This is a genomic window from Gilliamella sp. N-G2, assembly GCF_002142215.1.
In the GTDB taxonomy this organism is placed as follows: domain Bacteria; phylum Pseudomonadota; class Gammaproteobacteria; order Enterobacterales; family Orbaceae; genus Gilliamella.
Window position 1 is genome coordinate 1 of record NZ_NAST01000007.1, and the last position, 108340, is coordinate 108340.

Consider the following 108340-nt stretch of genomic DNA (forward strand, 5'->3'; position numbering starts at 1 on the left):
ATAAATAACGTTTCATTATCAAGAACTCATAAACTAGTACAGTGATATTATTCTAGTCTTAATAATTTAAAATGTTAAGTAATATTTTTATAATTAATTATTATAAAAAGATAAAATGTTCCTGATTGAAAATTTTATTTTTGTGCAAAAACAAATGGGTTTATCCCACTTTTTGCGAATCCTTCTTCTTCTGTTTTTATATCTAAGATTAATGATGCTACATCATCGGCAATAACTTCTATGTGAGGATCTTTATCTTGGTCTAAAATTTTCAAATAGCTATGACAGGCATCACAACATTCAGTTTTTATTGCTGCCATTTCGTTATCTAATGAGAAATATTGGATATTTTGCATATTATCGCAACAAGTACATTTTACCCGTGGTACATACCATTCGCTTTCACACAAACTACAATGAAGGTATCTTAAACCATTATTACCGCCAAGTTGAATCACACTAGCAACCGGTAGGCTATTACAAACAGGGCATAGCCAACTTTGATCAGTATTTTTAGCGACTGCTTTTCCTTTAATTTGATTAGCCAGTTGACTATAATAAACCGATAATGCAGACCAAATAAATATAGATTCGTTGCCTTCGACCAGATCAAATTTACCTTGTAGTAAACTAATCGCTTTTTCTTGAAGTTGTTCAGGATTATTTTGTTTTAATCGTTGAATTACGGCTTCAATTTGTTCACTGATATCGGAAAAAGAATTTAATAGTTCAGATAAATAATCTTGCCAAATATCATTTAATGGTAAATTCTCTAAACTTAATGGCGCTAAGCCATTATTGAGTAAATTTGGTGCTTCAATAGCGTTTTGTTGGTTAATTAATTTGGCTTGTTGCTCTGCTATTTTTGTACAAAATAGTAAATAATCGCTTAATGGGTTATTTTCGGCTAAAGTTTTTAATCGTGCCGCGCGGTGAATATAAAGTGTTTTCGTTGATGGATAAAATAGCAATGGGATTTGCCTAATTACTGAGCTTGTATTTTGTTGTTCGAGTTGTTCTTGAGAAATGATTTTTATACTCATTATTGATTACCACTTTGAGGTTTTATCCAGAATTGATTTAGTCATTTAGCTAATCTGCTGATTAATATCAGCAGATCTACTATTAGACTTTATAAAGCAGGTTTTTGCTCAGTTTGCGGTGATTGCTCAACCTTGGTTTCACTCTCGGCATTAAGTTCTTGCTGATAAACTTTTTTCATTTCTTCTTCGTACCAGGATGAATGATTTTTAAACGCCCAAGCTCGAGAAACATAGCCAGTTATCATACCTTTTATGGAACCTTTTACCCAAAGTGCCATATAAGCATGGCCAATGGCTAATAAAATAAGACATATAGCTGCAAAAGAATGTAAAAATATGGCAATACGAACTATTTGAATTGGGAAGTAATCGGAAACATAGCGACGCCACATAATTAAACCTGTAACAAATAATACAAAGATCAGACTCATAATGCACCAGAATAGAAATTTCTGACCAACATTATACTTACCGATCGGAATACCTTCTTCTTTACCCATAATGACGTGTTTAAAGTTTTTAATCCATAACAGGTCATTTTTATTTGGAATATTATGATGTGCTAGTTTTATAAACATAAACATTAATAAAACGAATACTACACAACCAATTATTGGATGTAACGCTCTAACTAGTTGTGGTGTACCAAGAAATAATCCAAATAGCTTAATGGATGGAAAAAACAGGGACAAACCAGATAGTGCCGTTAGAATAAACAAACAGACCATACACCAATGACAGAAACGTACAATAAGTGGTGTTCTTAATATCATTCCTTTTTTATTCATGATGAGCCTCCGTTTGCGACGAATTTGGCGTATTTTTTCGGCCAAAAATAGGCAATCCTAAACGTTTCCTTGCTTGTTTATCTGCTTCTTTTTCATGTTCTATATCTTCTTCATCGACTTCAATCGCACCGACACCCATATAATGGAACAGCAATCCACCAAAAGTAGCGACAAAAGCCGCTGCTGATAGTGGCTTCCAAGCACCTTTCCAGAATTTAACAATTTCACTAATTTGTGGGTCTTTTGGTAAGCCATGATAAAGTTCAGGTTGATCGGCATGATGTAAAACATACATAACATGTGTGCCACCCACACCTTCTGGATTATAGAGACCAGCGTGTTCAAATCCACGTTTTTTTAAATCAGTAATTCGATGCTCGGCATGACGAATCATATCTTGTTTGGTGCCAAAATGAATCGCTCCCGTTGGGCAAGTTTTTACACAGGCTGGCTCTTGGCCAACTGCGACGCGATCAACACATAAGGTACATTTATAAGAGTGATTATCTTCTTTACTGATTCTAGGAATATTAAATGGACAGCCGGCCACACAATATCCACATCCAATACAGTGTTCCGATTGAAAATCAACAATACCATTAGCATATTGAATAATCGCCCCTTCTGACGGACACGCTTTTAGACAGCCAGGATCAGAACAGTGCATACAACCATCTTTACGAATAAGCCATTCAAATTTGCCATTAATTTCAACTTCTGAATAGCGCATAACGGTCCATGCTTTAGGTTCTAAGTCCGCAGGGTTGTCATAAACACCGACGCTATTACCTATTTCGGCACGCAAATCATTCCATTCGCTACAAGCGACTTGGCAAGCTTTACAGCCGATACAGGTAGTTACATCAATTAACTTGGCAACTTCCTGCTGATAATCTCGTACACGAGGTGCAGGGGTTAAAGCGTTAGTTGCTGAGCGGCGAATAATATCTTGAGTTTGTAATGACATAATTTATCTCCCTCCTTATGCCGCTGTGGTAACTTTTTCGATGTTAACTAAAAACGACTTATATTCTGGTGTTTGTGAATTAGCATCACCTAAATGTGGTGTTAATTCATTAACCAAAAAGCCTTTTTTAGTTTGCCCCGTGAATCCCCAAACAATTGGAATTCCGATGGTTTCGATCTCTTTACCATCAACTGTCAAAGTTGGTAAACGTTTTGTCACAACTGCTTTGGCTTTGATGTAACCTCGATATGAGGTAACTTTAACCGTATCGCCTAGTTTTATGCCTTTTTTATTAGCAAGATTTTCACTCAGTTCAATAAATTGTTCCGGTTGTGTGATGGATGCTAATCTCGCATGTTGCGTCCAGAAGTGGAAGTGTTCAGTAATACTGTATGTGGTGCCAACATACGGAAACTCATCTGCTTTACCTAAGCGAGCTAAATCCTCTTTAAATGCTCGCGCAACTGGGCTATTAACTTGTTTAGGATGCATAGGATTATTGGAAATTGGTGTTTCAAATGGCTCATAATGTTCTGGGAATGGACCATCAACCAAACGATTTAGGCAGAATAATCCACCTAAACCGTCATTATTCATGATAAATGCACCGGCACCAGAGCTTGGTGATAATGTACCGGTAAAGTCAGCGACATCATTACCATCCCAATTTGTACCATTCCATTTGATTAACACTCGATTTGGATCCCATGGTTTACCATTTTCGTCGGCCGAGGCTCGGTTATACAACACTCGTCGATTCATTGGCCATGCCCATGCCCAACCAGCATGGATACCTTTACCAGATGGATCACTAGGGTCGCGGCGAGCCATTAGATTACCTTGCTCAGTCCAAGAGCCACAGAATATCCAGATTCCTGATGAGGTAGATCCGTCAGCTTTTAATTGTGAAAAACCGCTTAATAGTTGCCCTTTTTTCAGGATGACATTGCCACTGTTATCCGTTAAGTCAGCTAATGCTCGACCATTACACTCTTTAGCGAGTTCTTCAGCCGATGGACCTTCTGGATCTAGATAATCCCAGCTTAAATTGTTAATTGGTTCGTGATAAGCACCACCTTCTTCTTCATAAAGCTCTTTAATTCTTAGATAAATTCGGGCAATAATCTCTGGATCATAAAGTGATTCGTAAGGAGGTCTTGCTGCTGCCCAGTGCCATTGTAATAAACGTGATGAGTTAACAATTGTGCCGTTTTCTTCAGCAAAGCAGTTAGCAGGAAGTCTAAATACCTCGGTTTGAATTTTGCTTGGATCAACATCGTTGGATTCGCCATGATTTTTCCAAAACTCAGCTGTTTCAGTTGGCATTGGATCAATGCTAACTAAAAATTTAAGCTTAGATAATCCATCACGAATACTATTTTTATCAGGCAGTGCTGCTAATGGGTTGAAACCTTGGCAAATAAAACCATTAGCTTGACCATCACGCATCATTTTGCTGAATCTTAAAACATCATAGGTTTTATCCCATTTTGGTAACCAATCAAATCCCCAATTGTTATCTTGAGTGGCATTCTCACCGTACATTGCTTTCATAAAGCTAACAAAGAATTTCGGGTAATTTCCCCAAAAATTGACCTCATTTGGACCGAGTGGTTTTGGCGTTTTTTCGGACAAATATTGTTCGAGCGAGGTTTGAGAATCTTTTGGTAGATCGAGATAAGCGGGTAATCGATTAGAGAGTAAACCAACATCGGTTAAACCTTGAATATTGGAGTGACCACGCAGCGCATTTATACCGCCACCCATGACACCAATATTACCAAGAATCAATTGAATCATTGCCGCGGTACGAATAATTTGCGAACCATAAGTATGTTGAGTCCAACCTAAGGCATATAAGAAAGTAGCTGCACGATCGTTGGTTTTGGTACTAGCGAGTGAACGGCAAACATGTAAAAAACCTTCTATTGGACTACCGGTAACTTTATTTACCATTTCTGGCGTATAGCGACTCACATGTTGTTTTAATAAATTCCATACACAACGTGGATGACTTAGGGTTTTATCTCTTAATGCATAACCATTTTCATCTTTTTGATATGCCCAGCTGGTTTGATCGTATTGACGGTTAGCAGCATCATAACCACTAAATAAACCACTATTTGTATCAAAGTTAAAATCATCACGGACAATTAAACTGGCATTAGAGTGGGTAACCAGATATTCAAAGTTTACTTCGTTATGTGAGATAAGGTAGTTAATAATACCAAGTAAAAAAGCAATGTCAGAACCAGCACGAATTGGTACATAATGATCGGCGACAGAGGCAGTTCGATGAAAACGTGGATCAATCGCAATCAGTTCCGCGCCGTTAGTAATTTTAGCTTCAATAGCCCATTTAAATCCAACAGGGTGGGCTTCCGCTGCATTACCCCCCATAACGATAACCACATTAGCATTTTTGATATCATTCCAATTATTGGTCATCGCGCCTCGACCGAATGTCGCAGCTAAGCTAGAAACAGAAGGACCATGACAAACCCTAGCTTGGGTTTCGAGGCTTAACATTCCTAATGAACGAGCAACTTTAAACGCTAACCATCCCGTTTCATTACTCGCAGCTGAGGTAACCAACCAGCCGGTTGTTGTCCAGCGATTAACTGTTGTACCTTGTGCATTTTTTTCTTGAAAGTTTTTATCTCGGTCCGCTTTCATTAGCCGTGCAATACGATCAATTGCTTCATCCCAACTAATCCGTTGCCATTTATCAGAACCAGGGGCACGATATTCAGGATATTTAACCCGTTGTTCGCTTTTTATATAATCAAGTACTCCAGCACCTTTTGGACAAAGAGAGCCACGGCTAACTGGATGGTCAGGGTCACCTTCGATATGAAAAATAGATGATTCGGCATTTTTTGCTCCATCTCCTCGGCTATAGAGGAGCATTCCACATCCAACGGAGCAGTAAGTACAATTGTTTCGCGTCTCTTTTGATTTTAATAATTTATATTGGCGAGTTTGTGCAAGAGCTATGCTCGGGGCAAGACCCAGCGTAGCTACTGTGGTTCCAGCCATGCCACCAGCACAGATCTTAAAGAACTGTCTACGGTTAAATAGCATATGAACTCCTTAAAAAGCTGACATTACATTATTTAGATTGTTATGTTGGAATGGGTAAACATCCTTATTAATCGTAATGATAATATTTAATTGAATGGAAATAAAGGGATAAATATTAAGAAGTTTGACATATGTCAAAAATATCGTTTGCTATTTAATTGTTTTAGGGTTTTATTGCGATTAAATATATTGTTATTAAAATTAATTAAGTTAAAAAAATGTTCAAATTAATGGTTATAAATCCAGTATATTTGGCTTACTGATAATAATCAAGTAAGCCTTAACCAATTTATTATTTTGGATTAATTTCGTCGATGGTTTGCATTACACGAGTGGTAATAAGAGGTTTAAGAATTTTATTCATGATTTCGATTTTCGCTAAATTAGCATCACCTTTATCATCTAAATAACCTTGTTCTCTTAGTGAAGAAACCAATGTTGAAAAGACTCCTTTATCGAAAAATTCTGGTGCATTAATACCATGAAGTATCGATAAACGTTCTGCTATTAATCGGCCTTCTTTTTCTAAACTTGCTCGACTGATGGTTGGATCTTTTTGCAATAATGAAAATGCAATTACATAGCGTTGTAATGTATCTTTTGAGGATGATGCCAATAGCTGTAAACCTGACATTTTTAAGTAGTTCAAGGTTAATTTGTCTGGCGTGTAACTGATTAGATTCAATTCGGCATAAGTTGCAATAATTTTATTAACATACTCTGTAAGTTGTTCATCATTGTGATATAAAAATAGTTCTGATTTTATTAATGGGAACAGCAATTTGACTTGCATAAGTACTTCATCAAGCGAAATACGGTTATTTTTAAGCAAAATTCTCGCGACAATAGCTGGAATGATCAGTAAATGCTGAATGTTATTACGATAATAGGTCATCAATACTGCTTGGTCCGCTGTTAGACCTACCATTTCACCAACTTCATCAGTGGCAATGACAAATTTGCCCATTTCTTTAGCATGTGCAAACATCTGTTCAGCAGATTGATCAGGAATAGTAATTAAATCGGAATAAGGAATATTTTTTAATAATTTTAGAAGATAATCAATATTTTCCAATAATTTTACTTTAGTTAATGTACATTGGTCAGCAGCTAACAATATTGAACAACATAAATTCATTGCATTGATTGCTGCAGATGAATTAATGTGTTCCATTATTTGTTTAGCCAGCAGGTTAGTTGTAGGCGTTAACCAGCTAGGACGCTGTGTTCCTGTTGGATCAATCGCATCTCGCCAATCAGGAATTTGTTGATTTAAAAATTGGTTTAGAGGGATAGGATCACCAAAGTTAACATAACCAAATCCTAATTTTTTCAATTTTAAAAATGCTTTAATTGTACGCCACAAGCTCTCTTTTTCTTTTTTTGCTCCACGAAGTTCATTGGCATAAGTGGCAACTTCTAAAACATGTTCATAACCAATATAAACAGGAACTATTGTGATTGGCCGAGGATCACCACGCAATAAAGTCTGGACTGTCATCATTAACATTCCTGTTTTAGGATCAAGTAACCTACCTGTGCGTGATCGACCGCCCTCGATGAAATACTCGACCGCATAACCTCGGATAAATAACTCAGCTAAATACTCCCGAAATACAGCGGTATAAAGTTTATTACCTTTAAATGAACGGCGAATAAAAAATGCCCCTAAGCGTCTAAAAATAGGTCCTGCTGGCCAAAAGTTTAAATTAATACCTGCGGCAATATGTGGTGGCACCAGTCCTTGTCGATAAAGTACATAGGATAGTAATAAGTAATCCATATGACTACGATGACATGGCGCATAGACAATTTCATGGCCATTTTCAGCTAATTCTCGAACTGGGTCTGCATTGGTGACTTTCAAACCTTGATAAAGTCTATTCCATGCCCAAGTCAGAACAAAATCGGTCATTCTAAGCATGCGGTAAGAAAAATTAGCTGCAATTTCGTTTAATAATGATAAGGCATTCTTTTTGGCTTTATCCTGATCTATTTTTTTGCTTTTCGCTTCTTCTCGTATAGCTTCGGCAAGGGCAGGATTAGTTAGTAATTTGTTAAGCATCTCCTGACGAACAGGTAACTTCGGACCAACAGAGGCAGCCCTTTGTTTGGCAAAGTGTATGCGTGCGACACGAGCAAGTTTGTGGGCTAAAACAGAGATATCTTGATTATTATCAACCTTAATGTTTTTAAATGATACCGTTCGAGAGAATCGAGTGTAACAGTCACGGCCAGAAATTAAGATTTTATAAAGTTTATACGTTGCGCCTAAAACTTGTAGTGAAGGCATTTTTTTACCTTCTTTATCTGGTTTTCGCCCAAACATAACGGAAACCGGCAACATTTGCACATCTAGTTCATCATTTTGTTGATGTGCTGAAATGTATTCTCTTAGAATTTCAATAGACTTACTTTTTTGTTTATTCGAAGCAAAAATTCCTGGCCCTTTATCAATATAAACATAAGTAGGTACAGTTTTGCCATTGATATCAATGCCTACTAAGGGATCCGGTAAATTATATTTAAGGCAAAGTGATCTCACTACCATTAAGTCAATTTGTGAATTATAAGGTAACACATACAAAATTGGCCTATGGATATCGAGATCCAATTCAGTAATGGGATCGGTAGGGATAGGTTTACTTTTAACAAAAAGCTTAACTGGGATCTGAATTAGTGAAAAACAAACTTTTGTCCACCAAGAAAACATAAAAATAAACCTCATATTTTGTTGCTAATTATCTACTTAAATCATTTTAAGTTATTCATTTACCAACTTAATAATGAATGTTTAAGTTGTAAATTGATGTCTTATATAAGAATAAGGAACTCATATCCAAGTATATATGTGTCATTGTATGACCGTTAGCAAATTTGCATAATCTTGTAGTTATTGCAACAATATTATGATAATGAAAGCGTATTATAAAGGTTTATTTATATCAACACCACATTGGATATTAATTACATGTTATCGATAATTAAAACAGGCTTTTTGTACAATTTTTATAAAGGCATGAAAATTAGTTGTTTCTAATTAATAGGATTAAAGTAAGTGTTCTTTGGCCTAATGAAAATAATTTACGATAGTAAGTGTATACTAACAATTGCACTTTAAATAGCTATCACCTAGAATAACTATTTTACAATCACGAAAATCTATTTATGAATACTATTCTTGAGCTGTATTCCTCTGTAAATGCAGTCGTTGTTGCTGTTATTTTAATGTTAGTGCTTTCGCTTTGCCGAGTTCATGTGGTAATTAGCTTAATTATTGGTGCATTTGCAGGTGGTTTATGCAGCCATCTAACCCTAAAAGAAACCATAGACGCTTTTAATACAGGTATTAGTAACGGGGCTAATATTGCCTTATCTTATGCTATGTTAGGTGCGTTTGCGGTGGCTATTTCTAAATCAGGCTTACCAGAATTATTAGCTGATAAAGCCATTAAACAATTAACTACTAATGATGCGAAAACACGAATTAAATGGTTATTAATTATTATTATCGGGTTAGTTAGTATTTCCTCACAGAATATTATTCCAATTCATATCGCCTTTATTCCGCTATTAATTCCACCACTTTTATATGTGATGTCGAGATTACAACTAGATAGACGAATGATTGCGTGTATTATGACATTTGGTTTGATTACGCCATATATGTTTTTACCTGTTGGATTCGGTAATATCTTTTTAAACCAAATTTTGTTAAAAAATATTATTTCATCGGGGATGGATGTTAGCCATGTTAATGTTATGCATGCTATGGCTATTCCGGCTTTCGGTATGTTTGTTGGTTTACTATGGGCTATTTTTGTCAGTTATCGTAAACCGAGACAGTATGAACTTATCCGTGAAGAGAGTCATGCCGAACAGTTTAGTAATGTAAGTGCTCGTTCACTTATTATCTCATTATTAGCGATTGTTCTTTCTTTCACTGTGCAACTTTGTACTGGATCGATGATATTAGGTGCGTTAATTGGTTTTATTTGCTTTATTGTTTCAGGTTCAATCAAATGGGGCGAAGCAGACGGAATCTTCACCGATGGTATCAAAATGATGGCAATGATTGGTTTTGTGATGATATCTGCGCAAGGGTTTGCCGAAGTATTAAAACAGACGCATGAAATAGAACCTTTAGTCATTAATAGTGCAGCGTTATTTGCTGGTAACAAAGTCGTAGCCTCTTTCATGATGATGTTAGTTGGTTTGGTCATTACGCTGGGAATTGGCTCGTCATTTTCTACTGTTCCAATTATTGCGGCAATTTATGTTCCATTATGTGTTCAATTAGGATTTTCACCAATTGCCACAGTTTGTTTAATTGGTGCATCAGGAGCTATCGGTGATGCAGGTTCACCACCTTCAGATACTATTTTAGCCACATCTGCTGGTTTAAATAGTGATGGACAGCATGACCATATTAGAGACAGTGTTATTCCAACCTTTACCCATTTCAATATTCCGTTATTTATTGCTGGATGGGTTGGATCATTGATTCTTTAAACAATCAAAAGAATTAAGGCTATTATTAGTTATGAATAAAAAGTCATACCAAAATATTCGTGCGCTTTGTGCAAAAGCTATTTTTGCGGTACTTGAAGAAGGACAATCACTTAGTACGGCTTTAGCATCTTTGAATAATCAAGTTGCTGATAAAGACAAAGCACTAGTGCAAGAAATCTGTTTTGGTGTAATGCGAGTGCTACCAGAACTGGATTTCTATATTCATAACTTAATGAGCAAGGTCTTAACTGGGAAAAATAGAATTTTACATTACTTATTGCTAACTGGATTGTACCAAATTCTTTATACCCGAATTCCTGAACATGCCGCTGTAGGCGAAACAGTTGGTGCGGTTAATGATTTAAAAAAACCGCAATTAAAAGGTGTGATTAATGGTGTTTTACGTGAATTTTTACGCCAACAGGCATCATTAAAACAAAAATTTCAGCAAGATAGTAAACAACAAATTAGTCAGACCTTACATCCTGGTTGGTTATTAAATCGTTTAAAATCAGCTTATCCAGAGCAGTGGCAAGCAATTGTTAGTGCGAATAATCAGAAACCACCTATGTGGTTACGAGTTAATCTTAACCATTATTCGGTTAGTGAATACCAACAATTACTTGAAAAAAAACAGATTACTTCCGAGTCTTTTGCTGATATCCCCTGTGCTATTCGTTTAACTACGGCGGTAAATGTGACTAAATTACCGTTTTTTGCTGAAGGAGCAGTAACAGTACAAGATTTATCGGCACAATACGCGGCTTACCTATTAGCACCTAAAAATGGTGAGCAAATTTTAGACATGTGTGCCGCTCCTGGCGGTAAAACCACCCATATCTTAGAACTTGCGCCAACAGCTAATGTATTAGCTGTAGATGTTGATGCCAACCGCGTTAAACGAATTGATGAAAATTTAACACGCCTAAAACAACATGCACAAGTCAAAGTCGGTGACGGTTTAACTCCTGAGAAGTGGTGTGATGGGCGTCAGTTTGATCGCATCTTGCTTGATGCACCTTGTTCGGCTACTGGGGTTATTCGTCGTCATCCTGATATAAAATGGTTACGACGTGATAGCGATATCACTCAACTCACCGAACTACAATATGCTATTTTGACACGTATCTGGCCTTATTTAAAAACAGGTGGCACCTTAGTTTATGCCACTTGCTCCGTATTGCCAGAGGAGAATAAGTTACAAATCGCCCGTTTTTTACAACAAACCCCCAACGCCAAACAGCAGGGAGAACTTAGGCAGTTTTTACCGACTGAATTGGCTGGTGATGGTTTTTTCTATGCTGTATTAAAGAAAGAATAGTTATTAGCAATGATGTTTGATGATTTATTGTGCAAATATAAATCATCACCATTATTCTATTGCTTATATTTTTCTATCATTGCAACTAGTTTTTCACTATGTTGTATTGCTTTGGCCTTTATTTCATTTGGCTCAGCGGTTACTGGTGATACCCCATATAAAACAACTGGTGTTAGGTATTGCATTTGGCTATAAAGTGCGGATAGTTTTACTGGTTGATGTAGATGATCGATTATATTAGGGTCATAATCACTATAATTTTTCTCAACTTGCCCGATAGTTAAACTGGTTAGTAATTTTTTATCTTTTAATTTATCGCCTTTTGAACCATAGGCAAATTGATAAGTAAAAACTTCATCAAACCATAATTTTAGGATTGCAGGCATGTTAAACCAATACATCGGGTATTGTAAAATGATTAGCTCGTGTCTTAGCAATGCGGCTTGTTCTTCTTGCACATTAATTTGATAGTTTGGATAAAGCTGATGAATATTTCGAACTTCAAGATTTTTAAATTTATTTTGTAAAGTTTCAACAATAGTTTTATTGGCTGTTGATTGTTCAATATTAGGATGACCTAAAATAATTAATGGCATAATATTTCCTTTGTTTTTATACTATAAAAAATTGAGTTACTCTATTTAGTTTATTGACAAATATTTTTTAAGCAATATCTATCAAACTTGATAGTATAGTTAGGAATATGTATGCAAAGTGATGAAGAACGGCCGATAAAACGCTATAACAATAAAACTTATTATTGCCCAATGAGTTTAGCAATGGATTTAATCAGTGGAAAATGGAAAAGTATCATCCTTTTCTATTTGCTGTCTGGAGAAAAGCGATTTAGTGAGTTAAAGGTATTGATTCCAGAGGTTACCGATATGACATTAAGCATTCAACTTAAAAAATTGGAACAAGATGGACTTATTACTCGCAGTGTGTATGGTCAAAAACCACCACTTAAAGTGTTATATAAATTAACCTCAATGGGTGAGAAAATTGGTCCTGCCCTTGAACAGCTATGTTTATGGGGTGAAGGTATTTAGTTTTCATTTTTGCCTTTTTAATTGTTAGTTGATTTGCAATGATTAATGATGAATTAAATTTTTCCTCAAAAAATTTTGAGGAAAAGGGTTTTTTAATCCATAAAATTTAATCAATAACATCTTATCATCGTTACTTGGACAATCTTTGGCAGATATGGTAAATTCCGAATCTGTTTTGCACTTTTAAGACTCTCGAAATATGGCTTACACATTAACCTATAGTGATCTCCCCGAAAATATACAATATTGGCAAGGTTTACCTTTATCTTTAAATGGTTGTGAAGTAGTTCCATTAGATTACAATGCCGGAAAAACTGGTTGGATTATTTATGGTAAAAAGTTAAATAAAACCTTGCTGTCAAAATTTCAAAGACAGTTGGCAATGCCGATGGTTGTGGTTTCTTCATGGAAAATTAAAACCTATCAAATTGTACGTATTGCAGGGGTAATGCCGAAAAAAGCCAAATCGATTTCGTTAAGCTTAGGGATTGATGTTGCACCAATCGATAATTTACCAACCTTACATTCTCCTGGCTTATTGGTTATGGATATGGATTCAACAGCTATTGCTATTGAATGTATTGATGAGCTGGCAAAGCTACAAGGTGTTGGTGAACAAGTTGCTGCAGTTACTGAACTTGCTATGCGAGGTGAACTTGATTTTGCCAATAGCTTACGCAAACGCGTGGCGACGTTAACTGGTGCACCACAAGATATTTTAGAGCAAGTAAAAAAAATACTACCGCTAACGCCCGGATTGACTTGTTTAGTTAAAGAGCTACATAAAAAAAATTGGCACGTTGCTATTGTTTCTGGTGGATTTACCTATTTTGCTGACCATTTAAAACAGAAGTTGAAACTGGTTGCTGCTCATGCTAATGAGTTAGAAATTAAAAAAGGCCAGTTAACAGGTAAAGTGATAGGGCAAATTGTTGATGCTAAATATAAAGCTCGAATGTTACAACAATTGGCTGCTTCTTTAGATATTCCGGTCGAACAAACTGTTGCGATTGGTGATGGTGCCAATGATTTAATGATGATTCGAATTGCCGGACTTGGGGTTGCTTATCACGGTAAGCCGAAAGTCGTTGAAAAAGCAAGAATTAGTATCAATTATGCTGATTTAACTGGTTTATGGTGCATTCTATCTACCAGTTTATTAAGTGAAGGTTAGGAGAAAAATTTGGCCAAAACAGTAAAGCGCGCTTATGTATGTAATGATTGTGGCGCCGACTATCCTCGTTGGCAAGGTCAATGTAGTGCTTGCCATGCTTGGAATACTATTACTGAAGTGAGGTTAGCCAGTTCCTCATCACGCAATGATCGATTAACCGGTTATGCTGGTGGAGCAGGGCAAACTAAGATCCAAAAACTATCTGAGATTAGTTTAGAGGCCTTACCTCGATTTTCAACTGGATTTTCTGAATTTGACCGCGTACTTGGCGGTGGCGTTGTACCAGGTAGTGCTATCTTAATTGGTGGTAATCCTGGTGCAGGTAAAAGTACTTTGTTATTGCAAACAATGAGTAAATTGTCTGCACAAATGAATACACTCTATGTTACTGGTGAAGAGTCATTGCAACAAGTGGCAATGCGTGCCTATCGTTTAGGTTTACCTACTGATAATATTAATATGTTGTCTGAAACCAGTATCGAGCAGATTTGTTTACTGGCCGAACAATCTCAACCAAAATTAATGGTTATCGATTCAATTCAAGTGATGCATCTTGCTGATATCCAATCTTCGCCAGGCAGTGTGGCACAAGTTCGAGAAACAGCAGCTTATTTAACTCGTTTTGCGAAAACCAAAGGAATTGCCATTATCATGGTTGGCCATGTGACTAAAGATGGTTCGCTGGCAGGCCCTAAAGTGCTTGAGCACTGTATTGACTGCTCGATTTTACTTGATGGTGATGCGGATTCTCGATTCCGTACTTTGCGTAGTCATAAAAATCGCTTCGGAGCGGTAAATGAACTAGGTGTGTTTGCCATGACTGAACAAGGCTTGAAAGAGGTTAGTAATCCATCAGCAATCTTTTTAAGTCGTGGTGAAGAGATGTTATCTGGTAGTTCAGTAATGGTGCTGTGGGAAGGCACTCGGCCATTATTAGTTGAGATCCAAGCTTTAGTGGATCACTCTGTTTATGGTAATCCAAGACGAGTAACTGTCGGCCTTGATCAGAACCGATTGGCACTGTTATTGGCTGTTTTACATCGTCATGGTGGTTTACAAATGGCCGATCAGGATATTTTTGTTAATGTTGTCGGTGGGGTAAAAGTGACTGAAACGAGCGCTGATCTAGCATTAATTGCCGCATTGGTATCTAGTTTCCGTAATCGTCCTTTACCACAAGATGTGGTAATCTTTGGTGAAATAGGATTAGGTGGTGAAATCAGACCGGTACCAAGTGGTCAAGAGCGTATTTCAGAAGCGGCTAAACATGGCTTTAAAAAAGCGATAGTACCTATTGCCAATATGCCGAAAAAGAAACTAGAAAATATGCAGATCTTTGCGGTTAAGAAAGTATCTGAAGCACTAGATATTTTAAGTGATTTGTAGCGTTTTTCTTGCTGAAAATATTCCGCCGATTTAATTCTGCAATTTAGTCTTAGAATTTAACTATCGGCGGAAAAGAAGTTATTTAATTTTAGCGTTAATAACAAATTTCATAACAAGGTTGGTAAGCACTACCTCCAGGTAGCTTCATACGGTCTTGTTTCACATAGCTAAGCAGTAAATTATCTAATTGTTTCATAATTTCTGGATCACCTTGTAATTTATAGCGTCCATGTTCGGCAATTTGCTTCATACCGAATTCTTTTACATTACCGGCTACGATACCTGAGAAAGCTCGACGTAAGTCAGCTGCTAACATTTCAACAGGTTGATTTTTGTGTAGATTAAGTGATGCCATATTTTCATGGGTTGGTTCAAATGGATGCTGTAATGATTCATCGATTTTAAGTAACCAGTTAAATCCATAAGCATCTCCTGTTGCTAAACGTGATGATTTAACCTGTTTGACGCCATGTTTCATGATGCGAGCGACTTGTTCTGGCGAATCAATGATAATTTCATACAGTTTAGTTGCTTCTTCTCCTAAGGTGTTGCGGATAAATTGGTCAATTGCAGCAAAATAATCTTCACATTCTTTGGGACCAGTTAAAATAATTGGTAAAGTTTGATTTTTATTAGCAGGATTGAGCATAATCCCCAGAATATAAAGCAATTCTTCCGCGGTACCAGGGCCTCCAGGAAAGATAACAATACCGTGCGCCATACGCACAAAGGCTTCAAGTCTTTTTTCAATATCCGGCATAATAATAAGTTCATTAACCAGTGCATTTGGTGGCTCTGCGGCAATAATGGATGGCTCGGTCATACCAATAAAGCGACTATCTTTGATCCTTTGTTGAGCGTGACCAACCGCAGCCCCTTTCATTGGTGCTTCCATAATACCCGGTCCACAGCCAGTGCAGATATTGAGTTCGCGTAACCCTAACTGCATACCAACCTGACGAGCATAATAATATTCACTTTCGTTAATGGAATGCCCACCCCAACAGACAATTAAATTAGGTTCTTCACCCACATGTAAGGCATTGGCATTACGTAAAATTGAGAAAACAAGATTGGTGATGTAATAGGAGTGTTCTTTTTCTAGTTTATCATTAGGCACCAAATGTTTAATTGCACTAATTTGGCTATTTAAAAACAGGATATCACGCAACACCGCAAATAGATTGGCTTGAATGGAGCGAATAATTTTTTTGTCGACAAATGCGGTTTCAGGAGCATCAATAAGCTCTAATTTGACCCCTCGTTCTTTGCTGATAACGTTAATTTCGAAAGATTTAAATCTATCCAATAATTCTTGAGTATTATCAGTTTTGCTACCTGCATTTAGTGTGGCTAGTGAACAATTTCTAAATAATTGGTATAGTTCACTATTTGCTGACTTTTTCAGAATATCGACTTCTGCTTGGGCAAGTAAATCCATTGATCCTAATGGACTAATATGGGTAATCATTACAACCTCCATTTGACGGTTTTATCGGCAAAAAATCATTATATATTTAAACAGAATAAAAAATAAGTAAAGCTGATAATAACCTAATTTATCAATTAAATTAATTTAACATGAAAATATGTAACTATTTTTTTAAATTGAATTTTTCAATATTACATTAACCAATGATTTAAATACCATTGTAATAAAAAACTATTGCAATTTTAGTTATTAAATAAGTGTGTCATCAATGAAAACAGATTTTTTTACGGGTAGAGTCAGCTAAACAAGGACATTACCTGATTGGCTTATCATTATCGCTACTGAGTATAGTAATAACCATGTTGAATGTTAGATAAAAATAAATTGTTTTTTATTAGATTGATATTAAATAATTGTTCATAGTCAAAAAATAAACGCTATGCTAGACTAAACCAAACTCTGAAGCTGATTTGCCTAAGTGATAATATTATTCATATGGTAATTTAGCCGCGGTATAGCACAGAAATGGCTATGCTTCCCGATTTGGATAAGGTGTTTATTATATATATGCAATTAGTGGATAATTATCAGCGTCGCTTTCAATATTTGCGTTTATCAATTACTGAACTATGTAACTTTCAATGTCAGTATTGTTTACCTAATGGGTATCGACCTAATAAAGATCATAAATTTTTATCGTTAAATGAAATTGATAATGTCATATCAACATTTACCGAACTTGGTGTGCATAAAATTCGCTTAACTGGTGGTGAACCGACTTTGCGTCGAGATTTTATGGATATTTTGTCAATTATTTCGGCTTATCCAAGTATTAAACAATTGGCAATTACGACCAATGGATCACGATTATTAAAAAATGTCCATTATTGGCAACAAGCTGGACTTAATGCTATTAACATTAGTATTGATAGTTTTTCTCCTTATATTTTTAAACGAATAACTGGCCAAGACAAACTCCAAGAGTTAATGCAAGGAGTTGAAAAATCATTAGATGTTGGTATTGAGAAAGTTAAAATTAATACCGTTTTAATGAAAAATATGAATGATCATCTGAGTGATTATTTAGCTTGGATTAAACACCGGCCAGTAGAATTACGTTTTATTGAACTGATGGAAACAACCGAAAGCCGTCAATTATTTAATCATTATCATTTAGCTGGTGAAGCGGTGGAATCTCAACTTGTTGAACAAGGTTGGCAATTACAAGCAAAAGAGGCATTATCTGGCCCTGCTAAAGTTTATGCTCATAGTGATTATCAGGGGAAAATTGGTCTAATTATGCCTTATTCGCAGGATTTTTGTAAAAGTTGCAACCGATTACGGGTTTCATCGCTTGGTAAATTACATTATTGCCTTTTTGGTGATGCAGCTGTTGATTTACGAGATTTGCTAAACAGTCCAGAACAGAAAGCACAACTTAAAGCACGCGTGTTAGCTTCACTATTAATAAAACCAGAAAAACATTTATTACATGAGCATAATCTAGGCATCACACCTAATTTATCTTATATCGGTGGTTAACACATGGTTTTGTTTCGGTACTTGGTTAATTTTCCAGTGAGTTATTGCCCAATCTAATAACTGTGTTTGTGAGGCATCTTGCCAATTGTCTGGCAATTGTTGACCTAAAAATTGTAATGCTTGTGCGGTTAATAAATTCGCTTTTTTACTATCAATTGGGCTAGCATGATTCTGTTTTGATAGCTTGTTACCATGATTGTCTAAAACCAATGGTAAATGGCAGTAATTGGGAATAGTAAAATTAAATAATCGATAAAGTGAAATTTGTTTAGCCGTAACTGGTAGTAGATCTGCACCTCGAACAATTTCAGTTATTCCTTGATAATTATCATCTAATACTACAACTAAATTATAAGCAAATAGCCCATCTTTGCGATGAATAATAAAATCCTCTAAAGCATTAGCAGAATCAATGGTTTGTTGTCCTAGAATTTTATCATCGAAGCAAAAAACAGGCTGATTTTGCTTTAGTCGGATAGCACATTGTTGTGGGCTATTCGACGCTAAATGTCGCTCACGACAAAAGCCATCATATATCCCATTGCTAAAATTATGGATCCTTTGTCTGGTACAATCACAATAATAAGCTTTTTGTTGAGTAATAAGCGTTTGTAATACGGTGCGATAACGCTCACTACAATTTGATTGATATAAAACTTGGTCGTCCCAATGCAGTTCGAAAGCTTCTAATGTTTTTAATATTAACGATGCGGCGCCTTTGACTTCTCGTGGTGGGTCAATATCTTCAATGCGAACAAGCCATTTACCAAAATTGGCTTTGGCTTGTAGGTAACTACCGAGAGCCGTCACCAACGAACCAAAATGCAATGGTCCAGATGGCGAGGGGGCAAAACGACCAATATATTGCATGGGCGTATTGAATAAAATGACAGTTTATATGGAAACTACATACCCATTTGTTTTTCACGAAGTTCAGCTAATGTTTTGCAATCAATACATAAATCAGCTGTAGGTCTTGCTTCTAAACGACGAATACCAATTTCAACACCACATGATTCACAAAAACCAAAATCATCGGTTTCAATTTTCTTTAATGTCTTTTCAATTTTTTTGATTAATTTACGTTCTCTGTCACGCGCTCTTAATTCTAAGCTAAATTCTTCTTCTTGAGTAGCACGGTCAGCCGGATCTGGGAAATTTGCAGCCTCATCTTGCATGTGAGAAACTGTTTTACCCATTTCACCTTGTAACTGTGACAGCCATGCTTCTAAGATAAGTTTGAAATGTTTTAATTGCTTAGGATTCATATACTCCTCATCTTTTGCCTCTTGATAAGGCTCAAGCCCAGCAATAGCAAGCAGGCTAAGAGAAGATGTGTTTACTTTTTGTTCCTGTTTCACAGCAATCCCCTTAAGTACGGATTATTTTCGAGCGGTAAACTATAGCAATAATTTAGCCGTTGGCAAATTTTTTTTATTATTTTTTTTATCGTTAAACCACAAAAAATTACAACTATATGTTATTAATAAGGTTAATTATTCATGCCATTTTTTCATTCCATTCATCGGGCATTTTGATAATAAATTAAAAAGGTTATCGTTATCAGGTAATATAAGGTCAGGTGAGATATCAAATAAAGGATAAAGCACAAATTCTCGGTTTTTCATATGATAATGAGGAATCGTTAATCTTTCATTATCTATCATTAAATTATCATATAACAAAATATCTAAATCTAATGTTCTTGCCCCCCAGCGATTATCTTTGCGTACTCGACCCTGTGATTTTTCTATCGTTTGCAGCTCATCTAATAACGCTATAGGTGTGAGTGAGGTGGTTAATTTGATCACTGCATTAAGATAATCGTTTTGATCTTGCGGCCCGAGAGGTTTACTACGATAAAACGGTGAAATGTCAGAAATTTCGGTCATAGGTAATTGTTTTAAAGCGGCAATAGCCTGATTAGCTTGCATTAAGGGATCATTAAGATTACTTCCTAAGGCAATATAACAAATGGACATAATTAGATTCAATTGAGGTGATATTAAAACATGGTGATATTTTAACATACAAACAAGTTAGTAACTAATAAAGGAAATAGAATAATGTTTCAATTATATGTTTGAAACAAATTGAGGAACGGTTTTTTTGAGTTTTATAGCTATCTATTTATTATTTTTGATATTATTACTAAAAACTGGATGTGAATTTGGTTCAATTTAACCATAAACACATCCAATTATCAAGAATATACGTTATTTTAGTTTATACTATAAAACTTCGACAATTGATTCACAAAGTCTAGACATATTATCGATAGTCATTCCGGCTACATTGATTCGTCCTGAATTAACAATATAAATACCATAATCATTACGCAATTTAAGTACTTGTTCTTCAGTTAAACCACTAAATGAAAACATACCATTTTGTTTGGCAATAAAACTAAAATCTTGGTTGGCACCTTTATCTTGTAAAGTTTTCACAAATAGTTGGCGCATACGATGAATGCGTTGACGCATGCCCGTTAATTCATCAATCCACTCTTCTTTTAATTCAGCATTGTTTAATATATAAGAGACAATCTTAGCACCATGCGCGGGAGGATTAGAGTAGTTGGCTCTGATAATGGTTTTGACCTGACTAAATGCCCGATCGGCAATTTCGCTATCCGCAGCAATTAAAGTGAATGCACCAACACGCTCATTATATAGACCGAAATTTTTTGAATAAGAGCTAGCAATCAGTAGTTCAGGTTGATTATTAGCAAACAATCTGAGTCCATATACGTCTTCTTCTATACCTTGGCCAAATCCTTGATAAGCGAGATCAAATAGTGGTAACCAACCATTTTTTAAGGCTAACTCTGAAATCGCTTGCCATTGTTCTGGAGTTGGATCGATACCGGTAGGGTTATGGCAGCAACCATGAAATAGCACTGCTTCGCCTGTGACAACTTGATTTAAATCACTCATTAAACCATCAAAATCAAGGCTTCGAGTTTGAGCATCATAATAACGGTATTCTCGAACTTCTAATCCCGCAGTTTGAAATACGCTGCGATGATTAGGCCACGATGGATTGGTTATCCAAACTCGTTTTATTTTCGTACGGCGAGATAAAAAATCAGCCATGATGCGTAAAGCACCTGTTCCACCAGGAGCTTGCGCAGTTCTCGCTCGTTGATTTTCACTACCGAACAATAAGATTTGGGTGGCAATATTAAATGAATTAGCTCCATCAATGGGTAAATAGCTTTTTGTAGTTTCATCATCTAACAATAGATGCTCAGCTTTTTTTACACTTTCTAAAATAGGTGTTTTGGTGGTTTCATCTTTATAAACACCAACACTTAAATTAATTTTGTTGGTGCGTTCATCCTTGTTGTAGAGATCCGCTAAGCCTAAAATAGGATCAGCTGGTGCTGCTAATAAATATTCAAACATAAGTTACCTATTTCTTTTAGTGACACTTATTCCATTATATACACATTGTTTGGCAAGTTACAATTTGTAAACCATAATGCGGTTGAATCTCATTTGTACCATAGCTTAGTGATTATCGAAAGCTAATTATTATGCTATAACGATATGTTTTTCAAGAAATGACGCTAAATCAGATGATAATGTTGTCAATTGCCCAGTTATTAAATCTTCTTTAACAACTTCACCAGTCAAATTATTTAATGCAACGATTTCAGTATCTTCATTGGTTGAGGCAATAAAAATGGTCGGCGTTCGCTTTAATTTTTTTTGTTGCGATAGGTGAGCAATTAAATTTTTTTCTAAATTTGAAAAGTCATCATCATTCCATGCTTGCAATAAAATTAAATTAAGATCAGCGAATTTTGCTGTCAGGTTCCCAGCATATTGTGTGCCGTAAAATGTATGTGCACTTGGGTGGATTCTGATGTTAATAACTTGTTCTGCTATGGTTAAATCTCTTGGTGGATTAAGTAAAAAGGGTAGCCAATAAACGGCAAGATTTTCGGTTTTGATAATGCAAGGCGAGGGTAAACCGTGTAATTCTTCACTTTGTGGCGCATGTTCAAATTGAGCGATCCAACGCTGGGTAAAATCAATCAATGCTACTTTTTCAGGCGATTCCATAACTAAATATTATCTCATAGTTGATTTTATAATCGATAGTTGTCTAATATTATACGGATTAAATTGGCATATACACAATTTTGTTAAAGTTAAGTTTTTAAATTCATGAAATGCGTTATAAATTGATATAAAAAATTTGCCAAAGTTATTCCCAATTAAATGATGAAAAATTAATGGATAACGCCTTTTTTTATTGTGTTTTCAGTTTAATTTTAGGGCAGTACAAAATCAGTATTAAATTGTTTATAAAATAGTCAGTTTAATTTACTTGCTATCCGTTGCTGAAACGTGAATAATAGATACGGATATTTTATCCGTGTAATGCAGCAATGGCGTTAGACATTACAGTTTGTCAAAATAAAATAGCGTAAGTAGAATTATTATAATTAATTAATATGTTTATTTTAAACAATCATATAAAGATTTAGTGGTTTGTTAAATTTTAGAAAAAAATAGAATTTGCAAACTCGTCATTGAAATAATATCAATAATTGTATATTTAGCGGTGTTCAAAAAGTGCATAGGTGTTTTGAATGTAATATTACCTCTAAAAAGTGTATTGATGTTGGATAAGTTATACTGATTTCACATAAAATAATAACAAAAACAACACAAATAAAATAATGAATACGGTATAAAAAATATTTAAGTAAGTACTATTGTTTATCATTGTTAAAAATAAGCGTTTATTGTTAATAATAAAATTCTACCTACAGTTAATTTAGATTAATCAAGAGTGTAGAATAATGAAAAGAATGCTAATCAACGCAACCCAGCAAGAAGAGCTGCGTGTTGCCCTTGTTGATGGCCAACGCTTGTATGATTTAGATATCGAAAGCCTTGGTCACGAACAAAAAAAAGCCAATATTTATAAAGGCAAAATTACTAAAATCAATCCTAGTTTAGAAGCCGCTTTTGTTTCCTATGGTGGAGAGCGAGATGGTTTCCTACCACTAAAAGAGATTGCTGAAAGCTATTTCCCTTCCAATATCTCTGGTCGTCGTAGTATTAAACATTTACAAGAAGGCCAAGAAGTTCTTATTCAAATAGAAAAAGAAATTCGTGGTAAAAAAGGTGCCGCTTTAACGACTTATATTAGTTTAGCTGGTAGCTATTTAGTTTTAATGCCAAATGACCCTAGAGCTGGTGGTGTTTCGCGTCGTATTGAGGGGGAAGAACGCGCTGATCTAAAACGCGTTATCGATGCGTTAGAAAAACCCAAAGGCATGGGCGTTATTGCAAGAACCGCTGGCGTGGGTAAAAGCCAAGAAGAGTTGCAACAGGATTTGAATGCTTTGGTCAACTATTGGACTGCGATTCAAAATGAATCTAAAAATCATCCAGCGCCAAGTCTAATCCATAAAGAAAGCGATATTATTACTCGTGCATTCCGTGATTACCTCCGTGATGATGTTGGTGATATTCTCATTGATAATCCAAAAGTGCTTGAAATTGCTAAAAAGCGATTAGCTGATTTAGGTCGAGTTGAGTATGTTAGTCGCTTAAAACTTTATGAGGGTGATGTACCATTATTTAACCATTTCCAAATCGAAGGGCAGATTGAATCTGCATTCCAACGTGAAGTTCGCTTACCATCTGGTGGCTCTATTGTTATTGATGCGACCGAAGCATTAACTGCTATTGATATCAACTCAGCGAAATCTATCCGTGGTAGCGATATTGAAGAGACGGCATTTAATACTAACCTTGAAGCAGCGGAAGAGATTGCTCGTCAATTACGCTTACGTGATTTAGGTGGTTTAATTGTTATCGATTTTATTGATATGACACCAATTCGTAATCAGCGTGAAGTTGAGAATCGTTTGAAAGAGGCGATGAAAACTGATCGTGCAAGAATTCAAACTACACGTATTTCTCGTTTTGGTCTACTTGAAATGTCTCGTCAACGTTTAAGCCCTTCGTTGCGTGAGGCAACTCACCATATTTGTCCTCGTTGCCAAGGAACAGGTACCGTTCGTGATAATAATTCATTATCACTATCAATTCTTCGTTTAATTCAAGAAGAAGCGATGAAAGATAATACCGTGCAAATTGACGTAATAGTTCCAGTACCAATTGCCAGTTATTTGCTCAACGAAAAACGACGAGCAATTACTAATATTGAAAGAATGCACCCAGATGTGAAAATCGTTATTGCCGGTGATGAAGAGATGGAAACACCTCTTTATAAAGTGATTCGTAAACGCAGTGGTGAAGAGACCGATGTACTAAGTTACAATTTACCTAAACTGATTCGTGAACTAGAAGAAGAGGAAGAAGATCAAGTTGCCGAGTTAGTGGTAGAGCAAGCAGTATTATCGGGCCCTAAAGTCGAAGCGAGCAAAGCATCTAAAGCAGAACCGCAACAAGTTGAAAAATCTAACGGTTTATTAGCTGGTTTATTTAAGAAGATTAAGCAGCTGTTTACTTCTCAACAGGATGAACCGAAGCCAGAAGTTAAACCTCAGTCAAATAAACGACGAGATAACCAACGTACAAATAATCGACGTCAACGTAATAACCGTAATAGTAATAATGGTTCAGTAGCAAATAATGCAGCAACTGAAGAGGTTAAAGAGACCACGCGCCCTAATCGTCGTAGTAAGCAAAATGGTAATACCGCTAATACAGCGAATAATGTTAAAGCCGATAAAGCAGCAAGTGAGGCGGTACAACCAAAACAAAAAGAAGCGAAACCAAGGCGACAACAGCGTACATTAACCAAAAGCGTTCGTGTTAAAAATAATGATGCGCTGGTACAAGATGAAAAAGAGCGTATTGTTATTCCGACATTATTAGTACCAGTTATTGTTCCTGAATCAGGCGATAATAATACAACTGGCGATTCACAACCGAAACGTCAGCGACGAACTTCTCGACATTTGCGTATGAATGCACCTCGGACTAAACGACGAGGCAAAAATGCAGAATTAAAACAGTCTGCAATGCCATTAGAATTTGCTGCTGCGTCATTAGAACTGGCATTAGGTCGTGTAGTGATTGATTATACCCAAGTTAGTCGTGATGAGCCAAGTAATACTGTTACCGTTATACCTTCACTGTTATTACCAATTGTAATCAAAGATGATCTGTCCACAGCTAACACTAAAGAAGTCGTTACTAGTGAATCGCAATCAAATATCACAATATCTTCTACTCAATCTAATGTTGAAAAAAACACTATAAATCAAGAAATTACACAATTTAAAGCTGTTTTTGCTTCAGGTCATTCATCCTCGATAATGACTAAGGCTCCTGCTCCAGATTATGTGCAATCTGATAGTAGAATAAAGACTCGAGAAGAATTGGATTATCACTATAATGGTAAAGGTAACGCTGGTGGATTAAGCGCTCAAGATCACGCTTATGCAGCAGCAAGTAAACCGGTGATACCTGATTAGCCGACAACTAAAACAACGGTGATGGATATCACCGTTGTTTTTAACTCATGATAAAGATAAACAATGATTATCTATATTTTAAAAAAAATAGTGACGTTTTTATTTATTATCTGCGTGCTTGCCCAGATTAGCTTCTGTCTGGTTTACTTTGTTCCTCAATCTACTTTTAGTCATTTAACTTTTATTGATGCCTATAGTGCTTTTTTTAAACAGTTACTACAAGGTCGATTTCGCTTAGTATCTGGTGAAACTTTACCATTTTTAGATACTCTATTAACAACGTTCGAGCTTTGTATTTTAGCGTTACTGGTGGCGTTACTTGTTGGCTTACCTTTGGGTATTTTTCTTGGATTAAGTAATATAAATTGGTTGAATGTCGCTATTCGCTTAGCGAGTTTGATATTTTATTCTTGTCCGATTGTGATGTTGGCAACAATTGTTATGTATTATCTTTCGTCAACATGGCCGATTTCAATAAAATTTGATATTTCACCATCAGTACAAGGTAGATCTTTGTTAGACATTTTAATTTCATCAAGACCAGATAAATTGACAGCATTGTTAGATCAACTTAATTATTTATTTTTGCCAACCATTATTTTAGCTATTCAGCCAAGTATTATGACTATTCAGCTAGTGAGCGAAAACGTCAAAAATACTTCAAGGCAAAACTATATTAAAATGGCAATTATTCGGGAACGTTCGCCGTTTAAAGTATTACGTCGGCATTTATTACCCAATTCAATTCCGGCTACCATTCCACAATTGACCTATAACACCACCACTTTACTGTTTTTTACCATGGTGATAGAAATCTTATTTAATCGAATTGGATTAGGTCAATGGGTGATGATGGCGTATCGTAATCATAATTATTTTATTATTTCGATAGCAATTCTTGCGTGTGGAACGGTAATAAGTTTATTAACTTTATTAGGTGAGATAACGGCTATTGCTATTTATCCATTACGTCATAAGGAACATTATGTCTAGGATAATTCAGTTAGGTAAGCGAATAAATTCATGCTTTCATCGACTTCATAGCAATTTATATCTGATTGTCAGCTTTTATGGGATTTTAGCAATTGCTTTTATTGCATTCTCAACCAAATGGTTCTTTCATGCTCATTTAAATCCTATCTACGTAACCTCCCTACCGCCAGCTTGGTGGCCTAATGGTGATATTAATCATATTTTAGGAACTACTGAGCAAGGACAGGATATTTTTGATTATTTATTAATAGGTTATCGGTCAACGATTTTAATGACTCTAAAAGCAGTTTTTTATGTCATTATAATCGGTGGAGTAATTAACTATTTAATGTTTTTTGTCGTATTTATCCGGCCTTTTATTTTATTTATCTTTAGATTTTTCATGGTAGTACCGCCATTGCTTGGGGTAATTGTTATCAGTTTGTTATTGGAAGATGATATTACTAATATATTAATTGTGATTGGTTTATCTTATGCACCACGCTTTATTTATAATATCCATCAACGGGTTATAAAAGAGTGGAATAAAACTTACATCACAGCTTATCGGCTTGATGGTTTATCTTCATTTTCTATTTTAAATCATTATATTGTACCTAATATCCTACCGGTTTATTTGACCGAGATAGTGTCATTATTTAGTTCGGTTATTTTAGCTATCACTACCATTACCTTTTTAGGCTTTGCTAATGACTTTTCTCGGCCGGATTTAGGTATGATGATGTTTAAAATGAAAGACATTATTGATGTTAATTTGTTGGCCTTTTTAGCTCCGGGTATTGCTGTTTCTGCTACAATTACGTTGGTTTACTTATTCAATTTTGGATTATATGGCCAGCGAGTAGGGCATTAATTATGGCATTATTAGACATTCGCAATTTAACCATTGAGTTTATTACTCCTGATGGCCTTTTGCGGGCAATTGATCGTGTCAATTTGAAGTTATCAGAAGGCGAAATCCGAGGTCTGGTTGGTGAATCGGGTTCAGGTAAAAGTCTGATCGCTAAAGCAATATTAGGTGTGACTAATCATAATTGGAAGATTTCTGCTGATCGTTTCTATTTTAATGATGTCGATTTGCTTAAATTGACGCCCAAGCAACGGCGAAAAGTGATAAGTGATAATATTTCGATGGTGTTCCAAGAGCCGCAATCTTGCTTGGATCCCTCAATGAAAATTGGTCAACAGTTAATCGAAGCCATTCCACGCAGAACCTTTAAAGGCCATTGGTGGCAACGCTTATTTTGGCGTAAGCATCGTGCAGTTGAATTATTGCATCGCGTTGGGATTAAAGATCACAAAGAAATCCTTAAGTCCTATCCATTTGAATTAACCGAAGGTGAATGTCAAAAAGTGATGATTGCTATAGCATTAGCCAATCAACCTAAATTATTGATTGCCGACGAACCAACTAATGCCATGGAAGCAACCACTGAAGCGCAAATTTTCAGATTACTGGCCAGTATGAATCAGAATATGGGGACGACAATTTTACTCATTAGCCATGATCTACAGATGGTTACTCGCTGGACCGATCGAATCAATGTCCTATATTGCGGACAAACCGTTGAGGTAGCTGATAGTGAAGATTTAATTAAATCACCTTATCATCCTTATACGCAAGCATTGATTTATGCTATTCCTGATTTTGGTAAAGCAATGCCCCATAAAAGCCCCTTAAATACTTTACCTGGCGTTATTCCATCATTAGAACATTTACCCATTGGCTGTCGATTGGGGCCTCGTTGTCCTTATGCACAAAAGAAATGTATACAAGCACCAGAACTTATCCCAATCAAAGATCATTCGGTAGCCTGTCATTTTCCATTAAATACTGATGAGTAATTTGAAATATAGGAATAATCAATGAACCCAATATTAAAAGTCCGCAATTTATCAAAGCGATTTAAAATCCCTAAAGGACTCTTTGGTCATTTACAAATTGATGCTGTCAAACCCTTGTCGTTTTCGTTAAATGAAGGGAAAACGTTAGCTATTATTGGACAAAATGGTTCCGGAAAATCGACATTAGCTAAAATGCTGGTTGGTATGATTAAACCAGACAGTGGCGATATTTGGATCGATGGTAATAAAGTTGAATATGGCGATTATGGGAATCGTTCGCAACTGATTCGCATGATATTCCAACATGTGGAAAGTTCTTTTGATCCAAGACTTCGTATTGGTCAATTACTGGAAATTCCACTTAAACGTAATGCTAATTATACAGCTCACGAACGAGGAAAATTGATTAATGAGGTTTTAAAACAAGTAGGTTTATTGCCGGAACACGCCTCTTATTATCCATCCGTGATGGCTGCCGGGCAAAAACAACGCGTTGCGTTAGCTAGAGCTTTAATTTTAAAACCGAAAGTGATTATTCTTGATGAAGCTTTAGCGGCTTTAGATATCTCAATGCGTTCACAAATTGTTAATTTGATGCTGTCGCTACAACAAGAACAAAATATATCTTATGTCTATGTCACACAAGATATTGGTATGATGAAACATATTAGTGACCAAATTATCGTTATGCATAATGGTGATTTGGTTGAATATGGTAATACGGCTGAAGTTTTGGCTTCACCACTAAGTGAAATCACACAAAAACTTATCAATAGCTATTTTGGTGAGGCGTTAACCGCAGATACTTGGCGGACTGATACCCGAGCAATTTAAATTCACTTCTTTGATATATAGATTATCGATAAAGGTTAACACTTAAATTCAATTAGTTTGCTATTATTCTGATTTTTTGCAATATCCTGCCTATTATTTCTAATAAAAACGCTCGACAAATTTTCTAAAACCTACTATATTTAGCTGTATAGATTTCTAGACGTCTATATAAAAATTATAAAAAGTAATTAATAGGAGCTTTTGATATGCCTATCTGTATTCCTGATTCATTACCGGCAGTAGATGTATTACGTAAGGAAAATGTATTTGTGATGACTTCAACGCGTGCTAATACTCAAGAAATTCGTCCATTAAAGCTTCTTTTTTTGAATTTAATGCCTAAAAAGATCGAAACTGAAAATCAGTTTTTACGGCTACTATCTAATTCATCTTTACAAGTCAATATTCAACTACTACGTATTGATCAGCGTGAATCAAAAAATACCCCTGTAGAGCATTTAAATAGTTTTTATTGTGATTTTGAGGATATTCGTGAACAGAATTTCGATGGTCTAATTATCACTGGCGCACCATTAGGTAAAGTTGCTTTTTCCGATGTTGTCTATTGGCCAAAGTTAGCTGAAATAATTACTTGGGCGAAAGATCATGTAACCTCAACAATGTTTGTTTGCTGGGCGGTGCAAGCGGCTTTAAATGTACTCTATGATTTACCGAAATTCACGCGTTCACAAAAGTTATCTGGCGTTTATCAACACCAAATCTTGCAACCAAATGCGATTTTAACCCGAGGTTTTGACGATACGTTTTTAGCACCACATTCGCGTAATGCTGATTTTCCAATTGATAAAATTAAAAACTATACCGATTTAAATATCTTAGCTGAGTCAGAAATCACAGGTCCATACTTAATGGCAACCGCCGATAAACGAATGGCGTTTGTAACCGGTCATCCTGAATATGACTCATTTACTTTGGCTAATGAATATTCTCGTGACTTAAAAGCTGGTATAAACCCTGAGATCCCTTATAATTACTTCCCAGAAAATAATCCCGATTTAACGCCAAAAGCGACATGGCGAAGTCATGCCTATTTACTATTTAGTAATTGGCTCAACTATTACGTTTATCAATTAACACCATTTGATTTAACGACTCGTAATTTAACAATTGATGATTAAAAATTATATAGATCAGTTGTTATTATGTTGTAATAAAGATAATTAAGCTAAATTTGACCATTTTGTTGGTTAAATTTAGTAATTAATCGATTTTATTGAAAACCTATTTTATTCCTTTTCGGCTATTATTAAGAACATTGGTGTTGAATGATAATTAATTTGTTCAATTTCATCCCAAACTATCTTTGATATATCATTTTGTATATGAATATTTTTATAACCGATTGATTGTAGAATATTCATATCCCATTCAGGTCTGATTTTTTGACTTAACGGTAGTAATCTGGCGATCCGTTCCATTTCGTGGGTATCGGTTTGTCGATAATGATCGTCTATACCACAATTGGCTGTATTTTCTCTGTCTTGCATGTATTGTGAATGAAGATCTTTATTAAAAAGGAATAAGTACCAGTTTGCATCAAAATTAAGTAATTTTCCTTGAGAATTTAGTACCCGCAACCATTCTTGATAAGCTACAGTGGGATTATTTAGGTTCCAAGTTACATTACGTAACACAATTAAATCAAAATTATTATCGTCAAACGGTAAGCAATGAACATCTGATAAAACAAAATTAACTTTTACCCGATATTGAGAGGCATTGTCTTTTGCTTGATCTATCATCGCTTGAGTAACATCAACCGCAGTTACTTCATGGCCCGCTAAAGCTAAGGTAATCGCCAAAAAACCAGGACCGGTTCCAATGTCTAATATCCGTAATTTATTCTTGTTAGGAGCATGGTTTAAGATTAACTTTTGCCAGATTTTTCTTTTATCCGTTGCCAGTTCGTCTTGGTTAGTTTGGCTGTATCCTTTCGCTCGGTTTGTCCAATAGATAATAAGATCTTGCAAAAGATTATTATCATTATTATTCGCTACTAGCACTTAGTTTCTCGCTTTTTTAAATAATTTTTAATTGTGAGACAGTTAGTATAATCATTATTACTCAATAAGATAATATCTACTACTATAACTTTATAGATAAGTTTTTAGTATTAGAAAATAGGATATTATTTGAGATAGTTAAAGGTAAATTTTAGCGTGAATGATTTGAAATGCCACCAATGTAGATAGGTGGCACTTTGTATCAATTTTATTCTATATAGGCACCGGCCATTAATGATTTAGCTCTTTCCGTATATTGTTTAAATACACCTTTTCGTTTTGAATAATCGGGAGGTGTCCATTTTTGCTTACGTTTAGTAAATATTTCAGCAATTTCTTCTGCAGATTTAATTTCACCATTAATACCAATAATATTAAGTTTTCTAGCATGCACATAGATTTCGACAATATCATTATCTTCAACAAGTGCAATTGGACCGCCATCCGCAGCTTCAGGAGATACGTGACCAATGCATGGACCATGTGTTGCTCCCGAAAAACGTCCATCGGTGACCAATGCGACACTACCATTAAGACGCTTATCAAAGACAATTGCATCGGTGGTCATTAGCATTTCTGGCGCACCTGAACCTTTTGGCCCTTCATAACAAATGAAAATAACATCACCAGGATTAACCTTATTATTAATAATAGCCTCTTGAGCTGCTTCTTCCGAATTATAAACTTTGGCTGGTCCAGTATGTTTATGCATATCAGGACTACAGGCAGTATATTTTATAACTGCACCATCTGGCGCTATATTGCCTTTTAAAACAGCGATGGATCCCATTTTTTCTTTGTTAGGTTGGCGAATTAAATCATTTCGTTCTAATTTGTAATTATGCAAATATCCTAAATTACGGTCAAAGAAACCGGTTTGCTGCATCATTTCCAAATTATCACCTAAAGACTGTCCTGTAACTGTCATTACATCAAGATCGAGTAAATCCTTAATCATCCATTGAACCATAGGAATACCACCAGCAAACCATAATAATTCAGTTACATATTGTCCGCTTGGTTGCACATTTGTAAGGTATGGTACGGTGTTATTAATTCGATCAAATACATCTGCGGTTAATTCAAATCCTGATGCATGGGCGATAGCCGGTAAATGAATAAGCGCATTTGTACTACCACTGATAGCAGCGTGTACTTTAATGGCATTTTCAAATGCAGCAGGTGTAAGTATTTTACGAGAGGTTATTCCTTCTTTAGCTAGATACATGGCATGGTGGCCTGCTGATCTAGCCATCCTGCGAATTTCAGACATGGTCGAAGGTGCTAATGCGCTTCCTGGTAGTGCTAACCCGAGTGCTTCTGACATGCATTGCATTGTACTTGCGGTACCCATGAATTGACATGCACCAGCGGTAGGACAACCACATCTTTGTAAGGTTTGAATTTGTTTGATATCAATTTCACCTTTTTTATATTGTGCAGTGGCACCGCCTAAGTCTGATGTCGTCATATTAGGAGCAGGGCGCATTGAACCACCAGGAACATGAACTAACGGAATGTCAAGTCGTGCAGCTGCAATAAGGTGAGCAGGTACTGATTTATCACAACTAGAAATAAGTACTGCTGCATCATATGGTATGACAGAACCGTGAATTTCGACCATATTAGCAATCGCTTCCCTTGAGGCTAATATATAATTCATGCCATCATGACCTTGTCCCCAGCCATCACAAATATCTGTAACATGGCTACGTACTGAACGTCCACCTCGCTCATGAACGCCAAGAACAACTTCATAACCTAAACTATCGAGATGATAACTGCCCGGATGACTTTCCCCATAACAGTCATCAATAAGAACTTGTGGTTTTTCAGTATCTTCAACGGTATAATTCATGCCCATTCGTAATGCATCTAATTGTGACCATAGATCTCTGGCAAATTTACATTTTTGTTGCATAATTTCCTCCAATGCTTTTTTAATTTTTTATTTTGTTGGTTTTGCGGTTACAGCAGGTAGCGTGAATAATAGAATAATTGCAATGATTAAAGCCCCAACTAAGGTATATAGTCCTGCATTTTTACTTACGGTAACGGTTAATAAACCAACTAGATATGGCCCGATAAATCCTCCTAGATTACCAAGGGCATTGATTGTTCCTCGTACTCCACCTAAAACATTTGATGGGAATAATAGTGGTGGTAATGTCCAAAATGGGCCGGCGTATGCTTGTAGGAAAAAGCCACATAAAACCATCATTCCATAAGCAAGCCATGTACTGTTTTCTAATAATATAGATAACGTTAAACATACAGCAAACCCAATCATAGGAATTGCAGTATAGAGCCTACGATTCATGGTTTGGTCACATAATTTAGCAATATAGTATTGTCCAAATATACAAAGAATGTATGGTGCTGCGGTTAATAGTCCAACAATAGACATACCACTACCGGTTAATTGTTTAATTAACATTGGCATCCAAAGGGCAAAACCGTAAAAACCAATTTGGAAGAAGAAATAGATAGCAACCAGTTTCCATAAGTTGATACTACTTAATACTGTTTTAACACTTGCTTTGTCATCTAATTTTATAAGCGCTTTATCTTCGGCAAATTGTTGGTTTAACCAATTTAATTCTTTAGGATCTAGCCATTTAGCTTGATGAGGATAATCAGAAACAAGAGGCATCCAAACAAAGAGTAATGCTAAAGATATAATACCTTCAATGATAAACATTTCTCTCCAACCCCAAGCTTCAATTAACCAACCAGATAATGGACCGGTAATGATAGATGCTGCCGCTAAATTCATTTGGAAAAATGCAATTGCTCTGGCTCTTTCATGATTTGGAAACCAATGCCCAATCAATGCCAATATAGCAGGGTATACTCCCCCTTCAGCTACCCCCAATATAAAACGTATGATAAGTAATTGAATGGGATCTCGAACAAATCCTGTTATTGCAGCAAAACCACCCCAAACAACAATAGTCCATGCGATAAATTTTTTGGCGCTATAGCGTTCAGCGATTTGACCACCGGGAATTTGTAAAAATATATAGCCAATAAAAAAGATCCCTGCGACAAGACCTGCGAAAGACGCGGTCATACCTAAGTCTTTATTCATTCCTCCGGCAATACCAATGGCAATATTTGTTCTGTCCATATATGCCACGATATACACCAGAATGGTAGCCGGAATTATATGCTTCCAACGCCCTTTAGGAATTGTTTTATCTTCTGTATTATTCATATGGATGCCTCCAATTATTTATTTATAATAGGAATTTGAGCAGACTCTAATACTTGAATTAATAGGTCTTTTTTGTTTTTTGGTAGTTTTGTTACCGGCGCTAAAACCTCAGTTGAAATATCTACTCCAGTTAGTTTGATAGCTTGTTTAATAACCCCAAAGAAAGGCGATTCAATCGCATAAACCGGCATTAATTTTGCTAATTGACGCTGTAATTTAAATGCGGTTTCGTAATCTTTTTTAATGAATGCGTTATAAATTCCCTTGGTGATTTTCGGGGCAAAATTAAATGTTGCAGGAATGCCACCATGACCACCAAGAATAAGCGTGTCTAACATATATTCATCAAATCCACTGAAGATGATAAAATCTGGACGGAAGGCGTGAACTCTGTTGATGACTTCTCGGGTATGGCTTATGTTATCAATGGTGTCTTTCAAACCAATAATATTTGGCTGCTCCTTGGCTAATCGAGTAATAACATCAATACCAATATCTTGGCCGGTTAATGCCGGGAAATTGTAAAGTAGCACTGGTATATCAAGATTTTCAGCGATAGTTTTATAATGGTGATAAATGGCATCACTATTCAATAAAGCATAATATGGATTAACTACTAAGACGGCATCTGCGCCTATTTGTGCTGCATGTTGACCATATTGAATAGTTTCTTTGGTACTTGGACTGGATATTCCAATCATCACCGGAATGCGTTTATTGATATGTTTTACCGCAAATTCAGCAACTTCAAGTCGGAGTTTCGGAGGCATATGACAAAATTCACCACCACTCCCTAAAATCAAAACGCCATCAGCTTCATTATCGATCAGATGATCTAATAGATTAGCCATTCCTTTTTTATCCAGTTCCCCATGTTTATCTACAATTGTTGGCACGGGTGGGAATATCCCTTTAAATTTTGCTAAACTCATTTTTTCTCCTTTGTTCATAATATAGAACTTTATTTCTTTCTTGTGAACAAATTATTAAAGAAAAAATTTTGAATTGCAATGCATTAATTCAAAAGAAAATTAATTTTGTGATCCTCCTCTCATTGTAAAAAATATTTTTTCGGCAAGTTTATTTTTTCCGTATAATGAAATTAAGTTCTTTTTGTGGGATTTTTTGAAATATGATTAATTAAAGAGGTAAATATGATTTATTACATTCCACCCGTTAATTTATTAGGAAAAGGATGTCTATCTGAGTTAGGGGTAGCGGTTAAAAAACTAAATTGCCAAAAGGCATTTGTGGTTAGTGACAAGTTTTTAGTCGGTAATGGTACGGTAGATAGAGTAGTCGATATTTTAGCCAAAGAGGGAATTGAATCGGTTATTTTTTATGATGTTAAACCCAATCCTACCGTTGCTAATGTTGAAAATGCACTAAAATTATGTCAAGAATCTAAATGTGATTTTGTGGTTTCTATTGGTGGTGGATCACCTCAGGATTGTGGTAAAGCGGTTGCGGTGTTAGCAACTAATGGTGGCAAAATTACCGATTATGAAGGGATGCATAAAAGTAAACATAAATGTTTACCTATCGTGGCAATAGCAACTACCGCAGGTACTTCTGCCGAAGTTACTATCAATTACGTGATTACTGATGAAAGCAGACACGTAAAAATGATTATGGTTGATCCAAATACACTGGCATCAATAACGGTTAGTGATCCCGATTTAATGATTTCTAAACCAGCAAATTTAACTGCAGCAACCGGTATGGATGCGTTAACTCATGCAATAGAAGCGGTGGTTGCTAAAGGGGCGATGGATGTCACTGATTCGACCGCACTGTATGCAATTGGTCAAACCTTTAAATATTTGGCGCGCGCGGTTAAAAATGGTAACGATATTGAAGCCAGAGAACAGATGAGTTATGCCTGCTTTTTAAATGGTATTGCTTTTAGTAATGCAGGTTTAGGTAATGTGCATGCGATGGCACATCAACTAGGTGGTCTCTATGATTTACCTCATGGGGTCTGTAATGCCATGCTATTATCGGTAGTTGAAAAGGAAAATGCGAAACATGCTCCAGAAAAATTTAGAGCGATTGCCGAAACAATTGGATTAGATACTAAAGATAAAACCGATCAAGAATGTGTTGATTATGTGATAAAAAGAATTGAAGATTTAGCACAAGAAGTCGGTATTCCTAAATCATTGAAGGAGTTAGGCGTCGATAATCCTGATTTTGAGTTGTTGGCAGAAAATTCAATGAAGGATGCTTGTGCCGGTGCTAACTCCGTCTTTTTTGATAAACAAAAACTTATTGAGCTATTTAAGAAGATAGCTTAATGAGTTATGGATTAAAATAGTTAAAATAATATTGAATCATTATGATTCAATATTATTGAAACTTGCTAGTCAGTTGTTGACATGCTTTACGCACTAGCTCTGAATATTTTTCGATCTTCTCTACCGGTAGTTGAAAAAGCACACCAGAAATACTAATCGCCGCAATTGGTTCATGATTTTTATTAAAAATGGGAGCAGCGATACAATGGACACCTTTTACATCTTCCTGATTGTCATAGGCCCAACCTTGCGAGCGAATTTTCGCTAGCTCTTTTTTTAACTGTTTTTTGCTGGTAATTGTGGTGTCGGTATATTTAACCAATTTATCTTCTGGTATAAGTTGATCGATTTTCTCATCTGGCAACCATGCTATCAATGCTTTACCAATACCGGAACTATGCAGAGGTAATTTTTTGCCTATCCAAGTACGAATACCGATAGCTTGGTCATTTTCAATTTTTGCAATATAGACTGAATATAAACCATCTAACACACCTAGATGGCAAGTTAAATTGGTTTGATCTCTTAATTTTGACATCAACGGTTCCGCTATTTTTGTGATATCAAACTGTTCCAGCGATTTATCACCCCATTCATGCAATTTTAATCCAAGATAATACTGGTTCTGATCTTGACGCAAGATACCATGCATAACTAATGCATTAAGTAGGGTTGAAGTACTACTTTTGGGTAAATTAAGATCCTGAAATATTTGACTAAAAGTTGCACCTTTGTGATTATCTAAATAATCACAAATGCGTACTATTTTATCTAATGCAGGTACTAGAGTTTGAATATTTGGCATGAAATATCCTAATATAATAATGTCAAAAATTTAGTTATTTTATTGGTACTAATTAGTTAGAAAATTATTTTTTGAACGGTTATATGTATCAAATAGCTTATCTGTAACATTATATTCAAGTTATTTGATTAGGAAAAGAAAATAACTTTTATTATTTTTTATTTTAACTTAATTTGAAAGAATAAATCCTTATCTTGCATCATGTTAGGCATAGTTATATTATGGTTAATAGTGCTATATTAATTAAGGAATAAGTCATGTTAAAGTCAATTGATCCAACAACTACTTCCGCCTGGAAGTCCCTTCAAGCTAGTTATCAAAAGCATCACGCTAAAACAATTGCCCAAATTCTAAAAGATGAACCTAAGCGAGTTGAAAAGTTAAGTATTCCTTTTGAAGATGAGTTCTTGGTTGATCTTGCAAAAAATCGTGTAACGCAAGAGACATTAGAAATTCTTTATAAACTTGCCGATGAATGTGATTTAAATGGTGCAACTAAGGCTATGTACAGCGGTGAAAAAATTAATCGCACAGAAAATCGCGCCGTTTTGCATGTTGCGCTTCGTAATGTATCAAATTCACCAATTTATGTTGATGGTAAAAATGTTATGGATGATGTCAATGCAGTGCTTGCTAAGATGGAATCCTTTAGTAAAAAAATTATTAGTGGTGATTGGAAAGGTTATACTGGTAAAGCAATTACCGATGTAGTTAATATCGGTATTGGTGGTTCAGATTTAGGGCCACATATGATAACCGAAGCACTAAGGCCTTATAAAAATCATTTAACTATGCACTTTGTTTCAAATGTTGATGGTACGCATATTGTTGAAGCTTTAAAGGGTTTAAATCCAGAAACTACGTTATTTTTAGTTGCCTCAAAAACGTTTACAACTCAAGAAACGATGACCAATGCGCAAACGGCTCGTCAATGGTTACTTGATGTAGCAAAAGATGAGAAAGCCGTTGCGCTTCACTTTGTGGCGTTATCAACTAATGCCAAAGAAGTTGAAAAATTTGGTATTGATACAGCTAATATGTTTGAATTTTGGGATTGGGTAGGTGGTCGTTATTCTTCTTGGTCAGCTATCGGTTTATCGATTGTCCTTTCAATTGGCTTTGAAAACTTTAAACAGTTTTTAGCTGGTGGCCATGCAATGGATAAACATTTCCAAAGCGCTCCAATTGAAAAAAATATTCCGACTTTACTTGCTTTAATTGGTATTTGGTACAATAACTTTTATGGTGCCGAAACCGAAGCGATTCTACCTTATGATCAATATATGCATCGTTTTGCCGCCTACTTCCAGCAAGGTAATATGGAATCAAATGGTAAAAGTGTTGATCGTAATGGTAACAAAACTGGTTATACAACCGGCCCAATTATTTGGGGAGAGCCGGGCACAAATGGTCAGCACGCTTTTTATCAATTAATTCATCAAGGTACTAAACTTATTCCTTGTGATTTTATTGCGCCAGCCATTAGTCACAATCCGGTTGGTGATCATCATCCGAAGTTACTTTCTAATTTTTTTGCTCAAACAGAAGCTTTAGCTTTTGGTAAGACAGCTCAACAAGTAGAACAAGAGTTTGTTGCTGCGGGTAAAACACTCGATGAAGTTAAATCTATTGTTCCATTTAAAGTCTTTGAAGGTAACAAACCAACCAACTCTATTTTAGTCAAGAAAATCACGCCTTATACATTAGGGGCACTGGTAGCGATGTACGAACATAAGATCTTTACCCAAGGTATTATTCTTAATATCTTTAGTTTTGATCAATGGGGAGTTGAGCTTGGTAAGCAATTAGCTGGCCGAATTTTACCGGAATTAGCTGATGATAAACCGGTGAGTTCTCATGATGATTCTACTAATAATCTAATTAATCAATATAAGAAATGGCGTTAACCACTATTTTGTGAATTGAATAAATAAAAAAAACCTTCAGCTTCTAAACTGAAGGTTTTTTTATAACTGATTATTTTTTAACACGCATTATTGGTGTTTTGCCCGCTTCAACTGAACCTGTTAGTTTAGTTAATTCAATGACGGTTTCCATATTTGAAATAACCACTGGGGTTAATACCGATTTAGCTCTACTTTCAAGTAAAGGTAGATCGATTTCAATGATAGTATCACCAATTTTAACTTGTTGTCCTTCTTCGGCAACGCGAGTAAACCCTTCACCTTTTAATTCAACAGTATCTATACCAAAGTGAACAAAAAGCTCGATACCTTCATCTGATTCAATAGCAAAGGCATGATTGGTTTCGAAAATTTTACCAATTTTACCATTTAATGGTGCAACAATTTTGTTACCAGAAGGTTTGATAGCTACGCCGTCACCAACGATTTTTTCTGCAAAAACAACATCGGGCACATCTTCAATTTTAACGATTTCACCACTAAGAGGTGCAATAATTTCGATGTTATGTTTGTTATCATCAGATACAAATTGTTTGATTTTATCAAATAACCCCATCATGGCCTCCTAACAAATTTGCTTTTCAGCAGTATATTTTTCAATTAAATCGGTTACTTCTTTAGCTGTTGCTTTTTCAAGAACTGTGTCAGCAAATTTCTTCGCTTCTTCATAATTAGTATTACGAATTAGTTTTTTAATTTTAGGAATTGATACTGCACTCATACTAAACTCATCAAGACCCATACCAAGTAATAAAATTGTTGCTCTTTCGTCACCGGCAAGTTCACCACACATTCCAGTCCATTTACCTTCTTGGTGAGACGCATCGATTACATTTTTAATCAAGGTTAATACTGATGGTGAAAGTGGATTATAAAGATGTGAAATCAGTTCATTACCACGGTCAACAGCAAGTGTATATTGGGTTAAATCGTTAGTACCAATACTAAAGAAGTCAACTTCTTTAGCTAAGTGACGAGCAATGACCGCTGCCGCTGGTGTTTCTATCATAACACCGATTTCAATGTTTTTATCAAATGCTTTGCCCTCAGAAGTTAATTGTTCTTTAAGGATGTTAATTTCAGATTTTAAGATACGAATCTCTTCAACCGAAATAATCATTGGGAACATAATACGTAATTTACCAAATGCAGAGGCACGTAAAATTGCACGTAACTGAGCATGTAAGATTTCTTTACGGTCTAAACAGATACGAATTGCTCGCCAACCTAAGAATGGGTTTTCTTCTTTTGGTAAATGCATATAAGGTACATCTTTGTCACCACCAATATCCATGGTACGAACAATAACCGATAGGCCATTAGTTGATTCAGCAACTTCTTTATATGCTTTGAATTGTTCGTCTTCATTAGGATACGCATCACGATCCATAAATAAGAATTCAGTACGATAAAGACCAACACCTTCATAACCATTACGATCTGCGCCAGCAATATCACGAACCGTACCGATATTGGCACAAATTTCAACTTGATGACCATCAAGGGTCACAGCTGGTAAGTCTTTTAATTTTGCTAACTCTTCTTTATCAGCAAGATATTTGGTTTGAACTTGTTTTAATTTTTCTTGAGTTGCGTGATCTGGATTAATGTAAATAGCGTTGTTGATGGCATCTAAAATAACAAAATCACCTTGTTTAATTGCTTGTGTTGCATTAGAGGTGCCAACGATAGCTGGAATTTCTAATGAACGAGCCATGATAGATGTATGTGACGTACGGCCGCCGGCATCGGTGATAAAACCTAAGACCATATCTAAATTTAATTGTGCAGTCTCAGATGGAGTTAAATCAGTCGCAACTAAAATACAAGGTTGGCTAATAGCACTTAAATCAACTATTTCAATACCTAAAATATTTTTTAGCAATCGTTTACCAATATCTCGGATATCGGCTGCACGTTCTTTTAGATATTCATCATCTAAGTTCTCTAACTCTTTTGCTTGGGTTTCAAATACAGATTGGACTGCAGCATCGGCACTTGAGTGTTTACTTTTGATACGTGAAATAACTTCTTGTTCAAGATCTTCATCTTCAAGAAGCATAATATGACCTTCAAAAATAGCAGCTTTATCCTCACCTAAAGTGGTTTTTGCTCGCTCCATGATGGCATGTAATTGTTCGCTTGATTTTTCACGCGCCTCTTTGAAGCGATCAATTTCAGCATCAATTTTGTTATCTAGAATTTGCCTATTATTAATAACAATAGGTTCTTCTTTTAATAATAACGCTTTTGCAAAAGCGATACCGGGGGAAACAAGTATACCTGATACCATAACATTTAATCCTTATCTAATATTAAAACCGTTTAAAGCTAATATGGGAGTTTTATTCCAATTCAGGAATTAATTTTACTAAGTGAGCTACTGCTTCTTTTTCATCTTCACCTTCAGCTGAAATAGTAATAGTAGTTCCTTGAGTTAATCCTAGTGTTTGTAATTTAAATAAGCTTTTAGCACTAGCACTTTTTCCATTTGATGTGACTGTAATTTCAGAATTGAAATTTTTAGCTTCCTTTACGAATTGTGCAGCAGGGCGGGTATGAAGACCGTTCGATGCAGTAATGGTTACATCTTGCTTATACATAATCATTTAACTCCCAAAAATATTTGTTCATGCGACAATATAAATAAAAACAGCTTGAAAGGCTAGTAAGATTTCACAGATATGTAACATTTAGTCAATCTTATTCGCCATAATCTTCAATGTTAGCTGATATATATTATTAATATTGGTAAATCCGAGTGACTTTATCACTACATTTTTTAAATTCAACCTGCCCGTGAATTCCTTGTTTGATATTTTCATATACCATCTCCTCTGTACCATCTAGTTGTGAGGCCTGGATCTCTTCTCGGCAGAAAAATTCAAATTTATCAAGTTCTTGGTCACTATTACCTAACTGATAATTTTTAGGTAAATCTTGGTTGGTTATAAAGGTATTTACTTTATTCCGTACATCAAGAACAATTATACCTTTGTTTGGTATCCATGAACTACAAGCAGTTAAAGATATAACTATGTATAGCGATGTTAAAATTAATCTTAAAATGTTCAAAATAATTCCTTTATAAAGCACAATAACCTGTTTATTATTTACAGCTAGGCGCAAATTATATACTAATAATGTGTGAAAGTGCAGGGGGTGTATTTTTACCGTTATTACAAAACAAAGGTGGAATTAATGACAGATAGCAAAATTTATGATGAGCTTAATCGTCAACTTATTCAAAATAAAATTGGTATAACCGCCGCTGAATTACATGGATTTTTAACTGGTATCTTGGCCGGAGGAAATCATGACGAGAGCTGGAGAGTGTTAGTGCAAGACATGTTAAATGATGGGCAAAAAATTGCTGAACCGTTAAATAAGCAAATAGAAAAATTATATCATTCAACAAAACAACAACTTATTGATGAAGATTTTGAGTTCCAACTTTTACTTGGTGAACAAGATTTGTTTCACCAAATTGATGATTTAGTTGGCTGGGTAAATCATTTTTTATTAGGTATTGGTTTAGTTCAACCTAAACTTAATCGGCTTAAAGGTGATGTAGGTGAAGCAATATACGACCTAAGACAGATAGTTAAACTCGGCTATGATGAAGATGAAGATCAGCAAGAGCTAGGTTTTGCATTTGAAGAGATCAAAGAGTACGTTCGAATTACGGCGATCTTATGTTTTGATGAATTTAATGAATCTGATATCACCCCAACTCTTCATTAGAATGCTGTATTATTGATTATTAAGGTAAACGCTATGATATATATTCAAACAAAGGCAGAACTGTTAGCTCGACGAAATAAATTATTGGCACAGATGGAGTTAAATAGCATTGCCTTATTTTTTGCTTCGCCAGAAGTTAAGCGAAGTAATGATACCCATTATCCTTATCGACAAGATAGTGATTTTTGGTATTTTACTTCTTTTGTTGAACCAGAAGCACTTTTTGTGGTAATTAAACAGTCAGATAGTAAACCACGTTATATTTTATTTAATCGTAAAAAAGATCCTTTAGCTGAAACATGGACCGGATATCGTTTAGGTCAACAAGCTGCACTAGAAAAAGTTTTAGTAGATGAAGCCTATCTTTTTGATGAGATTGATGAAGTTTTGCCTAATTTAATCAATGGTAAAAAAGCTATTTATCATGCTGACCAACTATATCATTATGCTGACGAGATAATTAAAAAAACACTTAACTCGTTACGGCAAGGTGGTCGATTCAAACTTTCAGCTCCAAGCATAGTTATTGATTGGCGGCCAATCGTTCATGAAATGCGCATGTTTAAGTCTGAATATGAAATCGCCATTTTACGACAAGCTTGTGAAATCAGTGCGCAGGCACATATTCGAGCAATGCAAAAATGTAAGCCCAATTTGTTTGAATATCAATTAGAAGCCGAAATCTTACATGAGTTTGCTCGGTTAGGTGCTCGTTGGCCGTCATATAACACCATCGTTGGTGGTGGTAATAATGGTTGTATATTGCATTATGAAAATAATAGCGACAAGTTGCAAGATGGTGATTTAGTCTTGATTGATGCAGGTTGTGAATACCAATATTATGCCGGAGATATCACTCGAACATTTCCGGTTAATGGTCGCTTCAATTTAGCTCAACGCGAAATATATGACATAGTATTAAATGCACAATATACCGCTATCAAATTATTAAAACCTGGTACTTCGATATCCTCAGTGAATCAAGAAATTATTAGGATGATGGTTGAAGGGTTAGTGAAGTTGGGAATTATGCAAGGAGATGTTGAAACATTGATTGCTAATAAAGCTTATCTAGCGTTTTATATGCATGGATTAGGCCATTGGTTAGGTATTGATGTGCATGATGTTGGCAGTGATCGCGATCGTCTACTGGAACCAGGTATGGTCTTAACGGTAGAACCAGGACTCTATATTAATAAAGATGCTGATGTTCCTGAACGTTATAAGGGTATTGGTATTCGGATTGAAGACAATATTTTAATTACCGACGCTGGCAACCAAGTTTTAACAGCAACAGTGCCTAAAGATCCTCAACAAATTGAACTTATAATGCAAAACAACCAATGAATCTAAATAAGGCGCTAATCAAAATGTTGAGATTAGCGGTTTATATTTTAAAAAAAACAATTATTTATTAATAACCTCATGATTAACCTAAACTAATCGAACTATCACGATTAAAAATAATTTTCATTTTGATATCTTTACCGGCAATTGGTTTGTATTTCCATGTTTTCATTGCTGTGATCACTGCGCGATTAAAAATATTATTGGGTTGAGCTTCAATAATTCTAATATTTTCAACTCGTCCTTCACTATTTACATCAAACATGACAATAACATGACCTTCTAAGCGCATGTCTAGTGCTCTTCTTGGATATTCTGGGCGATTTCGGCTAATTGGTGTTGGATTGCCTGAATATTGCTGATTGTCAGAAATTTTAGGCGCCACAGATGTTTTTGCCGTATTATCACTAATTGCTTCTTGTCTAACTTGTTGACGAGAGGCTTTTTGTGTTGGTGGTTTTTTCTTTTTGGGTTTCGGTTCGGGTTTTACTATTGTTGGTTTATCAGGTTCAACAGTAGGTTTTTCGGGTTCTTTTTCTGGTATAGGCTCAGGTGTTTCTTCTTTAACAATTTCAGGCTCTACAATAGGTTCAATTGGTTGTTCTTCAATAGGCTTATTGTCTATGATTTCACTGTTTTCAGCACCTTGAGTTTCAGGTGTATTTTCAACTAATGATTGTTCAGGAGCGGCTAACTGAGTAAGGTCAACCATTACAGCTTTAATTGAATCATCACCTTCATCAACCATGATATTATTTGCGAACAACGCTGAGCTAAATAATAATCCTAATAAAAGTAGATGTGATATCACAGCGACAGATGCAAATACATATATATAATCATCCTTTTGCTTACTAGAAGTAGGTGATTGTGGCTCTTTTTCGGTGTTGATATCTATATCAAAATTGATCTTCATAGCAGTAATAATTTTTCCTTTAGGGCGAATATTCTAAATGAAAATGCTTATCATTTGTAGCATTTTTTTAAATATGATTTATCAATAACTTGTTGCATAAAAATATTTATCAGATAATAGTAAGTAAATATTTCTCATTTGTAGCGGTTAGACTGATGAATAATCCATCGATAAAACAGATACTCGATCTAGTACAAGAAGATTTAGTGAAGGTTAATCAGGCAATACAAGCAGAGCTTAGCTCTGATGTTGTATTAATCAATCAATTAGGCAATTATATCATCAGCAGTGGTGGCAAGCGTATTCGTCCTATTATTGCATTACTCATCGCCAAAGCGCTCAATTATAAGGGTGATAAACACATTATTACCGCAGCTTTTATTGAATTTATCCACACGGCGACTTTATTGCATGATGATGTTGTTGATGAATCTGATTTACGGCGTGGAAAATCAACCGCTAATGCATTATTTGGTAATGCGGCTAGTGTCTTAGTTGGTGATTATATTTATACCCGATCTTTCCAAATGATGGTACGTACCGAATCGTTCAAAGTATTAAAAATAATGTCAGAAGCGACAAATGTCATTGCCGAAGGTGAAGTTCAACAACTTATAAATTGTAATGATCCTGATATTACTAAAGAGCAGTATTTACAAGTTATTTATCGTAAAACAGCAAGACTGTTTGAAGCAACTTCACATTCAGCCGCGGTATTAGCCGGCGCAACTCCTGAGCAGGAATTTGCCCTGCAAGAGTATGGAAAATATTTGGGAACAGCCTTTCAAATTATTGATGACCTATTGGACTATAGCGCTGATAGTAATCAAAAATTAGGTAAAAATTTAGGCGATGACCTTAATGAAGGTAAACCAACTTTACCTTTATTACATGCTATGCATCATGCTAATTCAGAAGATGCGACTTTAATCCGCCAAGCCATTGAGCAAGGAAATGGTCGTCATTTATTAGATCATATTTTAGCGGTGATGCAGTCTTGTGGATCACTTGAATTTACTTTTAAAACCGCTCAACAAGAAGCCAATAAAGCATTTAATATTATTTCAATCCTACCTGATTCCACTTATAAAAAAGCGCTTCAAGATCTGGCATTACTATCAGTAAAAAGGGAAAACTAAACGTGATGTGATATTTTTAAAAACGTTATTGACGCAATTTATTTAGTAACAACGTGTTTTAGTTATATATCGTAATAATCTTAAATTGATTTTACGTTGTTATGCAAACAGATTGCGCCCCTTTAAATGCAGTTACTTCAATCAAGGTAGTTATTATGTTCAAAAGATCTTGGCCTGTGTTATTAATTTTTGTTTCGATGATATCGGTACAAGCAAGTGCTTCATTCGCTAAATACTTGTTCCCAGTACTCGGGCCAGAGGCGATGACTGCTTGGCGGTTATTTTTCTCGGCAATTTTATTGGTAATAATCTTTAAACCTTGGCGTAAAACCATCACTAAACCGGCCATTAAATATATTATTTTATATGGTGTAGCGATGGGGTGTATGAATTTGGCTTTTTATAATGCTATATCACGAATCCCGATAGGCATCGCCGTAGCCATTGAGTTAACCGGCCCCATTATGGTGGCGATGTTTTCCGGACGACGGTTAACCGATTTTATTTGGTTAGCTATTGCGATAGTTGGATTAGTGATGTTGCTACCTATTCATCAAGCTTCCAATGATTTAGATACTATTGGTATTTTACTGGCTTTATGTGCAGGTAGCTGTTGGGCGGGTTATATTATTTTTGGGCGTAAAGCGGGGGAAATTTATGGTGCATCAAGTGTTGCGGTAGGTTCAATTGTCGCCTCGCTATTACTGTTTCCAATTGGTGTATGGCAAAGTGGAAGCACCATGTTTTCAATCGAACTGCTGCCACTGGTTTTTGTGGTTTCACTGTTAGCATCAGCTATTCCATATGGTCTTGATATGATCGCACTACCACGCTTACCGGCGCAAACTTTTAGTACCTTAATGAGTTTGTCACCAGTATTTGCGGCGTTTTCTGGATTAATTGTGTTGCACGAACAGTTAACACATTATCAATGGTTGGCTATTATGTTCATTATCATTTCATCGATTGGAACGGTACTAACCATGCATCGGCCAAGTAAGATTAAAGCAATAAATCGAGAGAATTAAGTTTATTGAAATACTATCGCGCCGGGCTGCGCGATAGTAATGAATTGAAAGAAAGAGAAAAGAAAAATATTATCTCGGTGGGAAACCCATGCCGCCGCCCATTAACCCTTTCATTTGGCGCATCATCTTCATCATGCCACCACCTTTCATTTTTTTCATCATCTTTTGCATATCTTCAAACTGTTTAAGCAGCTTGTTGACATCTTGCACTTGGGTACCTGAACCATTAGCAATTCGACGTTTGCGAGAGCCTTTTATGATTTCTGGGTTTGCCCGCTCTTTTAATGTCATAGAACCAATAATTGCTTCCATCTTGATGGTGATTTTATCATCCATTTGTGCTTTGATATGTTCAGGAAGTTGACCGACGCCCGGTAGTTTGGCTAGCATTGCCCCCATTCCGCCCATACTACGCATTTGTCGCAGTTGATCTTGAAAGTCGTTAAAATCAAACTTATCGCCTTTTTTAAGTTTTTTGGCAATTTTTTCCGCTTTTTCACGATCAACATTACTCTGTAATTCTTCAATTAAAGAGAGAACATCACCCATGCCTAAAATGCGTGACGCGATACGGTCAGGATAAAAAGGTTCAAGAGCATCCGTCTTTTCACCCATCCCTAAGAATTTGATTGGTTTACCGGTAATATGACGAATTGATAATGCTGCACCACCACGCGCATCACCATCCACTTTAGTTAAAATAACCCCAGTTAGAGGTAAGGCATCATTAAATGCTTTGGCGGTATTAGCAGCATCTTGCCCGGTCATGGCATCGACCACAAACAAGGTTTCAATTGGGTTGATTGCATCATGTAATGCTTTGATTTCATACATCATTTCGTTATCAACATGCAATCGACCCGCAGTATCGACAATAAGCACATCAAAGAACTGTAGTTTGGCATGCGAAATGGCTTTGTTAACAATATCAACCGGTTTTTGTTTTATATCTGATGGGAAGAACTCAACATTAATCGCTTTCGACAGTGTTTCTAATTGTTTTATAGCTGCGGGACGATAAACGTCGGCAGAGACAACTAAGACTTTCTTTTTCTGTTTTTCTTTTAAGAATTTTGCCAGCTTAGCTACGCTAGTTGTTTTACCGGCACCTTGCAAGCCGGCCATTAGTATAACCGCTGGAGGCTGGGTAGCTAAATTAAGTGTACTGTTAACTTCGCCCATTGCGCTGGTAAGTTCGGCTTGAACTATTTTAATAAATTCTTGGCCGGGTGTTAGACTTTTATTAACATCTAAACCGACAGCTTTTTGTTTAACTTGGTTAATAAATTCTCGTACCACAGGTAAGGCAACATCGGCCTCAAGTAATGCCATACGCACATCGCGCAACGCATCTTTAATATTATCTTCAGACAGACGTCCACGACCACTAATATTGCGAAATGTCTGTGATAAACGATCAGTTAAATTCTCAAACATACTAACTCTCAACAAATGAAAAAATTTTCACCTATCATATCAGAAAATTGACAGAAGTCCCATGATCATAAATTTACCGTGACTTGACACCAAATTGGCTTCCTGTTGAAATGGGAGCCATAACAAGATGAAAGGAGAAAGCATACATGGTAAAAGTTGTTAATACCGATAAAGCCCCTGCGGCTATTGGCCCTTATGTTCAAGGTATTGATTTAGGCAATATGTTATTTGCATCAGGTCAAATTCCTATTAACCCAGCAACAGGTGAGATGCCAAATTGTGTCAAAGAGCAAGCAAAACAAAGTTTAGCGAATGTTAAAGCGATTATTACTGAAGCCGGTTATCAAGTTAAAAATATTGTTAAAACAACGATTTTTTTAGCTGATATGAATGATTTTGCCGAAGTGAATAGTGTCTATGAGGCATTTTTTACTGAAAATCAAGCCACATTCCCTGCTCGCTCTTGTGTGCAAGTTGCACGCATTCCTAAAGATGCAAAAGTTGAAATAGAAGTGATTGCTGTCAAATAACCTCACTAAAATGGTTAGCACCGAAAGGTGCTAATTAACGGTGCCAATTAAAGTACCCAAAAGTTGAGGAGCGGGGTTTTTGAGGTATTTTTACTTAATTCTCCTAATTTTTGTCGTCTACTTTGGGATTTTTCTATCAGAATCAATTTTTTAAATTATCGCTTTTATCAGCCTAAAATTATTTATATTTAAACTATTATTTAATGATTGATTGCCAATTAAGTTGGTGCAATAATCTACAACTATACATTGCTATTTACTGGTTAATTAGGTTGGAAAAATGTTTGAAAAAGTAGAGTCGTATGCGGGTGATCCAATTTTATCATTAGTCGCTGAATTTAATAATGATAAGCGTGCAGATAAGATCAATTTGAGTATTGGTTATTATTATGATGAAAACAGTGTGGTTCCGCAATTATCCTGCATAAAAACGGCTCGTGACTATATTTATCATCATCAACAAGGTGCACAACTTTATTTGCCAATGAGTGGCTTACCGAGTTATTGTCAAGCGATCCAATCGCTACTTTTTGGTGAAGATAATCCTGCTTTTCAAGCACAGCGAATCGCTACTGTTCAGACATTAGGCGGATCTGGGGCGCTGAAAGTTGGAGCTGACTTTTTATATCGCTATTTTCCCGATTCGCAAGTATGGGTTAGTGATCCAACTTGGGAAAATCATATCGCTATTTTCAATGGAGCAGGTTTTAAGGTAAATAAATATCCCTATTTTGATCCAGAGACTTGTGGCGTAAAATTTGATGCTATGCTTGCGACATTAAATAGTTTACCAGCTAAAAGTATAGTGTTGTTGCATCCTTGCTGTCATAACCCAACGGGTGCAGATTTAACCCATCAACAGTGGGATGAAGTGATTGAGGTTTTACAAAATCGTGAGCTTATCCCATTTATGGATATTGCTTACCAAGGTTTTGGGGAAACTATCGAAAGTGATAGTTATGCAATAAAAAAAGTGGCGAAGCAAGGCTTATGTGGTTTTATCAGTAATTCGTTTTCTAAAACATTCTCACTTTATGGTGAGCGAGTAGGTGGTTTATCGGTTTTATGTGATGATAACCAAGCGGCTAATAGAGTGTTTGGGCAATTACAAGCTACCGTTCGTCGAAATTATTCAAGTCCAGCCGCTTATGGTGCGCAGTTAGTGTCATACGTACTGAATAATGCTGAACTTAAAGCTTTATGGTTTAAAGAAGTTGAATCAATGCGTAACCGTATTGTTAGTATGCGCTCAACATTAGTCGATCTATTAAAAACAGCAGCACCTAAGCAAAATTTTGATTATTTACTCAAACAAAGAGGTATGTTTAGTTATACTGGTTTTTCTACAGAGCAAGTCGCACAGCTAAAAGATGATTTCGCTGTTTATTTGGTGGGCAGTGGAAGAATGTGTGTGGCGGGTTTAAATCACCATAATATACATTTTGTAGCAGACGCTTTTGCTACAATTAAATCATAATGTGATCAACTAGAGGAGATTTACATGTTACGTAAAATATCTATTTTATTAGTAAGTATCTTGATGACAACACTTGTTGTCGGTTGTAATACGGTTAAAGGTGTTGGTAAAGATGTTCAATCAGGCGGTAAAGCAATTACCAATACGGCTGAAGATGTTAGTGAAAAAATGTAAATAATACAGGTTGCTTGTAAGTATTTTTTTATAAGCAAATAATAAAAATGTATCGAATTTTTAGTTGTATTTTAATATTTTTACTTGTAGGGTGTAGTTCGTTAAATTTTCGAACTGCACCTTTAACAATGGAAAATTGCCAGTATCAAAATCGTTCTAGTATTGAATTTAAACTAAACCAGCTTGAACCCAATCTTACAGAATATCCCCATATTTATCTCTCACAAAGTCGAGTGAGTAATCATTTACCAATAAGTTATGTTGGTTTAAAAGGCAAATTAACCGGTCAAACTTTTGAGCGCGATTATCCAAAAGAGACATTTTGGCGAAGTCTTAATATATTTGAACGAGCATCAATGTATGATGATGGTTATGATGATTTGTATATTAGTGTTAAACAGAAAGAAGCTCGTGATCGTAAGGCAAAATTTGTGGTCAAAGAAGCGGTATTAGAAAACTGTCAGATTATCTATATTTCCATTGATTCTTTAGCTAAAGATAGGGATAATCCGTCACTAATTGAATCTAACGATTTATCTATTATGAAATAAGGAATTTATATGACTGACAACTTACCCCTTAAGGGATTAGGTGGCTGGCTTATTATTGTTGCAATAAGATTAATTTCTGGTTTCATTAGTAGTTTATTTTTGATTCTTAGTTCAGGCATTGTCTTTATAGGATGGTCTCAATTGACGAATCCAAACTCCGATTTTTATATTGAAAATCTTAAGTGGGTTTATCCATTTGAAATTGGTATTAATCTGATTATTATTCTTTTTAGTATCTATTTGCTCTATCTGTTTTTTACTAAAAATTATAAATTCCCATCTTTAATGATCTGTTTTGAATTTGTAATCGTTATATTTCAGATTTTAGACCTGTTTATTAATGATCAATTTACTATATTTAAACTTGAAATTCGTGATATTTTTATTACAACAAATAGCATAATTTGGAGCACTATTTGGGTTTTGTATATGCTAAATTCTGTGCGCGTGAAGAACACGTTTGTAAATGGACATCGTTGAGAAGAAAGTTATAATATTATTAGTTAATTTATTTTTTAAGGAATTAAAATGTCATTAAATTATGAAGCGTCTTTTGACGGAAAAGTTAAGAAAGCTGTAATTCCAGTAGCCGGTCTTGGCACGAGAATGTTGCCTGCAACCAAAGCGATTCCTAAAGAGATGTTACCCGTAGTGGATAAACCACTTATACAATATGTTGTTAAAGAGTGTATTGCAGCCGGAATAACTGAAATTATTTTTGTTACACATTCTTCTAAAAATTCGATTGAAAACCATTTTGATACTAGCTTCGAGCTTGAAGCTATGTTAGAAGCGCGAGTTAAACGTCAACTTTTGCAAGAAGTGCAAGGAATACTACCAAAACATGTTACTATTACAAGTGTTCGCCAAGGTTTAGCCAAAGGGCTTGGTCATGCGGTACTTTGTGCTTATCCTTTAGTTGGTGATGAACCTTTTGCTGTTGTGTTACCGGATGTGATTATAGATGAGTATGAAAGTGATCTTACTCAAGATAATTTAGCGGCGATGATTCATAATTATCATGAGACTAAACATAGCCAAATTATGGTTGAGCCGGTACCAAAAGAACTTGTTTCATCTTATGGTATTGTTGACTGTCGTGGTGAAGAGTTATCTGCAGGTAATGTAACACAAATGTATAGTGTAGTTGAAAAACCGTCAATTGAAGAAGCACCGTCTAATCAATCTGTGGTAGGCCGTTATGTATTGTCTGAAAAAATTTGGCCTTTATTAGCCAAAACACCATTAGGTGCTGGTGGTGAAATTCAATTAACTGACGCAATTGCGATGTTACTTGCAGAAGATCCTGTTGATGCGTATTGTATTAAAGGCCGAAGCCATGATTGTGGTAATAAATTAGGTTATGTCCAAACTTTTGTACAATACGCAATGCGTCATAAAAGTTTAGGTGATGATGTTAAAGCGTGGTTAAAAACGATTTAATTTTTTGCCTAATCAACTGATATAAAAAAGACGCCAATTGGCGTCTTTTTTGCTATTTGTTTAGAATACATCGAAAGTGTATTTTTTCATCATTAAACTTCTGACTGGTCATTATCTAAGGTCACGTTAGGATCGTTATAGATATCCATATTCATTAATCCAACTTCATGATCGGTTGCAATTGCTGCTGTCATAGCACCGGATACATTGGCTAAGGTTCTGGCCATATCAATGATTGGATCAACGGCTAGCACCATGCCGATTAAAGGGAAGTATTCAGCCATTCCCATGCCTGATAGTACAACGGTTGCGGCAACAGTTGCAGTACCCGGTATACCGGCGATGCCAATCGAACCTATAACGACTACAATCACTAGCATAATATAAAATTGAATATCAGTATTAATGCCTACCATATGGGCTACCATTACGGCAAGCAGTGCAGGGAAAAATCCAGCACAACCGTTCATTCCCATTGTACTACCCAATGATCCCACTAGATTAGCAGTACCGGTATTTACCCCCATTCTGACGGTTAATGTTGATATTGTCATAGGTAATGTACCAACTGATGAGCGGCTGGTGAAAGCTAGTAACCATGTGCCAAGTGCTTTTTTAATAAATATGATTGGTGAAACTCCATGCACCATCACAATCACGATATGTACTGCAAGCATTAATATGGTAGCAAGGTAAATTGCTAATACAAAGCTTAATACTTCGACTATTGCAGGGATACCATTGGAAATAATGGTGCGAGCAAGCAATGCAATTACTGCATAAGGCATATATTTGATGATCGTCATGGCAATTGACATGATAATTTTATAAAGTGCTTCAATAAAGGTTTTAAATAGGGCAATAGGTTGAGGATTCTTTTTTTCCATACGATTAGCTGCGAGTCCCATTAATGCCGAAAAGATGACTAAGCCAACAATATTCTCTTTTACCATGGAAGCAATGATGTTACTAGGGATAAGATTGACGAATGTATCAATGATATTGGTATATTGTTTTGCAACAGCGGTTTTGGCTGAGGTTGAACTTAGTTCACCTAATGATAATACATTAGCCAAGATAATCCCAATAATACAAGCAATGGCTGTAGTGAACAGTAGCCAAAAAATACCTCTGAATGCGATTTGTGGTAAATTTTCTTTACCAGAAAAATCAATAATCACTTTTACAATTGAGACGAAAATCAGAGGAATAACTAGCATGCGAATAAAGGCTATAAAGGCTCGGCCGAATAAACCATACCATGTTGCGGTTTCTTGCATCCAAATTGTTGAGCTATTTGGAAAACCAGCAGCAGCTTGAATACCTAAACCCAGTACGGCACCAAGTACTAAGCCAACCAGCATACGAATAGAAAAATTAACTTTTTTGGTTTGCAGTGGTCGCATTATTGCAAAAAAGCAAAACAGCAATAAGCCAATGCCTATTAAGGTTTGATAATGGGTGATAGATAAGAACTTTTCAAAAAAAGTCCCCTGAAAAATGGCATCTGACATGGTTTACCCCCAGCTTTTGGATAAAATTGAATTAATTTTGAATAATCTGTTTTTGGGTTGGATTAACCATTTAAATTAACCCAACTGCCCATTCTGAATCTTAATAACTAAGCAAATATTTATTATGCTTAAACTCTATTTAGCGATACCTCCGGCGATATTTAAAATATCCCACGGTCTTGAAAAAGGTGGCGCATATAAAAAGTCCATCATCGCTAATTCATCAATTTTCATATTTGCCCAAATAGCCGTAGCTAAACTATTGGTTCTTAATGCAGCGCCACTGCCACCAGCCAGTTGTCCACCTAATAAAACACGAGTTTCAGCGTGATAAATCAGTTTAGCAATAACGCTAGTTTGCCCTGCAACATAGTTACTATGATTTTTATCTTTAACGATTACTGTCTTGTACGGGATCCTGCTTTTGATTGCTTGTGATTCAGTTAGTCCTGTTCGGCCAGCTTCAATATCAAACACTCTTAATGCTGATGTGCCAAGGGTTCCTGGGAATTGATTATTACCGCCGGCTAAATTGTCACCAACCACCTTACCGAGTTTGTTGGCGCCAGTAGCTAATGGTATATAAGTCATTGATTGACTAACTCGATGATATAGTGCGACGCAGTCGCCCGCGGCATAAATATCAGCAATATTAGTTTTGCCATAACTATCAATGACAATAGCGCCATTGCTAAGTGTTTCAAGCTCTAAATCTTTATATACTTTGCTATTAGGTTTTACCCCTGTAGCTATAATGACAATATCCGCCGCATATTTAGCTTTATCGGTAATAACATGGGTAACTTTTTGTACACCTTCAAAACCTTGTACTCGTTCTTGTAGGTGTAAATCACAATGTTGTTTTAGGTTTTCTTCAATTATCTCGGTAAGTTCCGGATCGAAGGCGTCGACCAATACTCTATCATCTAATTGAATTAATTTTACATTTTTGTTTAATGCCACTAAAGATTCAGTTACTTCAAGCCCTATATAGCCAGCACCAATGACTATAACATTGGTATTTTGTGGATTCGTTAAGGCATTTTTTATTGCCAGACCATCATATATATCACGCAAAGTGAAAATATTTTCCAGTTGGTGATTTTCTAAAGGCGGAATTATTGGTGCTGCTCCAACCGCAATAAGTAATTTGTCATAATCATCATCAAAACAGTTATTGGTATTAAGATCTTTGACTGTAATTTTTTTTAATTTTGCATCAATAGCAATAACTTCATGTAACGTTTTGATTTCAATTCCATCTTTTGCAAATTGATTTGGTGTTCTGGATATCATTTCATTTTCATCTTGAAAATGATTACCAATAAAGTAAGGTAATCCACAAGCACCAAATGAAACAATATCTGATTTTTCATAAATGCGAATAGTTGCATTGGGATCCTTTCTTTTGGCTTTTGCTGCGGCACTGGCACCAGCAGCTTGAGCGCCAATGATGATTATTTTCATCGAGTGTTCTCCTTTGAGCGCAAATAATTTTTAACCATCATCGTAACATAGGTTAATCACACTAGTTAGATTAGTTGGTTATTTAGCTTTAATATTAATCAATTTAAAGTTGTATTGATAAGATTTGATTCCTGTTAAAAATAAATCTTAATCAGTTAAAATTTTTTGAGGAAAGGCGTTTTTTCAAGTATATCTTTGATTAATTCAACCTGTAGAGACGTATCGTTTAAGGCCGGGATGTAATAAAATTGTTCACCGCCAGCATTTAGGAATATTTCTCGATTTTGTTCATCAATTTCATAAAGGGTCTCAATACAATCCGCTGAAAAACCTGGACAGATAACCTGGACATATTTAGAGCCTGTTTTAGCCAATTTTTCTAATATATCGCTAGTGTTGGGTTCAACCCATTTCCCTTTACCAAACTTTGATTGATAAGCCATTTTTATTGTTAAGTCGATACCATTTTCTTGGCATTTGTTTGTCAATAATTTAGTGGTTAACTGGCATCTTTGCACATAGTCGTCTTGGCGTTTATCAATATAGCGTTCAGGAATACCATGATAAGAAAGGAGTAATACATCTGGCTGTCCTTGGATTGAAAACGCTTGCAGGACTTGTGAATAAAGAGCATCAATATAACTTGGGTGGTCGGCATAATCACGAATATAGCTAAAGTTAATTTTGATATTATTGTCAGCAATAAGTTGCTTTACTTTAGCTAATACCGCTTGAGTTGTGGTGGTCGAATATTGCGGAAATAACGGTAATAAAGTGACTTTTTCACATGATTTTAAATTATTTAGCGCCGACAGTAAGTTTGGTTCCCCATAGGTCATAGCTAATTCACATTGCATATCAGGTAGTGCTAATTGTAATTGATTAATTAAGCGTTTACTGTAACGAAGTAATGGTGATTCATTCTCAATCCATATCTTTTGATAATGGTTGATGATATAGGGAACACGTTTAGGCAGTATTAGGTATTTTAAAATTGGATACCAAATAAAAGCAGGTAGGTCGACAACATGGCGATCGAGTAAAAACTCAGTCAAGTAGTTGCGAATTGCCATTGGCGTTGCGGCACTTGGTGTGCCTAAATTAACTAGCAATAACCCCTGTTTTTTATTCACAAGCCATCCTTATGATTTTTCAAGATAGTGATGGATAACCTCAAGAAGGCGATTTAGCGCACCTTGGTTATTTTTTAAAACTTGATAGGCATTTTCGCCAATTTGCTGACAACGACTTTCATTATGTAATAAGCTATTAATTGTGGAATAGAGCGAATCAGCAGAACTGTCACATACCAGCATGCCATTAGCCTCAATTAACTGTTCACCAATAACTTTAAAGTTAAAAAAATGTGTACCGCTTATAATGGGAATATGGTGTAGGGCCGGTTCCAGTGGGTTATGTCCACCATGTTCAATTAAACTACCGCCAACAAAAGCAATATTAGCCAAACCATAAAGTTCCAGTAATTCTCCCATGGTATCACCCAAAATCACTTGTGTCAGATCTGTAGGATTTTGTTTGCTACTGCGTGTAATATAATTCAAGCCATTATCGGCAATTAGCTTTTCAACGGTTTTAAAACGTTCAGGGTGACGAGGGACTAAAATAAGTAATAAGTTGTCATGATTTTTAATAAGCTGTTGAAATGCTGATAAAATGATTTCATCTTCACCTGAATGGGTGCTGGCAGCGATTAGTACTGGTCGATGCAATTGCCATTGCTGTTTTAACTGCGCAAGATTCTGTTGTTGCTTGGCTGTGAGTTCAATATCAAACTTAATACTACCCGTTACCGCTAAATGATCTGCCGGTAGACCCAATGAGATAAATCTATCACCGTCTTGTCTATTTTGGGCGGCAACGGTGCTGATTTTAGCTAATAGTTTACTAATAGCTTGTCCTAGTTTATGGTATCTTTTGGCTGAACGTTCTGATAAGCGGGCATTAGCAATAATCAATGGAATTTTTTTGCTATCACATTGGCTAATTAAGTTTGGCCAAAGCTCTGTTTCCATAATTATGACTAATTTGGGCTGAACTGTTTTTAGAAAGCGATGTATTGCACAAGGCAGATCATAAGGCAAGTAGACATGACTAACACTCTCTTTGAGTATTGATTTAACTTGTTTAGAGCCAGTGGGTGTCATGGTCGTCACCGTAATCGGTAACTGTGGATATTGGCTTTGAAGTGCTTTAATCAATGGAATTGCGGCTAACGTTTCGCCGACAGAAACCGCATGTACTAAAATTCCACCTGATTTAACTTTATTTTTGCAAAATCCATAACGTTCTAACCAGCGTTTACGATAATCTGGCGCTTTACGGCTGCGCCAAAGTAATCTAAGCCAGACTAGTGGCTGAATTAGATAAAGTAAGATCGTATATACAATACTCATGATCATTCATTAGTAAGATTAAAAAAGTGTTGTCGGTAATAAACTAATTCGGCGATGGAGTCGCGAATATCATCTAAAGCTTGATGTGAACTCTGTTTACTGATACCTTTTAATATTTCTGGTTTCCAGCGTCTGGCTAATTCTTTAATCGTACTGACATCTAAATAGCGATAATGAAAATATTTTTCTAAATTTGGCATATAGTTAAATAGAAAACGGCGATCTTGGCCAATGGTATTACCACAGATTGGCGAACTGTTTTCCGGCACCCATTGTTTTAAAAATTCAAGGGTTTGTTGTTCAGCTTGTTGTTCGGAAATGGTACTTTGACGCACACGTTCAATTAATCCGGATTTGCCATGCGTTCTTTGATTCCAATCATCCATAAGCGCAAGTTGTTCATCTGATTGATGGATAGCAATGACTGGGCCTTCAGCTAGGATATTTAAATTAGAATCAGTTACGATGGTAGCGATTTCGATAATCCGATCGCTATTTGGATCAAGACCTGTCATTTCTAGGTCAATCCAGATAAGATTACTACTGTTTATATTTACTTGTGTCGTCATAATTTTCGAGATAAATTTTCTTTTTAATACCGAGTAGTGTAGCATAAGTACCAAACTGTTTGAGCAAAAAATTAGTTACTGTGGCGAAAAATCAACTCTCAAAAAATCAAAAAAGGCGTATGGCCGCTAAGCATCAACAGCGTTTAGAAACTAAGTTAGATGACAATCTGGCTAATTTTTCTGCGCCTCGTGATGGCGTGGTAGTGAGTCGCTTTGGCAAATCAGCGGATGTTGAAGATAATGCTGGCAACATCTACCGATGTAGTATTCGTCGTACTTTACCATCATTAGTGACCGGTGATAAAGTATTGTGGCGTGAAAGTTTAGAACCGAATACTAATGGTATTATAGGAGCCGTTCATCCTCGTCATTCCGAGTTAGTACGACCTGATTTTTATGATGGCGTTAAACCTGTTGCCGCCAATGTCGATCAAATTGTTATTATTTCTGCGGTATTACCTGAATTATCATTTAATATCATCGATCGTTATTTAGTTGCATGTGAAGCGACTAAAATTACCCCAATTATCGTATTGAATAAAATTGATTTGCTTGATGAACAAAAAAAACAAGAGATTGAACAGCAGTTTCTTATTTATAGCAAAATTGGTTATCAAGTTTTATATATCTCTTGCCAATCACAGCAGGGTATTGCGCCTTTGCAGCAGGTATTAGATGGCAAAATATCTATTTTAGTTGGGCAATCAGGTGTCGGTAAATCGAGTATTATCAATTTGCTATTACCTCATGATCAAGCGACGCTAACTGGTGAAGTGTCTGAAATATCGGGGCTTGGCCAACATACCACAACTTCAACTCGACTTTACCATTTACCTAATGGCGGCGATATTATAGATTCGCCGGGAATTCGGGAGTTTGGTTTATGGCATTTAGAACCCGAGGAAGTTATTGCCGGTTTTGTCGAATTTGATGATTATTTAGGGGGGTGCCAATTTCGGGATTGCAATCATTTAGATACCCCAGGTTGTTTATTGCAAAAAGCGGTTAGCGAAGGAGCGATAGCGCCATCAAGATTAGCTAATTATCATCGAATATTGCAGTCAATGCGTGAAGTCAAAACGAAAACTAATAAAAGTTATAAATGACCATCTTTGATGGTGATTAGCTGTTTTATTTATGAACCGCTTAGTTTTATTGCTCACAAACGATGTTGTGAGCAATAAAATAAAATTTAAGATCTAGAGTTTTTTAATGCAGAACCGATAGTAATATAAGCAAAGCCTTGGAATACTAGATCTATTCCTAAAAACATACCTAATACCCAAATACTATCATATGGCCAGCCTGCCATCAGCATAAGCCCTAAAATGATGTTAATAATCCCAGAAAAAATGATCCATACCCAACGCGGTAAATTGCGGTTACTCATTGCAGCAAAAATTTGAGTAAACCCGCTAATTGTTAATAATAATGAAATAAGTAATGTTAATGCTGAAGAGACAGCAATGGGTTGGAAAAATGACATTAGACCAATAAAAATATATAAAATTCCCATAATGGCCCATAAAGCAGTTTGCCCAACCCCTTTGATGTTAAAAGAGTGGATAACTTGTATAATACCTGCGATAAAAATCAGTGAGCCAATAAAATAAACAGAAAACACAGTGGCGATGAATTGATAACCCAATGCCAAGCAACCGAGAACAATTAAAATTATACCAATTACAATAAACCAATTTGCTTTTTGTTTAAAACTTTGAATAATGTTTTCATTAGCTATCATATAAATTTCCTGTTTTTGTTGTTAATGTAATCTATTAAATAAACAAAATTTTTTAAAATAATTATTAGTCATATTAGTTTAGAGAATAGGTGATACAGAATACTTAGTAAAAATCAGACGATTTACTTTCACTAAGTATAATATTTGATCAATATAATAAAACCAATTTAGTTATTAAATTTTATCTTTCAGTGCTTCATCTAAAGTTGGATAAAACATTAATTTGTCTGCGATTGGTACAATTTTTGCTCGTGCTAAGGTTTTTAATGGTTGAAATTGTAGTTCGCAAATAGATAGATCAACTTGTGGCGGTAATTCATCAATAAAATGGATTAGTGCATTTAAGCCACCAGCATCAAGAATAGGTACTGCATCCCATTGCAAAACAATATGTTGGTAATCATTAATTTTCTGATATAACTCTAAGAATGTCTTTTCAGCGGCAGCGAAGAACAATGGACCATTGATACGTAGAACTAAGGTTTTTTCATTTACTTGATTCAATTCGACCAAGCGAGTCATACGGGCAATACGCCGCATAAATAAGATAGAGGCTAATACAATCCCCAGTGTAATAGCAATAACCATATCAAATAATACGGTAAGTGACATGCAAATAAGCATGATAATAATGTCGTCTTTAGGCGCACATTTAATAATATAGATTACGCGTTGAACGGCACTCATATTCCATGCAACAATTAACAATAATGCTGCCATTGCTGATAATGGGATAAATGATAAAAGCGGAGCAAAACAGATAAGGGCCAATAATACGATTAATGAATGCAATACTGCGGCAATCGGTGAGGTGGCACCAGCTTTAACATTTGCTGCCGAACGAGCTATTGCTGCTGTTGCTGAAATTCCTCCGAAAAACGGTGCAATGAGATTACCTAAACCCTGGCCAATGAGTTCGCTATTGGAATGATGTTTGGTATGTGTCATTTCATCCAACACGACTGCACATAGCAATGATTCAATTGCACATAACATTGCCATAGTTAACGAGATCGGAATTAAAGCGGTTAATGTCGGCCAATCCCATGTAAAAGTGGCGTGTTCCCATGGTAAGATAAATTCTGGCAAAACCGGCGGAATACCATGACCAACAGTGTTATCGGCTAATGTATAAGTGAATCGTGAACCTATTGTTTCGATGTGATAGCCAAATTGGTTGAATAACAACATGGTTAAAATACCTGCAATTAATGCTGGTAAATGGCCAGATATTTTTACCCGAAATTTAGGCCAAACAACTAGAACAATCAGTGTAACAAAACCAACTAGGGTATCGGCGATATTAATAGTTGGAAAAGTTCTAACTAGTTCAATAACTTTATTGATATAGCTTTCTGGCATATGTTCTAACGTTAAGCCAAAGAAATCTTTTATTTGCATGGTGGCAATCGTTATCGCAATACCGGAAGTAAAACCTAATACCACCGGTAGTGGAATGTATTCAATTAATCGCCCTAAACGAATCACTCCCATTAATATCAAAAAAACACCGGAAAGTAGCGTGGCAATTAACAGTCCGGATAAGCCAAATTGTGTAGAAACAGGATATAGAATTACCACAAATGCCGCAGTTGGTCCCGAAACGCTAAAACGTGAGCCACCGGTAAGGGCTATCACAAACCCGGCGATAATTGCCGTATAGAGGCCATGCTGAGGCGCAACACCACTCGCAATAGCTAGAGCCATAGCTAGCGGAATAGCGATGATACCAACGGTTATTCCGGCAATGAGATCTTTAAGAAAACGTGTTGTGTTGTAAGGAGTATTTATGCAAGCTGATATAAACGCACAGCTAATTTTAGTACCAGAAAGGCCATATAATTTCATTATTTTTTAAATCAATTAAATGAGTTATAAAAAGTAGCTAATAAGATAATCTTTTTTTTAAAAATTGAAAGAGTGTTATTAAAATAATTACATGATTTTCGGTTAAATTATGTCATTAATAGTATACAATGATCAAAAAAGCACTCATATTTTCCACTTATATTGTTGATTATAGGTAGGAGTCATTATGTCTTTTATAAAACAATCTTTTTTTATCCAGTTTTTAATCGTCGCAATTTTATTGCTGATATTCTCTCCCCTCAGTTTGGCAAAAATGATGACATCAGGCTCAAAGACCGCGTATCAATATGTTAAACAACCAACTGCTGTACCAGCTGGTTATCAAGCATTTTATATTGATCATATTGGTCGCCATGGTTCACGTTATCTTAGTAAATCCAAATATGAAGATATTGCTTATAGCGTATTAACCTTAGCTGAAAAAAATAATCAATTAACCGATATGGGAAAATCATTATTAAAGCAAATTATTCGTATTAACGCACTGAATAGAAATCATTATGGAGAGCTTACCGATCTTGGTCGAAAAGATATTAGTTTGATTAGTCAACGGATGTTAAACAACTATCCGACAGTTTTTAAAGGACAAAAAATCGAAGTAATATCATCAACTTCACCGCGAGCGAAAGAAACTGCGGAAATTTTTGTTAAACCATTTAAAGCGAATTATCCTGATATTCAGATTTTTCAACCACCAGAAAATAAACAAACGTTATTACGTTTTTTTGAGTATTCTCCGGCATATGATGCTTATAAGAAGAGTAAAAATATCAAAGCTGCGTTAAAATTGTTAGAACGTGCAACTAAAACTGCGGATATGAGCCAAGATGTTGCCCGTTTGATATTCACTGCTGATTTTATTCATCAGTTAAATAATAGTGTTGCTTTATCTGAAAAATCTTCAATTAAAACAGCAGATTTTGTTATTGCCATTTATCAACTTTATCAAGAATTATTATCGTTTCCGCCAGAAACGCTAGCTGGTAACCATCTTGATTTTAGTGATTATTTTACTCAAGATCAGCTAGTGTGGTTTAATACGGTAGTTACAGCTAAAAATTTTTTACAAATAGGTCCTGCTTTTGATGCAAAGGGGATTCAAGTGAAAATTGCTGCCCCACTATTGTTGGATATGCTAAAAACTGCTGATAAGGCTATAACCGATAAGAATGTCGATGCTAACTTACGCTTTGCACATGCTGAAACCGTTTCGCCATTAGCAACATTGCTTGAACTTGAGGGAGCATATACAGCGGTTAATTCAGTGGAGGACTACCCTTCCGTTTGGCAAGCAGAAAGAATTATTCCTATGGGAGCCAATATTCAATGGATTTTTTACCAAAGTAACCAATCTAATCAACCTATATTAATCAAAGTGATGTTAAATGAACGAGAAGTCCATCTTCCTTTGCCAACCAATAATTTTCCATACTATCAATGGGATGAAGTTAAACAATACTATAAAAATAAACTGCATAAGTTAGGTCTGACAGATGAGAGCGCCTCATTGGAATGGTTAAATAAGGTAAAATAAGTTATTAAACTTGTAGCCAAAAGGTCACTGGACCATCATTAATCAGCGCTACCTGCATGTCAGCGGCGAATTGTCCTGTTTGAGTTTCAATATGCTGTCGGCACTGTTTGACAAAAAATTGGTAAAGCTCATTGGCCATAGCGGGCGATGCGCCTTTTGTGAAACTTGGGCGCATACCTTTTTGTGTATCCGCTGCTAGCGTAAATTGTGAAACAACCAATAATTTACCATTTATTTGCTGAACATTGAGGTTCATCTTGCCATCATCATCACTGAAAATACGATAACCAAGTACTTTTTCCCGCAAACGTATCGCTTTTTGCTCGTTATCACCTTGCTCAATACCAAGTAAAACAAGTAATCCCTGATCTATTTGACCAATAATTTGATTATCAACAGAAACTGATGCTTGTTTTACGCGTTGAATTAGGGCAATCATAATAGATACTACTCCGGTTTAGGTGAGTACTTTAACAGTACTTTTCTTTGTTTATTAAAGTCAGTTAGGGTTGCTGCAAATTCAGCGCCAAATAGTACTATACACCACGAACAATAGATCCAAACCAACATAATAGGAATTGAAGAAACTACGCCATAAATTAGTTGATAAGTTGGGAAAGAAGTAACATACAGCGCAAAAGCACGTTTACCAATTTCGAATAATATTGCGGCAACTAAAGCACCAATTGCCGCTTCTTTAAACGGTATTGATTCAGTAGGAATAATGCTGTAAAGCAACCAGAATCCAACAATCGATATGATAAATGGTAAAGTGCTCAGCAGTAAATCACCACTAGCGGCAGTTGATAACCATTTTAATGAAAATATATAAGAACTTACTGCTATACTCGATCCGACTAAAATAGGACCTAATGTTAAAATTGTCCAATACATGGTTAAGTTATACATGAATGAACGTTTGCGTTTGGTTCGCCAAATACGGTTTAACGCATTATTAATTGAATTAATCAGTAGTAATGATGTCACCATTAAACCGATAATTCCGACAAAAGTCATTTTTTTTGTGTTGGTAATAAATTGTTCGAGATAATTTTGAATGGTGTCACTTGCAGTAGGGACAAGGTTGCTATAAATGAGCTGTTTTAATGATTGACTAACTTCATCAAACATAGGAAAGGCTGATAATAAAGAAAAAATAACGGTTATCAGTGGGACTAATGCAAGTATTGTTGTATAAGCAAGTTCTGCCGATGATGTGGTTAAGTGATCATGATTTATACGCGACCATAACATTGTCAGAAAGGTCTGTATATGTTTAAGTATATTCATAATATACCTTTTTAATTAGAAATAATACAGTTATTAATCCCATTTGTTTTTAAAGTACTTAACACCTTTTGCGCATCACCTTTATTTGAATATGGCCCAACGATGACTCGATATAGCTGCTGACTAGAAAATATCTTACCACTAATGCCTGTCATTGCCAGTGAGGCTTTTAATATATCTGCATTCGTTTTATCTTTAAATGCGCCACACTGTAGTAACCAATTACTATTGTCAGTATTTGCTAATATAGTTGGAGAATTTGTAGATGTTGTTGTGGCAGGCGTATTATTCATAAAACTATCTAATATTTGTTGTCTTTCGATTGTTTCTAAATTGGAATTACCACTAGCATTAGGTGTTTCTAATTCTTTGAGATAGGTCCAACGCTCCTGTGGTTTTTCTGGTAAGATTGCTGCTGGTGATTCAGTTTTTACTTTTGGTCGTTCAACAGGTTTTTCAGGGGAATTGGTTGAAATAAAATATAGAATAGAAGAAAACAAAATAATAATGATGAGCGCGAGGAATATCATTAAAGACGGAAGTATTCGGGACTTATTTTTTTTAGCTTTTCTTTTTGGTTGGCTCTTTTTTCTTACATAATCGCGTTGAACCACAATATACTCTCTTTGTTATATTCATATAAATTTAAATAATAGTATATTAATAAAAAAGTGGCCTACACCACTTTTTTTCAATTTTGTCTAAATTTATTTGTCAACAGAGTAAAGTATTAAGCTAATGCTTTAATCTGTTTAATTAAATTCGCTTTATGACGTGCAGCTTTATTTCTGTGGATTAAACCACGAGCCGCTTGACGGTCAACAACTGCTTGCATGTCTTTGAATGCTACTTCAGCTGTTTGTTTATCACCAGCTGCTACAGCTGCGTAAACTTTTTTAATATAAGTACGCATCATTGAACGGTTACTAGCATTATGTTTACGGCGTTTTTCGGACTGAACCGCACGCTTTTTAGCTGATTTGATATTAGCCAAAGTCAACTCCCAAGTTTAGATAAAATACATATTAATAAGGCGGGGAAATATGCCTGATTTTCTTTCTATTGTCAATGCAGTTACATAAAAAAATTTGCTATACAAAGTATAAATGACTTTATTTCAAGTAAATGTTTACTATATAACCGATAATGATTGTAACCTAAAAACAAATTTTATGTTAGAATAACAAAAATTTTATTGTTTATATATTTATAAGAGGAAGTCTCATGTCTATCATTAGAATGCAAGATCTTGATCTAAAAGGGAAACGTCTATTTATTCGCTCAGATCTTAATGTGCCAGTCAAAAATGGTAAGGTTACTTCTGATGCGCGAATTAAAGCATCATTACCTACTATTGAAGAAGCCATTAAAAAAGGCGCTAAAGTAATGGTTACTTCTCATATTGGCCGTCCAACGGAAGGTGAATATAACCCTGAATTCTCTTTACAACCAGTGGTGGATTATTTAAAAGAACATGTTTCTTTCCCTGTTCGTCTAGTTAAAGATTATCTTAACGGTGTCGACGTTAAAGAAGGTGAACTTGTTGTTCTTGAAAATGTACGTTTTAATGTTGGCGAAGGTAAAGATGACGAAGCTTTATCTAAAAAATATGCAGCACTTTGTGATATCTATGTAATGGATGCATTCGGTACAGCTCACCGAGCGCAAGCTTCAACTCATGGTGCTGGTAAATTTGCTCCAGTTGCTTGCGCAGGTCCATTATTAGCCGCAGAACTTGATGCATTAGGTAAAGCACTTGATAATCCAGCTCGTCCAATGGTCGCGATTGTTGCTGGTTCTAAAGTATCAACTAAATTAACTGTTCTTGATTCTTTATCAAAAATCGCTGATCAAATTATTGTTGGTGGTGGTATCGCTAATACCTTCATCGCAGCTGAAGGCTATAATGTGGGTAAATCACTTTATGAAGCTGATTTAATTCCTGAAGCGAAAAAATTAATGGCTAATTGTCATATTCCAGTTCCAACTGATGTTCGCGTAGCAACAGAATTTAGCGAAACAGCAACGGCAACTGAAAAATCAGTTAAAGATGTGAAAGAAAATGAACAAATCCTTGATTTAGGTGATGAGTCAGCAGAAGCGTTAGCTGATATTATCAAAAAAGCAAAAACCATTTTATGGAATGGTCCTGTCGGTGTGTTTGAGTTCCCTAATTTCCGTCGTGGTACTGAAATTGTTGCTAAAGCAATTGCTGATAGCCAAGGTTTCTCAATCGCCGGTGGCGGTGATACATTAGCGGCAATTGACTTATTTGGTATTGAAGATAAAATCTCTTATATTTCAACTGGTGGTGGTGCGTTCCTTGAGTTTGTTGAAGGTAAAAAACTTCCTGCAGTTGCTATGCTAGAAGAGAGAGCAAAAGCGTAATATTTTTCTATATGAAGGATGAGCCGATTACTCATCCTTTACTTTTTATATAAATAAATCTATAGGTATTAAAATGGCTACAAAGATTTCTGATGTCGTGAAACCTGGTGTTGTAACCGGTGATGATGTTCAAAAAGTGTTTCAAGTTGCTCGTGAAAACAATTTTGCATTACCAGCTGTTAACTGTGTTGACACTAATACAATTAACGCAGTAATTGAAACTGCCGCTAAAGTTGGTTCTGCTGTTATCGTTCAATTCTCTAATGGCGGTGCTCAATTTATCGCGGGTAAAGGATTAAAATTAGATGGGCAAGAAACTGCTGTTTTAGGTGCAATTTCTGGTGCTAAACATGTTCACCTTATGGCTGAAAAATACGGTGTACCTGTTATTGTTCATACCGACCACTGTGCTAAAAAACTTCTTCCTTGGGTTGATGGATTACTTGACGCCGGTGAAGCTAACTTTGCTAAAACTGGTAAACCTTTATTCTCTTCTCACATGATCGACCTTTCAGAAGAATCTTTGAAAGATAACATTGATATCTGTTGTCAATATCTTGCTCGTATGTCAGCAATGAAAATGACATTAGAGTTAGAACTTGGTTGTACTGGTGGTGAAGAAGATGGCGTAGATAATAGCCATATGGATAGTTCAGCACTTTATACTCAACCAGAAGATGTTGCTTATGCTTATGAACGTTTAAGTGCAATTAGCCCTCGTTTCACTATCGCTGCATCATTTGGTAACGTTCATGGTGTTTACAAACCAGGTAATGTGAAATTAACGCCAAAAATTTTAGATAATTCACAAAAATTTGTATCTGAAAAATTCAATTTACCAGCTAAATCATTGAACTTTGTGTTCCATGGCGGTTCAGGTTCTACACCAGAAGAAATTGCAGAAGCAGTAAGCTATGGTGTTGTTAAAATGAACATTGATACTGATACTCAATGGGCAAACTGGGCTGGTATTTTAGGTTATTACAAAGCAAATGAAGCTTATCTTCAAGGTCAATTAGGTAACCCTGAAGGCGTTGACGCACCGAATAAGAAATACTATGACCCACGTGTATGGTTACGTAAAGGTCAAGAATCTTTAGTTGCACGTTTAGAACTTGCATTTAAAGAACTTAATGCTGTCGACGTACTTTAATACTTTTTATTTTTATTCTATAAAAGCAGGGTTGTCCCTGCTTTTATTTTATCTGCTAATAAAAATCTTGCATTTTCGTAATAATTGTAGGATAATCTCGCCCTCATTTAACTTAGGGGAGCTGTCTATTTATTAATAGTTGTTATTAATAGAGGCGTTTGCACCCGAGAAAAGGAAACTAAAATGGCAAAAAAAGTACAAGCTTACATCAAGTTGCAAGTTGCAGCTGGTGCAGCAAATCCTAGTCCGCCAGTTGGTCCAGCACTTGGTCAACATGGTGTGAATATTATGGAATTTTGTAAAGCATTTAACGCTAAAACAGAAAGCATGGAAAAAGGTTTACCTATTCCTGTTGTTATTACTGTCTATTCTGACCGTTCATTCACTTTTGTAACTAAGACACCTCCGGCCGCTGTATTATTAAAGAAAGCTGCTAAAATCAAGTCTGGTTCAGGTGAGCCTAACAAGAAAAAAGTAGGTAAAGTAACTAGCGCTCAAATTCGCGAAATCGCTGAATTGAAAGCTGCTGATATGAATGGTGCAACCATTGAAACGATGATGCGTTCTATTGAAGGAACAGCACGTTCAATGGGCTTGGAAGTGGAGGGTTAATTCATGGCTAAATTATCTAAGAAAGCTAAACTTATCCGCGAAAAAGTAAATGCAACTAAACAATATGAAATTAATGAAGCTATCGCTTTGTTAAAAGAATTCGCAACAGCTAAATTTATTGAAAGCGTTGACGTTGCCGTTAATTTAGGTATTGATTCACGTAAATCAGATCAAAATGTACGTGGTGCTATCGTTCTTCCACACGGTACTGGACGTAGTGTACGAGTTGCTGTATTTACTCAAGGTGCAAACGCTGATGCCGCTAAAGAAGCAGGTGCTGAATTAGTAGGTATGGATGATCTAGCAGATCAAATCAAAAAAGGCGAAATGGACTTTGATGTTGTTATCGCATCTCCAGACGCAATGCGCGTGGTTGGTCAACTTGGTCAAATCTTAGGACCTCGTGGTTTAATGCCAAACCCTAAAGTTGGCACAGTAACTCCTAACGTTGCTGAAGCAGTAAAAAATGCTAAAGCAGGTCAAATTCGCTACCGTAACGATAAAAATGGTATTATCCATACCACTATCGGTAAAGCTGATTTTGATGCAGATAAACTTAAAGAAAATCTAGAAGCATTACTTGTTGCATTAAAACGTGCAAAACCAGCTTCTTCAAAAGGTGTATTTGTGAAGAAAGTTAGCCTTTCTACCACAATGGGTGCTGGTGTTGCTATTGATCAAGCTACATTAAATGCATCTGTTTAATTAATATTAAACAAAGAATCGGTTGGTGTCTGGCCTTAACCAGACCCCGTCCAAGACCGTAGGTGTAATTAATATTTAATTACTTAATCTTCCTACGTAGACGGTGACAGAACCTGATAAGATATAATAGAGGGATTCTGCTCATCGTGATTGTGCTAGCTACTTTTGTAGTTAGTTAAAGTAATTCTAGGCTTTGCCTAGTTTAATCCAGGAGCAATACCAATGGCACTAAATCTTCAAAATAAACAAGAAATTGTTGCTGAAGTTAATGAAATCGCCAAAGGTGCGCTATCTGCAGTTGTGGCCGACTCTCGTGGTGTAACTGTAGAAAATATGACCGCATTACGTAAATCTGCTCGTGAAGCTGGTGTTTATATGCGTGTTGTTCGTAACACCTTATTACGCCGCGTTGTTGAGGGAACTCAATACGAGTGTTTAAAAGATTCGTTTGTTGGTCCAACTCTAATTGCATTTTCAAATGAGCACCCAGGTGCTGCAGCGCGTATTTTTAAAGCGTTTGCAAAAGAAAATAGTAATTTTGAGATTAAAGCCGCAGCCTTTGAAGGTGAGTTGATTACTGCAGCGAACATTGATCGCTTAGCAACATTACCTACTTATGAAGAAGCATTAGCTCGCTTGATGTCAACCATGAAAGAAGCCGCAGCTGGCAAATTGGTTCGTACTCTTGCAGCGGTTCGCGATCAAAAACAAGCTGCTTAATTGCAGTATGATTGTGAATTTTATTAATTAAAAAAATGTAAATTTGGGAAACTATATTATGTCTATCACTAAAGAACAAATTTTAGATGCAGTTGCTGAAATGTCTGTAATGGATGTTGTTGAACTTGTATCTATGATGGAAGAAAAATTTGGCGTTTCTGCAGCAGCAGCTGTAGCAGTTGCAGCTGCTGGTCCAGCTGAAGCAGCAGAAGAAAAATCTGAATTTGATGTAATCTTAAAAGATGTTGGCGCTAACAAAGTAGCTGTTATCAAAGCAGTTCGTGGTGCAACTGGTTTAGGCTTAAAAGAAGCTAAAGACCTTGTTGAATCAGCTCCAGCAACTGTTAAAGAAGGTGTTAGTAAAGCTGACGCAGATGAACTTAAAAAGGCACTTGAAGAATCTGGTGCAGTTGTCGAACTTAAGTAAGTTTATCGATAACAAGCTAACTGGCTGGGGGTTTTATACCTCCAGCCTTTTTGCGCTGTAATAAGTCAAAGAATTTTATTTGAAGATTATCAATAATAAGTAATAAAGAAATAATATATATATTAAGCCTAATCATTTGATATTTATAGATATTTTCGATGAGGTGTCAGGCGTTATTATTTCGTAGTACCCTGATGAATATTTAATCATGCTAAAATAGCAGATAAGCAAGTTGAGGAACTAATGGTTTACTCTTATACCGAGAAAAAACGAATTCGTAAGAATTTTGGTAAGCGTCCACAAGTCTTGGATATACCGTATCTTCTTTCTATTCAACTTGATTCGTTCCAGAAGTTTATTGAGCAAGACCCTGAAGGTCAATATGGTTTAGAAGCCGCTTTTCGTTCAATATTTCCGATAAAAAGTTATAGTGGTAGCGCTGAGTTACAATACGTGAGCTTTAAGATGGGCGAACCTGTATTTGATGTAAAAGAATGTCAAATTAGAGGGATCACTTACTCAGCACCATTGCGCGTTAAATTACGTTTAGTTATTTATGATAAAGATGCGCCAGAAGGAACAGTTAAAGATATTAAAGAGCAAGACGTCTATATGGGCGAAATTCCTTTAATGACGGACAATGGTACGTTTGTGATTAACGGTACAGAACGTGTTATCGTTTCACAATTACACCGTAGTCCAGGTGTGTTCTTTGATAGTGATAAAGGTAAAACACACTCTTCTGGTAAAGTTTTATATAATGCTCGGATTATTCCTTATCGTGGCTCTTGGCTTGATTTCGAATTTGATCCAAAAGATAATCTTTTTGCTCGTATTGACCGTCGTCGTAAACTTCCTGCAACAATCATTTTGCGTGCGTTAGGTTATGAAACAGAAGAAATTTTAGATATGTTCTTCGAAAAAACTATTTTCGAAGTGGGCAAATCAAAATTAAAAATGGATCTTGTGCCAGAGCGTTTACGCGGTGAAACAGCGTTATTTGATATTGAATCAAAAGGTAAAGTTTACGCAGAGAAAGGTCGTCGTATTACAGCTCGTCATATTCGTGAGCTTGAAAAAGATAAAGTAACTAAGATCGATGTTCCAGTTGAATATATTGTTAATAAAGTATTAGCGAAAAATTATGTAAATCAAGAAACAGGTGAAGTTGTTGCTTTTGCTAATACACCAATTTCACTAGAGCTATTGCTTGAATTAACTAATGCTGGCTATAAGAAAATTGAAACATTATTCACTAATGATTTAGATCATGGTCCATTTATTTCTGAAACCTTAAATGTTGACTCTACTCGCGATCGACTAGGTGCATTAGTTGAAATTTACCGAATGATGCGCCCAGGCGAGCCACCAACAAAAGAAGCTGCTGAAGCATTATTTGATAATCTATTCTTCTCTGACGAACGTTATGACTTATCAGCAGTCGGTCGTATGAAATTCAACCGTTCTTTAGGACGAGACGATATTGAGGGTGAAAGTGTCTTAACTAAAACTGATATCGTTGATGTAATGAAGAAATTGATCAGTATTCGTAATGGTCATGGTGAAGTCGATGATATCGATCACTTAGGTAATCGTCGTATCCGTAGTGTTGGTGAAATGGCAGAAAACCAATTCCGTATTGGTTTAGTGCGTGTAGAGCGTGCTGTAAAAGAACGTTTATCATTAGGTGACTTAGATTCACTAATGCCACAAGATATGATTAATGCCAAACCAATTTCAGCAGCTATCCGCGAATTCTTTGGTTCTAGCCAGTTATCTCAGTTTATGGATCAAAACAATCCATTATCTGAAATTACTCACAAACGTCGTATTTCTGCATTAGGTCCAGGTGGTTTAACCCGTGAACGAGCAGGCTTTGAAGTACGTGACGTACATCCTACCCATTATGGTCGTGTATGTCCGATTGAAACACCGGAAGGTCCAAACATCGGTTTGATTAACTCATTAGCGGTTTATTCTCGTACTAATGAGTATGGATTCCTTGAGACTCCATATCGCCGAGTAATTGATGGTGTGGTGACTGACGAAATTAACTATTTATCAGCAATCGACGAAAGTGAATTTGTTATTGCTCAGGCTAACTCAAATCTTGATGACGATGGTCGTTTTAAAGAAGATTTAGTGACTTGTCGTTTAAATGGTGAGTCTGGTTTATATAGCCCTGAACAAGTCCACTATATGGACGTATCAACACAACAAATCGTATCGGTTGGTGCTTCATTAATTCCATTCTTAGAACATGACGATGCGAACCGTGCATTGATGGGTGCAAACATGCAACGTCAAGCGGTACCAACGTTAAAAGCAGAAAAACCATTTGTTGGTACAGGTATGGAACGTGCAGTAGCGGTTGACTCAGGTGTAACTGCAGTTGCTCGTCGTGGTGGTACAGTACAATATGTTGATGCATCACGCATTGTAATTAATGTTAACGATGATGAAATGTACGCTGGTGAAACAGGGATTGATATTTATAATTTAACTAAATATACCCGTTCGAACCAAAATACCTGTATTAACCAAATTCCATGTGTGGAATTAGGTGAAAAAGTTGAGCGTGGTGATGTCCTTGCGGATGGTCCATCAACTGACTTAGGTGAGTTGGCTTTAGGTCAAAACATGCGTGTGGCATTCATGCCATGGAATGGTTATAACTTTGAAGATTCTATTTTAGTTTCTGAAAAAGTGGTACAAGATGACCGTTTCACTTCGATTCATATTCAAGAATTATCTTGTGTATCTCGTGATACTAAACTAGGTGCAGAAGAAATTACCGCAGATATTCCAAATGTTGGTGAAGCGGCGCTTTCTAAACTAGATGAATCAGGCATTGTTTATATTGGTGCTGAAGTTAAAGGTGGTGATATTCTGGTTGGTAAAGTAACACCAAAAGGTGAAACACAGTTAACACCAGAAGAAAAATTATTACGCGCTATTTTTGGTGAAAAAGCGTCAGATGTTAAAGATACTTCACTTCGTGTACCAAATGGTGTTTCAGGTACAGTTATTGATGTTCAAGTCTTTACTCGTGATGGTGTACAGAAAGATAAACGTGCACTTGAAATTGAAGAGATGCAACTTAAACAAGTTCGCAAAGATTTAACAGAAGAACTTAAGATCCTTGAAGCAGCATTATTTGCTCGTATTCGTGATGTATTAATTTCTGGTGGCATTAAAGCAGATAAATTAGATGCGTTACCACGTGAAAAATGGTTAACCATTGGTATTGCCGATGAAAGTAAGCAAGCTCAATTAGAACAACTAGCTGAACAACACGAAGAAATTAAAGCTGAGTTTAACAAAAAACTTGAAGCTAAACGAATGAAGATCACTCAAGGTGATGATTTACAACCAGGTGTACTCAAAATCGTTAAAGTTTACTTAGCTGTTAAACGTCAAATTCAGCCTGGTGATAAGATGGCTGGTCGTCATGGTAACAAAGGGGTTATCTCTAAAATCAACCCAATTGAAGATATGCCATATGATGATAAAGGTCGCCCAGTAGATATCGTATTGAATCCTCTAGGTGTTCCTTCTCGTATGAATATCGGTCAGATTTTAGAAACTCACTTGGGTATGGCGGCGAAAGGTATTGGTCAAAAGATCGATGCAATGCTAAAAGAACAGCAAGAGTTAGCTAAATTACGTGATTTTATCCAAAAAGCTTATGACCTTGGTTTAGGTGCTGCACAAAAAGTAAATGTTGCTGAATTTACCGATCAAGAAGTGATGACATTGGCGCAAAATTTACGTAATGGTATGCCACTTGCAACACCGGTATTTGATGGTGCAAAAGAGCAAGAAATTAAAGCATTACTTGAACTTGGTGATTTACCAACTTCAGGTCAAATTACCTTGTATGATGGACGTACCGGTGAACAATTTGAACGTCCAGTAACTGTAGGTTATATGTACATGTTGAAATTGAATCACTTAGTTGATGATAAGATGCATGCCCGTTCTACAGGTTCATATAGTCTGGTTACTCAACAACCATTGGGTGGTAAAGCTCAATTTGGTGGTCAACGTTTCGGTGAGATGGAAGTATGGGCACTTGAAGCATATGGTGCAGCTTATACCTTACAAGAAATGTTAACTGTTAAATCAGATGATGTGAACGGTCGTACTAAGATGTATAAAAATATTGTAGATGGTGATCATCGTATGGAACCTGCGATCCCTGAATCATTTAACGTATTGTTAAAAGAGATTCGTTCGTTAGGTATTAATATCGAGTTAGATGAAGAGTAATCTTAGCTAACTAAAATGATTTCTATTTATAGGGATAACTTATCAGTAATGATAAGTTATCTAATTGGTTTAACTCCATAGGAGTCAATTGTGAAAGACTTACTAAAGTTTCTAAAAGCACAAACAAAAACTGAAGATTTTGATGCTATCAAGATAGGCCTTGCCTCTCCTGATATGATTCGTTCATGGTCTTTTGGTGAAGTTAAAAAACCTGAAACAATTAACTATCGTACGTTTAAACCTGAACGTGATGGATTGTTTTGTGCGCGTATTTTCGGGCCAGTTAAAGATTATGAATGTTTGTGTGGAAAATATAAACGTTTAAAACACCGTGGTGTTATTTGTGAAAAATGTGGTGTAGAAGTCACACAAGCTAAAGTACGTCGTGAACGTATGGGCCACATTGAACTTGCATCACCAACTGCACATATTTGGTTTTTAAAATCATTACCATCTCGTATTGGTTTATTACTTGATATGCCACTTCGTGATATTGAACGTGTACTTTATTTTGAATCATTTATGGTTCTTGATGGAGGCATGACAAATTTAGATCGTGGACAAATCTTAACTGAAGAACAGTATTTAGATGCGTTAGAAGAGTTCGGTGATGAGTTTGATGCACGCATGGGTGCAGAAGCTATTCAAGAATTATTACGTAATATTGATGTTCAAGCTGAATGTGAAGCATTACGTGATGAACTATCAACCACTAATTCTGAAACAAAACGTAAAAAGTTAACCAAAAGAATTAAGATTATTGAAGCATTTATCCAATCAGAAAATAAACCTGAATGGATGATCTTAAATGTGTTACCTGTATTGCCACCAGATTTACGACCATTAGTACCACTTGATGGCGGTCGTTTTGCAACATCGGACTTAAATGATTTATATCGTCGTGTTATCAACCGTAATAATCGTTTAAAACGTTTATTAGATTTAGCTGCACCAGATATTATTGTACGTAACGAAAAGCGTATGCTACAAGAATCTGTAGACGCATTATTAGATAATGGTCGTCGTGGTCGTGCAATCACTGGTTCAAACAAACGACCATTAAAATCACTTGCCGATATGATTAAAGGTAAGCAAGGTCGTTTCCGTCAAAACCTATTAGGTAAACGTGTAGACTATTCAGGCCGTTCAGTAATTACTGTAGGTCCATACTTACGTTTACATCAATGTGGTTTACCGAAGAAAATGGCTCTTGAGCTATTTAAACCATTTATCTACGGTAAATTAGAGCGTCGTGGTTATGCAACAACCATTAAAGCTGCTAAGAAGATGGTTGAACGTGAAGATGCAATTGTTTGGGATATCTTAGATGAAGTTATTCGCGAACATCCGGTATTATTAAACCGTGCACCAACACTTCATAGACTTGGTATTCAGGCGTTTGAACCTATCCTAATTGAAGGTAAAGCGATCCAATTGCACCCATTAGTTTGTGCGGCATTCAATGCTGACTTCGATGGTGACCAAATGGCGGTTCACGTTCCATTAACGTTAGAAGCACAATTAGAAGCGCGTGCGTTAATGATGTCAACCAACAATATTCTTTCACCAGCAAGTGGTGAACCTATTATCGTTCCATCTCAGGACGTGGTATTAGGTCTTTACTATATGACTCGTGATAAAGTCAATGCTAAAGGTGAAGGCATGGTATTAACCGGCCCTAAAGAAGCAGAAAAACTGTATCGTTTAGGTCTAGTTGAATTACATGCTAAAGTTAAAGTACGTATAACTGAAAGTCATCGTAACAGTATTGGTGAATGGGAAGATACGACTTCTGTAATTGATACTACTGTTGGTCGTGCTATCTTATGGTTAATTATGCCTAAAGGTATGAGTTTCTCTGTTATTAATCAACCGCTTGGTAAAAAAGCGATTTCACGAATTTTAAATATTTGTTATCGCCAATTGGGCATGAAAGAAACTGTTATTTTAGCTGACCAAGTTATGTATACCGGCTTTGCTTATGCAGCTCGTTCTGGTGTATCGGTTGGTATTGATGATATGGAAATTCCTGCTAAGAAATTACAAATTATCAATGAAGCTGAAATCGAAGTTGCAGAAATTCAAGAACAGTTCCAATCAGGTTTAGTAACTGCAGGTGAACGTTATAACAAAGTTATCGATATTTGGGCAGCAGCTAATGAGCGTGTTGCTAAAGCGATGATGGATAACTTATCAACTGAAAAAGTGATTAACCGTGAAGGTGAAGAAGAAGTTCAATCTTCATTTAATAGCATCTACATGATGGCCGATTCTGGTGCTCGTGGTTCTGCAGCTCAGATTCGTCAGTTAGCGGGTATGCGTGGTTTGATGGCTAAACCAGATGGTTCAATCATCGAAACACCAATTACGGCAAACTTCCGTGAAGGATTAAACGTACTTCAATACTTTATCTCGACCCATGGTGCGCGTAAAGGTCTTGCTGATACCGCATTGAAAACAGCGAACTCAGGTTACTTAACTCGTCGTTTAGTTGATGTGGCTCAAGATTTAGTTGTTATTGAAGATGACTGTGGCACGTTAGAAGGTGTGGTAATGACACCTGTGATTGAAGGTGGTGATGTTAAAGAACCATTACGTGAACGTGTATTAGGTCGTGTAACAGCTGAAGACGTATTAAAACCAGGTAGTGCGGATATTTTAATCCCTCGCAATACATTACTTGATGAAAGTTATTGTGATCTACTTGAACAAGAATCTGTAGATAGCGTTAAAGTTCGTTCAGTAGTTTCGTGTGATACTGATTTTGGTGTTTGTGCGAAATGTTATGGACGTGACTTAGCTCGTGGTCACTTAGTGAACAAAGGTGAAGCAATCGGTGTTATCGCTGCTCAATCAATCGGTGAGCCAGGTACACAGTTAACCATGCGTACGTTCCATATCGGTGGTGCGGCATCTCGAGCAGCAGCAGAATCTAGTGTTCAAGTTAAAAACAAAGGTAGTATTAAACTGACTAATGCTAAATTTGTAACTAATCCAGATCAGAAACTAGTTATTACTTCACGTAATGCTGAATTAACTATTATTGATGAATTAGGTCGAATGAAAGAAACTTATAAAGTTCCTTATGGCTCGATTCTAACTAAAGGTAATGGTGCAACTGTTGATGCTGGTGAAACGGTAGCAAACTGGGATCCGCATACAATGCCAGTTATTTCGGAAGCGAAAGGTTTTGTTCGTTTTGTTGATATGATCGATGGCCAAACCATTACTCGTCAAACTGATGAGTTAACAGGTTTATCATCTATCGTGATCTTAGATGTAGCAGAACGTACTGGTGTTGGTAAAGATCTACGTCCAGCAATTAAAATTGTTGATGCTAAAGGTAATGATATCTTTGTGGCAGGTACAGAAATGCTTGCGCAGTACTTCTTACCTGGTAAAGCATTAGTACAATTAGAAGATGGTGCGGAAATTAATGTTGGTGATACACTTGCACGTATTCCACAAGCATCTGTAGGTACTAAAGATATCACCGGTGGTTTACCTCGAGTAGCTGATTTATTTGAAGCTCGTAAACCTAAAGAGCCGGCAATTCTTGCTGAAATTGATGGTATTATCTCATTCGGTAAAGAAACTAAAGGTAAACGTCGCTTAATTATTACTCCACTAGATGGTAGTGAACCATATGAAGAGATGATTCCAAAATGGCGTCAACTTAACGTGTTCGAAGGCGAACAAGTTGGCCGTGGCGATGTGATTTCTGATGGACCTGAATCAGCACATGATATTTTACGTCTACGTGGTGTTAATGCAGTAACTCGTTACATTGTGAATGAAGTTCAAGAAGTTTATCGTTTACAAGGTGTAAAAATTAATGATAAACATATTGAAGTTATTGTTCGTCAAATGTTACGTAAAGCAACTGTTATTCATCCTGGTGGTTCTCGTTTACTTGATGGTGAACAACTTGAAGTTTCACGCTTGAAGATTATTAATCGTGAGCTTGAAGCACAAGGTAAAGAACCAATTGTTTACTTGCATGATTTGCTTGGTATTACTAAAGCATCACTTACTACTGAGTCATTTATTTCTGCGGCATCGTTCCAAGAAACGACTCGCGTATTAACTGAAGCAGCAGTTGCAGGTAAAAATGATGAACTTCGTGGTCTGAAAGAAAACGTTATTGTTGGTCGCTTAATTCCTGCAGGTACTGGTTATGCATATCATAAAGAGCGTTTGCGTAAACGCGCAATGCCATCTGATGATGCAATTCAACCAACAACTGTTTCAGCTGAGGAAGCTACAGCTAACTTAGCGGAATTATTGAATTCAGCAGAAGAAAATCAATAGATTTTAGATAAATCGACTAAAGTAGCACGTGTTATCACGTGCTATTTTTTTTGTCGAGTGTATGGGGTATGAAAGGAGTATTAGATGTATATTGTAATGAATCGTTTTAAAATTAAGTTAGGTAGTGAAGACACTTTTATTGAAATATGGCGTAATCGTGATAGTCATTTAAAAGAGATGAAAGGTTTTAATCGTTTTTATTTCCTTAAAGGAAAAACTTATGAAGATTACACATTGTTTTCATCATATGCCGAATGGGAATCAAAACAAGATTTTGAAAATTGGGTTAATTCTGCTCATTTCAAACATACTCACCGTAATACAGATAGCCGTCCAAATAACGCAGATATCTATTTTGAACCGGCTCAACTTGAATGTTTTGAAGTCATTATCTAAGTAATTTTTAAACTAAAAAATCAAATTTAAAAATAAGCATTGTGAGCAATACCAATAAAAAATTACCGATGATAATTCTTCGCAAATTGCTTAAAAAAAGATATAATCAAATAAAATTACATGGGCATAACATCTATTAAAGAACTTGAGCAGTCCATGTAAATTAAATCTACTATCTAAAAGTCTCTTCTTTGTATTTTATAGTTCATAATTATTTTTATAAAAAGTTTTAAAAATATATTCCTCAATTAAGCATTTTCAGTTTGTTTAGTAACAAAATTTTTAGGCTACTGGTTAGTATTTTCTAATTATCATTGCTTTTTTAAGTTATTTGAAAGTTTAACTATTTACAGGGGCTTGCCATGAAATCGAAATTACTATTGCTTATTCTTATTTTAATCATTGTTGGTGGATTTTTCTTTTTTAAAGACTATAACAGTATTCAAACTCAAGACGAAAAAGTTGCTGCATCTTGGTCGGAAGTGATTAATCAGTATAAACGTCGAGCAGATTTAGTTCCGAATCTTGTCAATACAGTAAAAGGATATGCAACTCATGAAAAAGATGTTTTTACACAGGTAACAGATGCGAGAGCGAAAGTGGGTTCGATCCAAATTAATGCAGATCAACTTAGCGATCCCGCTTTATTCTCAAAATTCCAACAAGCCCAATCAGAGTTAAGTTCCGCATTAAGTCGCTTAATTGCTGTTAGTGAAAATTACCCTGAACTTAAAGCAAACACTCTTTATCAAGATTTAATGAGCCAATTGGAAGGTACTGAAAACCGGATAACGGTTGCTAGAGGTCGATATATAGAAACAGTACAATCATTTAATACTTATATCCGTCAATTACCAACCAAGTGGATTGCAAATGTTATAGGGGTACAACCAAAACAACAGTTTACTGTTGAAAATGAACAACAAATTTCTAATCCACCAGCAGTCAATTTTGGACAATAAGTATAATGAAAAAATATTATCTGCTCTTTTGTTTACTGTTTCTTAGTGCTGTAAGTTATGCATTAACTGAAATTCCAACATTTGATCATCGTGTTATTGATACGTCAGATACATTAGAGCCATCACAAATAGATGATTTGGAATCAAGCTTGATTTCTTTTGAGAAAACGCGAACTGATGGTGCACAGATCGCGGTATTAATGATCCCCAAACTCGATAATGAAACGGTTGAACAGTATGCCGATAGGGTGTTTATTCAATGGAAAATAGGTAAAAAAGAGCAAGATAATGGTATTTTATTATTAATTGTTAAAGATGATAAGTTGATGCGAATTGAAGTTGGTTATGGTTTTGAAGGAATCATTACGGACTTAATTGCTAGTCATATCATTCGTGAACAATTAGCGCCACAATTTAGACAAAATAACTATTATCAAGGTATACATGATGCACTTTCAGTTTTAATTAATAAGTTAAATGATCCTCAACAGGTACCAGCGACTAATAATGATCCAGATCTCAAAACGGTACTTGCTGGTGATTTTGGTGCCAATTTATTTAATTATGGATTAGCATCCTTTTTTATTTGTTTCACTATTGCTAGCTTATTTTCGATTACTTCCACTAAACGTAGTGCTAGCCGAAGTTTAGGTACTGGTTTACTAAATGCTATATCAGTTGGTGGTTTTACTTTGTTCAATGGTTATTCATTACATATTGTCTTACCTCTAATATTTTTAGCATTTGTTGCCAGTGCGATTTTAAGTGGAATTTTAACCATGAGTGGTGGTAGCGGACGTGGTGGTCGAGGAGGCGGTTTCGGTGGGGGTAATGGTGGTGGTTTTGGCGGAGGTTCATTCGGCGGATTTGGTGGTGGTGGCGGTGGCCGTAGTGGTGGCGGTGGTGCCTCTGGCAGCTGGTAACCTTTCTTAAAAAGCACCAAAAAGAAATTGGCAATTTACTTTTTTGATAATACTACTACCTAGGTTTATAGCCTCAATAACAAAAATAACTATCTTTGTTTGAAAAATTTTGAGGAAAGGGGTTTTTTATATCAAAAAAATTTATTAATGATACTTTTAAGCAATAGTTTGTTTAAATTTAAAATCAATTTAGTTAATCTTCAATCATATCCTACATAATAATCCTTGTTTACAACAGCTTTTAGCATGCCTGACAATAAATTTCCTTTTGCAATAGGAAAAAGTCTCTCTCCACATTGATAATTATTTCCTTTAGGCTAAGTCATCTTAAAAAGAAACAAGAGAATTAGAATGACTATGCCACAAATACAATTCTGTATGATCGAAGATGATTTAGATCCCGAAGTTGTGACTGCGCAAACGATAGAAATCATTAATCGTTGGTTAACTGATCATCAAATAACCCAAAATGACGTGCAAAAAGCGATGTTGTTATCACATGTTAAAGCAATGGTTGAAAGAGCGAAAACGCGAGAAAAACTACCTGAGGTTGATCCTTCTTTATTTGATGAACTCTCAGAGCAATCCTTAATGCTTGCACGTAAAACCGTACAATTATTCAATAGCCTACCAATGGAAGAGGCTTATTTGCTGGCTGTTCATTATGAAGTAGCTATAGCAAATTAAACGAATTAATAAATTTAAAAAACAATAATTGATAGGAGCATAATTATGGCAGAAGTAATCATTGTCATCGGCGATAGAATGGGCAAAGGACAAAAAATTGCAGAGGGAATTAATTCTATAGAAGGGTGTCGTGCAATTGTTATTCCAGGTATGGCAGCTGATATGAAATTGGGTGACGTAATGAATAGTGAGAATGCAGATCTAGGGCTTTCGTTTTGTGGCAGTGGCGGTGCAGGTGCCATAACGGCACAAAATAAATATGGCTATTCTCAACGACACAGTATGCGTTCAATTGAAGAAGGAGAAACAGCCATTAATGACGGTTGTAAAGTACTAGGATTTGGTTTTATGGATACAGTTGAACTTGGTCAACGTATAGCCCAAGCATTTTTGAAAAAATATCCTCGTTCTTAAATAGGTTAAAAATATGAAAAAAACTGAGCAGATACAAGTAAGAGTAACTGGGCAAGGAGATTCAAAACAGCGTGCGTTCGCTATAGCGCTAAATCAAGTGCAAAAGCAAGTACTTAAAAATACTAATAATGTCATGCTACGAATTGAACCGCTTGATATTAGTGTTGTTTCTGCTATTGAAAAGATAACTACAGAACGCTTTTTATTTATCTTTTTACCTAGAAAAAAGACATTTTATGACATCACGCTTGATGTCTCAATAAATGTTACGTTTATCGATCTGAACGATATTAAATTTATCTCTAAATAACGTAAAAGGAAAGTCATGGAAATTCTAATTATAGCATTGAAGTCCATTGTAATTGGTGGACTGTGTGGATTTGGAGTAGGCGCTGGTGCAGCTCGAATGTTTCATGCTCCAACTTATCAAGGTATGGGGGCCTTTCGAACACTAGGTGAACTTAATTCTTGTGAGGGTGATCCTGCTGCGCATTTTTCATTTGGCTTAGGATTCTTTTTTAATGCTTGGGCTTCATCAGTTGCTGCCGGTTCATTTACCCAAGATGTTGATCATCGCATCATTCCAAACTGGGGTGCTGCACTATTGATGATAAAAAACCGAAATTTAGCACAAACGTTACATGATCCTAAGAAAATGGCCTTTGCTTGTGCATTTGTAGGTGTGATTGTTGTGTTATTTTTAAATACAACTACATCAGTTATTCCTGATTCTTTAAAAATTACCGCGACTAAAGTTTTAGTTCCTGCTGCGAATTTACTGGTAGCAACTGTAATGCCGGTTATTTTCTGGTTGGCAGCTTTAGATGCCGGTAGAAGAAGTGGTTTTTGGGGTACGTTGTTTGGTGGGCTAGCGCAATTAATTATGGGTAATGCAGTACCTGGTTTAGTGTTAGGTATTTTGATTGGTAAAGGAGTGGATGACAGTGGTTGGAATCGAGTGATGAAAATCATGTTGGCTGCGGTAATTATTTTATTTGTCATGAGCGGATATTTCCGTGGGTTTGATATGAAAATGATTAATTCATTCCGAGATGGTTTGTCTTATTGGTTTAAATAATATAGGGAACAATAGATTATGAATACTCAAACAACCATTAATAAAAGTTTTTGGTATGCCGATTGGTCATTCCCTATTCTTTGTGGATTACTCTCTGCTGGTATTTTCGCTGGAACGCATACTTTTTATGTATATGGGATTGGTGCTTTTAACGAAATAGCCTTTGTTGCAATGCTTAAATCAGGTATGACGACAGGCGATTATGGTGCAGTAGCCGCTTTTGGTGCTAGCTTTTTATTTGCACGTGTCATTGAGGGATCTCTGGTTGGGATACTTGATATTGGTGGTGCGTTACAAACAGGTATTGGTTTAGGTGTGCCAGCGTTGCTATTAGCTGGTGGCTATACATTGCCAATTGAAAACTTTTTGGTAGCGTTATTAACCGGCTTATTACTCGGTATGGTAATTGGTTTACTTATCATCCTTATTCGTAAATTTACGGTTAACAGTGGTGGTGGTTCAACCTTTGGCGCAGATGTCATGATGGGCGCGGGAAATGCATCAGGTCGATTTCTTGGTCCAATGATTATTTTATCAGCTATGGTTGCATCTATTCCTATTGGTATCGGGTCATTGCTTGGTGCACTATTATTTTATGTATGGAAAAAGCCTATTACTGGCGGTGCAATATTAGGTGCCATGATTTTTGGCGGTATCTTCCCAATTATATAATATTATGTTCCCTCTATCATGATTATGATCGAGGGGATTGGATTAAATTATGTATGATTTAATTATAAAAAATGCCAAACTCATTGATAATTCAATAACTGATATTGCCATTCAACAAGGCAAAATTGTTGAAATTGGCAAAAATATAATCGCAACATCAAATCAAGTGTTGGATTTACAAAATCAACACTATATAAGTGCCGGCTGGATAGATTCCCATACTCATTGCTTTGCTCACTCACCAATTTATTACGATGAACCCGATCTCATTGGTGTTAAAACTGGTGTGACGGCAGTGGTTGATGCTGGTAGTGTTGGCGCACTTGATGCGGACGAATTTTATGATTTAGCGATGCAGGCTAAAACTCATGTTTATTCTTTTTTAAATATCTCAAAAATTGGTTTAATAAGGCAGAGTGAGCTTGCTGATATGCAAGATATCGATGTATCGTTATTTGACCAAACTTTAGTTAAATATCCTAATTTTATTATTGGAATAAAAGTTAGGATGAGCCGTAGCGTTGTTGGCGAAAATGGTATTTTGCCGTTAATCAAAGCGAAAGAGATGCAGAAAAAGACGGGTTTGCCACTAATGATTCATGTAGGAAATAATCCGCCTGAACTTGATGAAATAGCAGATTTATTAACTAAAGGCGATATTATTACTCATTGTTTTAATGGTAAGCCAAACCAAATATTTGATAAGCAAAATAATCTGCGTGATTCAATTAAACGTGCCATTGAACGTGGGGTAATTTTAGATATTGGTCATGGTGGTGAAAGTTTCAGTTTTGCGGTAGCTGAACGAGCTAAATGTTTAGATGTTTATCCAAACACTATCAGCTCTGATATATATTCTAAAAATCGATTGCAAGGTCCTGTATTTAACTTAGCAAATGTGATGAATAAATTTATCTGTCTAGGTTATAGCAAAACTAGAATTATTGATAGTGTCACTAGAAATGCGGCACAAATTTTGCATTTAAACAATAAAGGGGAAATAACCATTGGCTATGATGCCGATTTGACTATTTTTGATATAAAACAGCAAACCGTCTCTTTAACTGATTCAGAAGGTGAAAAGAGGGAATGCCATGAACAGTTTGTTCCTTTAGCCGCTATCGTAACAAATACAACCAAAAAAGTTACACACATTGAAATAACACAAGAAGGTAGTAAAAATGAGCTCAGAATCTCAAACTGAAAAAGAAATATACAGTAAATACCACTTAAAAAAAGTGATTAATGCTTCGGGGCGAATGACTATTTTAGGTGTTTCAACTCCCAGAGCAGAAGTGGTTGATACTGTATCTCATGGATTAAATGAATATTTTGAAATAAAAGATTTAGTTGATAAAACTGGTCAATACATTGCTAAATTACTCAATGTCGAAAACGCTGTAGTCGTATCATGTGCTTCTGCTGGCATTGCGCAAGCTGTCGCAGGTTTAATCGTTAAAGATGATCGTGATTTATTATTTAATTTACATAGTTCTGATAAATGGGTAGCAAGGGAAATTATTGTGCCAAAAGGACATAACGTAAATTTTGGCGCTCCTATTGGTACGATGGTCGCTTTAGGTGGTGGAATTGTAGTTGAAGCGGGTTATGCAAATGAGTGTAAACCAGAGCATATTGAATCATTAATTAATTCTAATACCGCGGCTATTTTATATGTTAAATCACATCATTGTGTGCAAAAAAGTATGTTATCAGTTGCGCAAGCCGTAACAGTTGCTAAAAAATATAATATTCCATTAATTGTTGATGCCGCAGCGGAAGAGGATTTACAAACTTATTATCAACAAGGCGCTGATTTAGTTATTTATAGTGGTGCAAAAGCAATTGAAGGGCCTACTAGTGGCTTAGTTATTGGCCGTCATCAAGCCATTGAATGGCTTAAACTTCAGTCTCAAGGTATTGGCCGGCCAATGAAGGTTGGTAAAGAAGGGATTTTAGGCCTAACTAAGGCAATTGAGTTATATATTAACGATCCTAAACAAGAAACTGGACAAGAAATGGTTGCCAAAATGACACCATTTATCGAAAAATTAAATTCTATTAATGGTATATCGGCAAAAGTTGTCTGGGATGGTGCTGGCCGAGATATTGCTCGTGCAGAAATATCATTTGATGCAAAGGTTATTGGTAAAACAGCTGTTGAAATGATAGATCTGATGAAGCAAGGTGAGATTGCAGTCTATTTTCGGGAATATAAAGCCAATGAAGGCAAAGTAGATGCAGATGTTCGCAGTGTAACGGCGGAACAGCTTGATATTGTCTATAACAAAATTATAAAAATTATCCAAGGAGTAAAATAATGCAATTGACACCAAATTATTTTAACGATCGTGTTTGTTTAAACGTATTAGCCAATTCAATTGATAACGCTAGTTCTATTTATGAAGCGGCACAAACTTATGTTGTTGTTGGGGTGTTATCTAAAAATTATCCAGATAATCAGCAAGCAATAGCAGATATGAAAAAATATGCGTTAGCCATTGATAATGCTATTTCAGTTGGTCTTGGTGCGGGTGATCCTAATCAATCTACTATGGTGTCAGAAATATCTGCAGTTCTACAGCCTCAACATGTTAATCAAGTTTTTACTGGGGTGGCAACAAGTCGTGCTTTATTAGGACAAAAAGAAACGGTAATCAATGGTCTTGTATCACCAACCGGTAAAGTAGGCTTAGTTAATATTGCCACAGGACCAATAAGCTCAAAATCACCCGCTGCAATCGTGCCGGTTGAAACCGCAATTGCTTTATTAAAAGATATGGGGGGAAGCTCAATTAAATATTTCCCTATGGGAGGGTTAAAACATATTGATGAATATGAGTATGTGGCTAAATGTTGTGCTGAACATGATTTCTATCTAGAACCTACTGGTGGTATAGATTTAGATAATTATGAGACCATTTTAAAAATTGCTTTAAATGCCGGTGTGAAAAAAGTTATTCCACATATTTATACCTCAATTATTGATAAAGCAACTGGGGCGACAAGAACTGAAGATGTTAAACAACTATTAGCGATTACGCAAAAGTTAGCAGGATGAGTAATGGCATCTAATTTGCTATTCCCGTATCAACGATTAGCGTATATTTTTGATACGATAAAAAACGAATTGCTACCTCAAAAAGAGTTAGCAAATCGTTTTTCAGTATCAATAAGAACTATTCGTTCTGATATTGTTGCTCTTAACGATGTATTACACACCTATGGCGCTCAAGTTGATTATGTTAAAAACGTTGGTTATCACCTTGTCATATCCGATCCTAATTTGTATGCAACCATACCGATTGTTCAGCAAATAGAAAGGGTTCCTCGGACTAATAAAGAACGAGTTTCCGCCTTATTGATTGCGTTTTTAACACAATCAAAATCGGTAAAATTGGATGATATTGCTGGTGAGTGGTTTTTGAGTCGTAATACATTACAAAATGATGTTATCGAAGTTAAACAATATTTAGATAAATATCATTTATCTCTCGATAATCGTCCTTATTCGGGTATGCGATTAGTTGGTGAGGAGTCGGCTATTCGAGCGTGTTTAACTGATATATTATGGCAAAACCATATCACAGGGGACACTATCAATGTTAATCGATTAATTCAGGCAATATTATCTGATATTGATTTAGATTATCTGGAAAATGTACTACAAAATCAGTTTGAACGTTTTGAATTAAAATTAACTTCGGAAGGGCAAGGATATTTGCTCTATTGTTGTGCCGTTTCAATCACCAGAATTACGCAAGGGCATGAATTAGTAGAATATCAAGTCGATAATATTGATTCGACAGTTATTGGTGCGGCACGTGAAGTTTCTGAAGGCTTCTCCTATTTTTTAGGTAGTACCCTTTCTGATGCTGAATTCAACTATTTATGTGTGCAAATCATGTCGCGTACTATTATGCAATCACCTAATCAAGCCAAAAGTTTAGAGTTATTTGAACATATCTTATCTTATATCAATGATTCTTATCACTATAATTTGAAACAAGATATGAAGCTACGTCAAGATATGTTAATTCATATTTCATCGTTGCTATCTCGCATAAAATATCAAATTCATACATCTAATCCGTTATTACATGAAATTAAACAATATTATCCTTTTGCTTATGATATTACTTTATCGGCATTAGCGAATATTCCTAAGTTTACTGATGTGAAAATGACTGAAGACGAAATCAGCTATTTAGCAATTCATATAGGGGTAGCATTAGAACGCAATTATAGTGCAGGATATGAAAGATTAGTGCAAATTTTATTAGTCAGTGAATTGGGTAACGCTACTTTGCGTATGATTGAATCAAAAATTAAACGCGATTTTCCTCATATTTTAATTAATCGAACGATTTCGTATAGAGAATATGAACAGTTAACGCATATTGAAGAAGATTTTGTGGTATCGACGGTTCGCTTAAACGAAAAAGATAAGCAAATAGTGAAAATAGCGCCATTTCCAACGCCTTATCAACTAGAACAATTAGGGCGTTTATCAATGGTTGATCGCACTATGCCATATATTATTGAGCGTTTTTTTAATGAAAAATTTTTCCTAATTATTGACAAACCGATGACACAAAGCGAACTATTCCAGATAGTTTGTCAACGACTGGAAAAATTTGGATATGTGGGACAGGACTTTTATCCATCGGTAGTAGAACGAGAAAGTATTGTATCGACTTTAATCGGTGAAAATATTGCTATTCCTCATTCAGTTGGGTTGTTGGCTAAAAAGACAGTGGTTACCACTATTTTGGCTCCTCAAGGTATTGAATGGAATAAAAATGAAATTGCGCATGTTATTTTCTTATTAGCAATTAGCAAAGATGAATACGAAGATGCGATGCGAATTTATAACTTAGTCGTCAATTTTGTTAAAGAGAGATCAACTAAGAGGTTGTTAAATAGTCGTAATTTTGATGATTTTCAAGCTATTGTAAAAGATAGTTTTGGGCGTTTATCGTAATAAACTTGAGTTAATTTGCAATTAAGAAAGGGATTCAACTAAGCGAGTAACACAAGTTATTTAGCGATTAAATAAATAACAATTTTGAGCGCTAAAAAAAACTGTTCCTCAAAATTTTCTGTTAAGAAATAAGTAAAATAATAATTATAAATATTTAAGAAATAATCAACAATTAAAACAAATTATCATGTGCTTGCCCATTGACGAAATGGTGATTTAAAGGTATTATGCGCGCCTTATGGCTTTGTGTGGTTTTTAGCTGCACTTAATAATTTTTAAGGTAGGCATGCATATCTTATGCAAAATAAATTACCATTAACAATTGACCCAATCAAAGCAGCACAAAAAAGACTTGATTATGTTGGATATTATCCAGCAAAAAGTGCAACAAGGATTGAAAGTCCAAAAAGTGATATCGAATGTCATTTGTCTTTTGATTTTGATGAGCAAAGACTTTGCGTTATCACCATTGATGCAAAAATGACGCTAGAACAAATTTGTCAGCGTTGTTTTAAACCTTTTATCACTGAAGTTCATGTGATGAATAAATTTAGTCCTGTTAAGAGCGATGCTCAAGCAGAGACATTACCGGAACATTATGAACCCGTTTTAGTTAACGAGTTTGGTGAAGTAGATATATTAGCGTTAATTGAGGACGAAATTATTCTCTCATTACCAATTGCGCCGGTGCATGATAGTAAACACTGCGAAGTGTCAGAGGCAGATATGGTGTTTGGTGAAATTCCTGCTGAGAATGAAAAACCAAATCCATTTGCAATTTTAGTTAGTTTAAAGAATAAGGGGTAAATCCATGGCTGTTCAACAGAATCGTAAAACTCGTGCAAAACGTGGTATGCGTCGTTCTCATGATGCATTAACTGTTGCTAATATCTCAGTTGATGAATCAGGTAAAACTCATTTACGTCATCACGTAACCGCTGATGGTTATTATCGCGGCCGAAAAGTGATTTCTAAATAATTAATTAGTAATTAGAAATCTTCAGGTGACATTTTGGATAATCTAACCATTGCGTTAGATGCTATGAGCGGGGACTTTGGTCCTCGTATTGTTGTTCCTGCTGCAATTCAAGCATTACATCATTATCCTAATCTTTCTATCTTTCTTGTTGGTGACACAAAGGAAGTTAGATTTTTTTTATCTAAAGAAAATACCAAGCTAGTTACCCAGTACCAAGAAACTGGTCGCTTGATGGTAACAGAATCAACATCTATCATTACTAATGATATGAAACCTTCTTATGCGATTAGGCATAGTCAAGGCTCCTCAATGAGAATTGCATTAGAGTTAGTAAAAAGCAATAAAGCTCAGGCTTGTGTCAGTGCTGGTAATACCGGTGCGCTGATGGGACTTTCTAAGTTATTATTGCATTCATTAACTGGCATCGATCGACCGGCGTTAGTTGCAACTATTCCTGCTTTGAATAATCAAAACACAGTCGTGCTTGATTTAGGGGCTAATGCAGAATGCGATAGTGATATGTTAGTGCAATTTGCCATAATGGGCGAAATTTTAGCAAAGTCAGTGCTGCACATTGAAAATCCGCGGGTTGCCTTGCTTAATATTGGTGAAGAAGATATTAAGGGATTAGATAAAATTCGTGCTGCTGCGTCTATTTTGAAAGCCAATGATCAAATTAATTATATCGGTTATTTAGAAGGTAACGAGTTGTTAACTGGTAAAACCGATGTGCTTGTTTGTGATGGTTTTGTGGGTAATGTGACGTTAAAAACCGTAGAAGGACTAATCAAAATTTTTATGTCATCATTCAAAATGCTGTTAGGGCATAATTCATTAATTATGAAATTGTTGAGTAAGTGGCTGCAACGAAAAATAGTAAAAAATTTTGGTTATTTAGACCCTGGACGATATAATGGGGCTTGTTTACTTGGACTTCAAAGTATTGTGATTAAAAGTCACGGTAGTGCCAATCAAAAATCTTTTTTTGCAGCAATTGAACAAGCTATTTTAGCTATCGAAACCAATATACCTGAGAAGATTGCCAACAGTCTTTCTTCCGCACTACCTAAGAGCGAATAATTAGATGTATACAAAGATATTAGGAACAGGAAGTTACCTTCCAAAACAAATAAGAACCAATGCCGATCTTGAAAAGATGGTGGATACTAGTGACGAGTGGATAACAACTCGTACTGGTATTAAAGAGAGACGTATTGCCGCACCCGATGAAACCGTTACGAGTATGGCTTATGAAGCAGCGATTAACGCGATTGAAATGGCTGATATTGATAAACAAGAAATTGGTTTAATTATTGTTGCAACAGCCACATCGGTTAATGCTTTTCCTAGTTCAGCTACTGAATTACAAGCTAAATTGGAACTGGGAGATGTAATTGCATTTGATGTATCGGCAGCTTGTTCAGGATTTATCTATGCGCTAGATATTGCTGATAAATATGTAAAAAGTGGCGCAATTAAATATGCCTTAGTTGTTGGCTCCGATATGTTAACTCGTGGTGTTGATCCAAATGATCGCGGCACAATTATTATTTTTGGTGATGGTGCGGGCGCGGTTGTGGTCGGTGCTTCTCAAGAACCTGGGATTATTGCTTCTCATCTTCATGCAAATGGTCGTTATGGTGAATTGTTAAAATATCCCTATGTCGATCGTCGTTCACTAAATGATCCTGTCTATATGACAATGCATGGTAATGAAGTATTCAAAATTGCGGTCAAAGAACTTTCAAATTTAGTCGATGAACTTTTGAACGAAAATGCCTTTAAAAAATCAGATTTAGATTGGTTAGTTCCTCATCAAGCTAATTTACGTATTATTTCAGCAACGGCTAAACGCCTTGATATGGATATGAGTAAGGTTATTGTGACGCTTGATAAACAAGGCAATACTTCTGCCGCTTCCGTGCCTTGTGCTTTAGATACTGGGGTACGAGATGGCCGTATTAAGCGAGGGCAATTAATTTTATTAGAAGCTTTCGGTGGTGGTTTTGTTTGGGGCTCGGCACTCGTTAAATTTTAATTTATAACTTATTTTAGGTAATCAAGGATTTCAAAAATGACCAAATTTGCAATGGTATTCCCAGGACAAGGCTCACAAGCTGTAGGTATGTTAAAAGATCTTGCGGAAAACTATCCAGTTGTTAAGTCAACTTTTGATGAAGCGTCACAAGTGTTAGGTTATGATTTATGGGCTTTAGTGCAAGAAGGGCCAGCTGAAGAACTCAATAAAACTTGGCAAACTCAACCTGCATTACTTGCTTCATCGGTAGCTATTTACCGTGTTTGGCAAAGTATAAATGGTGCTCAACCTGAATTTATGGCTGGTCACAGTTTAGGAGAATACTCAGCATTGGTATGTGCCGGCGTAATTGATTTTAAAGATGCCATTAAATTAGTTGAATTACGTGGAAAACTAATGCAAGAAGCGGTGCCAAGTGGTACTGGCGCGATGTTTGCTATTATTGGTTTAGATAACGATTCAATTCAAAAAGCATGTGAACAAGCGGCTCAAGGTCAAGTTGTTGCACCAGTTAATTTCAATTCACCAGGCCAAGTTGTTATTGCCGGTAATAAAGACGCTGTTGAACGCGCAGGTGCGCTTTGTAAAGAGGCTGGAGCTAAACGCGCATTACCGCTTGCAGTTAGTGTACCTTCTCATTGTGCTTTAATGAAACCTGCTGCTGATAAATTAGCGATAACTTTAAATGATATTACATTTAATACTCCTAAATTTGCGGTAATTAATAATGTCGATGTTAAAGTTGAAACATCAGCAGAAAAAATTAAAGCCGCATTAATAGCTCAGCTATATAGTCCTGTTCGTTGGACTGAAAGTGTTGAAGAAATGGCAAAACAAGGAGTGACACTGTTAATGGAAATGGGACCTGGTAAAGTATTAACTGGTTTAACTAAACGAATTGTTGATTCATTATCAGCATGCGCTGTTAATGATAAAGCGTCATTAGATGTTGCAATAGAAAATACTAAATAAATGATAAAAGGGGTAGTTATGAACCTATCAGGAAAAATTGCTTTAGTCACAGGTGCTAGCCGTGGAATTGGTAAAGCAATTGCAGAAAAATTAGTTGCTTGTGGTGCTACCGTAATTGGAACTGCAACAACAGAAAAAGGTGCACAAGCTATAAGTGATTATTTAGGCTCTAACGGTAAAGGTTTAGCGCTAAATGTGACCGACGAAGCATCGATTGAATCAACCATTAATGCCATTAAAACGGAATTTGGCGATATCGATATTCTAGTTAATAATGCCGGTATTACCCGTGATAATTTATTAATGCGAATGAAAGAAGATGAATGGCAAGATATTTTAGATACTAATTTAACATCGGTATTTCGTTTATCAAAAGCATTAATGCGTACTATGATGAAAAAACGTTATGGTAGAATCATTACTATAGGATCTGTTGTTGGGACTATGGGCAATGCTGGCCAAGCTAACTATGCGGCGGCAAAAGCAGGATTGATTGGATTTAGTAAATCACTAGCACGTGAAGTTGCATCTCGAGGTATTACGGTAAATGTAGTCGCCCCAGGGTTCATTGCAACTGACATGACAGAAGCATTAACTGATGAACAAAAAGCGTTAACATTAGCACAAGTACCAGCAGGGCGTTTAGGCGAACCAGCTGAAATTGCTAATGCAGTTGCGTTCTTTGCTTCTGATGAGGCATCTTACATCACTGGTGAAACTTTGCATGTCAATGGTGGCATGTATATGGTGTAATTCATCAGAATAGTGTAAAATGAACCAATAATTTACTTTTTGAACAAAAATTAAGCAATTGGGTTGAAAAATGATTGGCATCTTTTTCAACATTTTATAAACTTACATTCACCGCCACTTTCGGCGATATTTATAGGAAAAAAAAGAGTATGAGCACTATTGAAGAGCGAGTTAAGAAAATTATTGTTGAGCAACTTGGTGTGAAAGAGGACGAAGTTAAAAATGAATCTTCTTTCGTTGAAGATCTTGGCGCTGACTCTCTTGATACAGTTGAATTAGTTATGGCTTTAGAAGAAGAATTTGATACTGAAATTCCTGATGAAGAAGCTGAAAAAATTACAACTGTACAATCAGCAATTGATTACATTACTGCAAATCAATAAGGTTGGCAGAGTTTTCATAATAGGCGGTCAAATGATCGCCTAGTTTGTATTTATGTCACTATTTTTCAAAAAAGAATTTGGCATAAGTTAATTCTGAAAACTGATAATAAAAATTTCAATGATTCAAATTTCATTTCAATCCTTTTCTGGAGGACAATGTGTCTAAATGCAGAGTTGTTGTTACTGGAATGGGCATGATATCTCCAGTAGGTAATACAGTTGATTCTACTTGGCAAGCTTTATTAGCAGGTCAAAGTGGAGTAGAACTTATAGAACACTTTGATACAGCCCCTTTTGCAACGCGCTTCGCCGCGATGGTTAAAGACTTTAATGGCGAAGATTATAATATTTCACGTAAAGATGCACGTAAAATGGATTATTTTATCCAATATGGTATTGCTGCAGGTATGCAGGCAATGCAAGACGCGGGCATTGAAATTACAGAAGAAAATGCTGAGCGCATCGGTTGTGCTATCGGTTCAGGTATTGGTGGACTAGGATTAATTGAAGAAAATCATAGTGCATTAGTTAATGGTGGACCACGTAAAATTAGTCCTTTTTTTGTACCTTCAACTATAGTTAATATGATTGCAGGTCATTTATCCATCATTTATGGATTAAAAGGTCCAAGTATTACTATTGCTACTGCTTGCTCTTCTGGTGTACATAACATTGGCCATGCAGCTCGTATGATTGCTTATGGTGATGCTGATGCGATGTTAGCTGGAGGTGGTGAAAAAGCGAGTACTCCTCTTGGTATAGGCGGTTTTGGTGCCGCTAGAGCATTATCAACGAATAATGATAATCCAAAAGCTGCAAGTCGCCCATGGGATAAAGACCGTGATGGTTTTGTGCTTGGTGATGGGGCTGGTATCATGTTCCTAGAAGAATATGAACATGCTAAAAAGCGTGGTGCTAAAATTTATGCTGAAGTAGTTGGCTTTGGTATGAGTGGTGATGCTTATCATATGACTTCACCTCCAGCTGACGGTAGCGGAGCTGCATTAGCCATGAAATGTGCAATTCGTGATGCAGGTATAACACCTGAACAAATTGGTTATATTAATGCTCATGGTACATCAACTCCTGCTGGTGACAAAGCTGAAACTCAGGCAGTTAAAAGTATTTTCCAAGAAAACGCTAATAAAGTAATGGTAAGTTCAACCAAATCTATGATTGGGCATTTACTAGGTGCTGCTGGTGCTGTTGAATCTATTTTTACGGTGCTTGCCTTACGAGATCAGGCTGTTCCACCAACAATTAATCTAGATAATCCTGATGAAGGATGTGATCTTGATTATGTTCCACATACAGCTCGTCAAGTGAAAAACTTAGAATATGCTCTTTGTAATTCATTTGGTTTTGGTGGTACCAACGGTTCAGTTTTATTCAAGAAGATCTAATCACCTTTCTTCCCATCACGGTTTAGTGATGGGAATCATCTAATTTAATCTTTTGACAATACTTTTCAAAATAAAAAATGTGGCATATACCTCATTTTTAAAAATATTTAGTAGCTTATTCATAATAAAAGCGTATGTTTACACGTAACCACATAGATAAAAAATATTTTTCTCAATAATGGTAATAAGATTTATCTATGCAAGATTTTTTTAATTTTTAGGAGTTGTTATTATGATTACTACTGCACTTTTCCCTAATCGTTACATTCAAGGTTTTAATGCCATTGAAAATAGTTTAGGCGAAGAATTAGCAAGGTTAGGTAAAAAAGCGTTATTGTTGGAAAGTCCATCTGCCCACAAAAATTTATCTAAAACTATCGAAAAATCACTATCCGGTAAGATTGAAAGTGTAGTTGATATTTTTAACCGAGAGTGTAGTGACGAAGAGATAACAAGAATTATTGAGTTAGCCAAAGCTCAAAATATTGATGTGATTGTTGGTATCGGTGGAGGTAAGGTTATTGATACCGCAAAAGCGGTTGCCGCGACTATTAATTATCCTTGTGTTGTTGTACCAACACTAGCCTCAACCGATGCGCCTTGTAGTGCTTTATCAGTAATTTATACCTCAACAGGTGAATTTAAACGCTATTTTGTATTACCAAGAAATCCTGATGTCGTTTTAGTTGATTCAAAAGTTATTGCTAATGCACCTGCAAGATTTTTAGTTGCAGGTATGGGGGATGCTTTAGCCACTTGGTTTGAAGCTGAAGATTGTCGACAATCAAAAGCTGGAAACATGACAGGGCGACCAGGCCCAATGACCGCCTTTGCGCTAGCAAAATTTTGTTTTGAAATATTGTTAAAATATGGTGTTCAGGCTAAAAATGCTTGTGAACAAAAAGTAGTAACCTCTGCACTAGAGCATGTGATTGAAGCCAATACACTACTTTCTGGATTAGGATTTGAAAGTGGCGGGCTTTCAGCTGCTCATGCCATTCATAATGGATTTACCGCATTAGAAGCGACACATCAGTATTGGCATGGTGAAAAAGTGGCGTTTGGTACCCTAGCTATGTTAATGTTAATTGATAGTGATCCACAAATGATCGAAACTGTTTATCATTTTTGTCAGTCCGTAGGGTTGCCAACTACGCTAGCAGAAATTGGCTTAGCTAATGTTAGCGATGATGATTTGATGCAAGTGGCAACTTTAGCTTGTGCGCAAGGTGAGTCAATTCATAATTCTCCAGCTGAAGTTTCTCCAGAAACAGTATTCGCAGCAATAAAAGCAGCTAATGCTGAAGGTTTACGACGCAAATAATTTTAGCACTTATCCAGATAAATTTGCTTAACTTCTGTTATTTTTTTAACGGAAGTTTTACTAATTGCTTAATTGGCTGATTTTGCGATAAATAAAGACAATAATAATATTCATCTAGTTTATGCTATAATTGTAACTAATTTTTTGTGTAATAATTTTGGTAAATATGACTGAACCTAAGTTTATTCATCTTCATTTGCATAGCGATTTTTCAATGGTTGACGGCATTGCTAAAGTGGGCGCTTTAGTCAATGAAATAAGCAAATTGCAAATGCCTGCTTTTGCGATTACTGATTTTACCAATCTTTGCGGACTAGTTAAGTTCTATGGTTCTGCCATGGGAAAAGGCATAAAACCCATTATTGGTGCTGACTTAGCAGTTAAAAGTTCACAATTAAATGATGATATTTATCGATTAACTATATTAGCGGCTAATAATACCGGCTATCAAAATCTTACAATGCTAATTTCAAAAGCTTATCAGCGAGGTTATATCGGTGATATGCCAGTTGTTGATCAAGAATGGTTAACTCTGCATCGAGAAGGATTAATCATATTAGCTGGTCGGGAAAGTGATATTGGTATTGGTGTTATTCGTGATAATCAAGCGATTATTGATGAGGCCGTCAATTATTATTTAGATCATTTTGATCAACATTTTTATTTTGAATTAGTTCGTACCAATCGCGTTAATGAAGAGTTATTTATTTATAGTGCTATTAAATTAGCTGAACAATATTCCTTACCCGTTGTGGCAACTAATGATGTTCGTTTCTTGACTCCTTCTGATTTTGAAGCGCATGAAATTCGCGTCGCGATTCATGACGGTAATACACTTGACGATCCAAATAGACCGAAAAATTACTCATCTGAGCAATATTTGCGCTCAGAACAAGAGATGTGTAAATTATTTTCCGACATTCCTGAAGCATTGGAAAATAGTGTTGAAATAGCCAAACGATGTAATGTAACTATTCGCCTCGGTGAATATTTTTTACCTCAATTTCCTACCGGTGATATGTCGACCGAAGAATTTTTGGTACATAAATCGCGTCAGGGTCTAGAAGAACGATTAGCGTTTCTTTTTCCTGATCCGGAAGAACGAAAACAAAAACGTTCACAATATGATGAGCGATTAGAAACAGAATTAAACGTAATAAATCAGATGGGGTTTCCGGGTTACTTTTTGATCGTAATGGAATTTATTCAATGGTCGAAAGATAACGATATTCCCGTTGGCCCTGGACGTGGTTCAGGGGCAGGATCACTGGTTGCGTATGCTTTAAAAATAACTGATTTAGATCCATTAGCATTTGATTTACTGTTTGAACGTTTTTTGAATCCAGAACGGGTTTCTATGCCGGATTTTGATGTCGACTTTTGTATGGAAAAGCGTGATATGGTTATTGATCACGTTGCTGATATGTATGGTCGGGATGCGGTATCTCAAATTATTACCTTTGGTACTATGGCTGCTAAAGCGGTTATTCGTGATGTAGGGCGAGTACTTGGCCATCCTTATGGATTTGTTGATCGTATATCAAAATTAATTCCTCTTGATCCTGGTATGACCTTAGCTAAAGCATTTGAAGCTGAACCACAATTGCAAGAGCTTTATGATAATAATGAAGAGGTTAAATCGCTTATTGATATCGCCAGACAGTTGGAAGGGGTAACTCGCAATGCCGGTAAACATGCTGGTGGCGTAGTAATATCCCCGACGAAGATCACTGATTTTTCTCCTATTTATTGTGATTCTGAGGGGCATCATCCTGTAACTCAATTTGATAAAAATGATGTTGAATATGCAGGACTGGTTAAATTTGACTTCTTAGGATTACGCACCTTAACCATTATTGACTGGGCGATTAAAATGATTAATGAGCGTCAGTTAAGGGATGGTAAGCCAACAGTTGATATTACGCGTATTCCATTAGATGATGAAGAATCTTTCCAATTATTATTAAAGGCTGAAACTACAGCGGTTTTTCAATTGGAATCGCGTGGTATGAAAGATTTGATCAGGCGATTAAAGCCCGACTGTTTTGAAGATATGATCGCTTTAGTTGCTTTATTTCGACCGGGGCCGTTACAGTCAGGGATGGTGGATAATTTTATTGACCGTAAGCATGGACGAGAAGAAGTATCTTATCCAGATATCAATCACCAACACGAATCTCTTAAACCAATATTAGAACCAACTTATGGCATAATTTTATATCAAGAACAAGTTATGCAAATTGCCCAAACACTATCTGGTTATACGCTAGGTGGCGCAGACTTGTTACGACGAGCGATGGGTAAGAAAAAACCAGAAGAGATGGCTAAGCAGCGTTCTGTTTTTAAAGAAGGTGCGGAAAGGCAAGGCGTTGATGGTGAACTTTCAATGCATATTTTTGATCTGGTTGAAAAATTTGCTGGTTATGGCTTTAATAAATCTCACTCTGCTGCTTATGCACTTGTTTCCTATCAGACTTTATGGTTAAAGACACATTATCCGGCTGAATTTATGGCTGCAGTAATGACTGCTGATATGGACAATACTGATAAAATTGTTGGTTTAGTTGACGAATGTCTACGAATGGGGTTGCAAGTTAATCCTCCTGATATTAATAGTGGTCTTTACCATTTTCATGTGAATGATAAAGGTGAAATTGTTTACGGTATTGGTGCTATAAAGGGAGTAGGGGAAGGCCCAATAGAAGCTATTGTTGAAGCTCGTAATAGCGGTGGTTATTTTAAAAATATCTTCGAGCTTTGTGCTCGAACGGATATGAAAAAAATTAATCGTCGGGTGTTAGAGAAATTAACTATGGCAGGTGCTTTTGATAAATTAGGACCACATAGAGCGGCTATTTTACATAGTATCAATGATGCAATGCAAGCGGCAGATCAATACGCTAAAGCGAAGAATATTGGTCAAGAAGATATGTTTGGTGTCCTTGCTGAAGAGCCAGAACAAGTTGAGCACGCATATGCTGCTGTACCTGAATTACCGGCACAAGTTTTACTTGATGGTGAACGTGAAGCATTAGGACTTTATTTAACCGGCCATCCGGTTACCCAATATTTAAAAGAACTCAATCGATATTCAGGGGGCCTTCGTATTAGTGAGGCAGCTCCTACTGGATGGGGCAAAATGGCTACTTTTGCTGGTATTGTTGTTGATGCCAGAGTTCGAATTACCAAAAAAGGTAATAAAATTGGATTATTCACTTTAGATGATAGGTCAGGGCGAATTGATGGCATGCTTTTTTCTGAAGCATTAGATAAATTTGGTCATTTACTGGTAAAAGATAAAATTCTAATTGTTTCAGGGCAAGTAAGTCATGATGATTTCAATGGTGGGTTTAAATTATCTGTTCGTGATATTGTTGATTTAAAAGATGCTCGGGCTAAATATGTTAAAGGGTTAGCTATTACATTAACTGATATTGAGGTTAATCGGGCAATCTTACAACGACTACAGCAAATTATAGAGCCTTATCGACACGGTAGTGTTCCAATTAATTTATATTATCAAAGAGAAGACTCTATCGTACGCCTACAATTTGGTACCACTTGGCGTATAGTACCTGAAGATGCACTAATAATAGAACTAAAAACCTTATTAGGTAACGAGCGTGTAAATTTTGAATTTGATTAATTAAGTTATATTAATCGAATAAGTAATAAAAAATCTGGTCTATTTAGAAATAAAGATTTAAATAAACATTAAAGGTGCTATTTAACCTGTTTAAGTGTATTAATAATAAATATTGATGACTTCAATGACAATTACATAGTAAAATTGATTTAATTTTATTTTAATAAATAGTCTGTATACTAAATTTAGTAACGTATTTTTTATAAAATACAAATAATACAAGAGGCAATCACAAGCGTTATGAACAATTTTTTGGAATTTGAAAAGCCGATAGCGGAATTAGAAGCAAAAATTAATTCCTTAAAGAATATTGATTCGCAACAAGTTGAATTAGATATTAATTTAGATAAAGAAATTAAGCAATTAAATCAGAAAAGTCGTGAATTGACTAAAAAAATATTTTCTAATCTATCACCTTGGGATGTGGCTCAGTTAGCTAGGCACCCTAATCGCCCGTATACATTAGACTACATTAATGAAATTTTTACCGATTTTGACGAGTTGGCTGGTGATCGAGCTTATGCGGATGATAAAGCAATTGTTGGTGGCATAGCGCGCATAGATGACCGCCCCGTTATGGTTATTGGGCACCAAAAAGGCCGTGAAACCAAACAGAAAATCTATCGTAACTTTGGTATGCCTGCGCCAGAAGGTTACCGTAAAGCATTGAGATTAATGCAAATGGCTGAGCGATTTAAGTTACCAATTATTACATTTATTGATACACCAGGAGCCTATCCTGGAATTGGTGCAGAGGAAAGAGGACAAGCTGAGGCAATTGCCCGTAACCTACGTGAAATGTCACGATTAAATGTACCAACAATTTGTACTGTCATTGGTGAAGGAGGATCAGGTGGCGCACTTGCAATTGGTGTCGCAGATAAAGTCAATATGCTACAGTATAGTACTTACTCAGTTATTTCTCCTGAAGGTTGTGCGTCTATTCTTTGGAAAAGTGCAGATAAAGCACCTGTGGCGGCTGAGGCAATGAATATGACAGCAGATAAATTGATAAAACTAAAACTTATTGATGCTGTTATACCCGAACCTCTAGGTGGTGCACATCGTGATTATACGGCGGTTGCCGCTTCACTTAAAAAGCAATTATTATCTGATCTCGATGAATTGGAAAGTTTGGAATTATCAGTACTACTTGAAAGACGTTTCCAGCGTCTTATGAATTATGGTTATGTACGCTAAAATGGAATGTAAAAATGGATAAGCCTAAGGGATTAAAACGCATAATTAATGCTACTAAATATTCTTTTAAGGGATTTAAATCAGCAATAAAATACGAAACTGCATTTCGTCAGGAATTGATTTTATTAATTGTTGCTTATATTACAGTTATGCTTATCAATTTCTCAATTTACGAACGAATTTTATTGTTGGGTTCAATTGGTGTTGTAATGATTGTAGAGTTAATCAATAGTGCTATTGAATGCGTGGTGGATCGTATTGGTAGTGAAAGGCATGAATTGTCTGGACGGGCAAAAGATTATGGTTCTGCAGCGGTTTTTCTTTCTCTGTTACTAACTATAATTTTATGGATTTATCTGTTTGCTTGTCACTTCTTTCCTTAATCTAGAGTCTAGATTTTCTAAATTATCGATAAAAAATGCGAGAAATTCTCGCATTTTTTTATTTTTAAAAACAGTTTAAATCATTCAGACACTAACTCTTTGATAAGATAATTCCCTGTTTTTTCTGTATCCAGCGTGTTTTTTAACCACGGCATAATGGTTTGCATTTGTTGTTGTAATTTCCATGGCGGATTAATAACGATCATACCTGAAGCCGTCATACCTTTCTGGTTATTATCTGGTTTGATTGCAAATTCAAATTGAGAAATTTTCTTAATCCCTAAGTTAACAATTTCATCTATCATCTTTTGCGTTTGAGTTCGAGAAACAACCGGATACCAAATTAAATAAATGCCAGTTGCGAAACGTTTATATGCTTCTAATAATGCTTTAGGGATTTTTTGATAATCATCTTTTATTTCATATGAAGGATCAATCAAAACAATGCCTCGACGAGATTCGGGAGGTAGTTTTGATTTTAATTGTGAAAATCCATCTTCTCTTAAAACTCGAGCCCGTTTATCTTTACTGAATTCTTGTCGCAACAATGGATAATCTGTAGGATGAAGCTCAGTGAGATTGATTTTGTCTTGTTCTCTTAGTAATTGTTTAGCTATTAAAGGGGAGCCTAAATAATATTTTAAATTATCGAAAGGATTATAACGTTTTAAAACCGATAAATAGGTGTTTAGTAACTCAGGTGTTTCGGATTGTTGCCAAATTAAATTGATACCAGATAAATATTCCCCTGTTTTTTCAGAATGTTCACTTTGTAGTAAATAACGACCGGCTCCCGAATGAGTATCTAAGTATAAAAATGGTTTTTCTTTTTCTTTTAATGAGTTAATACATAGCGTTAATACAATGTGTTTCAATACATCGGCATGGTTGCCAGCGTGATAGCTATGACGATAGCTTAACATGACTTATTTAACCTCTTTTTTTCATTTTTTTGCATATAAAAAGTAGTTAAAGCTAGACTTAACAGGCAGGGTATTTCCATTAACTCTTCAATTAAATCTTTGCGCTGTGGATCTAACACCAAAAATTGGTAACCTAAACGACGGTGTTCAGCAGTATCGGCGATACCTAAGAATAAAAAGGCGAAAAATAGATGCCAGACCGGAATTGTTTCATATTTATATCGTCGAGTTATTTCTTGACGAATAGTTGGCAAAAATATAGTTAGTAATGGAATTGCCATAATAATACCAGCAATAATTTTATAATAAAAACGAGGAACATCTGGGAAAAAATCTCGTCCCCAACTGATACCTCGACCAAATAGCATAAACCACCAAAATATTGTCCATATCCAAAATTTATACAGGTTTGAATGATTTTTAACACTTTTCGCATAAAAATAGCTATAACCGCACATAAATAATAAAAATAATGACTGGATATGTTCGACTAAACTTACGGTTAGTTTTCCATATAATGGCAGACAAAAGTTACCTACGATATATAAGAAAAAGCTTAACAGTACAATAAATATAGAACTTTTGTAAAAGTGGGTATCAAAATTAGGCATAATTTATTTTAAAATTAACTAAAGTTTTTAAGTTTTAGTATAGTACCGCATTTACGACATTGATAACTAGTTTTATTATTTATAATTTTGTTATGTCGTATTGGTGATAAACAATGCTCTTGGCAGTCACAAAAATATATATATTCGTTGCGTTTAATCTTGAAATTATGGGTCACTTTTGGTTCTTTTTTCATTATTTCAGACATGACATATTGCCATTCTTTGCCATGTGGTTTTACTTTACCAAAATATTGAAAAGTAATGAGATGAGCTAATTCATGAGGCACAACTTCATTAATAAAATCTTTCCTATTCTCATAGAGCATTGTGCTATTAAGTTGTATTTCCCAATGGGTTAATAATGCGCAGCCTGCAATAGTACCTTTTGGTTTGTAACTGATTTTAGGCTCTTTATAATTGGTTGTTAATATTTGATTGGCTTGAATTAAGTGGGTTCTTAAACAAGCCAATACTTGATTTTGGAGATAAATTGGTACTTGTTTATAATCCTGCTGCATCGCGAAGAATAGCTGCCTTATCGGTTTTTTCCCATGGGAAGATATCTCGACCAAAATGACCATAGCTTGCCGTTTTTTGATAAATTGGCTGGATAAGATCAAGCATTTGAATTAATCCATAAGGACGTAAATCAAAAAATTCTTTTATTAACGAGATAATTTTATCGTGAGCAATTTTTTCAGTGCCAAAAGTATTAACATAAATAGAAGTTGGGTGAGCAACACCGATAGCGTAAGAAATTTGTAATTCACATTTATCAGCAAGTCCTGCGGCTACAATATTTTTGGCTACATATCTTGCAGCGTAAGCTGCTGAACGATCTACTTTTGAAGGATCTTTCCCCGAAAATGCTCCACCACCATGTCGTGCGGCACCACCATAAGTATCAACAATAATTTTTCGTCCAGTTAAACCACAATCTCCCATAGGACCACCAATAACAAAACGCCCAGTAGGATTGATAAAATATTTTGTTCTTGAAGTTAACCACTCGCTTGGTAGGGTTGGTTTAATGATCTCTTCCATTACCGCTTCATGCAACGCTTTTTGTTCAATGTCTTCTGAATGTTGGGTCGATAAAACTATAGTATCAACTCCTTGAATTTTTCCATCTTGGTAAATTAATGTGACTTGGCTTTTGGCATCGGGTCTTAACCATGGGAGACTACCATTTTTTCTTACTTCAGCTTGACGATGCATAAGATCATGAGCATAACTAATTGCTGCTGGCATTAAGTTAGGCATTTCATTGGTAGCATATCCAAACATAATACCTTGGTCACCAGCACCTTGCTCCAGTGGATTTTGACGATCAACGCCTTGATTAATATCTGGCGATTGCTTACCAATTGCATTGAGAACTGCGCAAGAATTGGCATCAAAGCCCATTTCAGAACTAGTATAACCAATATCATTAATGGTTTTTCTGGTTAATTCTTCAATGTCAACCCAAGCAGAAGTTGTAATTTCTCCACCAACTAATGCCATACCGGTTTTTACGTAAGTTTCACAAGCAACTCGTGCTTTAGGATCTTGTTCTAAAATAGCATCTAATACAGCATCAGATATTTGATCGGCGATTTTATCAGGGTGACCTTCTGATACAGATTCTGAAGTAAATAGAAATTCTGACATGTTTTACCTTCTTTAACTTATTTAGTGCAATTCTCTAAATATAAAATAATTTTGAAAGATGCTTGTGTTTAGCAGTTTTACCATCTAGACGTCCATTTTAATGATTTATTCTAAAAAAAGCCAGCACTACCGCAAACAAAATTACTTGCATAAAATTTTAATCAAATTAGGATATGGCTCGTTTATTTTTTTAACCTTCATTAACTATATATGAATATTGTAAAACAATCTCCCACAGTATTAGTTTTTGATTCGGGTATTGGTGGATTATCTATTTATAAAGAAATCTATAATAAAATACCGAATATACATTATATTTATGCTTTTGATAATGAAGGATTTCCCTATGGTGATAAATCATCTGAATATTTAATTACTAGAGTTAATCGTATCATTGATACCATTTTACAATCATACTCTATTGATTTAGCGGTGATTGCATGTAATACCGCTAGCACTATTTGTTTACCTAGTTTACGAACAAACTTTTCTTTTCCAATTGTAGGTGTTGTACCTGCAATTAAGCCTGCTAGCAAAGTTACTAAAAATAAATGTATCGGTTTATTGGCAACAAAGGCAACCATACAACGAGCATATACAAATAATTTAATCCAAGAATTTGCGCCAGATTGTAGTGTAAAGTTACTTGGTTTATCAGAATTAGCTCATATCGCTGAAAATAAGCTACAAGGGATTGCTGTTGATATGCAGCAACTTGAAACTTTATTGCAGCCATGGCTTAATTCACCTATTATTCCAGATACTATTGTACTTGGCTGCACCCATTATCCGTTTATTAAAGATGAGTTAAGAATACTTTTTCCTAATACAACTTTTATCGATTCAGGAAACGCGATAGCTACTCGAGTAACTTCATTACTTAATGATCGATTTGATCTGAATAATTTAGAAAAGTCATCTTTAAAAGATAATATTGTCTTAAGTACCCTATGCAACCCAAATATTGGAAAACTGATGAAAAAATTATCAGAATATAATCTTTATAAATATCATTGTATTAGAATTTCTGGTGGTTAAAGCTTACCCGAACGATTAATTAATTTTAGTTTTTAACTTGCGAAAAAAAAAGAAGTGCCTATAATGCGCATCCACTGACACGGCGTCAGCGACAAGCAGACAAAGGTCGTGTTAGTGAGCAAGGTCAAAAATTTTAAAAAAAGATCTTGACGAATAAAAAGGTGTAGCGTAGTATACGCAGCCCTTGAGACAGCAAACTGAAACAAGAAATTGTGAAGTAAATTAAAAGCTGTCAGCTCTTTAAAAAGAAGAAACAGACAATCTGTGTGGGCACTTGCGAGACGAAAAATTAAAAGTCTACGGACTAAAAAAATTAAGTCTTGATAAGTGACACTGAAGATTCATTTGAATTATGTCAGAGACAGTTATTGAGCATCAAACTTTAAATTGAAGAGTTTGATCATGGCTCAGATTGAACGCTGGCGGCAGGCTTA

The 108340-nt window shown here is 35.9% G+C and carries 97 protein-coding genes and 1 riboswitch; of the genes, 59 read left to right on the forward strand and 38 right to left on the reverse strand.

The features are described from left to right. Positions 1-134 precede the first annotated feature (134 nt). The 5 genes from fdhE to plsB form a co-directional block, all read right to left on the reverse strand. Positions 135-1043, reverse strand: coding sequence for a formate dehydrogenase accessory protein FdhE (gene fdhE / locus B6C99_RS04715; protein ID WP_086358779.1), 909 nt, complete (start codon positions 1041-1043; stop codon positions 135-137). An 89-nt stretch (positions 1044-1132) separates the two neighbouring features. Further along, positions 1133-1831, reverse strand: coding sequence for a formate dehydrogenase subunit gamma (locus B6C99_RS04720; protein WP_065614648.1), 699 nt, complete (start codon positions 1829-1831; stop codon positions 1133-1135). Further along, positions 1824-2798 (reverse strand): formate dehydrogenase subunit beta, encoded by a 975-nt coding sequence (gene fdxH, locus B6C99_RS04725; RefSeq protein ID WP_086358780.1) that lies wholly within the window; start codon positions 2796-2798, stop codon positions 1824-1826. Before fdxH ends, B6C99_RS04720 begins: the two co-directional genes overlap by 8 nt. 15 nt (positions 2799-2813) lie before the next feature. Continuing rightward, positions 2814-5882, reverse strand: coding sequence for a formate dehydrogenase-N subunit alpha (gene fdnG / locus B6C99_RS04730; protein ID WP_086358781.1), 3069 nt, complete (start codon positions 5880-5882; stop codon positions 2814-2816). Between the two features lie 292 nt (positions 5883-6174). Next, complete coding sequence (gene plsB / locus B6C99_RS04735; protein WP_216819379.1) at positions 6175-8610, reverse strand: glycerol-3-phosphate 1-O-acyltransferase PlsB; 2436 nt, start codon at positions 8608-8610, stop codon at positions 6175-6177. A 440-nt stretch (positions 8611-9050) separates the two neighbouring features. Here plsB and B6C99_RS04740 point away from each other — a divergent pair, with 440 nt between their 5' ends. Then, entirely contained in the window at positions 9051-10394 is a 1344-nt protein-coding gene (locus B6C99_RS04740) for a Na+/H+ antiporter family protein (protein WP_086358783.1), read from the forward strand. 31 nt (positions 10395-10425) lie between these two features. Beyond that, complete coding sequence (gene rsmB, locus B6C99_RS04745) at positions 10426-11715, forward strand: 16S rRNA (cytosine(967)-C(5))-methyltransferase RsmB (protein ID WP_086358784.1); 1290 nt, start codon at positions 10426-10428, stop codon at positions 11713-11715. Between the two features lie 56 nt (positions 11716-11771). On the opposite strand, the gene B6C99_RS04750 is transcribed toward rsmB, so the two are convergent. Then, entirely contained in the window at positions 11772-12311 is a 540-nt protein-coding gene (locus B6C99_RS04750; protein ID WP_086358785.1) for an NAD(P)H-dependent oxidoreductase, read from the reverse strand. Positions 12312-12422: 111 nt separating this feature from the next. Between B6C99_RS04750 and B6C99_RS04755 the strand changes: the two genes are divergently transcribed. The 3 genes from B6C99_RS04755 to radA all read left to right on the forward strand — a co-directional run bounded on the left by B6C99_RS04755 (position 12423) and on the right by radA (position 15324). Then, positions 12423-12764: a helix-turn-helix domain-containing protein gene (locus B6C99_RS04755; RefSeq protein ID WP_086358786.1), complete on the forward strand. Its 342-nt coding sequence runs from the start codon at positions 12423-12425 to the stop codon at positions 12762-12764. Positions 12765-12963: 199 nt separating this feature from the next. Further along, positions 12964-13938 (forward strand): phosphoserine phosphatase, encoded by a 975-nt coding sequence (serB, locus tag B6C99_RS04760; protein WP_086358787.1) that lies wholly within the window; start codon positions 12964-12966, stop codon positions 13936-13938. A 9-nt stretch (positions 13939-13947) separates the two neighbouring features. Then, complete coding sequence (gene radA / locus B6C99_RS04765) at positions 13948-15324, forward strand: DNA repair protein RadA (protein WP_086358788.1); 1377 nt, start codon at positions 13948-13950, stop codon at positions 15322-15324. A gap of 94 nt (positions 15325-15418) precedes the next feature. Here radA and ppnN read toward each other — a convergent pair whose 3' ends face one another. Further along, positions 15419-16795 carry a nucleotide 5'-monophosphate nucleosidase PpnN gene (gene ppnN, locus B6C99_RS04770; RefSeq protein WP_065614640.1) on the reverse strand — a complete coding sequence of 459 codons (1377 nt, stop codon included), beginning with the start codon at positions 16793-16795 and terminating at the stop codon, positions 15419-15421. Positions 16796-17202: 407 nt separating this feature from the next. Further along, positions 17203-17326: riboswitch (molybdenum cofactor riboswitch) on the forward strand. Here ppnN and moaA point away from each other — a divergent pair. Then, positions 17324-18298, forward strand: coding sequence for a GTP 3',8-cyclase MoaA (gene moaA, locus B6C99_RS04775; RefSeq protein ID WP_086358789.1), 975 nt, complete (start codon positions 17324-17326; stop codon positions 18296-18298). It overlaps the preceding riboswitch by 3 nt. On the opposite strand, the gene gluQRS is transcribed toward moaA, so the two are convergent. The 5 genes from gluQRS to syd form a co-directional block, all read right to left on the reverse strand. Further along, positions 18278-19168 (reverse strand): tRNA glutamyl-Q(34) synthetase GluQRS, encoded by an 891-nt coding sequence (gluQRS, locus tag B6C99_RS04780; RefSeq protein ID WP_086358790.1) that lies wholly within the window; start codon positions 19166-19168, stop codon positions 18278-18280. The genes moaA and gluQRS overlap by 21 nt on opposite strands. Before the next feature lie 35 nt (positions 19169-19203). Next, the gene (gene dksA, locus B6C99_RS04785; RefSeq protein ID WP_034883770.1) at positions 19204-19659 is read right to left on the reverse strand and encodes an RNA polymerase-binding protein DksA; all 456 of its coding nucleotides are present in this window, start codon (positions 19657-19659) and stop codon (positions 19204-19206) included. 135 nt (positions 19660-19794) lie between these two features. Further along, on the reverse strand, positions 19795-20280 hold the full coding sequence (gene folK, locus B6C99_RS04790; RefSeq protein ID WP_086358791.1) for a 2-amino-4-hydroxy-6-hydroxymethyldihydropteridine diphosphokinase: 486 nt from the start codon (positions 20278-20280) through the stop codon (positions 19795-19797). 249 nt (positions 20281-20529) lie between these two features. Continuing rightward, entirely contained in the window at positions 20530-21705 is a 1176-nt protein-coding gene (locus tag B6C99_RS04795) for an amino acid aminotransferase (RefSeq protein WP_086358792.1), read from the reverse strand. Between the two features lie 129 nt (positions 21706-21834). Further along, a complete protein-coding gene (gene syd, locus B6C99_RS04800) occupies positions 21835-22368 on the reverse strand; it encodes a SecY-interacting protein (RefSeq protein ID WP_086358793.1) in 534 nt (177 codons plus the stop codon). 746 nt (positions 22369-23114) lie between these two features. On the opposite strand from syd, the gene rne reads away from it, so the two are divergent. The 6 genes from rne (at position 23115) to metA (ending at position 30580) form a co-directional block, all read left to right on the forward strand. Beyond that, positions 23115-25769: a ribonuclease E gene (rne, locus tag B6C99_RS04805; protein ID WP_086358794.1), complete on the forward strand. Its 2655-nt coding sequence runs from the start codon at positions 23115-23117 to the stop codon at positions 25767-25769. A gap of 63 nt (positions 25770-25832) precedes the next feature. Continuing rightward, entirely contained in the window at positions 25833-26762 is a 930-nt protein-coding gene (locus B6C99_RS04810; protein WP_086358795.1) for an ABC transporter permease subunit, read from the forward strand. Then, positions 26755-27615, forward strand: coding sequence for an ABC transporter permease subunit (locus B6C99_RS04815; RefSeq protein WP_086358796.1), 861 nt, complete (start codon positions 26755-26757; stop codon positions 27613-27615). The genes B6C99_RS04810 and B6C99_RS04815 overlap by 8 nt, the downstream gene beginning before the upstream one ends. A 2-nt stretch (positions 27616-27617) precedes the next feature. Continuing rightward, a complete protein-coding gene (gene sapD, locus B6C99_RS04820; protein ID WP_086358797.1) occupies positions 27618-28607 on the forward strand; it encodes a putrescine export ABC transporter ATP-binding protein SapD in 990 nt (329 codons plus the stop codon). A 21-nt stretch (positions 28608-28628) separates the two neighbouring features. Continuing rightward, positions 28629-29441: an ATP-binding cassette domain-containing protein gene (locus B6C99_RS04825; RefSeq protein ID WP_086358798.1), complete on the forward strand. Its 813-nt coding sequence runs from the start codon at positions 28629-28631 to the stop codon at positions 29439-29441. Positions 29442-29647: 206 nt separating this feature from the next. Beyond that, positions 29648-30580 carry a homoserine O-succinyltransferase gene (metA, locus tag B6C99_RS04830; protein ID WP_086358799.1) on the forward strand — a complete coding sequence of 311 codons (933 nt, stop codon included), beginning with the start codon at positions 29648-29650 and terminating at the stop codon, positions 30578-30580. Between the two features lie 108 nt (positions 30581-30688). Here metA and B6C99_RS04835 read toward each other — a convergent pair whose 3' ends face one another. From B6C99_RS04835 to B6C99_RS04850, 4 genes are all read right to left on the reverse strand, one after another. Next, the gene (locus B6C99_RS04835) at positions 30689-31465 is read right to left on the reverse strand and encodes a class I SAM-dependent methyltransferase (protein WP_086358800.1); all 777 of its coding nucleotides are present in this window, start codon (positions 31463-31465) and stop codon (positions 30689-30691) included. A gap of 208 nt (positions 31466-31673) precedes the next feature. Further along, positions 31674-33386: a dihydroxy-acid dehydratase gene (gene ilvD, locus B6C99_RS04840; RefSeq protein WP_086358801.1), complete on the reverse strand. Its 1713-nt coding sequence runs from the start codon at positions 33384-33386 to the stop codon at positions 31674-31676. 27 nt (positions 33387-33413) lie between these two features. Further along, positions 33414-34682, reverse strand: coding sequence for an MFS transporter (locus B6C99_RS04845; RefSeq protein ID WP_086358802.1), 1269 nt, complete (start codon positions 34680-34682; stop codon positions 33414-33416). A gap of 14 nt (positions 34683-34696) precedes the next feature. Then, complete coding sequence (locus B6C99_RS04850) at positions 34697-35614, reverse strand: dihydrodipicolinate synthase family protein (RefSeq protein ID WP_086358803.1); 918 nt, start codon at positions 35612-35614, stop codon at positions 34697-34699. A 222-nt stretch (positions 35615-35836) separates the two neighbouring features. Between B6C99_RS04850 and B6C99_RS04855 the strand changes: the two genes are divergently transcribed. After that, complete coding sequence (locus B6C99_RS04855) at positions 35837-36979, forward strand: iron-containing alcohol dehydrogenase (protein WP_086358804.1); 1143 nt, start codon at positions 35837-35839, stop codon at positions 36977-36979. Between the two features lie 52 nt (positions 36980-37031). Here B6C99_RS04855 and B6C99_RS04860 read toward each other — a convergent pair whose 3' ends face one another. Then, positions 37032-37784: an IclR family transcriptional regulator gene (locus B6C99_RS04860; RefSeq protein WP_034883954.1), complete on the reverse strand. Its 753-nt coding sequence runs from the start codon at positions 37782-37784 to the stop codon at positions 37032-37034. A 257-nt stretch (positions 37785-38041) separates the two neighbouring features. Between B6C99_RS04860 and pgi the strand changes: the two genes are divergently transcribed. Next, the gene (gene pgi / locus B6C99_RS04865) at positions 38042-39691 is read left to right on the forward strand and encodes a glucose-6-phosphate isomerase (RefSeq protein ID WP_086358805.1); all 1650 of its coding nucleotides are present in this window, start codon (positions 38042-38044) and stop codon (positions 39689-39691) included. Between the two features lie 70 nt (positions 39692-39761). Here pgi and crr read toward each other — a convergent pair whose 3' ends face one another. From crr to B6C99_RS04885, 4 genes are all read right to left on the reverse strand, one after another. Beyond that, positions 39762-40265, reverse strand: coding sequence for a PTS glucose transporter subunit IIA (gene crr / locus B6C99_RS04870; RefSeq protein ID WP_086358806.1), 504 nt, complete (start codon positions 40263-40265; stop codon positions 39762-39764). Positions 40266-40274: 9 nt separating this feature from the next. After that, positions 40275-42002, reverse strand: coding sequence for a phosphoenolpyruvate-protein phosphotransferase PtsI (gene ptsI, locus B6C99_RS04875; RefSeq protein ID WP_086358807.1), 1728 nt, complete (start codon positions 42000-42002; stop codon positions 40275-40277). 52 nt (positions 42003-42054) lie between these two features. Further along, complete coding sequence (ptsH, locus tag B6C99_RS04880) at positions 42055-42312, reverse strand: phosphocarrier protein Hpr (protein ID WP_034883950.1); 258 nt, start codon at positions 42310-42312, stop codon at positions 42055-42057. A gap of 139 nt (positions 42313-42451) precedes the next feature. Continuing rightward, positions 42452-42784, reverse strand: coding sequence for a hypothetical protein (locus tag B6C99_RS04885; RefSeq protein WP_086358808.1), 333 nt, complete (start codon positions 42782-42784; stop codon positions 42452-42454). A gap of 126 nt (positions 42785-42910) precedes the next feature. Between B6C99_RS04885 and B6C99_RS04890 the strand changes: the two genes are divergently transcribed. Together B6C99_RS04890 and pepP are read left to right on the forward strand one after the other, a co-directional pair. Continuing rightward, positions 42911-43453, forward strand: a complete 543-nt coding sequence (locus tag B6C99_RS04890; RefSeq protein ID WP_086358809.1) for a UPF0149 family protein — start codon at positions 42911-42913, stop codon at positions 43451-43453. Between the two features lie 33 nt (positions 43454-43486). Further along, positions 43487-44800 (forward strand): Xaa-Pro aminopeptidase, encoded by a 1314-nt coding sequence (gene pepP, locus B6C99_RS04895; RefSeq protein WP_086358810.1) that lies wholly within the window; start codon positions 43487-43489, stop codon positions 44798-44800. Between the two features lie 82 nt (positions 44801-44882). On the opposite strand, the gene B6C99_RS04900 is transcribed toward pepP, so the two are convergent. Next, complete coding sequence (locus tag B6C99_RS04900) at positions 44883-45716, reverse strand: TonB family protein (protein WP_086358811.1); 834 nt, start codon at positions 45714-45716, stop codon at positions 44883-44885. 155 nt (positions 45717-45871) lie between these two features. Between B6C99_RS04900 and ispB the strand changes: the two genes are divergently transcribed. Together ispB and B6C99_RS04910 are read left to right on the forward strand one after the other, a co-directional pair. Then, positions 45872-46855, forward strand: a complete 984-nt coding sequence (ispB, locus tag B6C99_RS04905) for an octaprenyl diphosphate synthase (RefSeq protein WP_086358812.1) — start codon at positions 45872-45874, stop codon at positions 46853-46855. 155 nt (positions 46856-47010) lie between these two features. Beyond that, positions 47011-47883, forward strand: a complete 873-nt coding sequence (locus B6C99_RS04910; protein ID WP_086358813.1) for an EamA family transporter — start codon at positions 47011-47013, stop codon at positions 47881-47883. A gap of 69 nt (positions 47884-47952) precedes the next feature. Here B6C99_RS04910 and ffh read toward each other — a convergent pair whose 3' ends face one another. After that, positions 47953-49320: a signal recognition particle protein gene (ffh, locus tag B6C99_RS04915; protein WP_086358814.1), complete on the reverse strand. Its 1368-nt coding sequence runs from the start codon at positions 49318-49320 to the stop codon at positions 47953-47955. Between the two features lie 146 nt (positions 49321-49466). Between ffh and B6C99_RS04920 the strand changes: the two genes are divergently transcribed. From B6C99_RS04920 to galU, 6 genes are all read left to right on the forward strand, one after another. Further along, positions 49467-49850 carry a RidA family protein gene (locus tag B6C99_RS04920; RefSeq protein WP_086358815.1) on the forward strand — a complete coding sequence of 128 codons (384 nt, stop codon included), beginning with the start codon at positions 49467-49469 and terminating at the stop codon, positions 49848-49850. Positions 49851-50130: 280 nt separating this feature from the next. Then, on the forward strand, positions 50131-51327 hold the full coding sequence (locus B6C99_RS04925) for an amino acid aminotransferase (protein WP_086358816.1): 1197 nt from the start codon (positions 50131-50133) through the stop codon (positions 51325-51327). Between the two features lie 24 nt (positions 51328-51351). After that, positions 51352-51501, forward strand: coding sequence for an entericidin A/B family lipoprotein (locus B6C99_RS04930; RefSeq protein WP_086358817.1), 150 nt, complete (start codon positions 51352-51354; stop codon positions 51499-51501). A 128-nt stretch (positions 51502-51629) separates the two neighbouring features. Further along, positions 51630-52052 carry a hypothetical protein gene (locus B6C99_RS04935; protein WP_143413910.1) on the forward strand — a complete coding sequence of 141 codons (423 nt, stop codon included), beginning with the start codon at positions 51630-51632 and terminating at the stop codon, positions 52050-52052. A gap of 9 nt (positions 52053-52061) precedes the next feature. Further along, positions 52062-52532, forward strand: a complete 471-nt coding sequence (locus tag B6C99_RS04940; protein WP_086358819.1) for a DUF2569 domain-containing protein — start codon at positions 52062-52064, stop codon at positions 52530-52532. 48 nt (positions 52533-52580) lie between these two features. Further along, a complete protein-coding gene (gene galU / locus B6C99_RS04945) occupies positions 52581-53495 on the forward strand; it encodes a UTP--glucose-1-phosphate uridylyltransferase GalU (RefSeq protein WP_086358820.1) in 915 nt (304 codons plus the stop codon). A 92-nt stretch (positions 53496-53587) separates the two neighbouring features. Here the strand turns inward: galU and B6C99_RS04950 are convergent, their stop codons facing one another. The 5 genes from B6C99_RS04950 to orn form a co-directional block, all read right to left on the reverse strand. Beyond that, entirely contained in the window at positions 53588-55009 is a 1422-nt protein-coding gene (locus B6C99_RS04950) for a cation:dicarboxylate symporter family transporter (protein WP_086358821.1), read from the reverse strand. Positions 55010-55144: 135 nt separating this feature from the next. Next, positions 55145-56476: a CoA-disulfide reductase gene (locus tag B6C99_RS04955; protein ID WP_086358822.1), complete on the reverse strand. Its 1332-nt coding sequence runs from the start codon at positions 56474-56476 to the stop codon at positions 55145-55147. Between the two features lie 155 nt (positions 56477-56631). Beyond that, the gene (gene hemH, locus B6C99_RS04960) at positions 56632-57609 is read right to left on the reverse strand and encodes a ferrochelatase (RefSeq protein WP_086358823.1); all 978 of its coding nucleotides are present in this window, start codon (positions 57607-57609) and stop codon (positions 56632-56634) included. Between the two features lie 9 nt (positions 57610-57618). Continuing rightward, positions 57619-58890 (reverse strand): lipid IV(A) 3-deoxy-D-manno-octulosonic acid transferase, encoded by a 1272-nt coding sequence (waaA, locus tag B6C99_RS04965; protein ID WP_086358824.1) that lies wholly within the window; start codon positions 58888-58890, stop codon positions 57619-57621. Between the two features lie 2 nt (positions 58891-58892). After that, positions 58893-59459 carry an oligoribonuclease gene (orn, locus tag B6C99_RS04970; protein WP_086358825.1) on the reverse strand — a complete coding sequence of 189 codons (567 nt, stop codon included), beginning with the start codon at positions 59457-59459 and terminating at the stop codon, positions 58893-58895. Positions 59460-59539: 80 nt separating this feature from the next. Here orn and rsgA point away from each other — a divergent pair, with 80 nt between their 5' ends. Next, positions 59540-60565, forward strand: a complete 1026-nt coding sequence (gene rsgA, locus B6C99_RS04975; protein ID WP_086358862.1) for a small ribosomal subunit biogenesis GTPase RsgA — start codon at positions 59540-59542, stop codon at positions 60563-60565. An 86-nt stretch (positions 60566-60651) separates the two neighbouring features. Here the strand turns inward: rsgA and B6C99_RS04980 are convergent, their stop codons facing one another. Continuing rightward, positions 60652-61203, reverse strand: a complete 552-nt coding sequence (locus B6C99_RS04980) for an HdeD family acid-resistance protein (protein WP_086358826.1) — start codon at positions 61201-61203, stop codon at positions 60652-60654. A gap of 174 nt (positions 61204-61377) precedes the next feature. Beyond that, positions 61378-63051: a C4-dicarboxylic acid transporter DauA gene (dauA, locus tag B6C99_RS04985; protein ID WP_086358827.1), complete on the reverse strand. Its 1674-nt coding sequence runs from the start codon at positions 63049-63051 to the stop codon at positions 61378-61380. A gap of 187 nt (positions 63052-63238) precedes the next feature. Here dauA and B6C99_RS04990 point away from each other — a divergent pair, with 187 nt between their 5' ends. Then, positions 63239-64606 carry a histidine-type phosphatase gene (locus B6C99_RS04990; protein ID WP_086358828.1) on the forward strand — a complete coding sequence of 456 codons (1368 nt, stop codon included), beginning with the start codon at positions 63239-63241 and terminating at the stop codon, positions 64604-64606. Positions 64607-64610: 4 nt separating this feature from the next. On the opposite strand, the gene dtd is transcribed toward B6C99_RS04990, so the two are convergent. The 4 genes from dtd to rpsT all read right to left on the reverse strand — a co-directional run bounded on the left by dtd (position 64611) and on the right by rpsT (position 66890). Next, positions 64611-65045 (reverse strand): D-aminoacyl-tRNA deacylase, encoded by a 435-nt coding sequence (gene dtd, locus B6C99_RS04995; RefSeq protein ID WP_086358829.1) that lies wholly within the window; start codon positions 65043-65045, stop codon positions 64611-64613. Between the two features lie 8 nt (positions 65046-65053). Continuing rightward, positions 65054-65896, reverse strand: a complete 843-nt coding sequence (locus B6C99_RS05000; protein ID WP_086358830.1) for a virulence factor BrkB family protein — start codon at positions 65894-65896, stop codon at positions 65054-65056. Between the two features lie 11 nt (positions 65897-65907). Further along, positions 65908-66510, reverse strand: coding sequence for an SPOR domain-containing protein (locus B6C99_RS05005; protein WP_086358831.1), 603 nt, complete (start codon positions 66508-66510; stop codon positions 65908-65910). 116 nt (positions 66511-66626) lie between these two features. Next, positions 66627-66890, reverse strand: coding sequence for a 30S ribosomal protein S20 (rpsT, locus tag B6C99_RS05010; RefSeq protein ID WP_086358832.1), 264 nt, complete (start codon positions 66888-66890; stop codon positions 66627-66629). Positions 66891-67120: 230 nt separating this feature from the next. Here rpsT and pgk point away from each other — a divergent pair, with 230 nt between their 5' ends. From pgk to B6C99_RS05170, 32 genes are all read left to right on the forward strand, one after another. Further along, a complete protein-coding gene (gene pgk, locus B6C99_RS05015) occupies positions 67121-68284 on the forward strand; it encodes a phosphoglycerate kinase (RefSeq protein WP_086358833.1) in 1164 nt (387 codons plus the stop codon). A gap of 73 nt (positions 68285-68357) precedes the next feature. Beyond that, complete coding sequence (gene fbaA, locus B6C99_RS05020; RefSeq protein WP_086358834.1) at positions 68358-69437, forward strand: class II fructose-bisphosphate aldolase; 1080 nt, start codon at positions 68358-68360, stop codon at positions 69435-69437. A gap of 183 nt (positions 69438-69620) precedes the next feature. Further along, complete coding sequence (gene rplK / locus B6C99_RS05025; protein ID WP_034884321.1) at positions 69621-70049, forward strand: 50S ribosomal protein L11; 429 nt, start codon at positions 69621-69623, stop codon at positions 70047-70049. 3 nt (positions 70050-70052) lie between these two features. After that, positions 70053-70754, forward strand: coding sequence for a 50S ribosomal protein L1 (gene rplA / locus B6C99_RS05030; RefSeq protein WP_086358835.1), 702 nt, complete (start codon positions 70053-70055; stop codon positions 70752-70754). Positions 70755-70976: 222 nt separating this feature from the next. Then, positions 70977-71474, forward strand: coding sequence for a 50S ribosomal protein L10 (gene rplJ, locus B6C99_RS05035; RefSeq protein ID WP_086358836.1), 498 nt, complete (start codon positions 70977-70979; stop codon positions 71472-71474). Between the two features lie 58 nt (positions 71475-71532). Beyond that, positions 71533-71901 (forward strand): 50S ribosomal protein L7/L12, encoded by a 369-nt coding sequence (gene rplL / locus B6C99_RS05040; protein WP_034901671.1) that lies wholly within the window; start codon positions 71533-71535, stop codon positions 71899-71901. 243 nt (positions 71902-72144) lie between these two features. After that, positions 72145-76173, forward strand: coding sequence for a DNA-directed RNA polymerase subunit beta (gene rpoB, locus B6C99_RS05045; RefSeq protein WP_086358837.1), 4029 nt, complete (start codon positions 72145-72147; stop codon positions 76171-76173). A 90-nt stretch (positions 76174-76263) separates the two neighbouring features. Continuing rightward, entirely contained in the window at positions 76264-80484 is a 4221-nt protein-coding gene (gene rpoC / locus B6C99_RS05050) for a DNA-directed RNA polymerase subunit beta' (protein WP_086358838.1), read from the forward strand. 84 nt (positions 80485-80568) lie between these two features. Further along, on the forward strand, positions 80569-80880 hold the full coding sequence (locus tag B6C99_RS05055) for an antibiotic biosynthesis monooxygenase (protein ID WP_065614605.1): 312 nt from the start codon (positions 80569-80571) through the stop codon (positions 80878-80880). A 362-nt stretch (positions 80881-81242) separates the two neighbouring features. Then, positions 81243-81842: a LemA family protein gene (locus B6C99_RS05060; RefSeq protein ID WP_086358839.1), complete on the forward strand. Its 600-nt coding sequence runs from the start codon at positions 81243-81245 to the stop codon at positions 81840-81842. A gap of 5 nt (positions 81843-81847) precedes the next feature. Further along, complete coding sequence (locus B6C99_RS05065) at positions 81848-82765, forward strand: YgcG family protein (RefSeq protein ID WP_086358840.1); 918 nt, start codon at positions 81848-81850, stop codon at positions 82763-82765. A 351-nt stretch (positions 82766-83116) separates the two neighbouring features. Further along, a complete protein-coding gene (locus tag B6C99_RS05070) occupies positions 83117-83452 on the forward strand; it encodes a PRD domain-containing protein (RefSeq protein WP_216819381.1) in 336 nt (111 codons plus the stop codon). 45 nt (positions 83453-83497) lie between these two features. Next, positions 83498-83866 carry an SFCGS family glycine-rich protein gene (locus tag B6C99_RS05075; protein WP_086358841.1) on the forward strand — a complete coding sequence of 123 codons (369 nt, stop codon included), beginning with the start codon at positions 83498-83500 and terminating at the stop codon, positions 83864-83866. A 13-nt stretch (positions 83867-83879) separates the two neighbouring features. Beyond that, complete coding sequence (locus tag B6C99_RS05080) at positions 83880-84176, forward strand: DUF4312 family protein (RefSeq protein ID WP_086358842.1); 297 nt, start codon at positions 83880-83882, stop codon at positions 84174-84176. A 15-nt stretch (positions 84177-84191) separates the two neighbouring features. Then, complete coding sequence (locus B6C99_RS05085) at positions 84192-84944, forward strand: DUF4311 domain-containing protein (RefSeq protein WP_086358843.1); 753 nt, start codon at positions 84192-84194, stop codon at positions 84942-84944. 18 nt (positions 84945-84962) lie between these two features. Then, the gene (locus tag B6C99_RS05090) at positions 84963-85616 is read left to right on the forward strand and encodes a DUF4310 family protein (protein ID WP_086358844.1); all 654 of its coding nucleotides are present in this window, start codon (positions 84963-84965) and stop codon (positions 85614-85616) included. A 49-nt stretch (positions 85617-85665) separates the two neighbouring features. Further along, positions 85666-86820, forward strand: coding sequence for an amidohydrolase/deacetylase family metallohydrolase (locus tag B6C99_RS05095; RefSeq protein ID WP_086358845.1), 1155 nt, complete (start codon positions 85666-85668; stop codon positions 86818-86820). Further along, entirely contained in the window at positions 86798-87937 is a 1140-nt protein-coding gene (locus B6C99_RS05100; protein ID WP_086358846.1) for a DgaE family pyridoxal phosphate-dependent ammonia lyase, read from the forward strand. The genes B6C99_RS05095 and B6C99_RS05100 overlap by 23 nt, the downstream gene beginning before the upstream one ends. Then, positions 87937-88677 carry a KDGP aldolase family protein gene (locus B6C99_RS05105; protein ID WP_086358847.1) on the forward strand — a complete coding sequence of 247 codons (741 nt, stop codon included), beginning with the start codon at positions 87937-87939 and terminating at the stop codon, positions 88675-88677. Before B6C99_RS05100 ends, B6C99_RS05105 begins: the two co-directional genes overlap by 1 nt. 3 nt (positions 88678-88680) lie before the next feature. After that, the gene (locus tag B6C99_RS05110) at positions 88681-90600 is read left to right on the forward strand and encodes a transcription antiterminator (RefSeq protein ID WP_086358848.1); all 1920 of its coding nucleotides are present in this window, start codon (positions 88681-88683) and stop codon (positions 90598-90600) included. Positions 90601-90897: 297 nt separating this feature from the next. Continuing rightward, entirely contained in the window at positions 90898-91407 is a 510-nt protein-coding gene (yceD, locus tag B6C99_RS05115; protein WP_086320900.1) for a 23S rRNA accumulation protein YceD, read from the forward strand. Positions 91408-91411: 4 nt separating this feature from the next. After that, a complete protein-coding gene (rpmF, locus tag B6C99_RS05120; RefSeq protein ID WP_025316508.1) occupies positions 91412-91579 on the forward strand; it encodes a 50S ribosomal protein L32 in 168 nt (55 codons plus the stop codon). Positions 91580-91612: 33 nt separating this feature from the next. Continuing rightward, entirely contained in the window at positions 91613-92659 is a 1047-nt protein-coding gene (gene plsX / locus B6C99_RS05125) for a phosphate acyltransferase PlsX (protein ID WP_086358849.1), read from the forward strand. Positions 92660-92663: 4 nt separating this feature from the next. Continuing rightward, positions 92664-93617 carry a beta-ketoacyl-ACP synthase III gene (locus B6C99_RS05130; RefSeq protein ID WP_086358850.1) on the forward strand — a complete coding sequence of 318 codons (954 nt, stop codon included), beginning with the start codon at positions 92664-92666 and terminating at the stop codon, positions 93615-93617. A 36-nt stretch (positions 93618-93653) separates the two neighbouring features. Further along, a complete protein-coding gene (fabD, locus tag B6C99_RS05135; RefSeq protein WP_086358851.1) occupies positions 93654-94589 on the forward strand; it encodes an ACP S-malonyltransferase in 936 nt (311 codons plus the stop codon). An 18-nt stretch (positions 94590-94607) separates the two neighbouring features. After that, the gene (gene fabG / locus B6C99_RS05140; protein WP_086358852.1) at positions 94608-95342 is read left to right on the forward strand and encodes a 3-oxoacyl-ACP reductase FabG; all 735 of its coding nucleotides are present in this window, start codon (positions 94608-94610) and stop codon (positions 95340-95342) included. A 149-nt stretch (positions 95343-95491) separates the two neighbouring features. Then, a complete protein-coding gene (gene acpP, locus B6C99_RS05145) occupies positions 95492-95725 on the forward strand; it encodes an acyl carrier protein (RefSeq protein ID WP_025316503.1) in 234 nt (77 codons plus the stop codon). Between the two features lie 158 nt (positions 95726-95883). Then, complete coding sequence (gene fabF / locus B6C99_RS05150; RefSeq protein WP_086358853.1) at positions 95884-97128, forward strand: beta-ketoacyl-ACP synthase II; 1245 nt, start codon at positions 95884-95886, stop codon at positions 97126-97128. A gap of 232 nt (positions 97129-97360) precedes the next feature. Further along, positions 97361-98452: a glycerol dehydrogenase gene (locus B6C99_RS05155; protein ID WP_086358854.1), complete on the forward strand. Its 1092-nt coding sequence runs from the start codon at positions 97361-97363 to the stop codon at positions 98450-98452. Positions 98453-98618: 166 nt separating this feature from the next. Further along, positions 98619-102098, forward strand: coding sequence for a DNA polymerase III subunit alpha (gene dnaE, locus B6C99_RS05160; protein ID WP_086358855.1), 3480 nt, complete (start codon positions 98619-98621; stop codon positions 102096-102098). A 240-nt stretch (positions 102099-102338) separates the two neighbouring features. Beyond that, on the forward strand, positions 102339-103298 hold the full coding sequence (gene accA, locus B6C99_RS05165; protein WP_065614597.1) for an acetyl-CoA carboxylase carboxyl transferase subunit alpha: 960 nt from the start codon (positions 102339-102341) through the stop codon (positions 103296-103298). Positions 103299-103312: 14 nt separating this feature from the next. Continuing rightward, positions 103313-103681 carry a diacylglycerol kinase gene (locus B6C99_RS05170; RefSeq protein WP_086358856.1) on the forward strand — a complete coding sequence of 123 codons (369 nt, stop codon included), beginning with the start codon at positions 103313-103315 and terminating at the stop codon, positions 103679-103681. Between the two features lie 80 nt (positions 103682-103761). On the opposite strand, the gene B6C99_RS05175 is transcribed toward B6C99_RS05170, so the two are convergent. The 4 genes from B6C99_RS05175 to metK all read right to left on the reverse strand — a co-directional run bounded on the left by B6C99_RS05175 (position 103762) and on the right by metK (position 106868). After that, positions 103762-104604 carry a 23S rRNA (adenine(2030)-N(6))-methyltransferase RlmJ gene (locus B6C99_RS05175; RefSeq protein WP_086358857.1) on the reverse strand — a complete coding sequence of 281 codons (843 nt, stop codon included), beginning with the start codon at positions 104602-104604 and terminating at the stop codon, positions 103762-103764. Beyond that, a complete protein-coding gene (locus B6C99_RS05180; RefSeq protein WP_086358858.1) occupies positions 104598-104972 on the reverse strand; it encodes a hypothetical protein in 375 nt (124 codons plus the stop codon). The genes B6C99_RS05175 and B6C99_RS05180 overlap by 7 nt, the downstream gene beginning before the upstream one ends. 257 nt (positions 104973-105229) lie before the next feature. Then, positions 105230-105733: a SprT family zinc-dependent metalloprotease gene (locus B6C99_RS05185; RefSeq protein ID WP_086358859.1), complete on the reverse strand. Its 504-nt coding sequence runs from the start codon at positions 105731-105733 to the stop codon at positions 105230-105232. Further along, positions 105717-106868 carry a methionine adenosyltransferase gene (gene metK, locus B6C99_RS05190; protein WP_086358860.1) on the reverse strand — a complete coding sequence of 384 codons (1152 nt, stop codon included), beginning with the start codon at positions 106866-106868 and terminating at the stop codon, positions 105717-105719. Before metK ends, B6C99_RS05185 begins: the two co-directional genes overlap by 17 nt. 210 nt (positions 106869-107078) lie before the next feature. On the opposite strand from metK, the gene murI reads away from it, so the two are divergent. Next, positions 107079-107906, forward strand: a complete 828-nt coding sequence (gene murI / locus B6C99_RS05195; RefSeq protein WP_086358861.1) for a glutamate racemase — start codon at positions 107079-107081, stop codon at positions 107904-107906. The last annotated feature ends 434 nt before the right edge of the window (positions 107907-108340 follow it).

Excerpts from the sequence above, each read along its gene's own strand:
- B6C99_RS04940 (WP_086358819.1), top strand. The coding sequence starts at position 52,062 with ATGACTGACAACTTACCCCTTAAGGGATTAGGTGGCTGGCTTATTATT.
- B6C99_RS04810 (WP_086358795.1), top strand. The coding sequence starts at position 25,833 with ATGATTATCTATATTTTAAAAAAAATAGTGACGTTTTTATTTATTATC.
- pepP (WP_086358810.1), top strand. The coding sequence starts at position 43,487 with ATGATATATATTCAAACAAAGGCAGAACTGTTAGCTCGACGAAATAAA.
- B6C99_RS04755 (WP_086358786.1), top strand. The coding sequence starts at position 12,423 with ATGCAAAGTGATGAAGAACGGCCGATAAAACGCTATAACAATAAAACT.
- B6C99_RS04900 (WP_086358811.1), bottom strand. The coding sequence starts at position 45,716 with ATGAAGATCAATTTTGATATAGATATCAACACCGAAAAAGAGCCACAA.
- B6C99_RS05180 (WP_086358858.1), bottom strand. The coding sequence starts at position 104,972 with ATGCTATTTGGTCGAGGTATCAGTTGGGGACGAGATTTTTTCCCAGAT.
- pgk (WP_086358833.1), top strand. The coding sequence starts at position 67,121 with ATGTCTATCATTAGAATGCAAGATCTTGATCTAAAAGGGAAACGTCTA.
- B6C99_RS05175 (WP_086358857.1), bottom strand. The coding sequence starts at position 104,604 with ATGTTAAGCTATCGTCATAGCTATCACGCTGGCAACCATGCCGATGTA.
- fabD (WP_086358851.1), top strand. The coding sequence starts at position 93,654 with ATGACCAAATTTGCAATGGTATTCCCAGGACAAGGCTCACAAGCTGTA.
- syd (WP_086358793.1), bottom strand. The coding sequence starts at position 22,368 with ATGGAATCGCCTGAAAAAGTAGCATTGATTGATTTTACCCAGCGTTGG.
- B6C99_RS05055 (WP_065614605.1), top strand. The coding sequence starts at position 80,569 with ATGTATATTGTAATGAATCGTTTTAAAATTAAGTTAGGTAGTGAAGAC.
- yceD (WP_086320900.1), top strand. The coding sequence starts at position 90,898 with ATGCAAAATAAATTACCATTAACAATTGACCCAATCAAAGCAGCACAA.
- waaA (WP_086358824.1), bottom strand. The coding sequence starts at position 58,890 with ATGAGTATTGTATATACGATCTTACTTTATCTAATTCAGCCACTAGTC.
- B6C99_RS05105 (WP_086358847.1), top strand. The coding sequence starts at position 87,937 with ATGCAATTGACACCAAATTATTTTAACGATCGTGTTTGTTTAAACGTA.
- rsmB (WP_086358784.1), top strand. The coding sequence starts at position 10,426 with ATGAATAAAAAGTCATACCAAAATATTCGTGCGCTTTGTGCAAAAGCT.
- dtd (WP_086358829.1), bottom strand. The coding sequence starts at position 65,045 with ATGATTGCCCTAATTCAACGCGTAAAACAAGCATCAGTTTCTGTTGAT.
- B6C99_RS04850 (WP_086358803.1), bottom strand. The coding sequence starts at position 35,614 with ATGAGTTTAGCAAAATTTAAAGGGATATTCCCACCCGTGCCAACAATT.
- B6C99_RS04955 (WP_086358822.1), bottom strand. The coding sequence starts at position 56,476 with ATGAAAATAATCATCATTGGCGCTCAAGCTGCTGGTGCCAGTGCCGCA.
- dauA (WP_086358827.1), bottom strand. The coding sequence starts at position 63,051 with ATGAAATTATATGGCCTTTCTGGTACTAAAATTAGCTGTGCGTTTATA.
- B6C99_RS05070 (WP_216819381.1), top strand. The coding sequence starts at position 83,117 with ATGACTATGCCACAAATACAATTCTGTATGATCGAAGATGATTTAGAT.
- B6C99_RS04740 (WP_086358783.1), top strand. The coding sequence starts at position 9,051 with ATGAATACTATTCTTGAGCTGTATTCCTCTGTAAATGCAGTCGTTGTT.
- ptsI (WP_086358807.1), bottom strand. The coding sequence starts at position 42,002 with ATGGTATCAGGTATACTTGTTTCCCCCGGTATCGCTTTTGCAAAAGCG.
- ilvD (WP_086358801.1), bottom strand. The coding sequence starts at position 33,386 with ATGCAACAAAAATGTAAATTTGCCAGAGATCTATGGTCACAATTAGAT.
- orn (WP_086358825.1), bottom strand. The coding sequence starts at position 59,459 with ATGACGACACAAGTAAATATAAACAGTAGTAATCTTATCTGGATTGAC.
- B6C99_RS04855 (WP_086358804.1), top strand. The coding sequence starts at position 35,837 with ATGATTTATTACATTCCACCCGTTAATTTATTAGGAAAAGGATGTCTA.
- B6C99_RS04950 (WP_086358821.1), bottom strand. The coding sequence starts at position 55,009 with ATGTCAGATGCCATTTTTCAGGGGACTTTTTTTGAAAAGTTCTTATCT.
- rplA (WP_086358835.1), top strand. The coding sequence starts at position 70,053 with ATGGCTAAATTATCTAAGAAAGCTAAACTTATCCGCGAAAAAGTAAAT.
- ispB (WP_086358812.1), top strand. The coding sequence starts at position 45,872 with ATGAATAATCCATCGATAAAACAGATACTCGATCTAGTACAAGAAGAT.
- rplK (WP_034884321.1), top strand. The coding sequence starts at position 69,621 with ATGGCAAAAAAAGTACAAGCTTACATCAAGTTGCAAGTTGCAGCTGGT.
- metA (WP_086358799.1), top strand. The coding sequence starts at position 29,648 with ATGCCTATCTGTATTCCTGATTCATTACCGGCAGTAGATGTATTACGT.
- ffh (WP_086358814.1), bottom strand. The coding sequence starts at position 49,320 with ATGTTTGAGAATTTAACTGATCGTTTATCACAGACATTTCGCAATATT.
- B6C99_RS05100 (WP_086358846.1), top strand. The coding sequence starts at position 86,798 with ATGAGCTCAGAATCTCAAACTGAAAAAGAAATATACAGTAAATACCAC.
- fdnG (WP_086358781.1), bottom strand. The coding sequence starts at position 5,882 with ATGCTATTTAACCGTAGACAGTTCTTTAAGATCTGTGCTGGTGGCATG.
- B6C99_RS05090 (WP_086358844.1), top strand. The coding sequence starts at position 84,963 with ATGAATACTCAAACAACCATTAATAAAAGTTTTTGGTATGCCGATTGG.
- rpmF (WP_025316508.1), top strand. The coding sequence starts at position 91,412 with ATGGCTGTTCAACAGAATCGTAAAACTCGTGCAAAACGTGGTATGCGT.
- B6C99_RS04795 (WP_086358792.1), bottom strand. The coding sequence starts at position 21,705 with ATGTTTGAATATTTATTAGCAGCACCAGCTGATCCTATTTTAGGCTTA.
- folK (WP_086358791.1), bottom strand. The coding sequence starts at position 20,280 with ATGTCCATTTGTTATATTGCCTTAGGAAGTAATCTTAATGATCCCTTA.
- B6C99_RS05075 (WP_086358841.1), top strand. The coding sequence starts at position 83,498 with ATGGCAGAAGTAATCATTGTCATCGGCGATAGAATGGGCAAAGGACAA.
- plsB (WP_216819379.1), bottom strand. The coding sequence starts at position 8,610 with ATGAGGTTTATTTTTATGTTTTCTTGGTGGACAAAAGTTTGTTTTTCA.
- B6C99_RS04890 (WP_086358809.1), top strand. The coding sequence starts at position 42,911 with ATGACAGATAGCAAAATTTATGATGAGCTTAATCGTCAACTTATTCAA.
- fdxH (WP_086358780.1), bottom strand. The coding sequence starts at position 2,798 with ATGTCATTACAAACTCAAGATATTATTCGCCGCTCAGCAACTAACGCT.
- rplJ (WP_086358836.1), top strand. The coding sequence starts at position 70,977 with ATGGCACTAAATCTTCAAAATAAACAAGAAATTGTTGCTGAAGTTAAT.
- fabG (WP_086358852.1), top strand. The coding sequence starts at position 94,608 with ATGAACCTATCAGGAAAAATTGCTTTAGTCACAGGTGCTAGCCGTGGA.
- fbaA (WP_086358834.1), top strand. The coding sequence starts at position 68,358 with ATGGCTACAAAGATTTCTGATGTCGTGAAACCTGGTGTTGTAACCGGT.
- B6C99_RS05080 (WP_086358842.1), top strand. The coding sequence starts at position 83,880 with ATGAAAAAAACTGAGCAGATACAAGTAAGAGTAACTGGGCAAGGAGAT.
- accA (WP_065614597.1), top strand. The coding sequence starts at position 102,339 with ATGAACAATTTTTTGGAATTTGAAAAGCCGATAGCGGAATTAGAAGCA.
- moaA (WP_086358789.1), top strand. The coding sequence starts at position 17,324 with ATGCAATTAGTGGATAATTATCAGCGTCGCTTTCAATATTTGCGTTTA.
- pgi (WP_086358805.1), top strand. The coding sequence starts at position 38,042 with ATGTTAAAGTCAATTGATCCAACAACTACTTCCGCCTGGAAGTCCCTT.
- rplL (WP_034901671.1), top strand. The coding sequence starts at position 71,533 with ATGTCTATCACTAAAGAACAAATTTTAGATGCAGTTGCTGAAATGTCT.
- B6C99_RS05095 (WP_086358845.1), top strand. The coding sequence starts at position 85,666 with ATGTATGATTTAATTATAAAAAATGCCAAACTCATTGATAATTCAATA.
- murI (WP_086358861.1), top strand. The coding sequence starts at position 107,079 with ATGAATATTGTAAAACAATCTCCCACAGTATTAGTTTTTGATTCGGGT.
- B6C99_RS04935 (WP_143413910.1), top strand. The coding sequence starts at position 51,630 with ATGGAAAATTGCCAGTATCAAAATCGTTCTAGTATTGAATTTAAACTA.
- B6C99_RS04860 (WP_034883954.1), bottom strand. The coding sequence starts at position 37,784 with ATGCCAAATATTCAAACTCTAGTACCTGCATTAGATAAAATAGTACGC.
- B6C99_RS05130 (WP_086358850.1), top strand. The coding sequence starts at position 92,664 with ATGTATACAAAGATATTAGGAACAGGAAGTTACCTTCCAAAACAAATA.
- crr (WP_086358806.1), bottom strand. The coding sequence starts at position 40,265 with ATGGGGTTATTTGATAAAATCAAACAATTTGTATCTGATGATAACAAA.
- B6C99_RS04845 (WP_086358802.1), bottom strand. The coding sequence starts at position 34,682 with ATGAATAATACAGAAGATAAAACAATTCCTAAAGGGCGTTGGAAGCAT.
- B6C99_RS04980 (WP_086358826.1), bottom strand. The coding sequence starts at position 61,203 with ATGATAGCTAATGAAAACATTATTCAAAGTTTTAAACAAAAAGCAAAT.
- rne (WP_086358794.1), top strand. The coding sequence starts at position 23,115 with ATGAAAAGAATGCTAATCAACGCAACCCAGCAAGAAGAGCTGCGTGTT.
- B6C99_RS05170 (WP_086358856.1), top strand. The coding sequence starts at position 103,313 with ATGGATAAGCCTAAGGGATTAAAACGCATAATTAATGCTACTAAATAT.
- B6C99_RS05065 (WP_086358840.1), top strand. The coding sequence starts at position 81,848 with ATGAAAAAATATTATCTGCTCTTTTGTTTACTGTTTCTTAGTGCTGTA.
- dnaE (WP_086358855.1), top strand. The coding sequence starts at position 98,619 with ATGACTGAACCTAAGTTTATTCATCTTCATTTGCATAGCGATTTTTCA.
- rpoB (WP_086358837.1), top strand. The coding sequence starts at position 72,145 with ATGGTTTACTCTTATACCGAGAAAAAACGAATTCGTAAGAATTTTGGT.
- metK (WP_086358860.1), bottom strand. The coding sequence starts at position 106,868 with ATGTCAGAATTTCTATTTACTTCAGAATCTGTATCAGAAGGTCACCCT.
- B6C99_RS05060 (WP_086358839.1), top strand. The coding sequence starts at position 81,243 with ATGAAATCGAAATTACTATTGCTTATTCTTATTTTAATCATTGTTGGT.
- fdhE (WP_086358779.1), bottom strand. The coding sequence starts at position 1,043 with ATGAGTATAAAAATCATTTCTCAAGAACAACTCGAACAACAAAATACA.
- gluQRS (WP_086358790.1), bottom strand. The coding sequence starts at position 19,168 with ATGCAATATATTGGTCGTTTTGCCCCCTCGCCATCTGGACCATTGCAT.
- serB (WP_086358787.1), top strand. The coding sequence starts at position 12,964 with ATGGCTTACACATTAACCTATAGTGATCTCCCCGAAAATATACAATAT.
- B6C99_RS05185 (WP_086358859.1), bottom strand. The coding sequence starts at position 105,733 with ATGCAGCAGGATTATAAACAAGTACCAATTTATCTCCAAAATCAAGTA.
- B6C99_RS04925 (WP_086358816.1), top strand. The coding sequence starts at position 50,131 with ATGTTTGAAAAAGTAGAGTCGTATGCGGGTGATCCAATTTTATCATTA.
- B6C99_RS04990 (WP_086358828.1), top strand. The coding sequence starts at position 63,239 with ATGTCTTTTATAAAACAATCTTTTTTTATCCAGTTTTTAATCGTCGCA.
- B6C99_RS04920 (WP_086358815.1), top strand. The coding sequence starts at position 49,467 with ATGGTAAAAGTTGTTAATACCGATAAAGCCCCTGCGGCTATTGGCCCT.
- B6C99_RS05155 (WP_086358854.1), top strand. The coding sequence starts at position 97,361 with ATGATTACTACTGCACTTTTCCCTAATCGTTACATTCAAGGTTTTAAT.
- B6C99_RS04910 (WP_086358813.1), top strand. The coding sequence starts at position 47,011 with ATGTTCAAAAGATCTTGGCCTGTGTTATTAATTTTTGTTTCGATGATA.
- acpP (WP_025316503.1), top strand. The coding sequence starts at position 95,492 with ATGAGCACTATTGAAGAGCGAGTTAAGAAAATTATTGTTGAGCAACTT.
- B6C99_RS04930 (WP_086358817.1), top strand. The coding sequence starts at position 51,352 with ATGTTACGTAAAATATCTATTTTATTAGTAAGTATCTTGATGACAACA.
- B6C99_RS04815 (WP_086358796.1), top strand. The coding sequence starts at position 26,755 with ATGTCTAGGATAATTCAGTTAGGTAAGCGAATAAATTCATGCTTTCAT.
- B6C99_RS04825 (WP_086358798.1), top strand. The coding sequence starts at position 28,629 with ATGAACCCAATATTAAAAGTCCGCAATTTATCAAAGCGATTTAAAATC.
- sapD (WP_086358797.1), top strand. The coding sequence starts at position 27,618 with ATGGCATTATTAGACATTCGCAATTTAACCATTGAGTTTATTACTCCT.
- B6C99_RS04720 (WP_065614648.1), bottom strand. The coding sequence starts at position 1,831 with ATGAATAAAAAAGGAATGATATTAAGAACACCACTTATTGTACGTTTC.
- ppnN (WP_065614640.1), bottom strand. The coding sequence starts at position 16,795 with ATGATTACCCATATTAGTCCATTAGGATCAATGGATTTACTTGCCCAA.
- B6C99_RS04750 (WP_086358785.1), bottom strand. The coding sequence starts at position 12,311 with ATGCCATTAATTATTTTAGGTCATCCTAATATTGAACAATCAACAGCC.
- galU (WP_086358820.1), top strand. The coding sequence starts at position 52,581 with ATGTCATTAAATTATGAAGCGTCTTTTGACGGAAAAGTTAAGAAAGCT.
- B6C99_RS05110 (WP_086358848.1), top strand. The coding sequence starts at position 88,681 with ATGGCATCTAATTTGCTATTCCCGTATCAACGATTAGCGTATATTTTT.
- B6C99_RS05000 (WP_086358830.1), bottom strand. The coding sequence starts at position 65,896 with ATGAATATACTTAAACATATACAGACCTTTCTGACAATGTTATGGTCG.
- ptsH (WP_034883950.1), bottom strand. The coding sequence starts at position 42,312 with ATGTATAAGCAAGATGTAACCATTACTGCATCGAACGGTCTTCATACC.
- B6C99_RS05085 (WP_086358843.1), top strand. The coding sequence starts at position 84,192 with ATGGAAATTCTAATTATAGCATTGAAGTCCATTGTAATTGGTGGACTG.